Source organism: Fulvivirga sp. M361 (assembly GCF_007097395.1).
GTDB lineage: Bacteria > Bacteroidota > Bacteroidia > Cytophagales > Cyclobacteriaceae > Fulvivirga.
The window spans coordinates 7,501-122,843 of sequence record NZ_VKDC01000001.1 but is presented as its reverse complement, the minus strand read 5'-3'; the positions used below and the strand labels follow the sequence as shown (position 1 = coordinate 122,843).

The window sequence follows — 115,343 nt, the reverse complement described above, 5'->3', positions numbered from 1 at the left end:
ACAGAACACCTATATCGACAGGCTGCCTGCAAATACAAAGAACCGGTTTCACTACCGGGTAGTGAGTGTAGATAAGGCGTTCAATAAAAGCCGGCCTTCTCTCCCTGGAAGCACCTACCTGCCGGATGGTACAGCGCCACTGGAGCCTTTTATAAAGAAAGTGAAAATGACCGAAGCCGGCTTGAAAATAGATTGGTTGCCGGCTGCGGATAGTGACCTTAAAGCGGTCGAGTTATATCGTTCGTCGAAAGATGTGCAAGACCAACTGGTTACTACATTACCAGCTGCAAGCACATCATATGAAGATAAAAGGGTGACTGAGCGTGTAGGATATGCTTATTACCTGGTAGCGATTGACAGCGCCGGAAACCGTTCCGGAAGATCTAACCTGTATCATGGCAGTTGGGCGCTAGAAACACAGTCGAAGAGCCAGCATGAACTAAACGTTGCTTATGATTCCATTGGGCAGGCAGTCAGCCTGTCCTGGTCACAACATTCGACGGCCGGAGGGTATATACTTTACCGTAAAGCCAGTAATACGGCCTATTGTCCGCTGACCGGTTTAATCCAGGATACAGCCTATGTAGATAATGCCATAAAGAAAGGCAAGCAATATTACTACCGCATCCGGTCATATGGTACGGGTGGTGTGTTAAGCGAATCGGATAGTTACAGTATAGAAATAAAATGAACACATGATGAAAAAGAATATAATCATACTTATAGCCCTGTTGATGTCAATACGAGTAACGGGGCAGGTGGGGATAGGTAATACACCGTTTTTACCTACGCAGTCTGCCATGTTGGAAATTCAGCCCGGTGACATTTCTGCTCCCAGGGGATTGCTGATGCCAAGGTTCAATACAGCTATGGAGACAAATATCTCTACCAATAGTCCGGCAGAGGGGCTCTTGTATTATAGTTATGATAAAAAGCAGTTTATGTTTTTTGATAACACAAACTTTTTACGCCTTAATCCCTGGACACCACTTCCCGATTTTAGTGCAGTACATTTTAACGGGAAGGTTGGAATAGGTACGGATAATCCGCAGTATAAACTTGATGTAGAAAATGGAGATGCACATTTCTCCCGGAGTGTAACTATTGACAGTGACGCAACCATTGAAGGCAATTTAACAGTCAATAGTGGCGGTACACTTAATGGCTTTGGTACAGTACCGCTGGGAGGTATTATAATGTGGTCAGGTACAGACATTCCTGATGGTTGGGCTTTGTGCAGTGGTCAGGTGCTTAATGGTTACCAGACTCCTGATCTGACGGGAAGGTTTGTCATAGGATATGGTGGTATTGATGATTATGCAAATGCCGGAGATCTTAGTGAAGGAGGTACAAACCCTGGTAACACAGGTGGCCGGGATTCCGTAGTCTTAGCCGTAGAAGAGATGCCCAGTCATAATCATTATACCAACACACTTGATGCCGGAGCGCACTTTCACTATGTAGCTATAGATGGAACAGGTACTAATAACATTGGAGAAGCTTTAACTCTGGCTCATCACACGAATGAAGGTGGCCTTGAAGAATACCAGCTGAAGGATTTTCCGGGTGAGGCAAATGTGGGCCGATCAAGTACACAGTCGGATCATTCACACAGGGTTAAATGGGATGGAGGAATCAACACTCTGGACGGAGCCGAAAAAGGTGAAACGCAAGCTCATGAAAACCGTCCGCCCTACTATGTACTGGCGTTTATCATGCGTGTAAAATAGAAGTTTTAACAAAATATATGGCGTATGAAATGGCCGTTTAAAAAAACAAGCCTGGTAGTTGTGTTTCTTCTTTTTGTTAACCTTGCTCTGAAAGGTCAAAATCATCTGACAAATGAAGGCTATCTTACCGTTGTTCGAGGTACGGTACTATCCATAAATGGAAATTACCATCAACAGACCAGTGATCTCATTGCTATTGATACAGAGGCAACCATCAATTTGAATGGAAATCTGATCAATGAAGGTAACGGAAGCCTGACGGACGGCCTGGCAGGAACACTGCAATTTCATGGAGATTCTATATCTACTCCTGCCAGTACCATCATTTTGAGAAACTTTGAGTCGGATTTACAGTCCGTGGATGACTCTTTACGCGTAACCGGTAACCTGGAGATCACAGACCGTCTCACTTTCTCAAATGGTCATGTGGCTATGAAAAATGACAGTTTGTTTTTAACCTATCGAGTAGATATCAACTCATTTGGGGCACTTGATAATGAGGCTGAAAACAGGCGATTTCTTGTCAGCGGTACTTCAGGTCTTGCACAGAGCGGCAACGGACCTTTCTATTCCAGTTCGGAAATAATCAACCCTATAAACAAAGGTAACCTGGGGCTCACCGTAACTATGGCCGCCGGGTCTGGCGGAGAAATAGTGGTAAATCGCTATCATAATTTCAGTACTGCGCTGCCTAATAACAATATAGACAGGGTATTTGCCCTTTCTACTACTAATGAGCCTCGGGGTGGCACCGTTAATTTCCAGTACTTCGATACGGAATTGGGAGTACATTCAGGAAATGAACCTGTTTTGAGACTTTTCCACTCAGCCGATAATGGCATGACCTGGAACGTGGTAGAAGGGACTTTGAATACAACATTGAATGAATTTACCTCAGAAAATATTTCCGATGTAAGCGGGCTTTGGACCTTAGGCACCTGTAACTACCCGGAAGTTATGATCACCTCCAGCGATATCTCTTGTAGGAATACGATCATTAATGTCACTTCAAACGTGAGTTCACCCGGTAACTTTAGTTATCAATGGTACCGTTCGGGCGCGCTCCTGCCCGGAGAGACTAACGCAGACCTGGACATGGAAGTAACGGATCAGGCCATTGACCTGATGCTGGAAGTTATGAACGAATACGGCTGTGTTACCCGCACTCCGTTCAACATTGCTTTAAGAGCTTTGCCTCCGATGGACCTGGGAGAAGACCTTTTGAAATGTGTGGAGGACCGGGTTACCCTTGATGCCGGAATAGATTATCCCGCTTATCTTTGGCTGAATGAAGCCGAGGAAGTAGTGAGTACCGAAAGAACGTTACAGGCTGATATTGGCACTTACACATTGATCATACAAGATGAATTTGGATGTGAGAATAGTGATGAAGTAGCAGTGAGTAATTACGTGCAGCCTGTCTCCGACTTGCCTGATGAGACGCGCTTCTGTGGGACGAGTGTAATCTTAGGCGCTAATTTGGAAGGGCTTAATGCCGGCGCAACCTTCAGATGGACCAACCTTGCCGGAGATGTCATAGGCTCAGCTGCTACATTGACGGTGATGGAAGATGGAATGTATACCGTGTCCATCACCAATGAGTTCGGATGTCAGGTTTATTCCTCTACCCAGGTCACGCTGAATACCACTGATTTTGCCAATCTGGGAACGGATATATCCGTTGCCTGCAGATCAGTGGGGCTGGATGCCGGGTTTCCCGGATCGACCTATGTATGGTCAGATGGTAGCAGAAATCAAACGCTTGTGACAAAAGAGTCAGGTGAATTTTGGGTGGAAATAACCGATATCAACGGTTGTATTGATCGTGATACGGTCAATGTGGAGATTTTACCGGCATTGGATTCAGCCTTTTTTCTCTCTGCCACGGAAGCATTTGTGAATGATACGATATATTTTATCGGCCTTACCAGTGCGCCAACTACTTCTGTCACATGGGATTTCGATGACGGTACGGTGAAGAATGATACGCTTTTTCCTCTTCACCAATATGCGTCGGTCGGTGAATATGTCCCAATGCTTACCACCATTTTTGGTAATGGATGTGTGGACAGTTATAACAAACGGGTAGTTATCACTGAAGAAAAAGAAAGTGAGGGAGGACGTGTAGCGAAGCAGGCGCAAGTGTTTAAGAGTGTAAAGATCTACCCTAATCCGAACGATGGGCGTTTTAGTGTTGAGGTGGAGTTGAATGAGCCAATGCCTTTAGAGATTGAACTGGTACAGAGTGCGGCTGGCAGGACAATAGATAGCCGGTCTTCAGAAGCAAGTGCCGATCACTTCATGCGATTTGATTACAGCTATCTTAACGCTGGTGTTTATCACTTTATCCTGGAAGCAGCTCATGAACGTAAAGCCTATAGACTGGCATTTATGAGATAATATCACCTGATCAGGATGGCTTCAGACGAGTTCGGGATTAATTGTTAATAACTTTGTGAATAACTTACTAAAAGTGTTTACAACTATCTGCATAGTAACGTTTTTGTAGTGCAAAACTTGTGCGAAACAATGGCCTTGGAATCTTGCACTACAAAGGTATTATTACGAACTTAGATTCATCAAGTGAGAGATAATCACCTACAGATACAAAAGAGTATCAGATCAGTATTGAAAGTTTGTGAAATGGTGAGTCAAGACTTTTGGTGTCAAAATCAGGAGTTGAAATAGCTTAGCTACCATACTCAAAATTTCTTAGAATAGTCTGGAATAGGAATGATTTTTCATGAGACTTCCGGATCTGAAAAAAAGTCGAAGGGGTGTCAGTTTAACTGGAGCCTGAAATAGCCTTGGTTACAGAAGATGGATTGGAGGGCCTTACAATGGTGCAAGCCAATGTCAGGTTATTTGAGAACATTTATGAACGTCAGATTTCGTTGATGTACTTCGGTACAGATCGCGAATGAAGTAGTGAGAACGGTAACTTGACGTGAATAGAAGTTAAGGCTTTTATTCATGAAATGGGGACTTTCCTAAGAGAAGTCCCCATTTTTGTTTGATATGAAATAAGAGTGTTCAGATCAAAATAACTTCGGCGGCCAAAGAAATAAACAAAACCAACAACCACTACGCATTGTTTATTTCATGAATGCTTAATTTTGCGCCCACTAAAGACAGAAGTTATCAAAAAGTTCGACATACCTGAATACTATAAATCTTCCATTACCGGAAGAATTAAAGAGTCCCGTAAAATTCTTGACCCGCGTAAGAAAGACTTTAGTCCGTCGGTCTTAGATTTCGGCCCGGTTAAGTTCTATATAGCAAGGCACTTTGGGTTTTGTTATGGCGTGGAAAATGCCATTGAGATCAGTTATAAAGCATTGGAGGAAAATCCTGATAAGCGGGTGTTTTTGCTGAGTCAGATGATCCACAATCAGGAAGTGAATAATGATCTTCAGCAACGCGGCATCCGTTTTATAATGGATACGGATGGTACGCAATTCATTCCGTGGGAAGAACTCAATCCGGACGATATTGTGATTGTGCCTGCTTTTGGCACTACGCTTGAAATTGAACAAAAGCTGGAGGGGATGGGCATTGAAGTTCAACGTTACAATACCACTTGCCCCTTTGTAGAAAAAGTATGGAAGCGTAGCGCTAAACTCGGTGAGGAGAATCATACTATCATTATACATGGCAAACACAATCATGAAGAAACCCGGGCTACCTTTTCGCATAGTGCCAGTGGCGCACCCAGTGTTATCATTAAAGATATACACGAGGCTGAACAACTGGGCCGTATCATAAAAGGGGATCTTCCTGTCGGTGAATTCTATAAGATATTTGATGGTAAGTATTCGAAAGGTTTCGATCCCGGTTTGCATTTTGACAAAGTAGGAGTGGTGAACCAAACTACTATGCTGGCTACCGAAACTCAGGAGATTGCGGACTATTTGAAACAAGTGATGATCGATCTGCATGGAGACGATCACCGTGACCACTTTGCGGATACCCGGGATACGTTGTGCTATGCTACCAATGACAACCAGGATGCCACTTATGGTTTATTGGAAAAGGAGGCAGATCTGGCTGTAGTAGTGGGGGGGTATAACAGTTCAAACACCTCGCATATTGTAGAACTATGTGAACGTAAATTTCCCACTTATTTTATTAATGCCGCTCGTGAGATCGTATCTCCGGATGAAATCCACCATTTTGACTACCGCAATAAGAAAAAAGTGGTTTCCACCCAATGGTTGCCTAAGGAAGGTATAACCAACATTGTCCTGACGAGTGGGGCCTCATGTCCTGATACGTTAGTGGATGAAGTAATGCTTGAGATTTTAAAGTATTATCCCGATGCGTTGTCTGTCGAGGAATTATTGCATCAAATGGATATAGCGAACTGATCATGTTGCTTATTTTTTTGGCCATCGGAACTTCAGTAGCTTTCTGAATTTATGAAGGGACTTCTAAACTCTTTGCCATCGTGGCCTAAGTTGATTAAAGAACTTTATAACAATAAGAAAGAGTATTTTTTATTCATTTTTTCCCTTTTAATAGCCGGAGGTATTGGTACTATAGCGTTGGGCTTTTTTCTTACCATATTACAGGACCTTTATGGCACCGGACTTAATCAATTTGATCAATCCGTATTTGAATTGATCCACGGTCTGCGCTCTGAAAGTCTTACGATAGTGATTACATTTATCACTCACCTCGGAGGTGCGCCGATGTACTTTGTGTTAATACCGCTTATCGGTCTATTGCTTTATTACAGAGGACATAGCTGGAAGCTGGCCATACAATCCAGTATCGTATTATTTACAGCTTTCGCACTAAATGCGGGACTTAAATATTTTATAGCAAGACCCAGACCGTTGGCTGATATCCGGTTGATAGAAGCGTATTCTTATAGTTTTCCAAGTGGCCACTCTATGAGCGCTACCGCTTTTTATGGCTTCCTTATTTACCTTACCTTCAAATATGTACGACGCGGGTTTTGGAAGGCATTTCTTTCACTTGGGTTGTTAAGCTTAATCCTTGGTATAGGTTTAAGCAGGATATACCTTGGAGTACATTACGCAACGGATGTCTTTGCAGGGTTTGTCGCAGGGTTATCATGGCTTATGATCTGTATAATATTGATCCGTTCTGTTGAATTTTACAGAAGCACAGACCATTTGTCAGATTCTGACCCCCACAATTAGAATATCGTCCGTCTGTTCGTTATCCCCTTTCCATGCCTGTAGTTGTTGTTTTATCATTTCATGCTGTTTTTCCATGCCTTCATCTTGAATGGTGTATAGTAACTCACGGAAACGAGAATACATAAATTTCTTGTTATTGTTACCTCCAAACTGGTCTATGGCCCCATCTGTAAACAAATAAATAGAATCATTAGGCTGTAACGCTACTTCATGTTCGGAATATTCCCTGTTTTCATCGAACAGGTTACCGCCGACCGGATAATAGTCACCTTTTAGTATTTTTAATTCCTTATTGGAGAAGTAGTAAAGAGGTCTTTTCGCTCCGGAAAACGTGAGTTTTTTAGCTTCCTGATCAAAAAGGCAAATGACCACATCCATGCCGGCGTCTGACTTTGACTTGAGTGTAGCAAGTAGTCTTTTATTGAGCTCGTACAGGATCTTTCCCGGTGTCATGATCTTTAACTCATGAATGATCTGATTTAACAGGGAGTTACCCATAACATTAAGAAAAGCAGCAGGCACGCCATGACCCGTACAATCTACTGCCGCCACAATCACCTTGTTTTCATGTTCGGTGAACCAATAAAAGTCACCATTCACTACATCTCTGGCCTCAGTGAACACAAAAGCATCGCCAAAAACATTTTTTAGTTTGTTACCATCCGGAAGAATTGCTTTTTGAATGTTTCTGGCATATATCATGCTATTCATGATATTGTTATTTTTTTCTACAATTTCCTTATTCTGGACCTGAAGGATCTCATTGGTCTGCCTTCTGAACTTGATTTTTCTGTATTGTAGCACTACTATGATCGCTACCAAAAAAAGAATGCCCACCAGCCAGTACATCAATAAAGTATTCTGATCCAATTTCAGATCTAATATCTCCGATTCCTTCCTGAGTAATTCTATTTCATTTTGTTTGGTACGTATTTGGTAACTTTTTTCAATGGCGGCTAACTTTTCATTTTTGTCTGCATCGTGGATCTCCTCTTGAATGATGATATATTTTTTATAGAATTCCATTGACTTTTCAAGCATGCCCATTGCCTGATAAGTATCAGCCAGCCCTTTGTAGTTTTCTTTGAGTATTACTTTTCCATCTCCCTGAAGTGCTCTTCTAATGCTGAAATTATATTTTTCGACTGCCCTGTTATACTCACCCTGTGCACTATTCAATCGGGCGAAATCCGAAAGAAAACCGGCTATATGATAGTTTTCATCAATATCATTCATATAATTGGCTGCCGCGTTATAATAGTATTCCGATGAATCATACTGTCCTTTCATAAAATAATTTTGACCCAGGCTGCCCAGTGATATAAATATACCTAGCTGGTCTTCTGACTCCTTTGCCAATTCCAGGGCCCTTTTGTAGTGCCAGTGCGCCTCATGGTATTGTTTAAATTGCTCATTATAAAGCAAGCCTATATTGTTATAGGTGATAGAAAGTGAAGACAGGTCTTCTGACGATGATTTTAGCTCCAGAGATTTTTTGAAATATGTTATGGCTTCATCCGGTCTTTTCAGGTCCTTCAAAATGAGCCCTACATTGTTATATACTCTGGACAGGTTTTCGTACTCTTTATTTTTTTCATGATACGATTGTACTTTATAAAAGTAGTATAGTGTTTGTTCCAGGTCCCCGATTTCAGCATATAATATTCCTATATAATTAGCTGCTTTTGCTTCTAAGCTGCTGTAGCCCTTACTTTCTGCCAGCTCCATGCTTTGGTTTGCGTAATCCAGTGCTTTTGCCATATCCTCCTGCCGGTATATACTGGCTACATTGTACATGACTTCTATCCTAAGCGAATCATTGGAAGAAGTCTCAAAAATATGTAGTAAACTATCCGTTTCTGTACGTTGTGCAGTGGATGCAGAGTGGACTGTTAATGAAAATAATAGCGCAAGAAGAATAAGCTTTCCTTGAAAAGCGCCACAGAGCATGGGCATGAAAAATTGCATACTATTTGGTTAAGTCGAGTGGATTCCAGTCTTTTGTCATAAATATAACTTAAAATCTCTTTTTAAGGGAGGTAACTTTTACGCATATGAATATCACCTCGGTTTTTAATTAAGAAGCAACTTTTAGAAGGTTAGCTTCTTGCCTCTTTCCTGGACTAATCTTTTTTTCTTAAAAACCGATATAATGCGTATAAACAAACTCATTAATAACTTTATTAAGGCTGTTAAAGGCGAGGAAAAAAACTTCGTGAACGGAAGTATTAACCGTGCCATTTTCATGCTATCGATACCTATGATCCTGGAAATGGTCATGGAATCATTATTCGCCATCGTAGATATCTTTTTCGTTGGCAGGGTAAGTGTGAATGCCGTTGCTACGGTGGCGCTTACCGAATCCGTAGTCATGATCATTTATGCCATAGCTATAGGGCTTAGCATGGCGGCTACTGCTATTGTCTCACGTCGGGTAGGGGAAGGCAATAATGATAAAGCAGCAGAAGCCGGTGTTCAGGCTATTTTCATTGCGGTAGCTGTATCTGTACTATTCAGTTTATGTGGGATCTTTTTTGCGAAGGACATTCTTCGTTTGATGGGCGGAGAAGAGGCATTGATTGAAGAAGGGTATGGGTATACCAAAATAATGCTGGGCGGAAATGTCACTGTCATGTTGCTTTTTCTTATCAATGCTGTATTTCGTGGCGCGGGAGATGCTTCTGTAGCTATGCGGGTATTGTGGATTGCGAATGGGCTTAACATTATTTTAGATCCGATCTTCATTTTTGGATTGGGACCTATTCCTGCGTTTGGAGTGGAAGGTGCCGCTATTGCTACGAATACAGGTCGTGGCATTGGGGTGATCATTCAACTTCTGGCACTTACCGGCGCCGGATCTGTGATAAAAGTAACCTGGCGTCATATCAAAGTACAGTGGGATATAATTGGCAACCTGCTTACGATCTCGTTAGGTGGAATTGGTCAGTACATGATCGGTACGCTGAGCTGGCTCTTTTTGGTTCGGATAAGTGCCGTATTCGGTAGTGAGGTGCTGGCAGGGTATGCCATTGCATTTCGTATCATTATGTTCACTATTTTACCCTCCTGGGGTATGGCCAATGCCGCGGCAACGCTCGTTGGCCAAAACCTTGGTGCCAGTCAACCGGACCGGGCCGAGCGTTCCGTGTGGAAATGTGCCTTTTACAACATGATCTTTTTGACGACGGTATCTTTGATATTTGGGATATGGGCAGAAACATTTGTAGGTATGTTTTCTCCTGAGTCGGAAGTGGTAAAGTATGGAGCTATTGCCTTAAGGATTATTTGTTGTGGCTATATTTTCTTTGCTTATGGTATGGTGATTGGTCAATCATTTAACGGCGCCGGAGATACCAGAACACCCACTGTCATCAACTTCTTTTGTTTTTGGATGTTTGAAGTGCCGTTGGCCTGGGTACTTTCCCGCACTTTTGACCTTGGACCTACAGGGATATTTTTAGCCATAGCTTTGGCCGTGGCTTTATATGCTGTAGTAAGCATTGTGTTGTTTCGCAAAGGAACCTGGAAACAGGTTAAGGTTTGAGTGTCAATGGCATAGTGCATAGAGTATAGTGCAGTTGGCGATGAGGAGATTACGTCTTCCTCCCGGTTGTTATCGCAATGACATGTGGAAATAACAACACCTCCATTGCCAACTGCATGATTACAAGCTATCCTTCGTATTATGCGCTTCCACGCAAAAATCTATATATTGGCAGAGGTTTTTTTTAAAAGGAAAGCGTGGACAATTCGATTTGTGAAGAAGACATTTACCATAGCGCTTATGAGGCGCATGCCGGGAAGCTGCGAAACTTTATGTATTACCGGTGTGGCGACCTGGATAAAGCGGAAGACCTGATGCAGGAGGCGTTTATCCGGCTTTGGGAAAATTGTAAAAAAGTGATCTTTGAGAAAGCCAAGTCATATCTTTTTACTACAGCTAATCGCCTTTTTCTGAACCAGATAGAGCATGAAAAAGTAGTGTTGTCGTTTGAAAAATACTCACAACCCCAGGCCGAGGTAGAAGACCCTGAATTTCAATTGAGAGGTAAAGAATTTAAAGCTGCTCTGGAAAAGGCCATTGCTGATCTTCCCACCAGTCAGCGGGAAGTATTTCTGATGAACAGGATTGATAAAATGCCTTTTGAAGAAATAGCAGACATACAAGGGGTAAGCGTGAGCGCGGTACATAAAAAGATCTACAAGGCCCTGGACCGGTTGAGAAAAAGTGTGGATGAGCTGCGGAATAGAAAAATTTAAAAAATAAGACCAGGGGTGGTATCCCATTGAAGATACCTGTTCTATAGATACAATGAGTAATACTCGGGACCACAATGAAACGATCATCCGCTGGCTGAATGGCGAGTTGAGTGAAGATGAATTCGCTAATTTCAAAAAAAGTGATGGCTATGCTCAATACAAAGCTATATTGGATGAAACTGACAGCTGGTCTGTTCAGCCTTTGGATATGGCTGCCAGCTATAAGAAACTGATGGACAAGCGGGGAAGCGGGGAAGTAAAGGTCATTGCCTGGTATCAGACCAGTGCTTTTCGCGTTGCCGCCGTGCTTCTGATGTTGCTGGGAGCACTTATTTATTTCACAGTAGATTCCTCTGCGATAGTAAAATATAAAACAGACTTGGCGGAGACATTAGAGGTTATGCTACCGGATTCTTCACAGGTGTATCTTGGCCCTGCTTCTTTCCTTTCCTATGACCGGGAAGCATGGGATGATGTACGACAAATAGACCTTGAAGGTATGGCTTATTTCGAGGTAACCCATGGCAACCCTTTTGAAGTAAGCTTTGGACAAGGAACAGTAGTGGTACATGGTACCGCTTTTGAAATAAAGAGCTTTGATGACTATGCCTCCGTAACCTGTTATGACGGTAAAGTGGAAGTAGTAGCCGGTGACAGCTCGGTGATGCTGACACGTGGGAAAGGGGTGAAAATCAATCTACGCTACAAGATGAGGGCCTTTGATTTTCAGAATTCCAGGTGGTCTGAAAACAGTACCCGGTTCAACCAGGCGCCTTTGTCGGTGGTGCTGTCTTCTTTAGCGGCAAGGTTTGGTGTATCCGTAACCAGTGATGAAGTGGATACAAAACGAACGTTTACAGGAGCATTTACCCACAGTAGCCTGGAGGATGCCTTAAATACAGTTTGCACAACCATGGGATTGACCTATGAAAAAAATGGTGATACTGTTATTTTACAGTAATTTGCCATAGTATGACCAAACTGTTTTTAGTAACAATTTTTTCTTTTTGCCTACTTCCATTTACCGGATGGGGGCAAGCAAGCCCCAGGCCGCTGAGAGAGGTTTTAAGCTATTTACAGGCACATCACCACATCACCTTTTCGTTTGCGGATGATATAGTAGACCCATTGGTAGTTACGGTGGATTATGAGCGTGTTTCCCTGGAAACGTTCCTTGCCCTGGCTAACCGTGAGACAGGGCTGGTGTTTGACAAGGTCGATGAAGACATTATCCTGGTAAAAAAAATAGCGTATAATGTTTGTGTACGTCTTGTTGATCAGGGGTCTGGAGGTGATTTGAGCGGTGTTCAGATTTTGTTGAACGAGCAACCGGCCAATATAACCACAGACAAAAAAGGGTATGCCCGGTTCAGTAAATCATTGACTTTCCAGGATACCGTGAGTTTTCGATTTATCGGTTATGAGCAAACAAATGTAGCTGCGGGAAGCCTGTTAGAAGCGGAATGTACGGATGTGCCGCTCCGGTTCAGCGCTACTACATTAGACGAGGTGGTGGTCAATTATCTGAGCAAGGGCATTAACCTGACGCGTGACGATCACAGCATAATGATCAACACAAACGATATGGCGCTCTTACCCGGAGAAACCGATGGCGACGTTTTTCTGGCGGTGAAGAATTTACCTGGAATTTCAGCTCCTAATGGCAAAGCCGGGAACCTTCATATACGGGGTAGTACTACAGACCAAACGCTGGTATTGTATGACAATATTCCCATCTACCATAAAGGGCACTACTTTGGGGCCATTTCACCTTATAACCCATGGATAGTGGAAAAAGTAAGGGTATACCGCAGTGGCTTTGGTCCTGCCCTCGGCGGACGTGTAGGGGGTGCGCTCGAATTGGAAAGCAGGAGGACAATACCGGATTCAGCTACGTACAAAGCAGGGCTCAACAGCTATTTTGGAGCGGCTATTGTGACTATTCCGGTAAGTGAAAAAGTGGCTTTCAATGGCACAACCCGCCTGGCCTACCCAGGCAGCTGGCGATCACCAAAACTGGAGGCCATTAATGATATGGTATTTCAGCCCTCGATAGCTTCCCTGGCAGAAAATAATCCTGTACAAAGCGTATTGGAGGATGACTTTCGATTCAGGGATTCTAATGCTAATCTAACGGTGAACACAGAGAACGGGCAGGTATTCATCAGCTTGCTTGACGTGGATAATCAACAGGAAGTGTCTATAAAGAACCTGAATAACAACAGTCTTCAGTTCACCAACTATCGTTTACAAAACCGTGGCGCTAACCTCCAATGGTTGGCATATTGGTCTTCCGTATTTAATACAAATGTTTCATTGATGCGGTCGATGTACAAGTACAATTCCACCATATTCATTGACCCTGAAGATCGCCCTCCTTTTTTACAAGATACTTTTGAAAATGAGATCAACGACTGGAGTTTCAAAGTTGAAAATAACGTGGAGTTTGGAACTGCCGGAGGTAAAACACTTCAGTTCGGTTATGAGCTAAATCGTCATGAGGTGATGAGTAAAAGAGAGGGTAGGTTACGAGGACAGGCTATTGAAGCGATAATCTCGGACCGGTCGGCCTTTTTGCATGCTTTTTTTGTGAACCACTCTGCTCAACTGCTGGAAAAAATGACATTGAATGCCGGGATACGAAGCAATTATTACTCAAGGACCAAAGACTACCGGCTTGAACCTCGTGTTTCCCTCAATTATCAACTTACCCCTAATTGGTCTCTTAAATCCAGTGCAGGCATGTACAGCCAATACATTACCCAGGCGGTATTCTTTGATTTTGAAGATACGCGTGCAGAAAACTTGTCATGGGGCCTGGCCGATAGTCGCAGGCCTGTCGTGAAAAGTAGTCAGTGGATGCTGGGTGGTTTGTGGGATAAAAATGGGTGGATGATAGACCTGGAGCTTCATCAGAAGCAGGTGGAAGACCTGTTTACAGATACCCCTGATCCGGGACCGGGAAATGTTGATCCATTTATATCCGGAGGCCTGTCCGTCTATGGGGCAGACCTGCTGATACGTAAAAACTGGGGTCTTTTGGATGCATGGATAAGTTATAGCTATTTATACACCGAAATGGACTTTGTCGAATTAAACCAGCAAACCTTTAAAACGTATTACGATCAGCCGCATGTTTTTAATATTACCGGCACCTTGCCCTGGAGAAGATGGAAGTTTTCAGCGGGATGGCATTTTTCTTCCGGTGTACCTGATTATTCACAAAGTACTTTTTTTCCGGAACCCGGAATATCTCAGGGACCTCCGGCAAACCCCAACGAGCCGGTGCCTTCGGAATCGTATAATGGCCGGTTTCCGTCGCGACATCAACTGGACATGGCGGTCGTATATGATTTTTCGCCACGAAAACGACGGTGGAAAGGTTCTTTAGGGCTTTCACTACTCAACGTTTACGATGAGAACAACCTCGTGGAAGAGGGTGAAGTGACCTTTGGCCCTGTAACTTCCTTTGAAGGTAGATATGCCATTGGTTTTGCTCCTAATGTGATGATTAATTTTCAGTGGTGATATCTGATGTCCCTGCCTTTAGGAATTTATGACTGCGGCAGTCTCCTTCTCGTGTGGTGCAAATCGACTTAGTTCGCGTCCAGCGATGGTGAGATTGCTTCTTCTCCCTGCCATTATCATCGCAATGACGAGTGGGAAGTAAAAAAAATATTGGCCTTGCGTTTAACTAAAACTTCAATTAAGAGTGCAAAAAGTTTTACAATGGACGTTAAAAAGAGACCAGTGAACATACCTATATAGTACAGGGTAAAATCTTTTTCCTTTTTTGCGAGGGGCACTGAACCGATTTCATGTTGTGGTAAAAGCGTACTGGCCACGAATTCCTCTTCATCCAATGCAACAAACCCTGGTTTCTTGCTCCTTATGGATGGATGTATTTCATTGTGAGTCATCCCCATACTATTCGGATCAATGCGAGCAGCGTCATAGGCATATATGTGAGCTGAAGTGACCATGGTCATGAGAAAAGAACAAATCCATAACATATGTTTTAGACCGGATACTACTTTTTTATGGACTGGGTATGCTATCAATTTGGTGGTTAGGAATGTGATTTTATTCGTATTCATATTGATTTTGAAATTTTGCTGTCAGTTGGTTGCCTTACGCTTAAAACAGGTATGGCATAAATAATACCACCCCTACTGAAAATTAATTGTCGAAAGGATCGGACTATTTTTCGTCAGCGTATACCGCTGTACCTGAAAGTGTATTTAGATGGGCTATGACATGAGTAAAGTAAAAAAATGCCCGGACGTCACTGCGATGGAGGAGGGTACGACTGTGGAAGTCTCCTGGTCGTGTGATGTAAAGCGATTTGGTCTACGTCCGGTGATGGTGAGATTGCTTCTTCCTCCTATCGTCGTCATCGCAATGATGTCGAGATAGTAAGGCAATGACGTTGGAGAGAGAAAGAGAACAGGTAAATTTTATCCTGTCTATGACGTGATCATAAGAAAACTTATGACTTTTATTCTTATCAGGAAATGATGTTAAACCTAATTCATAAACATTTCAGGATGTTTTTCATCTATATCGGTAGCTTCCTGATAAGTATGCGCCAGCTCAAGAAGGTTCCCCTCTTTGTATAAATTGCCGATAATCGAAAAGCTGGTGGGACTTCCTTTTTCATTAAACCCGTTGGGCAATACTACACAAGGGTGTCCGGTAAGGTTTGTCATCAATAGCTGGTTTCCGCCATAGCTGGGACATACTATGGCGTCATACTCCTGAAATAGTTCATTGACCCGGAGAATCAGTTCATATCTTATGCGATTAGCATTGACGTAGTCTGTAGCAGATAAAAAGCGGCTGGAACGGAAGTAATTGGGCCAGGCGCTCTTTTTTTGATTTACTAACAGGTCATCTTTATTTGACCTGGTGAGGTTGTCAAAAGCGGCGGACGCTTCACCTGCCAGTATCATGGAAAGTGCCATGACCGGGATATCGGAAGGTAACTCTATTGCCTCCATTTTCACACCCATTTCCTCGAAGTGGACAAGGGTAAGACTGTCATTTGCTTTGTTTCCGGATTCGTCAAAAAGTGTTTTTAGATAGGCCACTTTCAGGTTCTTTATATCCTGGGTGGCATCAAAGTTAAAGGCTGCCTCAACGACCGTGCGGTCTTCTCCATCCTTTCCTTTGATCACATCAAAAACCATCGCCGCGTCACGTGCTGATCGGGTGATAGGACCAATTTTATCCATGGACCAGCTCAATGCCATAGCGCCGGAACGGCTGACTCTGCCAAAAGTAGGGCGTAATCCTGTGGTACCACAACGTGTAGAAGGAGAGACAATAGAGCCCCATGTTTCCGTACCTATGGCGAAGGGTACCAGCCCTGCGGCAGTGGCTGATGCGGAACCCGCAGATGAACCGCTGGAACCCTGTCCAATATTCCAGGGGTTTTTTGTAACGCCACCGTACCAGATATCCCCCATGGCCAATGCGCCTAATGTTAATTTAGCTACTAATACCGCTCCTGACTCCTCCAGCTTTTTAATAACAGTAGCTGTTCCGGCAAGCTCCTGGTCTTTATAAGGCATAGCGCCCCAGGTAGTTTTGTAACCGTCCAGCGCCAGAAGGTCTTTAACACCATATGGAATGCCGTGCAATGGTCCGCGGTACTTCCCGGCCGCCAATTCCTTATCCGCTCGTTCCGCCTGTTTTATGGCCAGGTCTTCGGTCAGTGTGACAAGGCATTGCAGTGTATCCTGATATTTTTTGATCCTTTCCAGGAAAAATCGGGTCAGGTCAACAGATGAGATCTGCTCAGAGCGGATCAGGTAAGAAAGCTCTGCTACAGTATAAAAGGCCAGTGCATTTTGATCCTCAGGTAGCTTCACATTGGAAGGGAGATTAAAATTAAGTGCCTTTTGGTCATTGTCAAGTTGGAAGCCGGCAGGGCGGGGGTTGAAATCTAATGCCGGGACCGTGGAGTTTGGCAACTTGTATTTATGTAATTCACGTAGCAACGCTGCCCTTCCCCACACATTTTCACGGAGCGAATCGCGCTCGGAAGCTGTATATTCCAGGTTAAAATACGGCTCCATTACCGCTATGGAGTCTATATTTCCAGGCTTGGAGGTGGTGTTAGTACATGAGCTTAAGATGGTTAGTGCTACTACTAAACCAACAGGCGTTAAAATCTTCATAAATTTTTATTTTTGCTTAACTCTAATTTAGTGGGATTGATCAGCTTTTAAAAGCTATGTTCGACCGCCTGTATAAAAAACCAATGGCATGAGATGGGTTTACGGTTTAGGTGGAAAGGCGCTGATGGCCAGCACTGGATGACAGTAGAAAAACTTATGCACTTGTTGACAACCAAATGATATACCTATGAAGAAACATTTTAAAGACCTGATGAAGTACAACGATTGGGCCAATCAAAGGGTGCTGATCACTTATGAAGAACATGCCATTGAAGATGACCATTTGCTGACCCTCTTCAGTCACCTGATCAGCGCACAGATAGTTTGGCTAAACAGGATCAAAGACCTTCCTACATCTCCTTTTCCTATCTGGGAACAGTACAAACTTCGTGAATTACGTACCATGACCATGGAGAGTTCTACCAACTGGCTTAATTACATGGATGAACACCAGTTCGACACGTTTGAAGAGATGATCTTCTATAAGAACAGTGAAGAAAAGAGGTTTGAAAGTACCATAAGAGAGATTGTAACCCATATGGTTAATCATAGTACTTATCACAGAGGTCAGATAGCGCTTGCGCTTAAAGCTAAAAACATAGAGCCGCCCGTAACGGACTTTATTGCGTATCGCAGGCTTAAATAGGTCGCTTAGAATGATAATATACCAGGTATGGGGCTGTTAAGTGTTAGGTAAATATTTAAAATATCCCTGCTGAAGCGAAGTTATCTTGACTTCATTAACATTTTTGCTAAAAGACTGAAAATCTTGCATTTGATGGGTTCAGAGCATTAACACACCTTTTTGAACGGTTACTATCACCCATTCCGGTGGTATTTAAGAGCGTCGTTGAAAGTTGGTTGTTATGTTGAAAAGTGCAGTAATAGCGTTCTTAGTCGTTTTGTCTTTAGGAAATAGTTTTTCCCAAAATAGCCGCCAGGCAAAGGTTGGGGTAATTGACCTCAGTGATCTCAAATTTTCACACCAGGAAATTATCCCACTGATAGGCCAGTGGGAGTTTTATTGGCACCACCTTTTGTCCTCTGATGATTCTATCAGGGCGATGATCCCGGACTTAAAATACATGGTAGTGCCCAATGTATGGAGCTTTTATGACCTGCCTTCCAAAGGTTACGGTACTTACAGGCTGAAGATGTTGCTCCATGAGGATGTGGACAGGTTGACCTTATTGGTCCCTAACGTTTATTCTGCTTACCGGCTTTTTGTCAATGGAGAAATAAAAGCTGAAAATGGGCAGGTAGGAAACTCCCGGGCAAGTACACAGCCTGATTGGGAAGAGAAGCTGGTGCATTTGGAAGGGTTGAACAAAGAGGTAGAATTACTCTTGCAGGTAGCTAACTTTCATCATAGTCGCGGAGGAGTACATAAGCCCATTTTAGTAGGGTCCTTTGAAGATATTCTCAAACATCGTGAATTGATCACTTTTGGAGACACTTTTTTTTTGGGTGGTTTGATACTGATGGCGGCATATTTCCTCACCTTTTTCATCTTCCGTTCGAAATTAAGACAATACTTATATTTTAGTTGTTTATGCTTTTTTTGGGCGATACGGGTGGTGATCGCGCATGATTATCTGGTCAACAATCTATTTCCGGATATGAGTTGGAATGTGTCACTTCGTTTGGAATACCTCAGTTTGTACTTAAGTTTCCTGATGGGTATGTTATTCATTCATCATGTATTTCAATACAGCAAGGTGTTATTTACGGGTATACTTAACATTATTAATTTCATATTCATCGTTTCTGCCCTCGTATTACCTACCGATATTTTTACCTTGTTACTGAAAGGGTTCTTCATTTTTGCAGGGCTGGGTCTGATCAATGCATTATATGTTATTATTCAGGCCATTTACAAAAAGCAACCTGAAGCATGGTTTTCTGCGACGGGTATTGCGGTAGGAGTAGTTATTTTTTTCATAGAGTATATAGCCTATAATCATTCCAGCATTATCAACCTGCTTTATCTTAATATGGCCTATTTGGCGGTTTTTTTTATCAATGGATTGGTATTGATCCATGGTTTTGTACAGGCCCATCATCGGATAGACACATTGGAATCAGAACGGTCTTCTTTGTACAGGATACATGGAAGGTAGTGTCGGCTTTGTAAAATATCGTTCTCTTATTCCGGCTCATTTCATACCTTTATGGAATGAGTGCACCTGAAAAAAAATTATTTTTACTGGATGCGTATGCCTTGATTTACAGGGCTCATTTTGCGTTCAGCCAAAATCCGAGAATAAGTTCCAAAGGCGTCAATACCGGCGTAATGTTCGGGTTTACCAATACCTTATTGGAAGTATTGCAAAAGCAAAAGCCTACCCATATCGCCGTAGCTTTTGATACTTCTGCGCCCACTTTCCGTCATGAGCAATTTGAAGCTTATAAAGCTAACCGTGAAGAAACCCCGGAAGATATAAAAACCGGGATACCTATCGTGAAAGAGATTCTGAGAGGGTTTAATATCCCGATCATCGAAAAAGACGGATATGAAGCGGATGATATTATAGGTACGCTGGCAAAAACGGCTGCCAGAAAGGGCTTCGAAGTATACATGATGACCCCTGACAAGGATTTTGGTCAATTAGTAGAGGAACATATCTTTCTTTATAAGCCCGCCTATATGGGCAATGCTGTGGATGTTATGGGAGTGCCGGAGGTATTGGCGAAATGGGACATTGAACGTATTGACCAGGTAATTGACATGTTAGGTCTGCAAGGGGACAGTGTGGATAACATTCCCGGTATCCCAGGCATAGGCCCTAAAACAGCTTCCAAACTTTTGAAAGAATATGGTACGGTGGAAAATCTGGTAGCCAATACAGATAAACTGAAGGGCGCTCAACAAAAGAAAGTGCAGGAGTTTGGAGAGCAAGGTATCCTCTCGAAAGAATTAGCCACTATCAACATAGAAGTACCGGTAGCATTTAATGAAGATGAGCTGCATTATGATGGCCCGGATGAAGAAAAGTTAAAGCCCATTTTTGAAGAACTGGAATTTCGTACTATTCATAAACGTGTATTTGACCAGGAACTGAACGCCGGGACCAGCTCGACCGGACAACTGGATATGTTTAGCCAGGGAAGCGGCGCTTCTGCAACAAACGAAGAAGAGAAAGAGCCGGGGGTGATGCAAACAATAGCAACGGTAGAGCATGATTATCAACTGGTTCAGGAACAAACAGCCATTGATCAATTGGTTAAATCCCTTCAAGGACAAAAAGAGTTCTGCTTTGATACTGAAACTACCGGCGTAGATGCCGTAGAGGCTGAAGTAGTGGGTCTGGCCATTTCTTATGAAAAACACAAAGCTTTTTATATTCCTGTGCCGGAAGACTTTCAGGAAGCAACAAAAATACTTTCGGCTTTCAAGGGTGTTTTGGAAGATCCCTCCATTATGAAAGTGGCACAGAATATAAAGTATGACGTGCTGGTATTGAAAAAATATGGCATCCATGTAGATGGCCCTTTGTTTGATACCATGTTGGCGCACTATCTCATAGAGCCGGAGACTAAGCACAGTATGGATGCTATGGCAGAGCAATACCTTAACTATGTACCTGTTTCCATCCAGACGCTGATAGGCCCAAAGGGAAAAAATCAAAAGAACATGCGTGACCTTGATCCTAAAGAGGTGGTAGAATATGCAGGTGAGGACGCAGATATCACTTTACAACTCAAGGAAATACTGGAAAAGGCTATGACGGAAGAAAGCCTTAAAAAGTTACTGAACAAGGTAGAGCTTCCATTGGTACAAGTGCTGGCCCAAATGGAGTATGAGGGAGTTAAGATTGATGAAAGTGCGTTGGCTTCCATGTCTGGCGAGCTACAGGAAGAGAGCCTTAAAGCGCAGGAAGAAATTTTTAAAATAGCCGGGCGGGAATTTAATATTGCCTCACCCAAGCAGCTGGGCGAAGTACTTTTCGATGAGCTTAAGCTGGTAGAAAACCCCAAAAAGACAAAGACCGGTCAGTATGCTACGGGTGAAGAAATATTGAGTAAGCTGGCCAATGAGCATGAAATAGCCTCAAAGATTCTGGAATTCAGAGAATATCAGAAACTGAAATCCACCTATGTGGATGCTTTACCCAAAATGGTGAGCCCACGTGATGGCAGGATACACACGGACTATAACCAGGCAGTGGCCGCTACGGGAAGGTTAAGTTCCAATAACCCTAACCTGCAGAACATTCCTATACGCACTCCCAAAGGTCGGGAGATCAGGAAAGCTTTTGTTCCTAAGGATGCAGACCATGTGTTACTTTCCGCGGATTATTCCCAGATAGAATTAAGGATAGCGGCTTCGTTTGCCAAAGATGGGTCTATGATCGAGGCCTTCAAAAACGGCAGGGATATTCACTCCACCACGGCAGCCAAAGTATTCAATGTACCGTTGGATGAAGTAGATCCTACCATGCGACGAAAAGCCAAGGAAGTGAACTTCGGGATCATATACGGTATTTCAGCCTTTGGATTGGCGCAGAACCTCAGTATTCCCCGATCGGAGGCCAGTGATATTATCAAAGCCTATTTTAACGAGTTCCCTGGTATTAAGCAGTACATGGACGATTCCATTCAAAAAGCCAAGGAGAAGGAATACGTAGAAACCATAGAAGGCCGAAGACGTTATCTGCGGGACATTAACTCACGTAATGCCACTATGCGTGGCTATGCAGAACGCAACGCTATTAATGCCCCTATACAGGGTAGCGCGGCCGATATCATAAAAATAGCTATGGTAAATATCCATAAGTGGCTCAAAGATGAAAAAATGGCTTCCAAAATGATCATGCAGGTGCATGATGAACTGGTGTTTGAAGTACCTCATGGTGAAGTGGATAAAGTCAAAGAAGGCGTGATCACATTGATGATGAATGCCGCCAAGCTTGAGGTGCCTATGGAAGTGGAGGCAGGTATCGGGGAGAATTGGCTGAAGGCGCATTAAAGCGGTAGGACCTTATGGAGTTCTGCCGGGATATGTAAAGATTACCTATGCAAGTAGTAACCCGAAAGGCAGAAGTAAAAGAACACCTGGATAAGTGCCTCTCAGTCTATGATGGTGAGAACGTGCCGGAGTTAGTTGAGGCGGTGCATTGTAATATCTTAAATAGAAAGGTTAAATTCCCACTTTTAGAATACTGTGGAAAAATCATTTACGGCACATTAACTCACCCGGACCGCATCACTTTCTGTGATCAGTTGGAGGCATTAAAAACAGAAGGTGGTAATGTTATATTGGGTATTATCTTACAAAATGAATTATCTGACCATTTCGAGCTGTCTATTCAAAAAACGGTCGAATACATATCACGGGCTGATGTCTGGTATGTTTGTGATATCATAGGAGAGCGGGTGTTTGGATTTTCGCTATTGAATCAACCAGCGAGAACTATCCCGGAAATACAAAGATTGACGACGTCTGATAGCAACTGGGTAGTACGGTCGCTGGGCGCCGGAGTTCATTATGCGATAAAAAAAGGTCTGGGTAAAGCAGATGTAAGGACCGTATTCCGCATTTTACTATCCAACGCTGGTTCAACGGATAAAGAGATAAGACAAGGAGTGGGTTGGGCGGCTAAAACTACGGCTGCTTTTCATCCTGATGTTATTGACTTTTTCAAAGATAAGATCAATGATAAAACATCTGTAGCCAATTGGTTCAGAGCTAAAATTGAAATAGGGTTAAGTAGAAACAGGTATGCCAAAAGAAATTCTGGTTAAATCTGTATTAAACAAGACCAAGAAACGGGATAGCTGGTTCCTGGATGACTATACGGTCAACCCTTATAGCAGCTGCTCTTTCAATTGCCTGTATTGTTATATCAGGGGAAGTAAATATGGTACGAACCTGGAAAAAAGCCTGTCGGTCAAAGCCAATGCGGTAGAAATCCTGGATAGACAATTAGCCAATAGAGCTAAAAAGAACCAATACGGATTTATCGTTATATCATCTGCCACAGATCCTTATCTGCAAATTGAAAAGGACTATGGACTGACCAGGGCAGTCTTAAAAACTGTCCTGAAACATAGATTTCCGGTTCATATCATTACCAAATCGGACCTGATCGAAAGAGATTTTGATCTCTTGCACCAAATTGATCAGTGCTCTGTCCTGCCGGAAGATTTAAAGGAGCTAAAGAGAAGGGTGATCATATCATTTTCTTTTTCCACTTTGCAGGATGAGGTATCGAAAATATTTGAGCCGGGGGCTACCAGGCCGTCTGTAAGATATGAGACACTAAAAAAGACCATTCATGAAGGCTTTTTGACCGGAGTGAGCCTTATGCCATTGATACCATATGTATCGGATACTACCGAACAACTTCATCACATGTTTTCAAGGTTAAAAGAGGCCAAAGTAGATTACGTACTACCCGCTACCATCACATTATTCGGAGATGGTCGGGCATCAAGCAGAACACTTATGATGAACGCTATCGAAAAGTACTACCCCGAATTACTGGATAAATACAATAAATTCTTTTCTCATAAGGCTGAAATGCCCATGTATTACAGAAATGCATTTTATAAAAAAATGAAAGAATTATGTAATGAATACACCTTGAATGATGGTATTAGACAGGCCGCATTAAGTAAAAGTAGAAGTACTCAATAATTTCCGGTTCGAAGTATGCATATGACCTAATCACTTTTATCATTAGCAATCAACTGACTGTCCTTTAAAGGCAGCTGATAATAGATTTTAATGGTTTATTGCAGATTGAAGTTGTATTTTATGTGCAAAACCCCGGTTATGGATCGCAAATTATTTATTAAAACAGGTATAACCGCCTCACTTGGTTTATCTGCCTTGCCTATTTTTACTAACGCCCGTTGGCAAACGGACCCTGAACCTCTCAAAACCGCTACGGTCAAGGAATTTGTAGTAGCCGGGCATAAAGATCTGAACAAGGTGAAGGAGATGTTAACCGATCATCCTAATTTGATCTATAGCCGATACGATTGGGGCAATGGTGATTTTGAAGAAGCAATAGAGGGGGCCGGTCATTTAGGGAACAAGGAAATAGCCAGGTACCTGATAGCACAAGGTGCCCGGGTGAATTTAATGGTGCTCACCATGCTGGGTAAGACTGACCTGGTAAAGCCTGTTTTGGAAGAGTACCCTGAGCTATTATTTTCAAAAGGAGCACATGGTTTTACCCTATTGCATCATGCCAAAGTGGGGGGTGAAGAAGCTAAGGAGTTATATGCTTACCTAACTGAACGGGGGCTGACAAAGACCAATATCAAGATAAGGTGAGTTCGTTTTTAACAGGTGGTGGCGGTTTGACCAATATCATCTTGCTCAGAGATTCTGAGATGAGAAACCATGTTAAAAGTCAGCATAATATCTGAGGCCGGGCCATTGAATGACTAGTACTACTTTGTCAGGTTTAACTTTTTATTAATCAATTATTTAACTGTAAAAAGTCAGCTTTCGGTACTATTCAGTCCATAGTATTGAGTGGTTAAGTCTGAAGAGGCCGTGTAGAACATAGGGTCTAAATTTTACCATGAAGTAAAAACCTGTTATGCTGCCAGCTCCTATATCCCAGCGTTTTTGAGGTGAAAAAGAGCCTGTTTAGGGGGGAAGCATGGTCTGTAGGTGTGGTGCACCCACTACCCTTCGGAAAGAAAACAAATTTCACCGCTAGCCTAGTACTCAATACTGAAGACTCATGACCCAATATTACGATCTGGTTATCAATGACTTAAATCTGAAAAGTAGTGCTAGTGTCGTGTCAAGCCTCAAATGGTGGTGGCTGAACGATTAAAGTCGGCAGTAGGCAAAAGGCAGTCGGCAAGAATTATTTTTTTGCTTACTGCCTTTTGCTGACTGGCCAAGAGCTTCCCAATATTGAAATAAAATTCATCCCATAATATTCAACGTCAATAGAGCTGTAACACTACACTTGTGTCACATGGCACTTCCAACGATAATAAATGCTAATTTTGGCTTAGCTCAGTTTGTGTTAACTATTTATTCCTGCTCAATTCATTATGAAATACTCCCTTTTCCTGGTTTCACTGGTGATTTTCACATCGTGTTCTGAAAGAAAAAACAAGGATGCAAAAGAGATATCCGAAGTGCCGGAAGATAAGCACATAGTAACGCCAGAATTTCAATCCTTGATTGATTCAGCTCACCTCGAAGGCACCATATTAATTTATGATCTTCAACAAGATCTCTATTATTCTAATGACTACAAGTGGGCTGGTAAAGGGCATCTCCCGGCCTCTACGTTTAAGATCGTTAACTCTATCATTGGCTTAGAAACAGGTATTTTAGAAGATGACAGTACATTATTCAAATGGAACGGAGAAAAGAGAGCACTGGAAAACTGGGAACAGGATTTAATTTTACGGGATGCCTTTCATTATTCCTGCGTGCCCTGCTACCAGGAAGTGGCCAGAAAGATTGGCGAGAAAAGGATGAATGAATACCTGGATAAACTTGACTATGGAGACATTAAAATAGACTCAGGCAATATAGATGTCTTCTGGCTGGAAGGAGAGTCCAGGATCAACCCATTCCAACAAATTGATTTTTTAAAAAGGTTTTCTATGTCAGAGTTGCCCATTTCCGAAAGAACAGAAGGTATCATGAAGCAGATGATGGTAATGGAGGCGAATGAAAAGTATGTTTTACGCGGTAAGACAGGCTGGTCCGTTAGAAACGGGAATAATAATGGCTGGTTTGTAGGGTACGTAGAAACAACCGACGGTGTATATTTCTTTGCTGTAAATGTGGAGCCAAGGGAACAATTTAACATGAAATTTTTTCCTATGATCAAGAAAGAGGTTGCTTACCGGGCCTTGAGGCACATGGGTATCATGGCAAATTAAAGATCATAAAGGGCAGTCATCTTTATTCCTTGGGCTATATCATTTTCTTATTATATTGACATTTAAGAATAAAATAAAATGCATTTGTTTGGCATTTGCAAATGTAATCGGATATATTTGATTTACATTTACGAATATAATTACCAATGAAAGGTACACATCTGGGTGAATTTGAAGAAATGGTACTGCTGATAGTGGGCATATTAAAAGGTGAGGCTTACGGCATTTCTATCTTAAAAGAAATCGAGGAACATACTGGACGGACGGTTACAGTGAGTACTATTCATACAGCACTTTACCGCCTGGAGGACAAAGGTTTTGTGGACTCGTTTGTGGGTGGTGCCAGTAATGAGAGAGGAGGACGGAGCAAGCGACTTTACAAAATTACGGCAGAAGGGCAAACAGCCCTGGAAAGTGCCCGAAGTATCCGTAACAGGTTGTGGGATATGATGCCCGATACCAGTCAATGAGTAAGCTAAATCCGCCAAAGTGGATCGACCGCTTACTGGAATGGATTCTGAAAGACCGGTTTGCCGACGAGATACTGGGTGACCTGCACGAATGGTATACCTGGAAGCAGGATACACTCCCCAAACGAAAGCTGGTAGCGGGTTACTTTAGAGGCATGACACTAGCTATCAAGCCTTATAAGATCAAGAAAGTAGATGAACTCTTTATTTCATTAATAGACATCATGATGATCAGTAACAACATTAAAATCAGTATCCGGTCACTCCTGCAACACCGCCTGTTTACCTCCATCAACGTTCTGGGGCTTACCATTAGCCTGGTCTCTTTTCTGTTTATATACGCCTACATACGCTATGAATTGAGCTACGATAACTTTCATACTAATTCAGACCAGGTATACCGGGTGTTAAAACTTTATCCTGAATCAGGGGTTTTATCCGGAAAAACTCCTTCCCCTTTGGCCGAAGCTTTTTTAACTGAATTTGAAGGCAGGATAGAGTTTGCCAGATTGGGATGGGACCCCGTTTTTATAGAGGAAAAAGGGGAGAGGTACTATGAGCCAGCGTTTTATTGGGGAGATTCAAGTTTATTCGATGTATTCAGCCTGCCTTTCCTGCATGGAGATCCTGAACATGCCCTGACAGAAAAAAATACAGTGGTACTTACACAGGCAGTAGCTGAAAAATACTTTGGCAAAGGCGTAAATCCGGTGGGGCAGTTACTGAAAACTAAGATCTACGATGGAAATGCTGAGTTATTAATGCGAGTAGATGGCGTGCTGAAAGCATTGCCTTCTAACACAGACCTGCCTTTCAAGTTAATAGGTTCTATTACCACGACGTTTGATCTATACCAGGGCTTTGCTAAGAATTGGGACTTTTACTGGCTGGAGACGTATGCCTTTATTCCTAACAAAAACGATCTCTATTACATGCAGGAACGCATACCTGAATTTGTTGAATGGGCTATTGGCCCCGAATATGTCGATAAGTATTCATTCTTCTTTCAACCCTTTGATGAAATACATTTATATTCCGGCGAAGTGGAGGGAGTGACCGTAACAGGTAACGTCAAGTATATCATCACCTTTTCCATTATTGGGATTTTCATTATTGTCATTGCTACGATCAACTACCTGAATCTCATGGGAGCCCGAATGAACAAACGAAGAAAAGAAGCGGGTATGCGTAAAGTGATGGGAGCAAGCAGAGCCCAGTTGTTTGGTCAGTATATAACAGAATCTAACCTTACCCTGCTCATTAGCTTTGCACTGGGTATGTTCCTGGCCATTATGCTATGGCCTGTTTTTACACGGTTTTTAGGGAAAGAAATACCTCTGGATATACTTTTTAACTGGGATTCCCTACTGTTTTTTTTACTTGTGATCTTCCTGAGCGGTACCCTGGCGGGTTTGTATCCTACCTGGTTACTGACATCCGTTTCATCTGCCGGGGCGATCAATAAGCAAGATAATTTCTTGAGGAAGAACAGACTTCAAAAAGTACTGGTAGCCTTTCAATTCGCTATTTCCATTTTCTTAATTGTTACCTCACTCATTATTTTCCGGCAGATACATTTTATGTCTGAAAAAGATCTGGGGTTTAATAAAGACCAGCTGGTGAGTATTAAGGTGGAAGATCGTGCATTGCAGGAAAAGATCCTGACGATCAAAGCTGAAATGGGTAAGCTTTCAGGTGTTGAGGCCATTACCGTGTCCGGAGAAGCGCTGCCGAGCAGTATGAATAACGGAGGGCCGTTCTCCTGGGATGAGGCATCATCAAAAGAAAATCGTTTTGTAAATATCGTATCGGTGGATAAGGATTTTTTTGAGACACTGGAGATACCCATTATTTATGGCACCAACTTCGTTGGAGATATACCCCTGGGGCCGGGAAGCCCTCTTATTATCAACAGGGCTGCTATGAACCTGATGGGGACAGATGACCCCATTAACCGGGAAGTACAGTTAAACAAGGAATTTAAACACCCCATCATAGGAGTGGTAGAAGATTATCATTACAAATCTTTGCTGTCGAAAGTACTTCCTACCGTATTTACTATCACCGGGCCTGGTTCACGGGTTAGCCAGGATAACATTATACTGCGTTTGAACTCGGACAATGTATATGCCAGCCTGGATGCCCTGGAAAAGATATGGAAAAAATTCTCTCTTAATGAACTCTTTAGCTTTCATTTTGTAGATGAATCCTACCAGGCCGTTTACGATAATGAAAGACGTTTTCTTAAACTTTTTACGTTTTTCACCTCACTGAGTATCGTCATATCATGTTTGGGACTTTATGGTATGGTGCTGTTTACTACGGAGGAAAAAAGCAAAGAGATCAGTATCCGTAAGGCGCTCGGTTCTTCCGTTATGCAGATCGTCTCCCTGCTCTCCCGGCGTTTTATACTACTCATCCTCTCAGGCTTTCTTGTGGGCATTCCCGCAGCCATATATTTCTCCAACGAATGGCTACAGCAATTTTCCTATCGCATCCGGGTAGACCCTTTTACAGTGGTGGTTTCATGTGCTGTAATATTGGTGAGTACCTCACTCATACTCGTAGCAAATACTATGAAAGCAGCCCTGGCTAACCCGGTGCAACATTTGAGGAATGAATAACATGATATTTGAATCATATCGAACTTTCCGGGAAGAGGAGAAGTGCTTTCACTAAAAACGGATCCGTATCCACGGCGTTCCTGTGTCACATCGTATTTCTGCTACGTACAATTTATTATCTTCACAAGAAAATAAAACGGCTGGAAGGCCTGGCTTATTTGAGTGTTTATTGACCGATAAGTTGTGTATTGCTGGTCCCTACTGATCAGATTAAAATGATTGAAAAGAGTTTCATACTCGTACTAAGCTGTCTGGGTATAGCCCAGGCTGTTTTTTTGTGCTTTTACCTTTTCACATTGAAAGAAGGTAATCGGCTCGCTAATCGGTTTCTGGGCCTGGTGCTGCTGGGCCTTACCGTCAGGATTGGGAAGTCCATCGTTTATAACTACATTTTTCTGGAGCCCTGGATCCGTAATCTGGGGTTGTCGGGTGTCCTGATCACGGGTCCTTTTCTCTGGCTATATGGCAAAGCGCTTTTTAAGCAACTGAAGTCATTTGATCGTCCTTACTATTTGCATTTAATACCCTGGATATTTTTTGTGTTATTGAGCGGAGTAATACCAAACCGCGGTGACTTTCTTTCTTACCTCTTTTTCTCAATGATATTTATTCATTTTGGAATTTATATCGGTATGTCCTGGGGTTACCTTGTAAAAATCTCACAAGAGGCGGCCCCAAAGCTCTTGCAGTGGTATCGTGTTGTTGTGACGGGTGTAAGCGTGATATGGCTGCTTTATATGGGGATATTTGTCAGGGTTATCCCATTCTATATTTTGGGCGCGATATCCTTTTCCTTTTTGGTCTATTTGTTTTCATACCTGCTGTTAAAACGGCACGTTTTTACACTTGAAAAATATACGCGCTCCAACCTGGACCGGAGTACTTCAAAAAAACTTTTGCAGCGTGTCAAAGGCTTGTTTGAAAAAGAAGAAACTTACCTTGATAGTAACATATCATTAAAGGATGTGGCAGAAAAACTTTCCGTTCCTTCCAGAGATATTTCACAAGCCATTAATGAACATGAGCAAAAGAATTTTTCTGAGTTTGTGAACCATTACCGCATAGAGAAGGCCAAAACCCTTCTGGCCGCTCCGGATTACCGGCAAGAAAAGATAGCTACGGTGGCCTTCGATTGTGGTTTTGGAAACGTCACTTCGTTTAACTTGACTTTTAAGGCTGCAACCCGCATGACACCTTCTGAATATCGTTATCGATTTTTCACGGTCTGATGAAGTACTGAATACACTTTTTTGTTTTAAAGATCATGTTCTTTAAAAGCTTTTAGTCTAATCTTTTGGATGTTGCGGTCATAAATAAAATCAGAAAGATGTATCGACCGATCCTGTTTACACTAATGACCCTGGTATGCTGTGGAAGAATAGAACGACCAAAGGAAGTACTCCCAAAAGCGCTTCCCGTAAAAGAAGTAGTATTTAACGGGCTTAAACATCCCTGGAGTATTGCCTTTTTATCAGAAGAAGAAGCCCTGGTGACTGAAAAAGACGGTGACCTGGTAAAGGTAAATTTGTCAACCAAAGCAAAACAGGTAATTCAGGGGTTCCCGACAGACCTTACAGATAGTATCCGGATCAAGCGGCATGGTGATAATTCGGGCATTTTTGAAGTGGTAATTCATCCTGACTTTGATACTAACGCTTACATCTACCTGTCATACGCAGCAAAACGGTCAGGGGAAGGCACCACTACGAAAGTGGTCCGGGCCAGGTTGGATGGCACATCACTACATGATGTTATCACCATACTGGAGGCAGGCCCATTCACTCGCGAATACTATCACTACGGAGGAGGCATGGTATTCGGTGCCGATGGCAAGCTATACATTACGGTGGGGGAACGTCTCTTTTGGGAGAAAGATGAACCTGAAATACCCATTGCACAAGATGTGAAAGATAAGCGAGGGAAGATCTATCGTTTCAACTCAGATGGAAGGGTCCCGAAAGACAATCCTGATTTTGGAGAAGGGGCCGTACCCGGTCTTTACGCATTAGGGATACGAGCCGCACAGGGTATTGCTATGCAGCCGGTATATGGGAATCTATGGTTTAGTGAACATGGAACCATTCGGGGAGACGAAATAAATTTGTTAAAACCTGGCGCCAATTACGGTTGGCCGTTAACCACCAGTGGTGAGCTTCGAAGCAAAGATTACGTACCTCCTAAGCTCGAAGTAGATCTAACACCACCTACCTGGTATTGGCCCCATACTGTTGCACCTACAGGGCTCACCTTTTACACGGGGGACGAGTTTCCGGAATGGAAAAATGACCTGTTGGTACCTGGTTTGAGCCGAGGTAGCTTTTGGCGGTTCAGAATAGAAAAAGATGTCATCAAAAGTGCTGAAGAACTGTTTTTAGATAGCCGGGTCCGCTCTAGGAAAATAGCCCAAAGCCCGGAAGGAAAGTTGTACATGCTTACGGATGAGCCTAATGGGAAAATAGTCAGGATCAAGAATGCAGCCGTGAGTTATCCTGAGACGTTTTAGGGCCATGCCTGTTAAAGAATAGCGTCCACTTCAGACCATAATACATTGAATTTTACTGATTAATTATTTACTAGTATGACTAAACTATTGAAAGTCCTGTTTATCACCTGTCTGACTACTGTCGTATTTGCGCAGGAAAAGAAAAACCCAGCGGATAACTACATCATTAAAAGACTCATTATTTGTAACGATAATAAAGAGATCTTAATGGCGAAATACGGAGGAAAATGGAGTGTTCCTCCTTTACGGTTTAACAAATCAGAGACCTATAATGAATCTTTGGATGCATTGGCAAGTAATATGGGCGTCAGGATATCCAGCCCTAAGTTAGCTGGTGTTTTCTCATTCAAATACAGTTACACTACCCCGGCAGCGTTGAGAATGTTTTACCTGGCGAAATACACCGGGGGAAAAATCAGACCATTGGAGGGATGGGAGGAGGTAAAATGGATGTCTGAGACGGAGGTGATCGCTTTGAAAAATGAAAGTGTTTATAGCTTGATGGCTTCGAAAATAATTGAAGATACTTCCACCCTTTGGGGAGGAGCGTTTTATCTCTACAAAGAAGAAGATACTGTCCTTTACAAAATTCTGGAGGATTTTTATCCTTTGAGGTAAATCGGACGGCTAACCCAGTGTTAAGTTAAGTGTAAGGCGATGATTAAGTAGCTAAAATTCATTGCCAAACGGATTTTTGCCTTATTTACCAGCATCCAGTCACCAGCGTCCAGCATCTAGGCAATGCACAGCCCTTTTTCAACAAACCTGGTGACCAAAATTGACAGTTAGGGGGTTAAGCTCAATTTGAATTACCAGAACAAATGAAAGCTTAACCCACAAAACTATCAGGAGCAATTATCCTTGTAAGAGTAAGAGTCTCCCAAACATATTATAAAGCCAAAATAGAGATCAACGAACCGTATTTGGTGATCCGCCCACCGGTGTATTTTCAAACATTTTCATGATACCATCAATCGTTTTTTTCAGGTAGTCAGGATCATTTTTTATTTTTTGAAGTATAGGTGACGTTTCAGTCTCAATACCCTGGGCCTTCAATCGTTGCTCTACTTGTTGAAATATTTCCAGTACCTGTTCTTTGGTGATTTCTTGTGGGGCAACATAACTTTTGGTAAAAGCAGGAGGTGTTTCCATTTTCTGAACAGCCTCCTTCTCTTCAGGGATAGTCCTTGATTCCATTTCCTGCTTTACCGCCTGGCTTTCTAACGCCTCTTTGTAACCTGGTACGAGGGTCATCAATACGTTGCGTTCGTGATCTGTTTCTTTTTTTAGCCTGACAATCTCTTGTTCCAATGCCGTTATTTTCTTTTGCTGTATTCCAACGATGGGTATCAGTTGATTGGTTTCGACGCCAATAACCGTATTGATAAGATTGACACCATCATGATCACTGCCGGCCCATGACCGGCCAACGATTTTGTCCAGTACCTCCAGCGTGAGTTCTTCGGGCGCAACGGCCTTTCCAAAACCACTGCCGCTGGCATATGAAACAATGTAATCTCCTTTTTGTACTTTCCCCATCACCCAGACCTGGACCTGCCCCATAAAACCTACCATTTCACATTGGTCTTTATCTATGCCTGCCGGGGGCATATTACCGAGTACAATGGGTTTTTTTGAGACTACCATGACCTGCTCTGCCCCTTCGGTCACCTTGGTTATCTTTCCACCAAATACCCCTACAACCTGCCCCGCTTCTATCCGCTCCTCCGGATCCAGGCGTGGTAGCCATTCCGCATAATCTCCTGAGGAGGATTCGTAGGTGACCCCGAGGTTCGAACGGGCAAAAAATTCGTAAGCGGTTATTTCAGCAGTCAGAGCTAATGCATTGGCAGCCTCTATAGCCGCGTTTCCCGGATCAATTGCAGCAGCGCCTACAGCAATGCCTGTGTTTGCCACTTGAAGTAAGGTTCTTGCACCAAAAAGAGCCTTATCATAAATATATTCAGGTTCACGAATTAGATCGCTGCTGGTCTGTCCCTCTATTCGTCCCTGCATATCCTGTTCATCCCAGAAAGAAATGAAGTTGTTTTCAGCGTCTCGTGAGCCGTTCACCCGGATGGCTATGCCTTGGTTGCTGCCCTCTACCTGCAGGGGATAGGCGTTATACTGGTCTTGTCCTCCTCCTACCTCTGCTGAAATAGTGACCTGACCGTTGATGAATCCCGGAGCATTTACTTCCAACACGTCATTAATAGTGACCTCACCGTTCATGAATCCCGGGGCGTTCACTTCCAGTACATCATTGATGAATACCTCTCCGTTCATGAATGACGAAGCATTTACCTCCAGGGTGTCATTAATAGTCGTTTCACCATGCAAAATGGACGGTGCATTGACGGTCAGCACATTGTTCAGTGTAGTACTATCCTCTACCATCAGTGTGCCGGTAGCGGTAATATTCCGGTGAAAGGCATAAGGGACAAAATATAATTCCTGTTCGCTGAATTCTATGAATTCGCCCGGTGTTTCGCCCAGGCTGATCTCAACCTCCAGGCTTTTGGCCGTGCCATCCCAGCTGATCTCCCTGAATATATCTGGACTTTGGGCCGTGAGTACGCCGCTGCCAATGGCGAGGTAGATCATGCCATACTTGTCGGTCTCAGTAGCATGATCTTCCTGGTAGTCTATTTCACCAGATTCATTGAGAATGGTAAATCGTACCGTTAACGGGTGATTGGGCAGTACATTTCCCTGGATGTCAATACCCGGGATTTCCTGTGCATTTTCATCTATGACAACGGCCTGATAGGTGATCCCATGGGTCTGACCAAATACATGACCTGCGCTAAAAGTGATAAGTAAAAGACTAAGTATTTTTTTCATAATGAGCGAAAATGGCTTGTTTAACGAAATCCGGTATAGCAGTAGTCACAACCCCCGAGGCTGATGATCATTCCTAAACCCACCTGGTGTGTGATGATCCGAAGCTCTTCGCCGTCCCCGTTATCTTTACCGATGGCCCCGACACTCAAACCTCCCATGTACTGAAGAAACAGGGCCAGGTCTTTAGACACACAATAGGTACTGCCCAGGCCACCCCGTAAAAAAATGAAAGGCCTGTCAAATTGTTCCTCCTTTACAAGGTCATACCTCTGACCATTAATGGTTTGATTACCCTGGAACAAGAATTCGGAAGACCCCATTACTCTGAGATAAGTGGTGAGACCTCGCCTGCGCTCCGTCAGGTTTTGGCTTCTTATGAACTCAAAGTCAAAACCCAGGTTTACCGATGCATAGTTTACGTCCCATTGATACGTATTTCGGTAGGTAGTGTCACTGCCCGAAGCGCTGTATTGATTGTTATAGATGCCAAAAAGCCCATGTAAGGAGGGGATGTTCCTGGAGAGTTGTATTCTAAGCCCTGCTCCCATAACAGTATTCGATCCGGGTCTGAAATTTTCCGGCCCTTCTCCCTCTGAATTTTTATAATCGAAGATAGAGAGTGATTTTCCTGCTTCCAGAAAGATCTGTTGAGCACTTGCCATGCTACAGAAAAAGGTGAATAAGATCCAAAGTATTCGATGCATAGGTTACTCTTTTATCAAAAGTGAGTGGAATGTTTTTGATCCGGACTGCACATTAAGGACGTATATTCCGATATCAAGAAAGGATAAAGCCAACTGAAGCGTTGATGTAGAACCAAAAGAATCTGCGTAAACTGTCTTTCCCATAGTATCATATATCGAAACCTCAAGGTCCTTATTGCCGCCCTCTATTGAGATGGATACGTCCGTTGAAAATGGGTTAGGATAAACGGAACAGGTCAGTTTGGAGTCCAAGTCTTCTGAGTGGATGATATTGGGTTGAAGGAACCCTTGCCGTAAAGAAAAACGATGAGAACGGGACAATCCGATGACACCGGTTTGTCCGATACTTTGATAACCTGATAGAGCATGATTGGCCTTTATAGGAGCGCCTGCTGCGCCCAACATTACGCGTGAGGTATATTCCTGTGCCGAAAGCGTGGTAGCCAGGCTTAGCAGAAATAGTGTTAAGATCTTTTTAAAATACATTTTAAATTAAGGGGTATAGATATATTAAAATTTCACTTACTTCAATCGGAAAGTTTGTTCAGTTATCAATTGACTGCTAACGACTTTGAAATTGAAATAAGCGTTTTATTTCAAGCTGGAAAGTAAGAAAATTCCAAAGTGCCGGGATGAAATAGCAATGGACAATTCAGTGGACAATTGAATAAATCACGATCTTATCCACTTGAGAGTGAAGTATTTTCATGATTGAAATGGGAATTGCAAGTAAATTTTTCAGCTAGCACCTGTCAATTGCTCATTTTATGTAACAACGATAGTAATGCATTATAAAAGTCGAAGACGTCTATCCGCATCTGATTAGTCAGGCTTTCTTCTTCTTTCTCAGGTAAAAATCCATTGATCGGTCTGAAAGTGTTGAACGAATGATCGTACATTTGACTTATTGAAAAAAGAACCCATCATGGACAACAGATCTAAGCTTTTTGAGTGCGTGAAAAAGATGGAAGAAGACGTCGGGATGAAAAAATGGGACCAGTTAGCGGTGTATTTTACCGACGATTTTAAGTATAAAGTTGCCAATAAACCAGTGGCACATGGTGTTGAGGGTTTAAAGCAATATATGCTATGGCAAAACGCTCTGGTGCTATGGAAAGGTCATGAAATTCATCTGGTGGCAGAGCAGGACCACGTCCTGGTGGTAGAAGTGACCTCCTTTTTTCAAAGGTTGGCCGATGAGAAAGTTATTTCCATTCCATGCACGGATATATACCGGTTTAGAGGAAAGAAAATTTATGATTGGCGTGTGTATGCTGATATTTCATGGTTTGACCAAACCGTTATTACCTGAGAGTACTTAAGCTATCAACAGGATGATGCGATGAATGTCAAATTTGATATTAACTATTGAAATCAGGTTATGAACCATGAAAGTAGCAATCAGTGTTTTATTTGTTGGAACACCCTTTCTTGTTTCTTGGGGCCTAACCAGTGGTTGTCTTTTAAGTATTCAGTGACATCACTTTTAAGATGATTAGAAGTGGCTAAAGAAGTCAGATTTTATCACCTGTGGGAAACCAAAAAGATCCTTACGACTATTGTGGTTCCTATCTGTATCATTATTTTTCTTGGAGTATATTTCTTCTATCCTGACTTATATGATTACCATAGATTATCCAGATACGATGCTTATACAAGTGGTCTAATTGATAAAGGTTGAAAAGAAGACCCAGATCAAACAAACCAGGCTGGGAAGCAGAGTAACCGTTGATCATTATGAAATAAAGTACGTCTATGAAGTAGATAGCTTGTTTTTCGAGCAGGCTGATGTTTTACTCGCTACAGAAGTAAATCGCTACAAACTTAGGAAAGTCATGAATTCCAAAGATAGCGTCCTATCGGTCAGATACTCTTCTGAAGACCCGACTAGAAGTTCCATTGACTTAAGGGCAAAAAAATGAGCTTGGATACAGTTTCCAAAAGAGTTTTTCCTTGTTTAAACGGACCCTACTACGAAGGCCTCATTGTCTATATCCCTTAATTACAAGTATTTAAGGATATCGTTAATCCAGCCGGAGTGCTTGAATCGTTTTGAATGCATTTGAATCGTTCTGCGCCTGTGGGTTCATAGATCGTGTTATCCATAATAGATACACTCTCATGTGAGTTATACAGCCTGATGCCGCTACTTTCATTAGGCCGGACAGTATTACCGGATAAGGTCACCCTGGTGAGGTTGCCCATTTCAATACCACCTGTTACATCATTGTTTTTGAAGATTAGACCGTTGGCATTGGAAAAGCTGGCTTTTCTTGTACCCTTAAATGTATTGTCATCCAATAGCATGCTATAATCTTCCTGACCCTCCTTATTATTAATCTGAACAAAATACACATGAAAACTACCTGAAGTAACCTCATTTCCTTTTACTTCTATGTTATCATTGTAGGTATTGGTAGCCATTATTCCGTTACCCGAAACGTCAATTTTGTTATTATAAAAACGCGAATTGAAAGCTTTGCTGATTTGCAGGCCACCTCCACAGTCTTTGATTGTATTGTCATGTACAAATGCATCATATGAGCTCGTGGCAATGCCCAGGCTATAACCTTCTATCGTGTTACCGGCAATCTCGTTGTTAAATACAGTCGGCCCGCTACCCGCGGCAAATATCGCCCAACTCTCTTCCGCCTTGCCTGATGCTTTGAATCGATTATTGATGATTTTAGCGCCGGAAACCAGGGAGTATACGGCGCGACTCCCTATGTCATTATCTTCTACTGTAATATCTTGTCCAATGGTCAGAGTAACAAACCCCCCTCTACTATTGGTTTCTGTATTTCCCTTGATAAGCACATCAAAAACTTTTTGGTACTCTTTAAGATCTCCTTCTGCGTCTCTTGTTCTGACGGGTTCGATATTGATGGCATAGCCCACTTCGCCCCCATCCGAGTTTGCCGAAGGCTGCCCGGTATTGATAAAAGTATTTCCTTCTATTAGAATATCACGACCATCGGTGAGCGCTATGGCCATTCTCCGTGAATCTTTAATCATACAATTTTTTATGGTGACCCTGGTAGTAGGGTTGTAGTCCGGGTTAAAAGAAAAACCGAACGAGGCGATGGAAAATGTTCCTTTCGAACCATTTTCAAACGTCATGCTTTCTATGGTAATGTTTCGTCCTGAGTGGATCAGGAAAAGATGACTACCTTCCAGTCCATTGTCATCGGGAGAATAAACTCGCTCATCTCTGTCACCATGCAGAGTACCTCCTGTTACGGTTATGTTAGCGGCATCTCTCACGGCAAGTATGCCGCCTCCTTCTCTTTCATGAGTATCGGCCGGAAATATCCTTAAGTGTGTATTTTCGGTCATGACGAGGTTAAAATCAGAAGGGATGTTCACCGCCTCCAATGAAGGATAGAAATTGAGGTTACTTGTGCTGGTAACCCTGGTTACTTCAAAATAGGCATCGAATTTATCAATGGTAAAAGTGGTGGCACCTAACTTCTTTGTCATGAACATCACTTTCTCTAAAGTAGCAGTATTTTGAAAAGCAATATCTGAAGTGGTAATTCCTTCCTTTACATCCCATCTTATAGCATAGAATTTGAAAGTAGGATCTTTCAGTGTTACATCACCCTCGACTTCCAGTTTAGAACTTAAAAGCCTTCCGTCAATGGTACCTCCAGAGAATACCAGTTTGCCGTTGATTACGTCGCCTCCTTCAAACTCAAAATTTACGTTGTCAGGTAGGTTGACGGTCTCTTGCTGAAGGTCCAGGACACAATCAATGATGACACTGGAATTCGCATTAATTTGAGATAAGTCAAAATCACATGGTGTGGTAATGATATTTTCAGGTTGGTCCTGATTAATTGTTTCCGTAATTGACGGATCGTCATCTTCACCACAGGAAATAGTAAGCCATACTATTGAGACAAGCAGAAAGTGGAGAGGTTGCTTCATATTGGCATAGGAGAAGTGTTACTTTTAGACATAAAGTTTACTGAATTAGATACCGGGATAGTAGTAAACGTAACCAAATGGGACTGACAAGAATATTACCGGACCAGGTCGCGTTTGGTTAAAATAAATTTGAATTGGATAACCCCTGGCAAATTTGACTGACCTTGGAATGAAAAGTGTAATTCATTTGAATGAAATAAGATGTACCAGTGTTATGGCTGTATTTTTCAACCATTATTGACCGTGAACATAACAATTCACCGATAATAAGGCCGTAGTAGGTAAAATTTTATATCACACTCAAATTGCCCACTGCTTGTTGCTTATTGCTAACCCACCGAACAATGGTTTTCTACAAAAACTGTCACCCAGCACCCAGTCCCTAGCATCCAGCATACACTATGCTCCAAGCCCTTCGCACTCAGCCCATCCCCGTAAGTCTCAAAATGAATTTTCATGTAAACCTAGCCTATTATTGCATCGGTTGTAGTTACACATCCTAAATCATCTTTCACACTCATTTTATACGTACCTGCGGGAAGATTTGTGAAGGTAGCTTCAATTTGAAAACCTTTTTCATCTATGGCATACGTATAAGGTTCTTTGCCCCCTGAGGCCGAAACGGTGATGTTGGAAGCATCCACAACAGCATTTATGGCCAGGCTATTGATAATGGTAACACTCAGAATGCCCGAGCAGCTATTCATATCTTTCACGCTGACCGTATAGGATTTAGCAGGCAGGTCCTCAAAAACAGCTTCAGACTGAAAATTTCGGGTATCTATCGAATAGGTATAAGGGGCCTCTCCACCGGATTCGTTGCTGATGACCAGGTTGTTGCATTCTACGACCGCCGTGTTGAACTTGATGCGGGTATCGGCACATTCAAAATCCGCATTCTCACTATCGTCTCCACAGGAGGTAAGAAAAGGTACCGCAAAAAAGACTGTCAAGAGCGGCACCAGTAGCTTCATAATGTAAGATATGTGCATATTATACAACATGATTTTAATCTTTTACACCATTTTTAACGGTAAGAACTCTGGTCATTATAGTCCTAATTTAAGTAGTTTTTGTGGATGATATATTAGCAATACCTGATTTGACGGTAATAAACATATGAAAGTAAAGTGGACGCTATGTGTGGCGAAGCATTGTTTCTGATCATATGAGTTTGTAATCGTGTATATTGGAGTTAAGAAATAAAAATTACGCTATGATATCATTTGGCAGAACGATTGCCCTTCTGGTAAGCCTGTTTTTTGCGCTCAGCTGTACAGATAAAAAAGACCTGTTCATTGATTACTCCAATCCGGAAATTGCCTATTCCGGAAGAATTGACACCTCCTGGGTTCAAGGTGCCGGGTTGCATTGGTCAGGGACAAGTATAAAGATCAATTTTGAAGGGGAATCCATTGCTGCTTTACTACAGGATGATAAAGGGGATAACTATTACAATATTATCGTAGATGATGATAGTCTGTTCATCTTAAGACCTGACACAGTTAAGAGGTATTATTTATTGACCCAATCATTACCTGAAGGGAAGCATACGGTTGAGATCTTCAAGCGTACAGAATGGGAAAGAGGCAAAACAGTGTTTTATGGTTTTCGGATCACGGGAAATGCAAAATTACTTCCGGGCCCCATGGACAAAAAAAGAAAAATTGAATTCTATGGAAATTCAATTACCGCAGGTTATGCTGTGGAGGATCTTTCAGGCAAAGATTCTCCTGATAGCACTTTTACCAATAACTATCGTAGCTATTCCGCTATTACGGCCAGGCATTTCGACGCTGAATATCAATGTATATGTAAAAGCGGTATCGGGATCATGATAAGTTGGGCTCCGCTGATCATGCCTGAAATGTATGATCGTTTGGTGCCTTCTGATACGGCCAGTAAATGGGATTTTTCCCTTTATACACCTGATATTGTCGTTATCAATTTATTTCAGAATGACTCCTGGTTGGTCAACATGCCGGAACGGGCTGAGTTCAAGGCGAATTTCGGAGATACTGCCCCTGATGATGACGATATAATAAATGCCTATCAAAAATTTGTGGCTATTATTAGAGGACACTATCCGGATACACATATTATATGTGCGCTGGGGAATATGGATGCAACCAGAGTAGGGTCAAAATGGACAGACTATATTGAGCAAGCGGTGGATAATTTAAATGATAGTAAGATTTACACTCATTTTATGCCTTTCAAAAATACTCCCGGCCATCCTTCTATAAAAGAACAACAAGATATGGCTGACGGTCTGGTCCAATTCATAGAAGAAAATATAAATTGGTGATCAATAATAAAGGGTACAACCAACAATAACAAAATGGAAATAACAGACATTGACAGTTTTTTGAACTATTATGCCAGGATAAAAGAGCGTACGAGTAGATTATTTGAGTGTATTCCCGCTGAAAAAATGGAATGGACACCTAAAAAAGGAAAGTTTACCATTGGGGACATCATAAGGCATCTTGCGCTTACTGAGAGATTTATGTATGCAGAGAATGTTCAATTGAAGCCAAGTTTGTACACAGGGTGCGGAGAGGATTTTGCGAAGGGCTCTAAAGATATAATTGGCTTATATAGTGCGTTGCATATTGAAACGATTGAAATTCTGGCCCAACTGGAAAAGGAGGACCTGAACAAGAAATGTGAAACACCCGGTGGGTATAAAATAACCGTATGGAAATTGTTAAGGGCTATGGTTGAACACGAGATCCACCATAGAGGTGTTTTATATACTTACCTGGCCATGTTAGGGGTTAGTACACCTCCCATATTTGGATTAACTTCAGAAGAAGTGATACAAAAGTCAAAAGTATGAGACGGTGATCGTAAGGCTACTTTTTTACAATTCGAACAAAAAAGGTTTGTAGTTCAGCGTGTTTAACCGAAAGATATTCAATAGTTCCGACCTTTTCATTGCAACCTTTGACCTGTAAAGAGCATCCTTAAGAATAGCCCTTAAATCATAAAAACATGATACGTCCTATTCCTGCCTTAGGATTAATCACTCTTTTACTTGGAGGATGTGATAATGATCCAAATGCCCGCACTTATTTCAATGTGTCTGACTCCTCTAATGTGCATCAATTTCTGTCGAAGGATTCAACAAGCGTTTCAAAACATCTGACAAGTACGTGGAATTGGGCGTACACTCCTCCCTTGTTGTCCTGTTTAATTCTTCGGATCGAGAGCGTTCGGACGAGTACTTCAAATAAATGAACCCGCCAGATCCCCAACCTATGAAATGAGACATTCCTTGGGGTATTTTAACCGTGAGTGGAAAAGGTGATGGATGTTTTTACCAACGACCAAATTACCCGGATGCATGATGTGTTCAGCACCCATCCTCGCGAGAAGAAAAGCGTTGCTATCCGGTCCAGGGTTAAAAACGTCCTGGCGAACCCTGCCTGAGTGTTTTCGATCTCATCTCGCCAGAGTATCATTAGGTGTTGTAAGCGTATATTTCTGAAGTTTTTTGGCCCTAATTCAATAAATGTTTTAATTAATGGTGAAGTTAGGACCTGCAATAACGATTTAATGTGACTCGCCTGCCACACTGAAATGAAACAAGATTACATTTTGTTAGTGCTTACCCTGGTTTTGACCGGTTGCCATAACAAGCATCATGAAATTAATATGAATGATACGTATTTTGTGGACAAGGTTCCCGGTGATTTTCCCATAGCATTTAAACCTGAATTGGTACCAAAAGATGTATTGATCCATCGTGGTATTTTTTCGCCGGATATGAATGAATATTATTACACGATTTCAGATAAGAATTTTTCAGGTTTTGATGTCAAATGCATCAAAAAAATCAATGACAGCTGGTCTGAACCTCGAAATGCTTTTTTCAATACGGAATACAATGAACATGGAATGAGTTTTTCTGCAGATGGTAATACATTGTTTTTCAGTTCTACACGGCCTGTCAAAGATGAGGCCATACCTTCTACCTGGCACATTTGGAAATCTGAAAAACAGGATGGAAAATGGACAACCCCGGAATTTGTCGATTTTCCGAATTTAAAAGAGAAATTAGTTTCCCATCCTACAGTGACTAAAGATGGCACACTGTATTTTCATGCCAGTAATATCGATTATAGTGATATGGATATTTATTATTCTATGCTTGTTAATGGAAGGTATGAGGAGGCAAAAAAACTCAATATACCATTTTATGGAGATTTGATGAAGTGCACCCCCTACGTATCCCCTGAAGGTAATTATATCTTGTTTGCCCTGGTAAAGGAGTCCCTGGAGTTGAATATTTGTTATAAAAATGGTGAAAACAAATGGTCCGAACCGGTCAGGCTACCTGCACAGATCAATAGAAAAGGGCAAGGAAATCCATACATTACTCCCGATGAGCAGTTCCTGTTTTATGCGGAAGAACAACAGGGTGATACAGGAAGTTGGAGTATTAACTGGGTGTCTGCCAAAACATTTATCAAGGAGTAGGCCATGCTGATATACCAGCGGACAACTATGAAAAAGAATTTGAGAATTACAAACCAGGATACGACTGAACTAATGAATCCATACAATGGACTACTTAATGCCTTTGCTGACTTTTAAATGAGTGATAAATGAATAATGAATACTTAAGACATACCCTGGCTACGATCAATTACCGGTTTCAAAAATCTGTACGAAATGCTGAAGATAGCTTTGGTGGTTTCAGCCTTGGAAAAGGAAGTAGAAGTACCAATGAAATTATTCATCATATGTATGATGTATTAAGCGCTACCCGGTTTTTTATAGAAAGAGAGCAGAGAAAAAAGGGAACTCCTGAAAGATTAAGTCTTACCCTTGAAATCGAAAGATTTATTGCTGAACTAAAAACCCTGGACAAAACACTTTCCGATAAGGAGTTGGGTATTGACTATTCAAAAAGACTGCTTCAGGGACCATTTTCCGATATTTTAACACATATAGGACAGATCTCCATGCTTCAAAGGTTGAATGACGGGCCTATAGAAAGAGAAGACTTTTCTTCTGTGGATATAAAAACAGGAGTATTATAAGACCAATGATGCTTACCCCAGAGATAAAAAAGTATGTTGATCAAAGCGTTTTATGTTGGTTGGCCACCGCATCGAAAGACAATCTGCCCAATGTTTCTCCCAAGGAAATATTTACTTACTATGGACCAGATCGTATCATAGTTGCCAACATCGCCTCTCCCCAAACGGTAAAAAACATACAGCAGAATAGTAATGTATGTATCAGTTTTATTGATGTGTTGGTGCAAAAAGGGTCCCAAATAAAAGGGACAGCAGAGATCATAAAAGAGACGGATCCGGAATTTAAGGAAATGGAAAAAGTCCTTTTAAAGATGACCGGAGGCAAATTTCCATTTGCATCCATCACAGCGGTGTCAGTAAATAGTGTAAAACCAATCATAGCGCCACGATATGTCCTGTATCCCGATACAACGGTGGAACAACAAATTGAGAGGGCCAGAAAATCATATAACCTTTGAAATAACAGAAATAACGAAGATGAGCGAGATCATTGATTTGAGTCAGGAAATCTTTTCAGGGATGCCCGTATATAAAAGCCTTCCCGGGGTAACCATAGGTGTCCATAGTACCCATGAACAATGGGACGGTATTACTGACACTGATGAAGCTACGCCAAGTGTTTACAAGCTGGAAATGAGTGAACATACGGGCACCCATGTGGATGCACTAAACCATATGGGTAAAGCTTTTAAGGGACAATCCATTGATACCATGCCACTGGCTATGTTTTATACGGAGGGCATTTGCCTGGATTTTTCATATAAAGGGCTGAAAGAGCTGATTACGACATCAGAGATTGAAGCGGCATGTATTGAAGGCAAGGTCAATATAAAACGAGGAGATACAGTATTGCTTTATACTGACCATTATAGAAAGACATATGGTGGTGATGACTGGGGAAATGGTCCGGGCATTACGGTCGATGCAGCCCGTTGGCTGGGAGAACAGGGGATAGCTGCTTTTGGTGTTGAGACCATGTCACCCGGCGTTCCGGGTGTTTCAAACAAAGAAGTCCACCATGTTTGCGGAGAGTTGGGCTTCACACATTATGAAAATATGATCAATTTACATCTGTTAGTGGGGCGCGGGCGTTTTCGCTTTATAGCGTTGCCTTTAAAAATAAGAGGTGGAACCGGATCGCCCGTCAGGGCTGTGGCGATATTTGAAGATCAATAGGTGTGATGTAGTTTGTAGTTTATCAGATGTACGTGTGCGCATAGTAGCCAAACCTTCGCTATGATAATACCGTTTACCTCAACGCAATAACTCGTACAGCATGGAGCAAAGAGACCTGATAAAAGACGAAATAGAGCGATTGGGAAAAGCCCTGGGAAAGGTCCTGTCTGATTTCCTCAGATTAAAGTCTGAAGGTAAGGTAAACGAGGGAATAGAACTGGCAGACCGGCAATTGGTCAGTGAGGTGGATATTGACGTAGCTAAAATGCTTACACTTACCAAAGAACAACTACGCACTTTTTTGGAATACAGGAAATTTACGGCCCACCATTTAGAAGATCTTTCGGAGTATTTGGCCGAGATTGGACACAGCACTATAGAAAATGATCCGCATACTGCTACATTGAAGCTGGAAAAAGCGGTAGAATTACTGGAACTGGCGGATGAGATTACTAAAACAGTGTCGTTTGACAGAATGGATAAAATGGCCAGGATTGAGAGGTTATTGATGTGAGTTTTCCCGTGCTTCAGGTTGAATCTATTGAGGATACAGGGGGATCAGGCATTATTATATAATTTAAAAGAAAAAGTGAAATAATCTTGATCAGGGTAAGGAATGTATAAACCTGAGTTCGATATAAATGAAATAGCGTCATCCAAAAAACGTGATTTGCGAGCCTGCCTGGTAAGCCTCGGCAATCTCTTGAATTAGGATGCATTTTAAATTGTCGCATTTGTGTTTAGCGAGAGCCTGCAAAGGCATACAAATTCATGAGGTAGGTTGGCATATTGTACCATGGTTTATCTATCTACATTTGAAATGCAAAATTTCTTCTTCCAGTTTCATTCCGAATTAGTCTTTACCATGAAGAAAGTCGTACTTCAAGAAACTATTCGAATTTGTAAGGATGGCAAAGTTGCCTACGGCATGACTTAAATGAGCAGAATCGTTCTTAAAACCACGAAGTCATCCGTGGGAATCCTTGCAGCAAAGCAAGTCAAAGTCTATATTCATTAACGTGAAACCGTTTTTTGTGTATATCGTAACCCATCCGAAGAAAAAGGTATTGTACACCGGTATGACCAACGATTTAGCGTCAAGAATAATCGAACATTATTTAAATCGTGGTCATTCGAAAACTTTTGCCGGAAGGTATTTCTGTTATCACCTGATTTACTTCGAAGGGCATCACACTGAGATGGGTGCCATTGAAAGAGAAAAGGAAATTAAAAATTGGACTCGTGCTAAAAAAGAAGCGCTCATAGCTACTCAAAACCCTGATTGGTATTTTCTTAATAATGAAATAACGGATTGGCCGCCCCACCCTGATGTGACAGCTCGTTAATTAAAGGAAGTCATTGGTATGGATTTGCAGCAGGGTAAAGATGCCTACTGTAAAACTTAACATTCAGGTCGTTAAAGCATTCTCAGATGGCCTTCGCTGCTGAAAGGGTCCCTGCGGGATGACCTCCGGATTTTATATGCGCATTATAATGAGTTAGTCATTTCGTAGCAAAGCGAAGAAATCTTTGCCCCATAGCAAGTCCACCACATTCTTTCTAAATGGAAGATGTCTTCACTACGTTGCGACATGACTTCGTAAATGAAAACTAATTGCGACATTATGAAATACAACCCCTGAATGAGGGACTGCTGCCCTCCGTACGACTTCTGAAGGCGGGCGATGCTTTTTTCACCCTAAATCTCCGCCAATTGACGGACTCTCAGATCGTTCTCTTCTGTTTTTTTATACCAAATTCAGGTTGTAAGTTAGTATGAGCCGATTTTTCCTCAGATAACTGCACAATACATATTTCGGACTGGTTGATAAGTATCCAGGCAGATATAACAGATAGGTTTATAAAGAGTAATTTTGAAATTCAAACAACCACCCTGAAATAATAAATCGTTAACTTTCTTTAAAAAGTATCATGCACTCACCCTCTGATGACCTCCTTGAGATTGTTCATAAACTCCCTGAACTGGATAAAAAACTAATAGAACTCCTGGAAAACCTTTCACCGGAGGACTGGTCTAAACCTACCGTTGCAAAACTCTGGACGGTGAAAGATGTGGCGGCACATTTACTGGACGGTAATATTCGCATACTATCTTCTTTAAGAGACAAACACCAGGGAGAAGTGGTAAACATTCAATCTTACCAGGACCTGCTTGATTATTTGAATCAATTGAACGCAGATTGGGTAAAGGCCATGAAAAGAGTGAGTCCTGACATACTCATACTCATGTTAAAAATTACCGGCCCACTTTTCTGTGAATATTATGCTACACTAGATCCATACGACAAAGCAGCATATGCTGTGGCATGGGCAGGTGAAGAAGAAAGTAAAAACTGGATGCATATCGCACGGGAGTATACGGAAAAATTTCTTCATCAACAGCAGATAAGGGATGCGGTGGGTCTGATGGGATTGATGACAGATGCCTATTACCGTCCATTTTTAGACATTTGTATGCTGGCATTACCTTACACTTTCAAAGATGTGGATGCCAAAGAAAATGATACGGTAAAAGTGTCGGTCACAGGAGATGCCGGCGGTTCATGGATGGTACAATTTAAAAAGGGTCAATGGGAATTGATACGAGACCCTGCCTTGAGCAAATACAGCGCAGAAGTTACACTGGCACCCGAAGATGCATGGAAATTATTCTCAAAGAGCGTTAGACCGGACTACATTCTTCAAAATGTGACATTGGATGGAAACAGGGCATTTTCGGAACGTGTTCTGCAAATGGTTTCTTTTATGGCGTGATGTCTTTTGAACAGCTGTCGATTCAAATAGAGCCATTTACTATCTGGATCTCAGATGTTCTTTGAATATTTCCCGCAGCTTCAGTGATACAATTACCCGGTTCAGTACGGTTTTTTTACAGTTCAGCGTGTTCTGTTTTTCACACTATCTATTTCTGGCGAAATTCATGTCATGATTACATCACAACCCATGAAAAACAGAGTCGAACTGGGACTGATCGTTCTCGGGGTAGTTACGGCCATCGTAATTTTGCTCATACTCTGATACACACTGATCGAAGAATGCGTTAAATTCGCTTCATGCAGCTTAAAGAAACGCCTTCCGGTCAGGCCATCAGTGTAACCCACGAAAGGATCAAACCTTATATCCACCGTACTCCCATACTTACTAATACCTATATTGACCAATTAGCAGGTTGCAACATTCATTTTAAATGTGAGAATTTCCAGAAAGTAGGTGCATTTAAAGCCAGGGGAGGAGTGAACGCTATACTGTCACTATCTGAGGAAGAAGTTAAAAGGGGAGTGGCCACCCATTCTTCCGGCAATCATGCCCAGGCAGTGGCCTATGCCGCCGGTATCGTCGCTGCGAAAGCTTACATCGTTATGCCTGAATCTGCTACAGCCATCAAGAAAGCAGCGGTGGAGGATTATGGAGGTGAGGTGATCACCTGTGATTCCAGTCTTGAAGCCAGAGAGCTTACTTTGCAACGTGTGGTGGAAAAAACAGGAGCTGTATTTTTACATCCTTATAATGACTACCGTGTAATAGCCGGACAAGCGACTTGTGCCAAAGAATTATTAGAAGATCTTGAAATGACGCCTGATGTCATCCTGACTCCTGTAGGTGGCGGTGGTTTGCTGAGTGGTACAGCCTTGTCTGCTCATTATTTTTCTGATCATACTAAAGTTATAGGTACTGAACCTGAGGGAGCAGATGATGCCTGGAGGTCTTTTACTACCGGCCAACTAATTCCTCAGACAGCTCCGGATACCATTGCCGATGGACTCCGGACATCACTTGGAGAAAAACCATTCGGCATCATTCAAAAACATGTGTCTGATATTCTTCTGGTCAACGACAAAGAGATTGTGAGCGCTATGCGACTGGTTTGGGAAAGAATGAAGATCATTATAGAGCCTTCATGCGCTGTACCTGTGGCTGCCTTACTTAAAAACAGGGATCGGTTTGCCGGTCAACATGTTGCTATTGTGTTTTCCGGGGGTAACGTAGACCTCACAAATTTGCCTTTCAATTAATTCTAAGTATCTGAAATACAGACACTTGTGCATGTAAGATTCGCGTACTATTTATAATAAATAGTAAATAAAAACACCTTTAATTACTAAAAACACCCCCTAGTCTACTCCCGATAAGAATTATAGACTATTTCAGATTTAAAATCTTCGGATCCTGATATTTGATGATTTTATAGGATTATAGGGATACACTTATGCGCATGTCTACGCGAAAACACGTAGAAAGATTACGATTTATGACGTATTTATTCAGACCGTTACACTTCATACTTTTGAATAAAACTTATAAACATGGAAAAGCGGGGTAAGGACATGGTCGTAACAAAAGAAGGACTTCTTTGTGATAATCATTTTTTGAATTTTCCTATTTCAGGAATAGTGGATACCGGTTATCATATAGAAGAGGATTTCGAGACGATCAATCCCCTTTTTCTAACCTCATTTAATGAGCGATTAGTGTGCATTAAAATGTTGGACGGTAGACGACACTTTGAGACGTTGATTCTCAATTAAAATAAAGTACAAGTATTATTTTGATTAGATAACTTGTTATTGTTGGAGCGTGATGTTGAAAAGGCTAACCTGCTAAAGGTTAGCCTTTTGTGTATTACTTGCTTTTGAATTCATCAAACCTGGACTTCACCATTTGCCTGGGGAATACGTTATCCTCCGGATTCGTATCAGCCGTCTTTTCATTGGGGTCCAACATGATGTTGCTTACTTGTTTTTCAAAAGCGAATACCTTGGTAACTTCTTTTTCATTGTAACGCCATATTTCAGCAGGAATATGCTCCAATTGCTTGCTCCCATCAGTAAAGGTAAATTCTATAATGAGAGGTGATACCAGTCCACCTTCATTCTTAAATTTAAGCTGATAGAAATTTTTATCATCAAATTTGGCTGCAATGGCCTTATCATTAACTCTATTCTTGAATTCTCCGTAATAACGAGCCTCCGTGTCTGTGAGGGAAAATGGTTCCGGACCTGCACCAAAGTCTGAAGCTTTCTCACCTTTTGCTGTGGATGAGCTTAGATCACCCTGCTGTACATTTTTACCTTTGTTTTCAACGTCAGGTGTTTCCTTTCTCATTTTAAACCATTTTACCTCATCCAGGGCCACATCCACATGGTCCACGGTATAGAACCATCCTCTCCAAAACCAGTCAAGGTCCATACCTGAAGCGTCCTCCATTGTACGGAAGAAGTCTGCAGGTTTAGGGTGTTTGAACATCCAGCGGGTGGCATATTCTTTAAAAGCCTTGTCAAATAACTCAGGACCCATTACAGTTTCGCGAAGTAGTGTTAATGCGGCGGAGGGTTTTCCATAGGCATTATATCCAAATTGTTTTACTTGCTCGGAATTGGTCATAATGGGTCTGATCTTGGATTTTTCCATTTTCATATAGGGCAACATACCTTTTGGACTGCCCCATAGATGGTTCAGGTCCGGATACCTTTCTAACTTTGTCTCACGTTCAAGAAAGGTATTAAGTCCTTCGTCCATCCAGGTCCACTGACGTTCGTCGGAATTCACGATCATAGGAAAATAGTTATGACCTACTTCATGAACAATCACACTAACCATTCCGTCCACCAGGCGTCTGGTGACTTTACCATTTCTCGGACGTCCGTAGTTAAAGCATATCATAGGATATTCCATTCCCTGGTTAGCAGCGTGCACGGATATGGCTACCGGGTAGGGGTAATCAAATGTGCGGGCTGAATATACTTCCAGGGTATTTTTTATGGCTTTTGTAGATTCATCTGCCCAAAGTGGATTACCTTCTTTTGGATAAAAAGACATGGCCAGTGGGGTGGTAGTCGGAAGTTTCACCGCCTGTGCATCCCATATGTATTTTCTGGATGAGGTGAAAGCAAAATCCCTTACGTTGGTAGCTTTGAACTTCCATGTACTCTTCTTTTTTGACCTGGACTTTTCATTCTTTTCGGCCTCTTGCTGAGTGACAATAAATACGGGAGCATCAAATGTTTTTCTGGCTTTTTCAAAACGCTCGATCTGTGTTTTTGATAACACTTGCTTAGCATTTTGCAGCTCTCCGGTGGCCGCTACGATATGGTCGGCCGGCACAGTGATTTCTACTTCATAATTACCAAAAACCAAAGCAAACTCACCCCGACCTATAAATTGCTTATTTTGCCATCCTTCATAGTCATCATAAACCGCCATACGAGGAAACCACTGCGTACATGTGTAAGCATAATTGCCGTCCTCAGGAAAATATTCATAGCCTCCACGTCCACTGATCTGCATCCGATCATACATATTGTAAGACCATTCTATGGTAAAGGATACCTGTTGTCCCGGGTCCAGTGGCTTTGGCAGATCAATCCTCATCATGGTACGGTTAATAGTATGGGGTAGCGCCTTGCCTTGACTGTCAGCCACTTTTGTTATCTTGTAGCCACCGTCATAATCGAGTTCACCCAGTTGTGATTCAAAAAATTTAGCAGGGACTGAGTCCTGAATTGCACTGTTACCGGTTTGATCATTCAAATTACCTTTTGCTCGTACATTTTGATCTAATTGCACCCATAAATACCTTAACTGATCGGGAGACTGATTATAATAGGTGATGGTCTCGTTACCTGTTAATACCTGTGTATTATCATTGATCTCTACTTCTATGTTGTAATCAGCTCTTTGCTGCCAATAGTTCACACCCGGTGCACCCGAGCCGGTGCGATAAGAATTGGGTGAAGGCAACGTGTTTCCTAACTGTTCAAACTTTCCTCCCCATTGTTGCGAAAAACTGGTCTGGGAAAAAAAGATGAGCAAAAAGGAAGCGGACAAGATTTTTTTCATTGAATTACATTTTAAGATAATTACTAATCTAATAACTTATCTACTGGGGGTAACTCTTTATTACATAAAGCCACTTACAGCTATGCTAATGGTTATTAGGCACAGCGAAAGTAAAAAGGGAACCCTACACGAGTTCCCTTTTTCTTAACGGGCGGACACAAAAAATAGTGTCTCTTTAATTGTATTATAGATTTATCAGATGGCTTAGCGGGCCACCGGATCGCTTATTTTCCAGATTTCTTTTTGAACTGGTCAAATTTTGAGTCCCCTTTTTTTCGTGGAAACACATTGTCATCCTCGTTCGTATCTGCGGTCTCTTTGTTAGGATCAAAGACTATATTGGTAACTTCTTTGTCAAAGGCGAAAACTTTGGTAACCTCTTTTTCATTGAGCCTCCATATCTCGGCAGGTATTTTTTCCACTTGCGTACTACCGTCTTTAAAGGTAAATTCTACAATAACAGGAGTTACTAATCCACCCTTGTTTTCAAATTTCACCTGGTAGAAATTTTTGTTTTCAAATTTTGCCATAATAGCCTTATCGTCCACCCTGTTTTTAAACTCACCGTAGTACCTGGGGTCAGTGTCTACCAATGAGAAGGGTTCTGGACCGTTGCTAAAATCCATCATTTCATTGTTTTCCGAACTGGCACTCAGATCTCCTTTTTTGGTTTTTTTACCCTTGTTCTCAATACTGAGTTCTTCTGATCGCATTTTGAACCATTTCACCTCTTCGATACCCACATCCACATGGTCTACAGTGTAAAACCATCCTTTCCAAAACCAATCCAGGTCTACAGCAGATGCATCTTCCATGGTACGGAAAAAGTCAGCTGGTTTTGGGTGTTTAAATGCCCAACGCCGCGCGTATTCTTTAAATGCTTTATCGAAAAGTTCAGGGCCCATTACGGTTTCTCTTAGAATATTGAGCGCTGCTGCTGGTTTGGCATAAGCGTTCCAACCAAACTGCATGATCTGCTCGGAATTGGTCATGATAGGACGGATCTGGTCTCTTTGCATTTTCATGTAAGGCACAATTAAAGGTGCGGGGCCCCTGCGTGACGGGAAGTTTTCATAATTCTCTTTCTCCGTTCGGTATTGGATGTATGTGTTCAGGCCTTCATCCATCCAGGTCCACTGACGCTCATCCGAGTTGATGATCATAGGGAAGAAATTATGGCCTACTTCATGTATGATCACACCGATCATTCTGTATTTAGTACGGTTAGAATAGGTGCCGTCTTCGTTAGGCCGTCCAAAGTTGAAACAGATCATAGGGTACTCCATTCCGATGCTGGCAGCATGAACGGAGATAGCTTTCGGGTACGGGTAATCAATGGTATATTTAGAATAGACTTCCAGTGTGTTTTTCACTGCTTTGGTAGACTCCTCTTCCCAAAGTGGGTTTCCTTCTTTAGGATAATATGACATTGCCATGGGAGTGGTAGTACCTAATTTAACCGCTTGTGCATCCCAAATAAACTTTCTTGAAGATGCAAATGCAAAATCTCTTACCTGTTCGGCATGATAAACCCAGGTTTTAAGTTGATCGGATTTTGACTTTTCTCTTTCTATTGCTTCCTCTTGTGTAGCAATGATCACTGGCTTATCAAATGTTTTTCGAGCTGTAGCCAGTCGTTCTTGTTGTGTTTTAGTGAGTACATCTTTCGGGTTCTGAAGGGTGCCTGTAGAAGCTACAATGTGATCTGCCGGTACGGTAATTTTTACTTTAAAGTCTCCAAAAGAAAGTGCAAACTCACCCCTGCCAAGGAATTGCTTATTTTGCCATCCTTCATAGTCATCATAAACCGCCATTCTTGGATAGAACTGGGCTATAGTATATAAATAATTGTCATCCTTTGGGAAATATTCCATTCCTCCCCGGCCTCCCAATTCCATTCGGTCATTGATATTAAAGGACCATTCTATACCGAATTGTACGTTTTCACCTGTTTTTAAAGGTTTCTCCAGGTCTATGCGCATCATAGTTTTGTTGATCACATAAGGAAGCGCTTTGCCAGTGGCATCTGTAACGGATTTGATTTTGAAGCCGCCGTCGTAATCTGTAACGCCCAGTGCCTGGGCGGCGGCTTTAGCGGGTAGTGAATCCCTTAAGGCAGTGGACTGTGTTTTTAGGGTGTTAGTTTCTTTTTCCCTTACGTTTTGGTCAAGTTGTACCCATAAATAGCTCAGTGCGTCCGGAGCATTATTGAAATAGGTGATGGTTTCTTTTCCTGAAAGGCTCTGCTTTTTATCGTCAAGCACAATTTCCATGTCATAATCAGCCTTTTGCTGCCAGTACGCCCTTCCCGGGGCACCACTACCGGTACGGTATTCATTGGGAGTAGGCAGATCCGTTCCCAGTTGCTCGAATTTGCCTTGCCATTGCGTTTCCTGGGCTATTGCTACATAAGCAGCAAATGAGGCTATTAAGATTAGGATGTTCTTCTTCATAATTTGTGGACAGTTACCAATATTTATTTTCTAACATAATTGTGAGAGCGATACCTCCCACCGCGGATGAAATGATCATCTTCCAGTCTCTCCGACCTAATCCAAAGAGGTCTACAGTGATAAATGACATGACCATAAACAGGGTCACAATAATTATTTGGCCAATTTCCAGGCCAACGTTGAAAGCCAATAACTGGGTAAAAATGCTTTGATCTTTGCCGAGAATACCCCTTAAGAAAGAAGAAAATCCAAGGCCATGTACCAATCCGAAAACGACAGCCAGTACATAATTGATCTGGACTTTACCTCTGCTTAAGTTTTTTTCTTTACGCACTAGGTTAGAAAGGGATGTGATTAAAATGGTGGTAGGTATTAGAAATTCAATCACTTCAGTTTTAAAACTGATAAGCTGCAACGTTGCTAATGCCAGTGTGATAGAATGACCAATAGTGAAAGCAGTAACTAATACTAGAACCTTTTTCCAATCTCTTGGTACATATATTGCGCATAAGGCAATGACGAATAATATGTGATCATACCCTTTTGGATCAAGGATATGTTCTAAACCAAGTTGGAAATACAAACTGAACTCTGACATATGTCATGAACTTTTTAAAGTCCACAATTATAATGTATAATTTTGACCTAGAGCTTAAGATATTATATCAATGTTAAGGTTTTTGATTTTAGTGGTTTACCCTTGTTTATTCACCCATCCATTGCATGTTAGTGTTTGTGAGATCGAGTACGACCAGGAGTCAGCCACTTTGGAAATTGTACAAAGGGTCTTTATTGATGATCTGGAGATGGAGATCAGTAACGATAGAAATGATCGCAATTTAGATCTTTTTGAGCCATCCAATGGCCTTACAACAGATCAGATGGTAAGCGACTACCTGATGAAAAGATTATCTTTTGAGGTGAATGGTAAGCCGGTCTCATTCAATTATTTGGGATATGAAGAGGAATGGCCGGCATTGTTCTGCTATGTTGAAATACCCGAAGTGGAATCATTAAGTTCGCTGAAAGTAAGAAATGAAATATTGACCAATGTTTACAATGACCAGATAAATATTGTACACATTAATGCGAATAAAAAAAAGAACAGCATGAAACTTGTGCCGGGCAAGGTTCAGGATGAACTCAAATACTAAATCACCATACGCTCAAAGGCCTGTGATTAACTGTCTGAGAAGAGCTACATGGTATGATGGTACTGCTTAATTAGACCACTCATGAAAAATAGTTTTAGCTCAAAAAATGTGTTTTTGACGTTTAAATGCACCTTTTTATGGGAGGTTTGGGTGTTTTGAACCTCAAAATCATTGGTATTATACCATTTTCGAGGTTTTTGTTTTCTATCACGGTCTGATTTGCAATAAGCGACTGAGCAATATCATTTTTCAAGTGTATTTGTAATATGATGATAATCAATAAATTGTGCGCTGTATTGCCAGTGGCCCAGTGACCAGCACCCAGAAACAAACCTTGAAAATGGAATTTTCGAGAGAGCCCTAATTACTGTCTTAAGAGTGTGGTGACCGGAAGTCTGGATATAACTGAAAAAGATTAGCGCTATAATTCATCCAGCAGTCGTGAAGCGCGCTTACTGTAACTTCCGCCGCTTGTTTTGATTTCTTCCAGAACTGTTTTTAGTTTTTCACTATCTTCTTTGGTTAAATAGGCCAGGGCCTTATACCACTGGGCGGGCTCAGAAAAACGGGAGGTTTCCGGCACGTTACCCAGTGAACTTATGGCGAGATCAATCTGACCCGTTGCCAGATAGGCCTGACCCAGGTAAAAATGAGAAGTGTCCGAATGATCCTGTTTTCTTAGCTCTGCTATTACTTCATGATATTTTCCACGCTCATAAGCCTGGTATATGTCTTCAATAGAAGCAGAAGACCTGTCCACAGGATTGATAATATTTGGGTAAGGTTCATACAGGTAAGTGTAAATACCTTGATAATCCACAGGTCGTATCACAGACCAGATTAAAAAACCCGTTACAGCAATAACAGCCACTGCAGCGGCCACTTTCCAAAAAAAAGGAGTAGTAGCTTTTTTACTACCTGATCTTAGTATTTCTTCTCTTTTTTGGAGCTTCTCTTTGAGCCCCGTTGACCCTGCCTGAGTGATGCCTTCATAGATTATTTGGTAGGTATTGAACTCCTCGTTTAATGCTCTATCACCCTCTAATTTCTGAATAAAAGCTGTACGCTCTTCATCGGTCATATGGCCTAAAAGATACCGGTCAAACAATTCTTCATGTTCGTCAAGTTGATCCATTAGTTCACTATATTTCGTCCTGATTGTATCGTTCTAACACCAGTTTTTTCAGATGTTTAAAGCACCTTAATTTTTGTGATTTAACTACATGCTCATTTTTGTATCCCAAACGAGAGGCAATGGCGTCCATGGCAAAACGATCAAAGTAAAATAGCGTTAAAATTGATTTGCAGGGGTCACCCATTTCATTTAACAATTCTGCTATTACTTTTTGTTGTTCTGTTTTTTCAAAAAGGTCCTCCGTTACCAATCCGCTGTTTATTTCTAACAACTCGTCGTTAACAATCATTTTGGCGTCCTTTTTAAGCTTTTTCAAGGCAATGTTTTTACCGATCGCAAATAAATACGTTTTTAATGTACTGGAAAGTTCCGTTAAACGTCCATTTCTCACATTATAATATAGGGCTACTACACTTTCCTGAAAAATGTCCGCTGCTTCATCTTCATCAGCGCTGAAACCGGACATGCACCATTGAAAGAATTCCCCCCTATAGGTTTCGTAAATGCTGATCAAAGCGCTTTCATCTCCTTTTTTCAGCCTTTCAAAAAAATCACTTCCTGACTTCTCCAATCGTAATTCGTGCTTTATACACTTAAATATAAATAGGTAAACATGGGCAAGATAATGAGGCCAAAAGTAACTGCCAAAAGATTATTATCAGAGTTACAGCTTCCTGGTAACTAAATACCCTCAAAGGTGGATCGAGTAACCGGCCACTACCACAGCTGACCCAGGTCGCTGAAATAAAAAATCATAACAAAGTTTACAATTAAAAAAATGAGGGCATTAAGGCCAAATTAACCAAAAACACAATCACATATGAAGATTAAATTTTTAACAACTACTCTCATTATCTCATTTGTTGCCTTTGGAGGTCTTTGCGCTCAGGATATCACGGTGGGGGGCGGGTTTGCCTATGGAACGGAAATAGAAAATATAGGCTTGCACCTGGACGGGCAGTATTTTATAAAAGAAAATCTGGCTATTGCTCCTTCTTTTTATTATTACTTTCCAAAGGAAGTGGTTCCTGGCTTTGACCTTAAATGGTTTGAGTTCAATGCAAACGTGAACTACTATTTTGAACTCGACAGCGAGGTACGCCCCTATGCACTGGGAGGACTGAATTTCGCATTTCTCACAGTACCCTCTGTTTCTTTCCTGGGCTTTGAAACTGAAAAAGAGACTTCTACGGAAGTGGGCCTGAATATAGGGGCCGGTGCAGACTTTCCATTGGGCGGTTCCGTCACTCCATTTGGAGAGTTACGCTATATTATTGGCGATGCAGACCAGCTGGCCATAGCTGCCGGAGTAAGGTTTGATATCAACTGATCTTTTTACTACAAAAACTAACTCTTTATCACGGTTTGATAACGTGCTGATGGATGGTATAACAAACCATAAAAGGATCGGGACAGAAGGTAGAACAGACCCTTTATTACGACTGGATCTTCAGGGCGTATCAAGCCAAACTAACTTTTAAAATTATGAAACACATGAAAATAATATCCATTGCTTTTAACCTGGCCCTAATGGCAGGACTGGTGACTTTTTCCGGTTGTGGGGATGATGACGAGCCTTCGACACCTGGTGTCACCGTTAATGCTGGTGCGGACCAAACCGTTACGCTGGGTGAAACAGTAAGCCTTGATGGAACAGCCACTGATGCGGCGGGTGGGTCAATCATTTATTTGTGGGAAATTACGGTCAGACCTGCAGGAAGTGTAACGATCATCGCATCTCCATTGTTAGAAGATCCTACTTTTATACCAGATGCTATTGGCGAATACACCATTAGACTAACGGCTACCAACGACGCCGGATCTCAGGCTTCAGATGAAGTTATTGTTACGGTAGAACAGGGTATGGCCCCGGAGGAAATAGGGGGCACTATAAGCACAAACACCACATTGGTAAATCGTATTGCCAGCCCGCTGCTACCGGATTATATAGCCTCTTCAGATGTGCTGGTAAATGCCGTATTAACCATTCAGCCAGGTGTTCGTATCGTTTTTGCAGATGATGAAGGATTGTCCGTCAGTCCCAGTGGATCTCTTGTAGCCGTTGGTACGTCTGCAGAGGGTATTGTTTTCACAGGAGTACAATCGACTAAAGGGTTCTGGAAAGGGATAGAATTAGAATCAAATGCAGCCCAAAACGAAATGACCTATTGTACTGTAGAGTTTGGGGGTAGTTCCGGATTTGATGGCGCAAACTTATTGTCCAATTTGATGGTTCAACAGTCCGGAAAAGTTAAAATAACCAATTCGGACTTTACAAATGGCTCCGGATATGGTTTGTACACCAGAAGTTTGGAATCGGCCCTTCCAGATTTTGCCAACAATACCTTTACGGCAAATGAGGCCCCTGTTATGACCAGGATCAACCACTATCATTACTTTGACGCAGGTTCTGACTATACAGGCAATGCGGATGATTATATTGATTCTTATTGGTCGAATCAAAATACTTCTGAAAATGTGATGTGGAACGCACTGAATGTGCCTTACCGAATGGCTAATAATGTTGAACAAATTGAGTCCGATATTGCCATAGCTGCGGGAGCTGAGTTCTTAGGCCAAACGAATGGAGGAATAGAAGTAGTAGCGGGAGGTTCACTTAAAGCTGTGGGTACAGCTGTCAACACCATTGACTTTTCAGGAGAGCAGAACGTTCGCGGTTATTGGAAAGGCATTGTTTTCGAGTCAAATACCACTGACAATGAGTTGACCTATGTAAATATCTCTAATGGAGGCGAAGAAGGGTTTGACGGCGCAAATTTGAAAAGCAATATAATGGTGGATAATTCCGGTCGAGTTAAGGTCACCAACACTACTTCTACCATGAGCGGAGGATACGGACTTTATACAAGAACCTTAGAAGCCAGCTTACCGGAGTTTGCAGACAATACCTTCACGAATAATGTGGCTCCTGTCATGACAAGGATAAACCATTATCATTATTTTGATGGGAATTCTTCTTACACGGGTAACGATGATGATTATATTGACAGTTACTGGTCTAATAGTGATGTTACCACTAATGTGACCTGGAATGCATTGAACGTACCTTACCGTATGGCGAACAACGTGGAAGATATTGACGCAGATGTGACAGTAGAAGCCGGAACCAATTTTATAGGTCAGCCTAACGGGGGTATTCGGGTAACTGCTAACGGGTCACTCAATGCAGATGGTACTGCTTCCGCACCCATTACATTTGCCGGTGAACAGGATGTAGTGGGCTACTGGAAAGGGTTGCGATTTTTGTCTAACAATGCGAGTAATGTACTTGATAACGTGGTGGTCTCCAATGGAGGTGAAGAAGGGTTCGACGGTGCAAACAGAAAAGCGAATATTGAAATTGCCAATGGAGGACTCCTCACCATTACCAATAGCGAATTAAGTAAAAGTGGCGGTAATGGTATCCGGGTACAAAGTGGCGGTAATCTTACACAATCAGGCTTGACTTTTACAGGTAATGCCGCAATGGATATTTTGACAGACTGATATCCTAAATAAAAACTATTTGCTGATACAGATTGAAATAGCCTGAAAGATGTGTATTCAGCTATTTCAATCTGTATTTTTTTAATTGCTCTCATTGAGCTTAAAATATTAATGGATATACCGGGTGGATGACGGTGACCTTTTTCTTTACTCAGACATTGGGTTCTTTTAGCCTGAAACGTTGAAAAACATCCCAGTCCTTACCGTTATGTTTAAGCAGAGAAAATGACTCAGCAGTAAATACTTCTTTGTATACTTTGCTGCGAAACTCTTCCCAGGCCTCCAAAAAGCGAGGTTTGCGCAGGTCACGGAAAGCCACGGTAAGATGGGGGTGAAATACCTGGTCTTTGTAGTTCACGTTGTGGATATTGAGCGTTTGCTTCATCATTTGTCCGACGGAATGTTGCAGGTGTACCAGTGCATCCTCCCTTACTACATCCAGGTAGATCACTTTGGGAGGAAAGGCACCAAAGCCGTTGATCTTAACATCGAAAGGCTGAATGTCAGAAGAGAGCGTTTCGAGGGCATGGATCAATTTTTTCTCTTTCTCTTGTTTGTATCGAAAGGGCATGTGTAAGGTGATGTGAGGTGGTGACCTCAATGCCGCTCTACTATTATAAACATCTGCAAAATACGTTTTGAGTTCTTGTGCATAGGTAAATACCGGTGCCGGTGGTATGATAGCAATGAAATACAAGTGAATAACAGGCTGGTTTGTTGAATGCATGATTTCAAGGATAACCATTCTTATTCATTCATACCAGTTTTTTAATTTAGGGAGAATGATCCGGGGTTAATGTAAGAGGATAAGACTTCGACCTATTATATGTTTGTATTTCACCCTGGCTATTATTTATTCTTATCATCAACATGCAATCTTTCATAAATTATCTATTACAATTTACCGAAGTGCCCGAATCGTCCCTTCACGCGCTTTTGAAACTTTTTAAACCGATTCATTTAAAGAAAAATGAATTGTACGCCCGTTCCGGGCAAGAGGCCAGGAAGCTGGCTTTTATCGAAAGCGGCCTGATGAGGGCGTATTATCAAAACCATGAGGGAGAAGAGTTTAATAAGATCTTTTTCACAACGCCATCCATTGTAGGGGCATATACTTCGCTTATCACTAAAGAAAAAAACAACATCAATATAGAGTGTCTTACCGACTGTGGCCTGTTAGACGCGGACTTTCAAAGTATTCTTGACCTATACGAAGAACATCCCAAAATTGAACGGCTGAACCGGACCATGGCGGAGGACTTTTTTGTAAAAAAAGAAAAAAGAGAAATCTCACTGGTGATGAATGATGCTTCTGAACGTTACGCCTTGTTTCAAAAAGAACATCCTGGCCTGGAAAACCAAATAACGCAATACCAGGTTGCCTCTTATTTAGGCATAACACCCACACAACTTAGCCGGATAAGGGCTAAAAAGCAGTAATTCATTTCTTTACATATGTAAATGTTTATCTTCTGAGGTTGCTTCACCTTTGTTATCGTAATCAAAATTTACGACTATGAACGAGATCAAGGAAAATGAATCGCAACATGAGGAAAAACACCCTGTGACCGGAGGCTTGACGGCTGCCAAACCATCTAACGCATTTATCGGTGCTTCCTGGGTAGCTTTGATTGCAGGCATTACAGCCTATTTCATCGGGCTTTGGAATGCCGATATGCTTCTCAGTGAAAAAGGATATTACTTCACCATTATGCTGTTTGGGTTATTTGCAGTGGTATCGGTACAAAAAAGTGTGCGGGATAAGCTGGAAGGAATACCGGTAACGGAAGTGTATTACGGGCTCAGTTGGTTTTCTACTATCACGGCCATCGTGTTACTGATCATAGGCTTGTGGAATGCACACCTTTCATTGAGTGAAAAAGGCTTTTATAGCATGTCCTATATTCTGAGTATGTTTTCGGCCATCGCGGTGCAAAAGAATGTAAGAGATATGAAACTCGCTGAAAAATAAGAAGTCGGAAAAGTCTTGGTGCCGATATCCTGGTTTTCGGACCGGGTATCGGCATTTCATAAATAATTAACAGGATTTGGTGAGGAGATAAATTTGAAGATTCAAAGGTCTTAGGTTACATAGGGGTTCATGTTCTCAGATGAAGTGATTATTTAAAACCACTGTGTGCTCAGCTGGTTTTCTGTCCTTATTCAAGCTGTCATGTTTCATGATTACCGTGTTGCTTAAGTTCCTGTATTTCTTTTAACAGTTCCGCTTCACGCTGTTCCATCTCCTTTTTGTATCGCTCCTGGGCCTCCTGGGTAGCGGAAAGCTCCTCAAAGTTCTGTCTCATTTCTTCTTCTTGTGCGCGTAATTCTTCCGATTGTTGCTGTGCGTCTATCAATAATCGGTTGGTTTTTTCTGATATCCCCATGGATGAAATAGAAGAAGCTAAACTCTCCGCTACTCTTTCAATAAACTCGATCTTATACTCTTCAAATTTGCCGAAAGATGCAATTTCCATTACCCCGAAGATCTCATCATTAAATATCAATGGTACTAATATCAGGTTAGAGGGATTAGCAGCACCTAATCCACTGGCAATTTTGATGTAATCATTTGGAACCTCATGAAGTAAAGTAGTTTTCTTTTCCAAGAAGGTCTGGCCGGTAAGGTTAGTCGCATAGTTTTCATCTATTATAAACTCGTCATCAAGAAATTTTGCCCGGTCCCAGGCATAGGCAGCTACTAACTTAAGTACGGTCTTATTTCCCTCCTCGATTTCTTCTTTAACATAAACAGCCCCCTGGTTTGCATCAATATAGTCGATCATTGCTGTTATCACCGATTGCGACATTTGACTTAAGTCTTCATGCTCCTTTCTAAGGATATCCAAAAATTTCGCATATCCTTCATTGGCCCAGTTACGTTTTTTATCTTCTTCAGAGGCTTGGGCAAGATTGTTTCTCATATCTAAGAGGGAATGCCCGAGGATATCTTCATTACTCAGGGGCTCAAAATCCGAATCATATATTCCCTTTCCTACTTCTTTTGCGAAGCCGGATGCCTTGTCAAGTCCTGTTATCACCTCTTTCAGTGATGTATTGATCTTACCAATCTCGTCATCCGAAGTTGTACTAAGCGCCTCCGTTTTTTCTCTATGCGCCAATTTATTTAATACGGTTTGTAGTGTGACCAGCGGTGTTATTATAATGTGTTTTGCCACTTTGTTGATAGAGATCGAGACGATCAAAATGGTTATTAAGGCTCCTATGAGTGTGATCAGAAGCTGGGTTTGTATTTGATCGTCCACCAATTCTTCTCTGGGGACAGCGATAGCCACATACGTATCGATAGCAGCAAGGTATTTATAATAATGTTCTATATTTTCACCTCCGTCTTGAAATACGGAGCCATTGAATGTGCCCTCTTCTTTTTCATCGATTTGCTTAAAAAAATCAGTATCGGCAATGCTTTTGTCTTTATGACTGGGATGTATGTATATTTCCCCGTTCCCGGAAAACGCATAAGCAAAACCTGTTTCGAAATATCTTTTTTCAAGGAATTCACTCTCCAGGTAATCGATATTTTTCTCTGTTACCCCTACGTATAGTGCGCCTGCTACTTTTCCGTTGATGATAATAGGGTCGTAAGCAGTTAAATACCAGCTGTCTACTACAAAAGCCCGTCCCCTGAACGTCTCACCTTTCAGAACGGTCTTCACAACTGGCGAGCTATTGGGAATATAAGTACCTACCGCTCTTTCGCCATCCAGCTTTAGCACGTTAGTAGAGATCCTGAGAAACCCTTTATCAATTCGCTGAAAAATGGTGGACGTTTGTTGCGTGACCTGTTGGATTTTATCTACTAACTGAAAATCATTATGTAAAGGGGTTTCTCCCAATAGCCAACCGGAGAGAATTATCTCTTCAGTATTCCCTGACGTTTGATCTGTCGCTGAAAAAGGAACGGAAATACTATCTACCTGTATCAATTTACCGTAATTGGATACAATTTCCTTTGCCATGTTAAGAGAAAGGTTTACCTGCACCTGTTTTTCAAAAACCTGTAATTCGAACAAGTTCTCCAGGTCCTGCAGGTAATTTTGCATTCTTTGCTCATTATCTGAAAGAATAGTGGCTCGCTGGTAAAAGAAAATGACAAATGTAAGTGCTAATAAAAGCACCGTTATTATCACAATATTGAGCAAAGAGAGCTTCCTGTGGATGCTCAAATTTTCAAAAAACCTTTTCATTAAATAACCTTCAAAAAATAACGATAGTACATAACTTCCTGTTAATCAATCATTATCTTTAATTTATGTCACTTTTCCAACAGATAAGCCACTATTTTGTTGAAGAAAATACAATTACTTCCTGGAGTCTAAGCAAAGAGAAAAATCCCTAAAGACATGTGATCAGAGGTTTAGTGATCAGTTCAATAATGAGATAAGCATCAGACCCTCGATCCATTTTGCACTTGCTGTTGGTCAAAGAATAATACGAGGAGGCTGTTTCTCGTCCCCATAAAATGATCTGCTGGTTTTGGACCTGCTTCATCAGTTGTATGGTTGATATATATTACCGGCTCGATGAGTGACAGAGCATGGACAATCGAATGCGGTTTTTACTATTATCAGTACTTTTATATCCATACGAGATCATTTCTTACTTTCAGGTGATATGAAAAGGGTAATTTTGATGGTTTTGGTAGTTATGCCTGCCGGAATAACGTATTCTCAAAACGAATCTTCTGATAGAGCTTTGAACTATGGATATGTGGAGTTAGGAGGGCGGTACCTGGCTGGTTAAGGGTGGATTTTCCTGCTCCTCTGTAACCTGTTATTAAATATGCACCGGTGTTAACTGATGATTTAATTGTTAGGTCTTTAATTTTTTGTATCAGTTTTGATCTACCAATAAACCTAGTATCAAGCTTTTCTATTTGAGTCGGACTGTGAAAAAACTTATAACTTTCTAATTCAACGTAAATGTTAGGAGGTTTGGTGGTTTTGTCTATATCCATATACTAAAGGTTATTTCTATTGGTTTTGCATAGGTATCCTACATTTGAGTAAAAGGTTAGAATTAAAAAACAATAAGATGTAAAAGACTATTTATTAATCAGCTCAAATTTTGCATTACTGATTTGACATGAATGTGGAAGTTAGGAATCGAGCTATATGTTAGCAATACCTGAGGTTGGGTATTTTTTGTTCAAACACAAGCTGTCAAAAATTTGAAGCTAGAAAAGGTTCAATTGAAGTTCGAGTTAAGAAGGACAGCACATTTTATTACTTTCGATAAAATCGGTTTTTCAAGCAATTCGCAATCTTCAGATCAAAAATTTCTCCGCCCACTCCAATCCATTGGGTAGATCCAAAGAATTAAACTCAAGGTGAATAACTCGCCTGTTTTTGTTATTCGTAGTTTTCGAAGAAGCATGAAGAATGAGCGGCTTCATCAATTGTATTCCACCGCTATTTACCTCGCAAACCGTGTGAATGCTACTCCCGGTAATGAGCTTGATCTCATCATCATTTAGTTTCTTTTTGTGTGATCCGGGTAGAATCTGCAAGGCTCCGTTTTCATCACTAGTATCATCTAAATGTACCTTTACCGTTACCGTATTGAAAAGGATGCTTTCGGGCGGACGAACCCCGTAAAATGCCCCTTTTTTAGTCCAACCTTTAAAACCATCAGCTTCCACCCGCTCTTTGACATTAATAGTAGTGTCCTGATGCCAAGTTACATACCAATTTGATTGGGCAGGCTTATCAAAAAAAATAGCCTTTGTGAGAAACAAGTTTTCGTCAATATGCGAGAGAATGGTTTTGAGATTCCTGTTCAGTAAAAACACTTTCAAATCGGGTATTTCATTTAGCAGATTTCTAATTGCATAGACTGGTCCATTATCGTTTGGATGTTCTGACCGGTAGTGATGAAGTATCGAACCCATCTTCCCAATTTCTTTTTTGGTATATACATAATTCGTAATGATGGATCCTTTTGCTTCCAATCGTTTATCAAAATTCCGGATTCGACTTTCATTCAGTTCCGTCTGATAAAGATCGATGGCATGGGTCAGCCGTTCTTTGATCCTCGACCTCAGCCGGGAAGGCGAGATCACCTTAATGCTATCACCAAATCCCAAGATCTCCCTTTCCAGTTCAAAATTGGGTTGTACATAGAGGGATATGATGATCCCCTGGTCATTTTTCTCAACCAGTTGCTGGCTGTGGTGTATCGGTTTGGTAAGTACGTATGGAGCATTGGAATGATTAATGAATAGTTTCACTACTTGCGGCACTTCTCCTACATTAACACTAACACCCACCACATCTTTAAAAAAGTGTATGATCTCGTTTTCGTCGAATTCCGTTATGATTCGGGAGGATTCACCCAATGCTTCAATCCGGTCAAGTGCCAGCAGCAAGTAAGGTTCAGAAGGTTTTTTCTTTCCAAGAACGAACCACCGATTTCTAAACTCTTTCAAAAGGGCAGGGTGAAAAACAAATGTATTGGATGTCCTGGCTTTAAAGGATTGATAGGTTATCTCGATACATTTTTTAGATATTATGGCTTGATAGATCGGGTCAATAAATTCCAATCCTTTTAAATTCTCATTTTTCTCCAGATCAATAACCGGCCGTTCCTTGGTTTTCGAAACGTGAACCTTATCTTCCAGTTTTTGTACCATCCCGCTCAACTCCTGGAAGTGAGTAAATCCCTTGAATTGCTTGAGAATATCCACCACCTCTGAGAGTTTGCCCAAGTCCTGGTCAGTCAAAGGGATATTGGTGATGGAATATTCGGGATCTTCATAGGTATAATATTTTTTATCCACTACAATGATTGGAGCGTTATACCCCAGCTTTTCACTCCTCATCATTTGCAGGTCCATTTGCACTGTCCGCTTACTTACTCCTTTATCGATGCCTTCGTATTCATAAAGCGCTTCAGAACAAGCCTCGATCAAGTCTTCCAATGTCCACTGACGATACTTGTTCCTAAGGCAGTTATCAAGGGTTTTATATCGTATAAGTGCGTTTCTATTTACAGGCATGAAAAAAGTTTTTTATAAAAAAGTAGAAAATTTCTTTGCTACGCAAAAAGACTGCGTAGTCACTATTCAATTTTGGATCATCATTGAAAACAAGAGCTCAGTGATCATGGCTGCCCCCTCCGCAACGGGCGGAGGGGTTTTAAACGTTCTTTGATTCGGGGATGCGCCAACGTTGGAGAGTTGGGCCAGACTGTAAATCTGGTGCCTGAAGGCTGAGTAGGTTCGAATCCTACCATCCCCACATTAACTCCTTCTAGCATAAAAGGAAGTGCTGCGGTAAAAGTATTGACGTAACCGTGTATTGCCTGGAAGAGGTCGTATAGAATCCGTTTTTATACGAATAGAATTTGCAGAAGCACCGAAAGACCACTCGGAGAAGTTGAGTAGGGAAGCGCATTTATAGTCAGGCTAATCCTAATACCAGGGAGGTCCCAGTTCGAATCTGGGGAAGGAGGCAACATTTTAATTTTTGAAAAATGAAAACAATAGCACTTAACAGGTTGAATCTATTAGCAATCCCCAGGGGAAACGGTTGGTCTGCACAGCAAAAAGTTATGTTCCTTGCTGAGCTTGGCAAGATGGGATATAGACTATCAAATCCTGTGTTGCTAGACCAGGCATCAGAGGTATTCTTAATGGATTACAAGTATCTCATGGAAGTTTTAAGGAAGAAAAAAGGAGGTAATGTTAAATACGTTCCTCTTTTCAAAAATTTCCCTAATGATATCCCTGAGGACAATTCGTATTTCTTGAAAAGAATATTCGGGTACCTGGGTAACGTGTTGAGCCTGTTTGAAGACGGTGTAGAGCTACAGAATGGAGTGAAGGTTCCCAAGTGGTTATTCAATATATACGAGTTCGGGGCAGATCCTATTACTCAAATGCAATCAAGAGAGCTATTCGACCTAGCCGTTCGGGAAAACTCGAGCAAGCCAGAAGATACAAATATTGAGTGGGTAGAGCTGACCATTGTATTTGAGGAAGAGTTGCAAGAGGAGTTAAGGACCTATTTAAAAGATCTTGTCTACTCCCGATCTGCTATAAAAGAAGAATTGCATACGGACTTGTCCCAATTGATAAACTTTTTTGGAGTCGAAGAGTTGGATGGTGACCTGATCGTTTTTAAAGAAACGAAAGCCCTAGTGCTTGCATACCTTTGGGAACAAGGTGATTATGCGGCTATTGAGAAGTTAACCGGAAACGCCATTGATGTATTAAGGATGTTTGCAAGCCTTACAGGTACTGATGTTAGCTTGAGTGAGAATATAAAGTTCCCAAAACTCTCGAGGAAAGAACGCAAAGTGATTTTGGGGATATTGGAGCACTCTGCCAACCTGTCTGAAGATTTGAAGAATTACAAAGGCCTGTGGTTAGAAATAGGGAGATACATTCATCCCTCGGAGTACGCAAAGCAATTTCCTGCAACTGCCGAGGTATTTGATGCATTGAGAAATGGGAAGATTGAGACATATGGCTCAAAAACAGAAAGGTTTTTGCTTTTAAATCAGGTGAATTCCTTGTTGAAGCATTTGAATAATAAGCCTGGGGTGTTTGCCCGGAAACTGCATGAAGTATTGAGAAGATTCCCCGGTGAGACAGAAAAGGTCCTGAGATCCTTTGAATCAATTATTGCAAAACTGGAGGTGAAAAATCTTTTAATGTTGAGGTCTTATTTTAATACGATTAATGAAGAAGAATACAGAACGATTGTCAATAAAAAAGGCAAGATCAAAGTCATTCCAAACAATGCTTTTGCTGAGTTAACAGAAGGTCAAATTGAGCAAATACTGGAGATCATTGATCGGGGTTTATGCACAAAATTGGCTAAAAAGGATTCATGGGTTGGCCAAAAAATATGGATAGATCCAGGACTAAATAACTATACTGTTCCATTGCAGCAAAGAAAGGCCTCTGACGGAATCATTACAGTAGGTAGAGGAAGTCGGATTAAGGTTGATTTTGACAAGGTGCTTAGACTCTTCGTCTATTGGAAGGAAGCTGATCAGAGAACTGACCTGGATTTATCGGTAATACAGTATGATGAGTACTGGAATTGCCTTGGTCATGTGAGCTATACGAACCTCAGAAGTAATGGTATTGTACATTCCGGGGATATTCAGTCAGCACCACATGGTGCAGCTGAATTTATCGACATTACGTTGAAAGCATTGCCCTCCGAAGTAAAGTACCTGGCACCGCAGGTACATAAATATTGTGGTAATAACTTTATAGAGATGGATTGTCATGCTGGCTGGATGTTGAGAAAAGATGTGAATGCTAATATGAAAACATTCGATATCAAAACGGTAGAAAACAAATTTGATTTGAATGGAGTAGGTGGATACGCCATACCAGTGATAGTGGATATTGAAAATGCGGAGATGGTCATTACTGACCTGTATGTATCCGGACGTAATTTTTACAATAATGTTGAAGGGTCAAAAGATGACGTTTCACTATTGTGCAGCCAAGTGACCAATTTTGTGAATACCAGGCCGAACATGTTGGAGCTGGCTACGTTCAATGCCACCGGCAGAGATGCCGAAATCATAGATGACCAGGAAGGAGCTGACATTACGTTTGGTGTCCAAGGGTGTACTTATAATGCCACTGACGTAGAAAAGGTACTTGCTGAATTGATATAATGGACTAATTATTACTTCCTTCACTTTGAACTGTAAATTCACGAATAGTAATAATGATTACCATATATTGCGGACTAGAGTTTTCTTCCTTCTGAAGCCTTACACATAGAAGATTCAATTACCGCAAATTAAAGGACTAAAGGTCGTTTCCTTCTTCTTAACCTACGAGGCGAGGGTTCGAATCCCTCTTCTGCTTATGCAGAATAGCTCAGTGGTAGAGCAGTAGATCATAACGACCTTGATTACCTTGTCATTTTAAAAGGACTAGGAATCATTTCCTTCTGAGCAGGTTCAAGTCCTGCCTTTGACATGGCGATTATAATGATTTCAATTTCCTTTCCAGGTGGACTAGTATATTCTTCCTTCTTTGGATTTGGCCTTGACAGAATATACAATTCCCACTTTTTTATTAACTCAAAGTAAATTAAAATGAACTACATAATATTTGACTTAGAATCTACCTGTTGGGAGAATAACAGGACCATTACCAGGGAAATAATCGAAATAGGTGCGGTCAGAGTAAATGAACAAAAAGTTGTTGTGGGGGAATTCAACGCTTTCATCAGGCCCGTAATTCATCCAGAGCTTTCGGACTTTTGCAAGAGGCTTACTACAATTACACAGGATGAAGTGGATCAAGCACAAACCTTTCCAGATATAATTGTGGATTTCAAGAAATGGATAAACGTTGACAGCAAATATCTGCTGTGTTCCTGGGGGTATTACGATAAAAGCCAATTGATCAACGACTCTCGAATTCACGAACTTGATACAGATTGGACAAAAAATCATCTTAGCCTTAAACATAGATATGCCGAGATAAAGGCGCTGTCAAGACCTGTTGGAATGAAAGGCGCTTTGAAACTCGAAAAAATCCATTTGGATGGTGTACATCACAGGGGGATTGACGATGCGAAAAATATTTCAAAAATATTCATTCAATATTTCGACAAATGGTAAAATAATTTCAACTACGCAAAAATACTGCGTACATGTATTACTTCTTTGAAACATGGAAAACGACAAGACAAACATAACAGGGCAGCATATACTGGAGATTGGGTACCCGGAAGGGAAAGTAATAGGCGTGGCCTTAGAAGTGGCCAGATCTGGTCTTATTGGAAATAGCCCGGAAGGAATAATTAAAGCACTGACTGATGTTCTTGCCCATCCGGAACAATTTCTCAATGACCCGACGCTGGCACCTATAGCCGCTGAGCTGTTGAAGCCTAAAGATGATGTCTTACCATTAAGAGATACTCCAAACTTATACAAAGTATATGGTGCAGAAGGTATTGAACAAGGAGCATTAAGGCAAATTGGAACCGCGATGCGCCTACCCATTGCAAAGGCCGGAGCATTGATGCCGGATGCGCACCAGGGGTATGGACTCCCCATTGGAGGGGTTCTGGCTACTGAGAATGCCGTCATCCCCTATGGCGTGGGCGTAGATATCGGATGCCGGATGTGTATGACTATCTATGATATCCCGGAATTCATCCTGACGGATAGGAAAGAGGATCTCAAAGAGATGCTGATGAGGAATACCAAGTTTGGCAAGGCTACCTTCAAAAAACCTAAGGAGCATGAGGTACTGGAACATGATCTTTTTAGCGAGATCAAAGTAGTAGGAGAATTGAAAGACCGGGCCGCCGCTCAAATTGGAAGCTCAGGAGGTGGTAATCACTTTGTGGAATTTGGCGTGACCGAAATTGAAGATGAACATAACGAGTTCAATTTACCCGTAGGTCGCTACCTGGCGCTGCTTTCCCATTCGGGGTCAAGGGGTTTTGGCGCTAACATAGCAAGGCATTATACCAAATTGGCCATGGAGCTCTGTAAGCTTCCCCAGGAGGCTCGGCACCTGGCATGGCTAGATTTGGATTCAGAAGCCGGACAAGAATATTGGCTGGCGATGAACCTGGCAGGCGAATATGCTTCCGCCTGCCATCATCAGATCCATGAGCGAATGGCCGTGGGTTTAAGAGCTACTCCTGTCACGATGATTGAAAACCATCACAACTTCGCATGGAAGGAAAGAGACAGGGATGGAAATGAGATCATCGTACATAGAAAAGGTGCTACACCTGCCGGCAAAGGAGTGTTAGGTATTATTCCAGGGTCTATGACCGCTCCCGGATACATTGTAAGAGGTAAAGGAGACGAAGCTTCGATCAACTCTGCTTCTCACGGTGCCGGCCGAGTAATGTCCAGGACCCAGGCGAAAAATACGTTGAATAAAACCAGTGTTCTAGAGCATATTCATTCCGCAGGTGTGGAAGTGATCGGTTCCGGGTTGGATGAAGCGCCAATGGCTTATAAGGATATTCACCAGGTAATGGAATTCCAAAAGGACCTGGTGGAGATCGTTGGATCTTTCCAACCCAGGATCGTCAGGATGTGTGGAGATGAGAAGTTTCAAGAGGTAGATTGATACAAGATGAAACCTGGTGATTTTGATATCAATCGTCTGGTTAAGATGGTTTATGCACAATATCCGTCTCAAAAAAGATCAGATGTAGTAAGAGCTCTAAAGTCCTCCCCTGATGGTGATTGGGTATCAGATAACTATATCTGTTTTCTTGATCCTCTTAGAAATGGAGACGAATGGAATTTTAAAGAAAGAGTGGTCATAAAAGTGTATGCGAAAGGCAGGATTTACATCGACTTAATGAAAGAGTGGGTGGCATTGAATTCGATGTTCTTTAATCTATAATGTATTTTCAAAAAACCACGATATGGAAGATCTAATAAAAGATAAGCTTAACACTATAGAGGAGTCACATGGATTCAAAATACTCTATGCCTGTGAAACCGGCTCCAGGGCTTGGGGTTTTCCTTCTCCGGATAGCGATTATGACGTAAGGTTCATTTATGTCCAGGATTTTGACTGGTACTTATCACTGAGGTCTCCTAAAGATTCTTTCGAAGAACCCATTAATGACGAATTGGACATTACAGGTTGGGAATTCCGTAAGGCACTGGGACTACTTTGGAAATCTAATGTACCCTTGCTCGAACGTATCCAATCACCAATCATCTACAAGGTTGATCAAAGATTCCTGGATGAAATGAATGCATTGAGCTTAGATTATTTCTCTCCCATTGCTGTAATGCATCATTACCTGAGCATGTCCATGAAGTATTATGATGGGTGCAAAGAAGGCGTTGAGGTTAAACTGAAAAAATACTTCTATGCCATCAGGACAGCCATAGCCGGTGCGTGGGTAAGAGAAAAGCTGTCCATTCCTCCCATTGAAATGCATAAGATGCTGGGGATAGTGGATGAGCCGGTCAGAAACAAGATCCATCAATTGATAGCGCTGAAAGCTGAAAAGAATGAGGATTACAAACATCCTCGTGAACCTTTGATAGATGATTTCTTACATGAAACCATTTCAAAAAATGAGGAGGTCGCTAAAGACTTACCGGCCGCTAAAGGTGATATGGAAAAGTTGGATGATTTCTATCGAAAAATAGTAAAAGGTGTGAAGGCATGACCATAGCAGAGCTAAAGCAAAAGGACATTATCGTATATGAGTGCTTGAGCGGGAGCCATGCCTATGGTCTTGCTACTCCAGCATCAGATGTTGACATCAAGGGTGTATTTGTTCTGCCCAGGAATGATTACTATGGGCTGAACTATATCGACCAGGTGAGTGACGAGACCAATGATATTATCTACTATGAGCTAAAGCGATTCGTGGAGCTGTTATCCAGGAGTAATCCCAATATCCTGGAGTTACTTTATTCTCCGGAGGATTGTATTCGGGTGATGCACCCACTATTCGAGCAGTTGAGATCCCAGAACTTTTTATCCAAACAATGTAAGGACAGCTTTGGTGGGTATGCGATGACCCAGGTTCGTAAGGCAAAAGGACTGAACAAGAAAATCCTGAATCCCGTAGAGAAAGAACGAAAGGGCATGCTGGACTTTTGTTATGTTGCTTATGAACAGGGTTCCATTCCCGTTAAGGAGTATCTTTCGTTAAAAGGATTGAGACAGGAAGATTGTGGCTTAGCCCGCATACCGCACATGCACGAAGTTTTTGGACTGTATCATGGTGACGATGATTTCAAAGGAATAACCAGGAAAGAGAATGCTAATGACGTAACGTTAAGCTCCATTCCAAAGGGACTTCAGCCAACAGCTATTATGTCCTTCAATAAGTCCGGGTATTCCAGTTACTGCAAAGAGTACAAGGAATATTGGGAATGGGTGGAAAAGCGAAATGATAATCGTTATCACAATACCATCCAACATGGTAAAAACTATGATGCCAAGAACATGATGCACACCTTCAGGTTACTGAATATGTGTGAGGAAATAGGTCGATATGGAGAACTAAAGGTCAAAAGGGAGGATAGGGAGTACCTTCTCAAGATTAAAAAAGGGGAATTTCAGTATGACGATCTTCTTCAAATTGCCAACGAAAAGATCACTGAAATTGATACTGTTTACCAGGATTCTGACCTGCCTGATAAGCCAGATCTGGATGAGCTGAATAAGATTTTGGTAAAAATTAGAAAAGATTTCTTAAAGACATATTGAGAGTAGTTCAACACATAAATGTTCAACTTTCTAAAGCATGGAAGAAAGGTTATTTCTGCATTTTTTGATATTTCTGAACTCTTTTTTATCGATTTAAGAGACTTGTTATGACGATTTGATCTTGCGTGTATTTGCTATTTCTAAGAAAATTCACCCTCATTTTTGTAGCCTCATCAAAAATCAAATCGTTTAAAGCGAGACAAATTGAGTAACGTGAATCATAGAAAGCAAAAATGGTACTATCTGCGCTAAAGCACATAGTCCAAGTTATACGTTCTACTTATATGAATAAGGCCATAGTATATCATAGCATTAGGAAAAAGGTTGTAAAAGATAAAGTCAGGTTAAGTGACGGAGAAGCGTTTATCAGAGCCCTTGACTTGATTGACTTTTATGCCGCTTTAAATAGCTTAAACAAGGAACAAAGGATCTCACCGACCAGAATCGATTGGATTGAATTAAAGTACAATTCCCAATGATTAGTAACGAGATAAGAAATGTCCTGTAGAGAGCCTGTTTTGATTTGAACAAGTATGAAGTAGAATACATTTTAATCGGTGGCAAAGCTTTTGCATTTTACGGCTATCAAAGACCATCAGGTGGGTTATCGGGGAATCTAGACATGAAATATGACGTAGATTTTTGATATAATCCAACCACAACGAGTTACTATAAGATTCATACCTTTCTAAGGTAACGACAATGCCAAGGGTTAAAAGGTGTGATAAAGGATTATTGATTTATTGTTTGCTTTGCACAGCTTTAATATAGGCCGTTTTATTATGCTTACAAGTATTTGAAAATGTAACTGTTTGTAACTTAGTTATGGGAGTAATATGGATGTGCTTAATTGCCAAGGCTTTCAGATAGATCAATTCAAAATTCCTGCTTTTCGGCTTAATGAAGGAGATATAGTTACTCTAAATCTATGGAACGATGGTCATTTCTTTGACTTAGAACGTAAACTCATATCAATTTACAGTGGAGAGAAGTCGGTCAAACAAGTAATTATCAGCAAGCAACTGACATTTGCTGAACACATTAGATTGAATCGGTGGACTGAATTCTTTTATCCGCTAACAGTTGAGCGGTATCTTCGAAAATATGCTGAACCAATTGAGATATACCTTTCGATATTTCCGAACGACAGACTAAAACCGAAAACAAGAATTTCACATCTGGCCGGAAATCCTCGAAAATTCCTTTCTATTTATGAATCACTTTCGAAATGCAAAGGTTTAATTTTTGACCTTGTGGGAGTTGATCCTCAAGGAGCTTTGGACATATATCAAATAGTAGAAGATTTCGTAACATCCAAAAACGGTTATGCAATACTTCTGAACAACTTTGACGATATGAAAGATAGATGTGTAAAACACTATAACATTGAGGTGCTTAACGGAATAAACTACCTCGCCCGATCGATCTAGTTTCCATGTATCATTTTATCTGTAATGCAAGCTGTTTTAGATAACTTAATTACCGCCTATTAAACAGTGAACATTGTATAACATAAGTGTTTCATGAGTTTGCAATTAGTGACCGTGTAGAATGATTAACCGTCATAATGTGCAGCATTTGTACTTAGGACGGCCATCACCGCTACGAAATCTTGACTATTTAAATCAACAGGGTCAGTCATTGTTCCATCTTCAAGAAATAAAATAACACGCCCATAGGATTCGCTACCAGGTAAATAACCAGCGTTGCATCACGATTCTTAGTTAAAAATTACTGATCACACTTTTTCAGATAAATGTCCAAAAGTGGGTATTTTTGAATTACTATTGCCAGATTTTCCCCAGACTAAACAGCATAAGAAAAGTAGCAGCTAATGCAAATGAGAGTATTTGAAATATGAATGGCGAGCTAATTTTAGTATCTCTAATGGATGGATTGAATTCAAAAACTCTCGGTTTCACTTTTGGTTGAAGGACAGTTGTGACACCCAAAAGCGTCCAAATACCGCAACCTACAGCAACGACGAAAAACAGAAAAGAAAATGAAATGGTCAATTTATCCCAGCATGTGTCAAACTTTAGGCCATCCACTTTTTTCGCAAATGTTACACTAAACCCCAAAAACGTTGTTGAAAGGGTGATTAGGAGTTTTGAGGTATTTGTGACATAGTCAAAACCTTTCTCTACTTCATCCATTTGAAAAGGGAGGCCATTCGTCAAAAGGATATACAGGGCAAGCTTTTGCTTGCCCCTCATCTACACTAGTTTCAGTTAAGACTTTAAGACCTTCTTTTTGAGCATAAATTAGAGTTTCGCGTAAGACTTTCAAAAGACTTGCAACAGCTTCTGGATATCTGTCTTCATCAATTTTGCTAAAGCTCATATCTATGAGTTGATCTATTCTATCAGCAGAATCTCTGCTAACTCCAAAACCAGCCAAGAAAGCTGACTGATAGAAAAGTGCACGTGCTCCAGATTTTGCTTGATTTATTTCCATTGTAATAATAATTAAGGCTTATTTCAAAAGTTTTACAATGCAAATTACTGGCGATTGAGTCACTATGCAATACCTAAAAGTGGGTATTTTGATGACTTAAAATGAGTCAAATTAGTATGGAATAAATTAAGTTATGAAGGATTCCTTATCATTTCCCAACTTTTACTAGAAAGTAATTATGCCACTCTTTGATAGGTTCAATTTTTCAATCCTATCATAAATTTAGCAATTATTCGTGCAGGTATAAGATTCATATCAGGCGATCACTGGTTCCTCCTGGTCTGGTAATGCAGGAGATATGCTCGTTTCGTTGGTTCGTCTAAGAAGGACCTGCTGATCAATTCTTCAACCAGTGCCTGTCTTTCCAAAAATGGAGATATTAGGAAATCTCTCCTTCTCTCATTGATCCCTACCCTTCTTGCGAACTCCTGAAAATCCTCCCGCCCAACCTTACCGTTGATTTGCAGATGAGCGGATTCAAATTCATCCTCAAACAAGCCTTCATTCAGCGCGAAATCTGTATCATCCACATGAATACGGGTGTTAATCAGGTCATATGCAGGGCTTAAGATATAATCACCATTAGCGGTTTGTAGCAATGAAAAATTCTTGAGATGTGCGTCTCCATTGGAAAAGAGATAATTGAATAGCACCATAGAAAAAAACTTTTCCATTTCGATTACAGCAGCAGGAACGAATTTTCGGATCAACTTGGCCATTTCTTCATAGCTGTACCCATATTTAAAATTGGGGCCGGTATTTTCACTGGTTTTTCCGGCCAGTGTGGCAAAATCTTCTTTTCCCCATTTGGTTCCATCCGGTTTTATATCGAACCGTTTAGTAATGTATGCCGGTGAGCCATCTTTGAAAAATATCAAGGCATTTTCCGCTGTGTTGATACCATATACCTGCCGGGCAATTTGCATAGTGAGGTGTTCATTGGCCGGAACCTGGTCTGCCTTTTTCAGGTCTCTCGGAATTGGTTTAAGGATATAGGTACCCTGTTCACCTTCCTCTGTCAACCTTAATTTGTTCTTATCCAATAACAGGGAAACTTTTTCCTGGACTCCTGAGATAGAGATACGCGTACGATTATTGATAAATTTCTCGGCGTCCTCTTCGCTTATTTCCGGCGGGTTATAGGGCAGAATGTGATTTACCCTTTTCCCGTTATACAATCTTCTAAGACAGGCCTGACTGTAGGTATTAAAACCCTCTGCCAGTGTTCCAGGGCAATATCGTATTTGAGTCATACTCATTGGTGTTCATTGTTAGATGGAACCACACTTACCGCACCAATACTGTCTTGTGATGCCGTAGCCAGTAATAGTCCAAAATGATCCTGTTCGTCAATCTTCAACAGTCGGCTCTGAAGCTTTCTGTTTACCCCTTCGGATAGCATGTTAAAAAAGAAGGGGAATAAGTGATCGGCCTTGTAAACTTTCTGACTTTTGGGAAAGGTGAGGCTGATAGGTGGCTTGAACTCATCTGCCAACCATACCTCATCATATTCGAATTCATAGTGAGACCTGTTATACTGGGTTAGTATGCCCGCTAACTGACCGTTCCATAACACCTGCCCGGACCGCATGACTTATAATTTGGGTTGTTTCACTTCCAACCTCAGTTCCATGCCCAATACATCAGCCAGCTTGTTGAGGGTTTCCAGGGTAGGGTTACTTTTCATGCTTTCCAACGATTTGAGGGTACGTAGACCTACATCAGATAGTTCTGCTAACTGTTCCTGTGTAACGCCAAGTATTTCTCTACGCTTTTTTAAAGTCCGAACTAATTCTTCAAGGTGCACTGTAAGGCTCTTTTAGAGTCAAAAATACAAAACTTAGCTGAAATAATCTACTGAAGTGCCGTTTAAGGCATATTTTGAGGTCAATTAGCTGAGAGCGCAACTCTTTTACCCTGGTAGTGCTTTATAAAGCACTATTAAGGTGCAGTTATTTCCGTTAGATCATTTATGATTCATCATTCGTTAAGGCGCGGTATAAGATACAGCCAAAAAACATAAAGAGAGACATTACAGAAATGGACTTATTCATAGTAAAGCTCTTGGAGATTGTTGAAATTTAGGCACCTTAACATTACGGGAATCAAAGCCCATGAAGTTCTAAACTCTTAAAGAAACAAAATATTTAATCGGTCGACGCAAAACAAAGTGCATGCAAACAAAAATGAGTTACAAAATATGTTTTGTAACTCATTGATAATCAAAGTTTAGTTTGCTAGATTGGAACCAGTGACCCCCTGCTTGTAAGGCACCGGCCACATCAGTCGTCCTGTTTATACATTAGAAAAAGACAGTGGATCACCTTTCAAATGAGTGACCGATTACAGTCAACCGTTGGCAGCATCAGCTGTATTCCTTACCCCTCCAAAATTTCCAATTGTTGTATGATCTGTTTCTCGGATACCGGATAAGCTTGTCCTCTCCTGATCATATTATAAACATCATCGAACACATGCATATAGGAAGACTTTACAGAGGTTATTTTTTCCTGCGTCTTTTCTCCATCTGTTGAAATTGTAGTAAGTGTACCACATTGGTCTGACGCTTCCATTCCGTATGAGGGATTTTCGGGGCGCATGCCTTCCAGTAATTGTTTTTCTTGAACATCTGTACGATGCTTAATGTATGAGCCTTTAGTTCCGTGAAGCACAAAAGCCGGTGGTGGGTCGGCTACCAGCAGACTTGCCGTGATAAATACCTGCATTCCTTTGGGGTAAGATAAATGAATATGGGCGTAATCATCCACTTTTGTCTTTGGGCGGAAAAAGCCCCAACTTTTTTTCCATTGTAATGGAGTGCCAAAAAGAGAAATTGCCGCATCTATTAAATGCGGGCCTAAGTTGTACAGTAGACCACTGCCCGGAACAGGTGTCTCTTTCGCAATTTCCGGACGTAGAGCATATCGATACCTGTCATAACGAAGGTGGACTTCTATCAATTCCCCTAGTTTACCGGAATCCAATACGCTTTTCACAGATAAAAAATCACTTTCATATCGCCTGTTCTGATAGGGCAGAACACAGCAGTTATACTTTTGGGCCTCTTGAAAAAGTTGCCTGGCTTGTGAAGAAGTAACCGTAAAAGGCTTTTCAATCAATACATGTTTTTTTGCTTTGATTGCGTTTAGGGCAAACTCAAAATGAGTAGCGTTAGGGGTGTTAACAACTACAAGTTCAATATGAGGTTCTGCCAAAAGTTCATCGATTGAACGGTAACTTTTTATTTCAGGATAAACAAGATGTGCTTTCTTTTCCGTCCTTTCTACTACAGCACTTAATTCGAAGCCCTGATGTTCATTTAAAAAGGGGGAATGGAATAATTTCCCTGACATACCAAAGGACAGTATTCCCGTTTTTATCGTATTCTCCATCATGAGAAATAAAGGTACCCTTTTCAACTCTATCTTTTACTTCCTTTCAGGTAGGGCTTTGATCAGGAAGTATGAAGACCAACAAACATATTATTACTCGTTTTAGCAGGAGCTGATATTATTTTATTCACTGTCGATCTTTCTTCCGTAGAGCGCCTGGATATGTCGTGCATTGTTACCCTCTAAACGATTCATCGTACTGATCTCTTCGGGAGAAGCTTTAAAGACATGTTTGAGCACATACCAATTCACTGTTTCAGTATGCGGAGGTGTAGTAAGTGATCCGGAGTAATGATAGTAGGAGTGAATTTCTTTATCCATATTTCCTGTGAAAAGGTCATTGAGCCGGACGACCCGGGGCTCTACCTCGCGGATGCTATGCTCTTTCCGGGGAATGAGGTCAATAAACTCTTCAATAAATCGGTTTTCTTCTCCCATTTTGAAAAAAACAGCTATTACCAGGTATTTATCATCCCCGTTCGGGTCGGTCATTTTATTAACAATGTGAGCTTCCATAGGGTAAGTTACACCATCCAGTAAGTGTTCCGATGGCGTGTGAAAGTGCATTTGCTCAAAGTTATAGGTAAGGCCATCCACTTCAATGGTACTTCCCGTAGCGAAGTCAAGCTGAACGGTATGCCCCAGGTTTTCAATGGCTTTGATCTCATCATTAAAGTGTAGTACAATTTCATGATGGCCATTCGTGCAGGACTTGGTCAGGATGTTCACGGGCGATTGACTCAATCCATGGTCAGGGTCCGGCACAATATACGCCGTGCTGTTTCCATCTCCCTGGTCGTGCATATTTAATGAGGCTCCTTGCTCTATATTAAAAGGATGTTGACAAGAGGGCAAGATAATGATGAAATATATGATCGCGCTAACCCTCAAAACTGTCAAGGTTTTTTTAGCGTAAGTATTCTCTTCGTGAAGCATAAAAAATCAATTTGCCGGACCAAAACTCATATACATACCGTAATTGCAAAAAGAAAGGAATCAACTTTTAAGTTGATTGTTATCAGTTTTAAAGTGAGAGGAGATATGGTAACACCTTTTTCAGTGCTTTATCATTATCCCAAAATCAGAAAAGTGAAAAAAATAGGGAATAGTTGAAAACAATATATTAAATTTAATCGTTTGATTAAATGATTTGATTAAAATGATATGAATGCACACAGTCAGGTAGACGAACAACAATCTACAGAAGAAAAAATCAAGCAGGCTGCTGCACGGGTTTTTGTCAGAAAAGGTTTTGCCGCTACAAAGACCCGTGATATTGCAGAAGAAGCTGGTATCAATATAGCTTCACTTCATTATTACTATCGAAGTAAGGACAAGCTTTTTGAACTGGTAATAGGGGAAGCTCTGAGACGATTTTCTAAGAGAATGGATGAGATCTTTAATAGTGAGTCGCCGCTGCAGGATAAAATAAAAAGCTTTGCACATAGCTATATAGATTTCTTTAAGGAGAACCCGCTTGTACCGTTATTCATCATGTCTGAATCCCAGAGTAATCCCGAGCGGGTTGAGAAGATGCTCGCTGATCAAAAGACTGTGAATAAGCTGGAGGAACAGTTGAGGCAATTGGGTGATGCGGGTATCATTCGAAAAATGCACCACTCACATTTCATGATGAACCTGGTAGGGCTTACTGTTTTCCCTTTTATATCAAGGCCGCTGATGCTTACAAAGCTTAATATGACAGACCAGGAATATGATGAAGTGTTAGAAGAAAGAAAGAAAATGATCCCTGAGATGATCATTAAGCACCTTTTTCTTAGAACTCCGGATTAATATTTTTTTACCCTGAATTTAATCAAATGATTATATCAAATTATATAAACAAATTAACAAATCAGAAGATGAGAATTATGAGATTGATAATTGGCTTCTTGTTCGTTGCGCTTCCGGTTCTTTTTTGGCAGTGCACTACCTCCTCGGGTAAGGAGCAAGACACGGCGACGACAGGAGAAGAGCGGCTTCGCAGTTTTAACACACTTCGCGTGACTCCTTCAGAGATCAGCCACCATTTGAATATGACCGGACGCGTGATCGCTATAAAGAAAATAGACGTGGTGGCCCAGGTGCAGGGTATCTCCAAAGCTACGGCCCAGATATTTGAAGAAGGAATTACATTTCGCAAAGGCCAGTTGATGGTGTTTATCGATGATGCTGACTACCGGTATGATCTTGCTGCCAAAAAGAGTCAGTTCCTGAGTGCGCTGGTACGCGTTATGTCAGATCTTAAGTTGGATTATCCTACTCACTTTGAGCAGTGGAACCAATATTTGTCAACCATACACATAGAAAAACCAATACCTGAACTGCCCGCTGTAGAGAATGCTCAACTCCGGTATTTCATGTCTTCTAACAATATTTTTAACCTGTACTATGGCCTTAAAAGCATGGAGGAAACACTGCAGGATTTTAAAATATATGCTCCTTTTAACGGTGCATTGACCCAGGCACTATTGGACCCAGGAGATCTGGTGATACCAGGCGCCAGACTCGGTGAATTTATTGCGACAGATGCCTATGAGGTGAAGGCTGCCATATCATCCTCCAATCTAAAATACCTGCATAAAGGACAAGACATTGCATTATATTCCAGGGCATTGGGTCAGGAATATAAGGCATCTATAGATCGCTTTGGTACTACCATAGACCCTGCCACCCAATCTGTGACAGTTTACCTGAAAGTAAAAGGCTCTGACTTACGCGAAGGCACCTACCTGGAAGGGAAAATTGAAGCCAGCACTTACCCTGAAGCAGTAGAGATACCTCTGGCGCTTCTTACAAGAGAAAACCAGGTTTACATTATTAAAGATTCTATTGTACGCCTTAAGAATGTGGAACCCGTGGAATTCAGGCAGCAAACAGTGATCGTACAAGGTTTTTCTGAAGGAGATCAATTGATTACTGATCCGGTATTGACACCTATTCTTGGATTAAAGGCTACTTCAAAATAATACTATTATGAAAGGAGCCATCAAATACTGTATACAACACCCCACACTGGTGAACCTGGGTGTATTGTTGATTGTTACCGTAGGCTTGCTCAAGCTTATAGAAACCCAGAATACCAGCTTTCCGAAACAAAAAGTCAGGTTTATTGATATCACTATCCCGTTTCCCGGTGCTACTCCGAGTGAAGTAGAAGAGGGAGTGACCTTAAAAGTGGAGGATAACCTGGAAGGGATTGAAGGTATAGACAGGGTCACTTCTTCGTCGAAAGAAAACCTGGCGACCATAGAGGTGGAGCTTGAAGAGGAGGCAGATGCCAATCAACTGTTGATAGAAGTTAAAAATGCAGTAGACAAGATCAATAGTTTTCCTGATGGAATAGAACAGGCCAGTATCAGTAAAAGGGACCCACTGGATATGACGCTGAGTATGGCGCTATCCGGGGACGTACCTCTGCAAACCAGGAAAGATTATGCAGAGTCCATTAAAGATGAATTACTCCTTCATGAAGGGCTTTCACAAGTGTTTGTAAAAGGAGTGCCGGATGAAGAGATCGAAATTCGGGTACGTGAAAATGATCTTCGTGCTTATCAACTCACCATTGATCATGTCAGAAGCGCTATTGCTAATTCAAACCTGGAAACGTTTGGCGGGAGTATTGAAACCGGGCTGGAAAATATCAACATCAAAGCCGGAAATAAAGGCTACTTTGGGAAGGACCTCAATAACATTGTAGTCAGGGCTGATCCCGATGGCAAGGTGGTATATCTCAGGGATGTGGCAGATATCAAGGACCGGCTGGAAGATTCTCCTAACCAGCGTTACCTTCAAAATGAGCGGGTAGTAGTGATTGATACCTATTCCCTGGCCTCGGAAGATATTCTTGAAAATGCCGAATTCGTTCGTGGCTATCTTGAAAAATTCAACGCTACACATGATGGGCTCGAATTACAAATACTGGAAGATGGCACCGTTAACCTGCAAAGCCGCCTGAAGGCAATGATCGACAATGGAATTGTAGGGGTAGTATTGGTATTAGTGGTGTTGGCGTTGTTTTTGGACAGGTACCTGGCCTGGTGGGTAGCTTTCAAAATCCCCGTGGCCATCATTGGTATGTTTGTCATGATCGATATTTACGATGCTACGATCAATGTGGTCTCTCTGTTCGGCTTTATCCTGGTGCTCGGTATATTGGTGGATGATGGCGTTGTCATTGGAGAAAATATTTATCAACATGCAAAGGAGAAAGGGAAAAATCCTTTGAAAGCGGCGTTGGACGGTACCCTGGAAATGGTTACCCCGGTTATGATCTCATTGACCACTACAGCAGTCGCTTTCTCGCTGTTTTTATTCCTGCCTACACAGGCCGGTGAATTCTTTGGCGAAATCGCTTTTGTCGTCATTGCCGTACTTTTTGTAGCACTTATCGAGAGTTTCTTTGTGCTCCCGGCACATCTGGCACATTCCAGAGGGTTGAAAAAAAATATCAGACTTACCAGGATAGAACGATGGTTTACCAGGTCCATGGACTGGTTACGGACCCATATTTATATGCCATTTTTTGAGACAAATGTTTTAGGAAAAGGGTACCTCAATGGGTTAACCACTCTTATATTCATTGGCCTTTTGGTGGGCTCGATAGGCCTGGTAGGTTCAGGAATTGTGAATTTCACCTTCTTTCCCAACCTGGATGATGATGCGATATTCATCGAAATGGAATTGCCGCCAGGCACCTCATACGAAATTACAAAGAGCAAGTTAGCAAGCATAGAAGAAGCGGTTTGGAAAGTGAATGAGGATTATTCTGCCAGAAGGGCTGATGGTAAACAGGTAGTGAGATTCGTAGAACAGATCACCGGCCCGCTGGACAACCAGGGAGAACTTAAGGTAACTTTTTTGGAAGGGGAACAACGGGGGATCAGCTCTTTTCAGCTAAGCCGGGATATCCGGGAGGCGTCGCCTGCTATTCCGGAAGCTACACGTTTGATCTACGGGCTGGGGGCTACCTCTTCCTTGTTCGGTCTTCCGGTGGCTTTTGCTCTTAAAAGTAAAGACCTGGAAGAGCTCAGAAAAGCTAAAAATGAGTTAAAAGAAAGTATGCAGCAAATGGCAGAAGTAAAAGACGTTTCTGACAATGATATGCAAGGTATCCGGGAGCTGCGAATAAAATTGAAACCACAGGCAGAGCTTTTAGGGCTGAACCTCGCTTATGTAATGGCACAGGTGCGTTCCGGCTTTTTTGGTATGGAAGCGCAAAGCCTGCAAAGAGAGGATGAGGAAGTAGAGGTCTGGATAAGGTATCCGCTGGAAGGCCGTAATTCACCCGAGCAGCTTTTGGACATGCGTATTCGCACCCATGAGGGGAACGAGTATCCTTTACGCGATGTCGCTTACATTGAAGAAGGAGTAGGTAACCTCACCATCAATCACCTGGACGGGCAACGGGAGATCAGGGTTGAAGCCAACGTGGCCAGTATCGACGCTTCTGCGCCAAAGGCCATAGCGGCAGTCGAAGCCAACGCACTGGCTGAGATCATTAAAAAGTACCCTTCTGTCACCTACTCAGTGGAAGGGCAGAATAGAATGTCATTCAAACTGATCGGCGCTATCTCTTTTGTAGGCCCTATTATACTCCTTTTTATACTGGCATTGATCGTGATCAATTGCAACTCTTTTTCACAGGCGTTTTTAGTGTTTGTATTATTCCCTTTCGCCCTGATCGGCGTTATCGCAGGGCACTGGATACATGGTATAGCATTGAGTATCTTCTCGTTGATTGGTACCATTGCTTTAATAGGTGTATTTGTAAATAATGCGCTTGTATTTATTTCTACACTCAACGACCTGCTCAAAGAAGGGGCCGATTTTGGAGAAGCGATGAGAGAAACGGCCCGATCCAGGTTCCGGCCTATTCTATTGACATCCATTACCACCATAGCCGGCCTCGGGCCACTGATCTTTTCCAGCAGCCTGAGCGCACAATTTTTAAAAGGCCCCGCCATTGCTATAGCGTATGGTTTGGGCTTTGGAATATTCAATGTGCTGGTATTGCTACCGGTGATCCTGATGGTGACAAATAAACTCAGGCTGCTGTGGTATAATCAGCTTAGGCGACAAGCATTTTCATCTGCGGAAGTTGAACCTGCCGTCAGAAAATTGAAGTATTTGATAGATAAATAAAAAGGATATGAATAAGATAATTGCTTACCTGGTGTTGTCCACTTTATCATACAGCCTCATAGCACAGGAAATGTTGACATTAGAGCAGGCTATTGATAAAGCGCTGGAGAATAACTATGACATCAAGCTGGAAAAATACAATATAGAGATCAGTGAGAATAATGTTTCGCGTGCCGTTTCAGGCCAAATGCCACGGCTCGAACACCAGATGAACTATGAACTCGGTTATTCCGACGCAGAGATACAAACATTGAATATTTCCCCGGAAGCTGGTGAAAACCCTCCGTTGGAACTGAGCGGTAGCTCACGTGAACTGACCATACAGCCACAACTGAGTATTCCCATTTTTAATGGTTTCAGCGGAAGGTATAGATATAAACAATTGGAGAATACCTATCAAACCAGTGAATTACAACTCACCGCAGTGATCGAGCAAACGATATCTTCCACAGTTTCTACTTACCTTGAAGTAGCTCGCCTGCAATCACGCCTGGGCATAGACCTGGATAATATCGCATTGTCTTTTGATCGTTGGCAGCGAGTGAAAATAGATGCCACGTTTGGCGCGGCTAACTCCGTAAGGCAATTGCAGGCCGAGGTTGACCTTAAGACTGACAGTGCTAATTACCGCAATGTCATATTGTCCTATGAAAATAGTCGCAGGAACCTGAATCTGATCATGGGTCAGCCTGCAGACCAAATATTCACGGTGCAGGAAGACATCCTGCTTAGCGATGAACTGGATTATGCTAAGCTGGAAAATGAGATGAAAATGCGTAATACACAATTGAACCTTTCCGAGTTAGGTATCCACAATGCCACCTACGAGGTAAAGATCAGCGAAGCCACATGGTTTCCCAATATCAGTGGTTATACGAATTATACCTATCTGGATTCCGAAGACGATGCCAGTTTTCTGCAAAGCAATCAAGTTTACGGACCTGGTGTGGGGATTAGTCTGAGTTATCCTTTATTCACCGGTGGAGCAAACAAAATTCAACGGCAAAATGCACAGATCCGGCTTAAAAAGGAGAAAACCAGGCTTGGAAGTGTTAACCTTAGCCTGGAAAAAGATCTCCGAAATGCCTATGCGCAATATGCTAATAACCAACAGCAACTTAGAATAGAAAAGGCTAACCTACGCACCTATGAACAGAACTTTGAAAAAGTGAAAGAGGATCATAGTTTAGGCCAGGTAGACGCTACAGACCTTCGTACAGCGCAGCTCAACCTTTCTTCAGCAAGAAACCGAATAAATGATTTGACCTATAATGTAAAGCAGTCCGAGGTGGCATTACTTCAACTAACCGGAAGGCTGTCCCCAAAACGAAGTGATAATTAGCACGAAATAGTATGAAAATGAAGAAGATAATCTTTCTAAGTGTAATCATGTTGACAATTGTTACGTTCAATACTAGGGCACAGGGAACCATAGAAGTTACGGTAAATGACATCGGAAGTAGTAAAGGGAATATAATACTGATGTTATTCAATGATCAGGAAGGCTTTCCCTCTCAGGAGGATAAGGTTTATCAGCTGGGAAAAGTAAAGGCAACCAAGGGCACTATTGTTTACAGGTTTATGGACTTGCCGTATGGTATTTATGCGGTGTCGATTTACCATGATGAAAATGATAATGGTGAGATGGACAAAAATTTTATGGGATTTCCCAGAGAGCGGATAGGAGCTTCAAAGCATAGCCGGTTGGGTAAACCTTCGTTTGACAAAGCCAGCTTTCACCTTACCGCTCATGAGAAGAAAGTAGTATTGATCATGAATTTTTTGAATTAGCTACAAAACTGATAACCATTGGACCAATTATGAAAAATATACTCATAAGCATTTTGTTTTTGTTTGTCGTGGCTTCATTAAAGGCGTTTGTTGCTGTAGAGTGGACGATTAATGAGGAATATTCCATTAAGTTTTCCGGATCAGGCGCTAATGGGACCTTCAGAGGATTGACCGGCACTATTGTTTTTGATCCGGAACTTCCTGATCAATCAAGTTTTGATGTATCTGTTGATGCCAGCACTATTTCTACCGGTAATAAAACAAAAGACAAGCATGCCCGTGGAAGCAGCTGGTTTGATGTGAGGAAATACCCTGAGATAAGCTTTAAATCACAACATTTTAAGAAAGTCGGATCAGGATATGAAGTCAAAGGCACGCTGGATATGCATGGTGTTCGAAAGGAGGTCACCATTCCCTTTGTTTTTAAGGCTAATGAAACCGGAGGTTTATTTGAGGGAAATTTCAAAATAGATCGGGAAGATTTTGAAATTACAGGCCCTTTGTTCGGCTTTATGGTAGGGGATGAATTTGACATAACACTTAAAATTCCGGTAGGTAAATGAAGTCCGTTTGTAACCAACTCCCAATTTAGTATCGCGATGAAAAGTGAAATTGAACTTAAAAAAGAAAACATCTTATACATAGCCCTCGATGAACTACAACAGGTCGGAGTGGAGGGTACCACCATAGATAGTATTGCCAGTAGAGCTGGAATTTCAAAGAAAACGATCTATCACCTATTTAGTAGCAAAGAATATATCCTGGAGAAAGCCCTTCGCCTGGAAGTGGATGTTGTCATGGACGACCTGGAAACCATCTCTGGAATACCTATGTCCAAAATGGACCAATTGGATTGTAGCCTGCGATTGATTTCTCGTAGGGTTTTTGAAGGAGGAGGTAAGTTTAATCAGCAGTTATTGGCTCATCAAACACTAAAGTATGAAGTGGGCCAGGCGGTTAATAGGGTGGCGTTTTTCTTGTCCACAACTTATGCTTCGCACAACCGTGATCAATGTGAAATGATCATCAGGTCATTTATAAAATTCTTGTTGAAGTGTGCTTCAAACCATTTTGAAACTATTTCTGAAAAAGATTTTAATGGTGAAGTAATACCCTTCTACTTGTTTGGATGGTTTGAAGGAGATACAGAGATAAGTAGACTTTAGAGCCAGTCAGGTTTAACTATGTTATGCACAAACTGATCAAAAAATTTCCTAAACAGGTAGATGCGGCCCTGCTTATTGCAGGGTTCGCACTAGGGGCTAACTTTTTTGTATACCTCAAAATGACAGGTTTGGAGGAAATTGGAATGCGTGTTGGTACCGATAGCACACCGTTCCACTGGTCTACACCTACTTTGTCCGGTTTGTTGATAGGTTGGCTGCTGAGTATGCTGGAATTTAGGATTTTACCAAAAATGCCTGTGCGTAGATCACCACATATGAAGATAATCGTCAGGGTGATTATCTTTTCCATCATTATCATTTTAAGCCTTATAGTGGTGCATACCGTGACAGACCTTGTCTTCTTACATCAGTCATTGGAAAACTCGTGGATGGAAACACGGCAGTTTTTGGCAAGTGCTCTTTTTCAAACCCTTTTTGTCTACCTTATGCTTCTTGGGCTGGCCATCAATTTTTTAAGGGCCATGGGAAATCGCTTTGGTCATGGAATATTACTGAATTACTTCATAGGCAAGTATCAGGAACCGGTAGAGGAAAACCGTATTTTTATGTTCATTGACTTAAATGGTTCTACAAAAATTGCGGAACAGCTAGGTCATACGAAATACAGTCGCTTTTTAAATCGCTGTTTTAGCGACCTGGCTTCTTTACTTCCAGGGTATGATGCTGAGATATACCAGTATGTAGGGGATGAAGCTGTAGTAACATGGAATATGAATGAGCTAAAAGATAAGACCAGGCCGGTATTTTTGTTTTTTGCATTTGAAAAGTTATTACAGGAAAGTCGTGAAGATTTTGAAAGCAAATTTGGTGTGTTTCCAACATTCAAAGCCTCTGTAAATGCTGGTTTAGTGGTGGTTACCGAACTAGGTGTTCGCAGAAAGGAGCTTGCATATCATGGAGATGTGCTGAATACAGGTTCTCGTATCCTGGAATTGTGTAGTAAGATGAAGAAGAAACTACTCACTACTAATGCGTTATTAGCGCCATTGGAAAAGGACAAAAACCTTTCAGTGAAATTTGTTTCAGACCTGGTGTTACGAGGTAAAAATGATACTACAGCCGTTTTCTGCGTAGAGCAGTCTGCCATGGTGGCTTAATCCAAAGCTTTGACGACTTTAGGAATAAACTTATTTTTATTTCCTTTCAATTTTTAATGCCGTCTGTCGTGGGTGTTACACCACTATTTAATAACATTTACTTTATTTATATGACCAACTAGCTTTTAGCCTATCGTAACCAGATCATCTATGCTTATTGATACCAGGGGAGTCACTTTTGGGTTACATAATTCGTTGATCATTCCAATAGGAGCTAAATCAAAAGCCTCTATACAAAAATTCGTAGGTACAATTGATAAGGTGTTTAAAAATAATGCAGCCTTTCTGGTTTCGTTTTTACCTTTAGAAGGTCCCAATGAGTTAGAGGTTTGGAAGCATAAAAGAAGCTTCTTGTTAAACTACTCTACACAACTCTGGGTTGATATAGACTACAGAAACTATCGAAAACTATATCAGTCTGTTTTTGAAAAACTTATTGAAGATCAGGCGTACGTAGTGGATCATATCATGAACCGAAAGCTTGCTCGTGCTTTAGGTTATAAATTTGTCCGATTACTACATATCAGCAGAGCCAGTAATTCAAGTGGTGGCCGTGGAGGGGAGACATTTGCCAATACTAATCTCCCAACAAGTTTATCTGTAAACCCTGAAATAAACACTGGTGATATTGTTTATGCAGACCCTATGGACTTATTAAAAATGCTCAACGTAAAAGTTGGAGGATTTGGCTTGGAAACAGTGAGAGATAATCATCATTTATTATTTGGACCAAAAAACTATTAGTGAAGCATTTAAAATGATACTAGTAAATAGCTTTTTGAGTTAATATTTATCGCTGTAAAACCCAGGTACATTATTAAATGAAATCAACATTAGTAGTAGCTGTATGGATAGGATCAACCAGTTGACAAGCAGGTTGAATTTGAAAATCCCGCAAGTTTAGTTATTATGGTAAGTATATGCTTAATTCTTAATGCCTTAATACATATGGAACAGTCGATTTCGATACTGATAGATGCTTTGGGGGTATACATGTTCATAGGGTTGCTTTTTGCTTTTTGGTTTGTGACCGTAGGAGTAAAGAAGCTGGATGTAGGTGCTCAAGGCACACCCTGGCACTTTAAACTCATTTTAGTACCGGGAAGCATACTGCTATGGCCGGTGTTGACCTGGAAATTGATGGCTAAAAATCATGAATAGAAGACTTAGAAAGCGACATTTTTGGTGGTGGATGGTGATTACGATCATTGTCATCCCCTTACTACTTTATGCCTACTTCAGTATACCTGGATTTGAAGCCACTGCATTATGAGCGTATCTTACACCTCCATATTGTGGAACAAACAGAAAAAAGCCTACGACATGGGTATTCTGGCTTTTGTACTTGGGTTTACTTTACTGTTTTTTATTGGACATATTGTATTACATCCCAATGCCACATTTGAGACTATTCTGATCAGAAATTTTGGGCTGCTTGCTTTTTTACTATTGCATGTCATCTTGATTACAGGGCCATTAGCTAGGTTAAATAATAAATTCCTGATTATCTTATATAATCGCCGTCACCTGGGTGTAACCATGTTCTTGATGGCTTTGATCCATGGTGCTTTTAGTATTATGAATTTTCATTCGTTGGGAGATATAAATCCTGTGAAATCGGTATTTCTTTCTAACCTTCGTTATGATTCACTAATCCATTTTCCTTTCCAGGTACTGGGTTTTACGGCGTTGGTCGTCCTGGCTTTAATGGCAGTTACCAGCCATGATTTTTGGCTGAAGAACCTGGGGCCTAAACTGTGGAAAGCGTTACACATGATGGTTTACATAGCCTATGCTTTGATACTGCTGCATGTAGTATTAGGCGCTGTACAAAACGAAAGTTCGCCCGTGTTTTTTGGTAGTATATTGATAGGCTTTATAACGGTAGCAAGCTTTCATTTAATTGCTGCCTTTAGAGAAAAAACGGTCGATATGCCGATAGATGGCACAGGTGCAGATTTTGTTAAGGCCTGTATGGTGAGTGAGATAAAGGAAAACAGGGCTAAGATAATAACAGTCAGTGGTGAGCGTGTAGCTATTTTTAAATACGATGGAAAGCTTTCTGCAGTTAATAATTTTTGTCGCCACCAGGGAGGACCTCTGGGTGAAGGTAAGATAGTTGATGGCTGTATCACTTGCCCCTGGCATGGATATCAATACTTACCCGAGAATGGTCAATCACCGCCACCATTCACGGAAAAGGTAGAAACCTACCAGCTTAAACTGGATGGGGATGAAGTCTGGATAGACCCAAGGCCATTCCCTGAAGGAACGGCGGTTGCACCCATTGAGATAGCGTAATGATGGAACAGGAAAATGAATTTTATATAGGCTGGCAAGAGCATGCACCCTCGAGCTTCAAAAGCTCAAGGAAAGGGTTTTTCATCATCACACTTATTGTGGCGATCATTTTTGGTATTACCTACCTGTTTATCGAACGTCCTTTCATTGAGAGTACTTTCGATTTCGGGAACCTTACTGAACTGGAGGGGACTTTGGTGGAATACCCGGTTTTTGGTTTGAAAACCAGCATAGACGATCAAACAGTAACAGTACCATTAGTGGGTTTTGGTAAGTTTGATGCCTTACCGGTTCTAGATAGAATAAGGTCTGAAGCAGGAGATACACCTTTGGAGAAGTTAAAAGTGAAACTCAGAGGCACCATCATACAATACAGGGACAGAATGTGGATGGAATTAACGGAAGGCAATGGGAGTATCATTGAGGTTAATACTATGGACCATTTACCGGAACGAATAATAAACAATAAGGGAACAAAGACTGTCATCGGCGAGATCATTGATCCTAAATGTTTCTTTGGGGTAATGAATCCGGCTTATGGTAAGATCCATAAGAGTTGTGCCATCCGATGTATTTCGGGAGGTATACCCCCTGTATTGGCGGTTGGTGAGCATGGCGAATTTAGTGATTACTATTTCTTAGTGGATCAGCAAGGCCATTCGGTTAATAAAGAAGTCCTGGCTTATGTTGGTATTCCTGTAAGCCTTTCAGGTGATGTGCAGCAAGTTGACGATTGGAACGTAATTAAAATTAGTCCTGGTGAGTTACAAACATCTGTTCTAATAAAACTGGATAATAGTTTTGCTTACTGTTTTTAACCTGGATTAAATAAAGAGGTGACAGAACCTGTTGTCTGAACACCTCTCATCTGTTAAATACTGTTTATAGGTTTTCTAATATCCATTCCGTCATCATATTGAACAGGTGTGGTCGCGCGCCACTTCTGTAGATAGAGTGAGTGCGGTCTGGATAATAGAAGGAGTCGAACTGTTTACCTTCGGCAATTAGCTTGTTTTGTAGCGTAACGGCATTTTGGAAATGTACATTATCATCTCCCGTTCCATGGATCAGCAGGAAATTACCTTTCAATTTTTGAGAATGACTTACCGGAGAATTGTCATCATATCCTGAGGCGTTGTCCTGTGGCTTAGCCATGTAGCGTTCTGTGTAAATGGTGTCATAAAATCGCCAATTTGTTACCGGGGCCACGGCAATGGCTGCTTTGAATAATCCCTCCCCCTTAAACATGGCAAGTGATGACATGTAACCGCCATAGCTCCACCCCCATATACCAATTCTGGATGGATCTATGTAAGGAAGGCTGCATAAGTATTTGGCGCCGTCAATGTGATCTTCCGACTCATACTTACCGAGCTGTTTATAGGTCATTTTCTTAAATTCCTCACCTCTTGCTCCTGTACCTCTGGGGTCAATAACAGCAACGATGTATCCCTTTTGAGCTAACATTTGATGCCAGTAATTATTAGGACTGCCACCATAATTCATTTGTACCTGCTGCGAACCGGGACCGCTGTATTGAAAGACCAAAACAGGGTATTTTTTTGTTTCGCTAAAATCAGCAGGTTTGACCATGTAGCCGTTAAGTTCAACTCCTCCTTTGTTTTTGAAAGTGAAAAACTCTTTAGACGTAATACTATACGACTTTGTGGTAGCTTCAAGCGCAGCATTATCTTCTAACACTTTGACAAGCTTATTTTGTTTAGTCTCGTACAGACTGACTTTCAGAGGCTGTGAAGGATTGCTGTAACTATCAATATAATACTTGAAATCGCCTCCCATAGTAGTACTGTGCCAACCCGTTTCGCCCCGTAATAATTTCTTGTTTTTGCCATTTATATCCACTGCATATAGCTGTCTTTCAAGAGGTGATTTCTCAGTAGAAGTAAAATATACCTTAGCCCTTTTGCTTGTCTGATCTACTCCCACCACCGATGAAACCTCCCAATTACCCGAAGTTATTGGATTGACCAACGTACCATCTGTACCATAGAGATAAAGGTGCTTATAACCGCTTCGTTCACTGGCATGTATAAAGTGTTTTCCATTTTTAAGATATACTAACTCATCAATGAAATCTATGTCAATGTACCGTTGGTTTTTTTCTGTTAGAATGATATCCACCTTGCCTGTGGTGCTGGCTACATGTAGGATGTCCAGCTGGTTTTGAAGACGATTCAGGCGTACCAGAGAAAATTCAGTAGGAGACATTGTGCGCCTGATGCGGGCAATGTAGTACTCCTGATCGCTGCCCAGGTCAACGGATGTTTTTTTTGAAGATGTGAGGTCATAAACCGTAGCGCTGATCTCTGAGTTAGCTTCACCAGCCTTTGGGTATTTAAATCGATAATCCTGTGGATATAGCTGCCCATTATTCCATACCTGCATATTGTATTCTTTCACATTACTTTCGTCGAATGTCAGGTAAAACAGTGTCTTACTGTCACCACTCCATTCGAAGGCGCGGGTGAAGGATAACTCTTCCTCATATACCCAGTCGGTACTACCGTTAATAATATGATTGAACTTACCGTTATCAGTGACCTGTACTTCGGACATGTCCGATAAATTCACATAAAATAGATTGTTTTCTCTGGTAAAAGCTACCTTGGTTCCGTCAGGTGATAGAGTCGCATAACTTTGCTTTCCTTTATCAGATAATTTCTTGAGTGATTTATTTCCCATATCATAGATATAAAACTCTGCCCGGTATGACCTGCGATAGATAGGTTCACGTTCAGTCATTAGCAGCAACTGGCTTTCATCACTGCTGAAACTATACCTTACAAAGTCAATAGCAGGTTGTAACGCACTGCCATCCAACAGAATTTCTACTTGTTGACCACTGGTGACATCATACTTAATAATGTCGTTTTCAACCTGGGTGCTATAATAGCGTCCGTCGTTCATCCAGTTGATGCCACGCACAGATTTCTGTCGAAAAGTGCCCTTTTCATAAATGTCTGCGATGGTAATTTTTTGCTGTGCCTGGGAAGAGAAGGCAATCAGACTGCACAGTAATATAATGATGTATTTCATAAGTATATGAGATTCGGATTAGTGCGCTAAAATAAGGAATGGCAGATAAAAAAAAGGGCCGCTTATAAAATGATAAACAAAGATGTATTTCAGAATTATTTACGGCCTAAAACAATGACAGCAACCACATTAAGGTGATTTGCCTTTATATAGGTTGCTGTATATTGATGGACAGTGCTGGTTTACAACACTAGGAAGCAGCAGAAAGCAGCAGTTCAGTGATCTCTTTTTGAAGGGATTGACCTTTATCCTGTGCATACCATTTATGTAAGTCGTCATTGTAACTTTCACCTTTGGCCAGAAGGTCTTTGACGAGTTTCTGTGCAGGTACCGGTCTTGGTCCCCAGGTGTTGAGTACCTGCTGGTTTTCATCGAGCTGGATCACTTTAGGAATAGCTTTTGCGCCATTGGTAAGAAAAGCATCTATTAACTCCGGGTTTTCATCACGGAAAACTAGCGTTAAACGGATCTTTCCTTTGGATGCTTCAGATATATGATGAAACAACGCAGTAGATTGTGCCGCATCACCGCACCAAAACTCAGTAATTACTAACCAGCTAATTGGTGATGAGATACGATTAATGGCTTCTAATAGTGCAGGGCTCAACTGAGTCTGCTTAATTCCTCTCTTAAGCCGTTGGAAGTTGATAGGAAAATACTGTGGATTTACAATGCCTTCTTCGTCACCGGATTTTACCCGTTCTGTTAGGTCAGAAAGTGTTGCCATGTACTGTTCAAAGCTGATGCCGTTCTCAACATATGTGTTGAGTTCTACGGCTTGAGGACTGGTCATATCGTTATTCATGTTCTTAAGTTTACTACTATTACCAACACCGATGGCAGAAGAATAAATTCTGAAAATTAATAAAATATGTAAAGAGGTCAGAGGTCAGACATTCTGAACATGCGGAATGATAATATGAAGACAAGTAATAGGATGCCTGCAGCCATATAGAACGTGGCTGAGCCTATTATACCATAAAGGTATCCGCCAAATATAAGACCTAGAATACTTGCAAGACTTCCTGAGCTGTTGGCTACACCCTGTACAGACCCTTGTTGGTTTTCGCCACCTAGTTTTGATAAAATAGATAGGAACGAGGGCCACATGAGGCCATTTCCCAGGGCGAATAATACAGCCGCCAGGTATAATACCAACTCATTTCCGTTAGCCATAACGGAAAAATTTAATACCAACATTAAGCTGCCAAAAACGACCAGTCGCGCATCTGAAATTCTTTTAGAGAGGTAGCTCAACAGGGGGCCTTGTACCAATATCATGAGGCCGCTTAGGAAAGAAAAGAAAATCCCTAGCTCCAGCGAGTTCCATGCCAAATGTTTTAACGCGTGCATGGGGAATGAACCATAAAAGAAGCTGAAAGCAAGGAAGGTAAGAAAATAAATGACTAACATGAAAAATACATGTGGGATGGCCAGTATACTTTTAAAGCTGGTGTCCTTGCACTTCTGCATTTTATAGCATTCTTTATGTTCAAAACTGAATACTCTTTTTAAACTGAAACGAGCCTGTGGCTCTACCAGATGTGTGTTGGATTCCGGTAGCCGAAACCATATCAGGTAGACCGCTATCGTCGAAATTAATATAGCTGCAAGTACAGGTATAGTTTCACCGTACTCTGTTGCTCCTAATAACCCGGCCAAAGAAGGACCTATAATGAATCCGAGGCTTGATGACATGGCCATTTTGCCAAAATTGGCCTTACGGTTATCGTCATTTGAGATATCAGATAAATACGCATTGGCTACGGATACATTGCCTCCGGTAAGTCCATCCAATGCCCTTGCCAAAAATAAAAACAACAATGGAATAGTTACTTCGAAAGCACCAATGGAAGAAGATTCCACTTCGAAGAGTTCATCCACAGGCAGGTATAAGGCGGTTAGGAAAACAAACCAGGCCAAAAGTGTACCAATCTGGCTTAACAAGAGTATTTTTCTTCTTCCAAAAGTATCAGACCACCTGCCCAGTATGGGAGCCCCAACAAATTGAAATGCAGGATAAATTGAGCCTAAGACACCATACACAAACTCATTGCCCCCGAATCGATTTACTAAAAATACCAAAAAAGGCATGATAATACTGTAACCCAGCATTCCAATAAAGTTTACTGAAAGCACAGGCAGTAATGAAATAGGTTTGACAGCGGTAGTTTTCAATGTATCGGACGGAGTTAAAAGTGAGGTATATGATTTCCTGAAATTAAGAAATAATCGTTGATCCTCTAGTCACGTTTTATGAAGTAATTAATAGTTTTAAGTACTTTAAAAACTTCTGGGTTTTGAATAAGGAAGGTCCAGAGGTAAACCACTCTATTCATGTCACAAAAAATGACAAGGAAGTTATACCTTTAAAAAGACTCCTTCTAAATCAAAAGGAATAATAAACTACTACTTAGCAAGATTTTATGATTTTTAATACTACTTTTTTTGCACAGAAAAAAAAACTAGATTTACCCGGGGCTGAATAAGGAAAATTCTTTGATGGAATCTTTAACAACTGAAGAAGAGTGGATTCTCCTGGCGATAGCTGTACTCCAACCTGAGGCATATGCCTTTGCTATAAAAAACGAGGTCAAATCTGAATTTGGCAGCACCCTTGCCTTAGGTACGATCCATACCATTCTCTATCGACTTAATAAACGTGGGTTCTTAACCTCGACATTAGGAGGTAGCAATAAAAAGCGTGGTGGACGCAGTAAAAGGATGTATTCGTTATCTGCCACCGGGTTTTCGGTGATACAGGCCATCCAAATAGCCCGAAACGCTATGTGGATGAAGATATCGGCGGCACGCATTGTGATTTCTCCTTAAAGCTTCGCATCATGTTTCATTCAAATCATTCTATTGTACCAGCTAAAATTGATGATAGAAGGGCAGCTATGAATCAAATAATACCTTAATAAACCTTCTTTGAAAATAGAAGTGATAGAGAAAGTGCTCAATTTGGATGAAACAGGACATATCAAATTACGTTTGCAGATGGTACAAATTTCAGAATAAGTACTGCATACAGAGCTTTGAGGTTTTAGTTTCGTTTTCATCCCTATTCACCCTACATGATCATGATCGGGTTGCCACTCGAACCTACGTATCCTTTGGAGTGGTAAACATTCCCTCTACCACTGGTTTTTGCCTCATTTACCAGCTTTCAGTCACTGGTATCCGTTACCTGTGACAGACGATGCTCTTTCCCAAAAAGATCAAAATGGATGTTCGGTTAAGTCCCGCAATTAGGGAATTCTAATCCTGTATTATTTTATTTTGTATTAGAGATTAAATAAATTTTGTTTATTCAATCTCTGATATCCGGGAATAATTTTATTGAAAAGACCAGTTTCAAAATTCAGTTAAAGCTGTGACGGTGGAGATTTGCTTATAAAATTGATTTTTCTATTTAACAATCTTATTATCAAAAAATTACAATTCATCTATTGAATATGATCCACGCTGATATCATAGAGTGGAAGATTGGAATGATGATTAGGAGGAGATAAATGGAGTGATGCGTCACGTAAATTCAGGTAAGTTTGATATATTTAATTTTCAATTAGAAAACTAATTAACAAAAAAAATCGTTTGATTCATGACTATAGGAGAATTTAATAAAACACGTATGATCCAGTCATTTTAATAGTTATTTAAACCTTCTAATCATTAAATGTCATCCCCTAATACATCACTTTACAAAGCATTCGATAGAAACAAGAGAATCCTTATTATTTCCAATGATGAAACTTATGGAAAAGCCCTGGCAGTAGTTATTATGTCCCTAGGAAGCTACAATGTGGTAGACATTCAAAACCAGGTCGTAGAAAAGAAAATAATTGACATCATTGAACGGGAAGTGATAGTACAGGTCATAGTAGCCCTGAACACACATGATACTGTCACAGTCAAACAAGTCCTGCAGGTAATAAGCACATGTAAGAGAACGCGGTTTATGTTGGTAGTTAAAAACTATTCTTTCTCTGACCTGATACAGTTCCTATCCTATGGAGTGGCTAACATCGTAGACCAATCTTCAGGCTTGCCTGCTGTGATGGATTGTCTTCAAAATGTAGATCAGAACAGGCCATATCTGGATGAACCGTTACTTGAATGCTTTGTATCCAACTTTAAGATAAAGTCAAACAGTGACCTGACCAATAGAGAAATAGAAGTACTTAGCAAATTGGTTTACGGTAAGTCTTATAAGGCCATAGCTGATGAATTGAATGTAGGCTTTGAAACCGTTAAGTCACACCTGAAAAATATCTATGTCAAATTAAACGTAAAAGGGAAACAGAAGGCCATTCAAAAGGCTGTGGACATGAATCTTGTGAATAAAGTTTTTACTTAAAGGGCCCGTTTTTGATTACGTTATATTATTCACTGCTACTTTTATTTTTTTAAGCACTGAGTAACTTGCTAATACGTCAGTAAAATTAAAAAGAGTTATTCGAAAGGTACAATGTCTAACACTCGAATTAGTGATATCCTCCCAAATACTTGGTAGTTTTCCGTTTAAAAACAGACTTTATATCCCCGAAAATGGGGATTTGTTTACCAGCTTTCCTATCAACTAAACCCCATTTTATGGGGTAAAATCTATTCCCTTTTCACCCTAAGTTCGAGTAAAGTAAAACCTAAATAAAACTTAGTATGAAAAAAATTGTACAAATTTTTTTCTTGCTATGCACTGTTATTTCTTTCGCCATTCAGGCACAGGATAGAACAGTGTCTGGTAAGATTTCGTCAGTGTCAGATGGCTCCTCATTACCTGGAGTCAATGTAATTCTCAAAGGAACATCTACTGGGACAGTGTCAGATGTAGAGGGTAATTACAGGTTACAGGTGCCCCAATCAGGGGGAGTATTAGTTTTCTCTTTTATAGGCTTTGCTTCGGAGGAAGTAGAAATCGCTGCAAGGAGTGTTATTGATGTTCGGCTTTCGCCCGACATTACCGAGCTAAGCGAAGTGGTAGTTACTGCTTTCGGAATAGAGAAAGAACAGAAATCCTTGGGTTATGCTGTTTCAGAGGTGGAAGGTGATATCCTGGAAAGTGGTAGGAACACAAATATGGTGAACTCACTTGCAGGCCGCGTAGCCGGACTTCAGGTGACTTCTACTGGTGGTGCGCCTGGCCAATCTTCCCGTGTTAATCTGCGAGGGGTTACTTCACTCACCGGTAATAACCAACCCTTATTCATCATAGACGGGATTCCGATGAATAACTCCGATGACAGTAACACCGATCTTACGGATGCTAATACTACTGCCGGTGCAGCGACACCTAACAGAGCAGGTGATATTAACCCCGCTGATATCGAAACCATTACAGTATTGAAAGGAGCTACAGCGGCGGCGCTTTATGGAATAAGGGCAGCCAATGGTGCTATTGTGATCACCACCAAATCCGGCAAACAAGGGGATGGTAAAGGGGCCAGAGTTACCTTTTCATCCACCTTTATGGCAGACGAAGTACTTCGAACTCCTGATTACCAAACCCGATGGGCACAAGGATCAGTGGATGGTGTCTACGCCAATGGAACCTCAAGATCTTTTGGCCCGCTTATCCAGGGGCAGGACCATGTGAACGCTTTAGGGCAAACGCTTCCGTTAAGGTCCTTTGACAATTTGGATGCTTTTTTTGAAACAGGGAAAACCTTTATCAACAATGTATCCGTAACAGGCGGTGACGACGTACGGTCGTATTATTTTTCTGTAGGGAGAACATTACAATCATCCTATATTCCCAATCAGGATTACAACAGGTTCTCCATTCGTTTAAATGCCTCCACTAAAGTATCGGACAAGATCTCAACCTCTTTCAAACTAAACTATATCAAAAATGATGGGGACCTGCCTTTTTCGGGGCAAGATGGAAATAATCCAATATTTGCTTTATATCAGGCACCGGTTTCTTTCGATCTGGGCGGTTATCCATTTCAAAACGAAGATGGTAGCCAGGTGAACTGGAGAGGAGGCTCTTTTGATAATCCATTCTGGACGGCAAATAGAACGTTTGTAGAAAGCCAGGTGGACAGGATCATAGCCAGTGCCGATGTTACCTACCAGGTATTGGATTGGATCAGTATTACAGCCAGAGCAGGGAGTGATTATGCAAGAGAAAGAAGAAAAGATTTCAAAGATATAGGTACGGCTAATGGCGGTGGCGGTAATATCACCAACAACAATGTCTTCAGAAGGGAGATCAATACAGATATTATTCTTGGTATAAATCGGAATATTACGAAAGATCTTAGTTTGAACCTTCTCTTAGGACATAATATCAATCAGAGAGATCTTGAGCAAGATGTTACCACAGGAACGGAACTGGTGCTTCCGAATACGCCTCACATTAGTAACTCTACACCTGGTGCACCTATTGAACTGCTCAGAAGGCGCAGACTGCACGGAGCTTATTTTGATGCTCAATTTGCCTATAAAAACATGTTGTTTTTTGGTGTGACAGGAAGAAATGACTGGTCATCTACACTTCCCGTGGATGAACGATCTTTTTTCTACCCTTCTGTTAATGCGGCTTTCGCATTTACGGATGCAATTTTATTAGAAAGCGACATTCTTTCCTTTGGTAAGATCCGTGCCAGTTATGCACAGGTGGGTAACGATGCACCGGTATATAGTCTGGCCCCGGTATTTGAGCAAGCCGCTCCTGACGATGGGTTTACTCAGGCGAACGCCGGGTTAAATTTCCCATTTGGGGGGCGACAGGGTTTTACCGCATTTGATGATTTGGGTAATCCTTTGCTTAAGCCGGAGAGGATAACCTCTCTTGAAATAGGAGCAGACTTACGCTTTTTTAACAATCGCATTGGTCTTGATGTGAATTACTTTCAAACAGAGTCTACAGATCAGATCATCAGTGTGAGTGTTTCCGATGCCACAGGGTTCACCAACAAGATAGAAAATGTAGGACAGTTGGACAGTAAAGGCTGGGAATTCTTGCTGACTGCTACTCCTGTAAAAACGAGCAGCTTCAGCTGGGACATTTCAGCCAATGTGTCGCGGATTAGAACAGAGGTGGTCGAGATCATTGACGGAGTAGACAATATTTTTCTTGGGGGATTTACAGGATTCCAGGTGCGGGCAGATATAGGAGAAAGATATGGATCTATCATAGGAGGGGCCTTCTTGCGTGATACCAATGGAAACATACAGGTAGACAGTAATCCAAATAGCGCGACTTATGGCTTTCCACAATTGGGCGAAATAAGTAACCTTGGACACGTAGAACCCGATTGGACCGGCGGAATTCGCAACACCCTGACTTATAAGGATTTTACATTGGATTTTCTTATTGAGACCAGGCAAGGTGGATTTATTATGAATGGAACTACCGAGTTGCTGCAGTTTTATGGACGAGCAGATGAAACAGATGATCGTACTACACCTGTGGTGTTTGACGGAGTAATTGTAAATGAAGATGGATCAAGTAGACCTAATGATATATCCATTTTAAAGAATGCTGCATTCTGGAACCAATGGAGCAATATTACAGAGGCCAATGTGTATGAGAATAATTGGGTAAAACTCAGATCTGTTAACCTGACTTACAACTTACCTAAACGCTTTTTTGAAGGTACCTTCATAGAACAGGCTCGATTCACACTTACCGGAAGAAACCTGTTATTGTTTACCAATGTGCCGGATATCGATCCTGAAACCAGTGCGTTTGGATCGGGCAATGCACAGGGTTTTAGCAGGTTTGACTTGCCAAGTACCAGGAGTTATGGTGCCAGTATCAATATCGTCTTCTAACAAAAAATCAAGATTCTAATGAAGTCAAATATAAAATATTATAATGTGCTGTTGCTGTTTTTCTTATTGATCACAGCTTCATGCGATGATAACTTTCTGGACGTTAATGAAGACCCTAACAGGCCTACTGACGTACCGGTATCCGTTCTTCTACCGGCTGTAGAGGCCAGACTGGCATTTGTTTACGGAGGTCTCCATGCCAGGATCCCGGCTCATTTTGTGCACTATTATTCTGGCCACAGAAACCAGCATCTGCGCTATGACCAATGGGATATTCAGCTTCCTGATAACAATAGGATCTGGACAGAACTGTATGCCGGTGTTTTACAGGATATTCTGGAAATGGAGACGAAAGCGATTGAAGAAGAGAGCTTTACATATGTGGGGATCGGAAAAGTATTAAAAGCCCTTACCTATGCCATGTTAACCGATAGCTTTGGAGATATTCCATTTAGTCAGGCATTGCAGGTGATTGACAACATCACGCCGGCATATGATACGCAGGAAAGTATTTATCCTCAGTTGATTGCTATGCTGGATGAGGCGATCGTGGACCTTGGACGAAATTCATCTCAATCCCCGGGTACAGATGATTTTATATACCGGGGAGACACGGACTTGTGGATAAGATTTGCAAATAGTTTAAAACTAAGACTATTGAACAGGACCAGTAAAAGGACACCTGATGCAGCTATTGCTTTCTTGAATACAAACCCACCGCTGATCTCAGAAAATTCGCAGAATGCCGAAGTGTCTTTCTTTGCAACGGCCACACAAGAGAACCCGATGTATCAGCTGGACAATCTGAGCGGTTTCCAGGATAACTCACTTAGCGCTCAATTTTTACAGCGACTTGAGGGATTGAACGATCCACGTATACCGTTTTTTTTCGAACCCGTCACAAATAACGATGCAATAGGTATTGCTGGTAAAGTGAGTGGATTAGATGATGACGACTCAGGCAGAAGTAAGTATTCTCGTATCGGTGCAGCTTTTGCAGCTGCCGATGCTCCGGTACCTTTCATAACTGCTGCCGGGGTTTTGTTCACCATTGCAGAAGTACAGCTTCGTGCTAACAATGCAGGTGCTGCCGAGACCGCTTACAACAGTGCCGTTAGAGCTGACTTTCAACGATTGAACACTACCACTGCCGGTAAGCCGGAAGTTAATTTGCTAACATCTACAGACAGGGGAAGCATCATAGGTGAAATAAGTGCTGCTGCTATAGAAAGCTATCTGGTTCAAACATCTGTAGCTTTTGATGGAACACTGGCACGGATTATAGAACAGAAGTACATTTCCAACTTCGTTAATCCGGCAGAAGGTTGGTTTGATTGGAGACGGACAGGTTTTCCTGATGACTTCATTACACCTACTACAAATCTAACCATTGGTGTAAGACCCAGAAGGTTGCCTCATCCGGAGAGTGAGATCAATTTTAATTCAAAAAGCCTGTCGGCCGGACCTGGCATTCCGCGCAAAGATGTTACTCTGCTGGAAAGAGTATGGTGGGATCAATAAAAAAGGACATAAATAAAATACAATGAAACTAAATAGTTTGAATATAATGATCGTTCTCATAGCCGTTTTAGGATTAATAACGGCCTGTGATGAAGATAATCCTCAAGGGTTTAGTACCCAGCCTTCTGCAATAGTCACACTAGATGAGGTTGGACAAGACACTTTTGACTTTGAGGAAATAAATAATGGAACAGCTGTTAATTTCACCTTGGGAGTGACCAATGCCACAAATACAACACTTAGTGGTATCAACATCCTGGTCAGCTACAAAGACAAGGAGGATATTGCATTAAAGACCGTAAATGCAAAGGAAAATGTGGTGGTAAGTATTAATGAGACACTGCTGGCATTGGATGTAAACGTGGATCAGGTAAAAGAAAATGATGTATTTACCTATGCTTTTGTTGCAGATCTGTCAGATGGGTCTATAGCAAGATCTCCTAATCGATTAGCAGTATCGGTTGAATGAGAGCCTGACATTTTAGCGGAGGTTTACAAACCTTCAGGTCAGGTTAGTTTGTAATGACAAAAAATCATAAAGAGCAAGGGAATTGAACCCCTTGTTCTTTATGTTCTATGGTAACACTTTTACTTTGACCCATCACCTAAAATGAATATTATCTGAAGTTCATTGAACAGAATAGGCATTTGCATTTTTCTGTTTTTTAAAAATGGATCGTTCTCTCAGGTAACTTTTAACTCACAGATAACAAATAGGTGGAATGAAAGATCATATCCCCAACCCCCCACAGCTAGCCGATAGATTCTTACGGGCAATATGCACTCCGGATTGGATTTCGGAGATTAAAGATGACCTCAAAGAAGATTACTATAACAATGTGAAGAACCATGGAGTAGTACAAGCTAAGGCACTTTACTGGATTGAAGTATTCTCTTTTTTGAGACCCCTTTTCTGGAAAATACGCACGGACATTGAGCAGCCCGATCATTTGAATAAAACAGATGAAAGGTCTCGTTTTGGTAAAAGTGATCCTTCGGACTAGGCAGGAATTATTCAAATGAATAAGATAAACGGACCTGTAATTCGTGTTGGCAGCTATCAAAGAGCACCTGTTTACAGGGCTAAAATAGTATAGGTCGGATAGTTGACTGTGTTCACGAATAAACTTACCTTTGCGCCCGGCTTTCACGAGTTTGCTCGCGTGAGTAATGAATGGGAAGTTAGCTCAGTTGGTTCAGAGCACCGCCTTGACAGGGCGGGGGTCGCTGGTTCGAGTCCAGTACTTCCCACCAAAAAAAAGCAACATCGCGGTGTTGCTTTTTGCCTTTTACTGGTTTAATACATTAGATACTCACCACCTCATACCCCACTCCGGATTCGACCTCATCGGTCTCTACCTCTTGATAATACACTCCGTCAAGCACATAATATTCGGTGTTATCTACATTCTTTACTTCATACCCGTCAGGTAAAGCATCTACCACAGCACCTTCCGGAGCGCTGGTAACTTCATATTCATTTTCTTTTTGTATATAGAAAGTACCATAATAGTAATAATAGGTATTATTAGCGATTACCATTCTATGGTGTGCTGCCGGTAATATACGTACTCTTATACCTACTACGGGCCGGGTTACGATAAAACCGCTTTTATTGGAAGTGTAAAATAAACCGTCATGATAGCGATAGACTACATTGTTTCTTTTAACTACTACAGCACCTTTTGGTGCTACTTTAACAACGGCACGATACCTTGGTAAGTGTCGATAAGCGTAATGTGCTCGCCGTGTTACTCTACGTCTTACCTTTCGCCTGGTTCTTCTTCTTACGGTTCTTCTCTGCTGGCCATTTCTTTTTTTAACGACCACAACGTCCCGGGACGTTTGTGCATTTGCCTCCAATACTACTTGCGGTGCAAAAAAAACTGCTATCAGCAGTGCAATTGTTAAAAATAATTTTTTCATAATATCGTTCCTCCAATCTTTATTGTTGATAATATGTAGCTTAGATGATGATGTGTATAAAAGGTTTAAAACAGAAAAATGGTTTTTTTTTAATTTCAGTTGTACTACTCTTTTCAATGCAAACAACGGCCCAACAAATAGATATTCAGGGGCATAGAGGTGCAAGAGGCATTATGCCTGAGAATACCATACCCGCCTTTATTTATGCGCTGGAACAGGGGGTGACTACCCTGGAGCTTGATGTAGTCATCACTGCGGATAAGAAGGTAGTAGTTTCACATGAACCCTGGATCTCATCAGAAATATGCCAGGGCAACAGTGGTGAGCCTCTAAGCCATGATAAAAATGAAATGAACATTTATCATATGACATACGATCAGGTAAAAAAGTATGACTGCGGATCAAAAACTCATTCCAGGTTTCCGCAACAGGAAAAAGTGAAAGTATCAAAGCCCCTGTTGAGCGATGTCATCAAGTCAGTTGAAAAACACATTAAAAGCTATACGCGTTACGAAGTAGATTATAACATTGAGATCAAAAGCAGTCCTTCAGGTGACAACAAATTTCATCCTGCACCAGGTGAATTTTCAGACATAGTTTATAAACTCATTGACGAATACCTGCCCTGGGAAAGAGTAGTGATGCAAAGTTTTGATTTTAGAATATTACGTTACTGGAATAACAGATATCCTGATGTCAGACTCGCAGCTTTGGTAGAAAATACCAAATCCGTAGCCACCAACCTGGCCAATTTAGGGATCAAACCAGCTATTTATAGTCCTAATTACAGGCTGATGTCAAAAAAGAAGATAGCCGGTTTACATGGGCAGGGTATAAAAGTAATTCCCTGGACCGTCAATGATACTACTACCATGAAAAAATTACTATCCTGGAAAGTAGACGGCATTATTACCGATTACCCTAACCGGGCTGCAGGGCTTGGATTGATATCACCTAAAACAGAATAAGACCTTTCCATTTTTTATTCTACATACACCCTGTTAATTTAGCAGCTGGTTCAAACTGAAAAAATGAAAAAGAAATACGACGTATACGGCATTGGTAACGCGCTGGTAGACATTGTCACAGAGGTGGATGATGCATTTTTGGTAAAATATAAAGTAGAAAAAGGATTAATGACGCTGGTAGAAGAAGACAGGCAGCATGAACTTGTGGAGGCGATTAATCTATCCAGCAGTAATATGAAGTGCGGAGGATCAGCAGCCAATTCAATCATAGCCGTCAGTCAGTTCGGTGGTAAATCCTTCTACTCTTGTAAGGTAGCTAATGACGACATGGGCAAATTCTATCTAAGCGATTTAAAGGAAAACGGTGTAGATACCAACTTAACCGATGAGACAAGCCCGAATGGCATTACAGGGAAATGCCTGGTAATGACCACTCCGGATGCAAACCGGACAATGAATACATTTTTAGGCATTACGTCTACTTTTTCCACAGAGCAAATAGATCAGGTAGCATTGAAAGATGCCAATTATCTCTATATTGAGGGGTATTTGGTTACTTCCGAACAGGGGCGTAAAGCCATGAAGTATGCCAAAGAACTGGCGGAAGAGAATGGTGTTAAGGTAGCTTTGACTTTTTCCGATCCAAGTATGGTCAAATATTTCAAAGCGGAAATGGAAGAAGTGATAGGAACAAGTGTGGATATGCTTTTTTGCAACGAAGAAGAAGCTATGCTTTTTACAGATACCAGTTCCTTAATTGAAGCCAGGGAAGCGCTTAAAAACGTGGCACGCAGGTTTGCCATAACCCTGGGAGAGAATGGTGCTACAATTTACGATGGAGATACGTTCATTGACATTGAATCGTATAAAGTGGATGCCATCGATACGAATGGTGCCGGAGACATGTTTGCCGGAGCATTTTTATTTGGAATTACCCATGGACACAGTTTGGCAGAAGCCGGGAAAATTGCTAGTCTGGCATCCTCAAAAGTGGTGTCACAATTTGGTCCGCGCCTGGAATGGCACCAAACAAAAGAGATCATGAATCACCTCTTTGAGAACTGACAATCAGGTTCTTTAAGCATAATTTTATAACTTGACTATCAATATGCGAAAGTTTATTCCCGGTACGATCGTCTTATTGATAGTCGCCTTTACGGTGTCAGCTCAGGTAACCGCTGACGATGTTATTGATAACTACCTTGAGAAAATAGGAGGTAAGTCACAATTAAGACAATTACGCAAATTGTCGTACGTATTAAACGGTTACTCTTCCGGGACACCCATACAGATGCAGTATGAAACAGCTTATCCAAACCTTTCTAAGCTGGCCATCTATTCGAATAATCAAGAAATAGCGCGTTCAGAATTTGACGGACGTCAAGGGTTTAACAGTGCGATGGGTACAAATACTCCCATGACATATGAGGAACTGGAAACGAATAAATATGCTAACTTATTCTTACTGGAGCTATATTACAAAGAGCATGGCATACAAATGAACTATATAGGTCAAATTCAAAACCCATACGATTATCAGTATTACCACCAGATAGAAAAAGTTTTACCTAATGGTGTGTCATCTTATGTTTATTATAATGTTACTACGGGTCTTTTAGCGCAGGAAATGATGGCCGATGGCAGCTATACGAACTTCAGTGATTATAGAAACTACCAGGGTTTTTTATTTCCCCACAGCCTGGAATTAATATATACTAACGGTGTTGAGATACAAGCCTCAGTAAGTACTATAAACCTGGAAAAGGTTTTGTCCCAGGAACCTCCATCTCATACTGCTAGTAATACGATACGAAATTCCGGTGACAAAGCGTCATCTACCACTTCGATTAAAACAGTGCCCCAAAATAGTGTTCCGAATGTGGCATACACTAAAAAAGTAGCGCTGGTTATAGGTAATTCGAATTATAAGAATGGAGGTTCATTGAAAAACCCTGTCAATGATGCCAAAGCAATAGGATTGACACTTAAGCAATTAGGTTTTGAAGTGTACACGCATTATGACCTTGGCCAGGCAGATATGAAAAGAGCCATTGATGACTTTGGAAAGAAACTCAGATCATCTGAGGTTGGATTATTTTACTATGCAGGTCATGGCATCCAGTCAAAAGGCCGAAATTACATGATTCCGGTAGAAGCAGATTTGCAAAACGAACAACAGGTAGAATACGACTGTATTGCCGCTGACCGGGTACTAGCCTTTATGGACTATGCTGAAAGTAAGGTGAATATAGTAGTACTTGACGCTTGCCGTAATAATCCTTTTGAAAGAAGCTGGCGAAGGTCCGCTAACGGCAATGGTCTGGCCTTTATGAATGCTCCCACAGGTTCACTGATCGCTTATGCTACTTCACCTGGTACCACGGCATCTGATGGTCAAGGTAGTAATGGGCTATATACTGCTGCCCTTCTCAAATACATGAAATCACCTGGGTTAACAATAGAACAAATGTTTAAAAGGGTTCGGTCGGAAGTGGAGGAAAAGTCTAATAAATCACAAGTACCCTGGGAATCAACCTCTCTTAAAGGAGAATTTTATTTTGTTCCATCTCATTAATTCAGCCCTTCTCTGAAAATTAAATTGGCAGGAAAAACGTCCAATTTGAATAAACAAGGTATATTCGATAGTGAGGGTGATACAAATCTCAGAATGAATGTTAAGTGCAAAATTTCAAGGGTTTTAGTCCGAGTTTTCATCCCCCTTTGATGCACATTCCTGTCTAACCGGCTTTTACCTCATTTACCAGCATCCAGCCTCATCACATGTTATGCTCCAGGCTCTTCGCACTATGCGCTTCCCCGAAGAGATCAAAATGAATTTTCAGTGAAACCCTAATTCATTCACCCATCCATAGTTTTTGAGCTTTTTCCTGTTCGGGAGAAGGTGCCTCAATTTTATTGACTACTGGCAGTTTAAGATAGGACCATGTTTCGTTCAGTGGCACAGTCAACGAATAATGTACAGTTTTTCTTTTCAATTCAATACGTACAGTCTCCTTATGGCTTGAACCCTCAAGCCATTCTTTTATCGGATAATCATCTGCGCGTATGATTATGTCATTATAAGAAAAATGTTGTTCACCAGGAGCTCCAGGTTCCATAAGTACCACTTTATGGCCATCAGCCACTTCTGTTAGCTTAACTCCGAGCATACTTTCAAATGGTTTTTCTCTGTCTTTAAATGATAGCGCTATTCCAAATTCAGCCAGAAGCTCTTCTAAAAGCAATTGAGTATCAGTTATACCCTTGATATAATTATTAAATAAAAGCTTCGTTGAAGCTGGCGATACTTCGCTGCACACTTTCTCAATATCATCGATCGTATACCCTTTCCCTGTTTTTCCAAAACGCTCCCAAAGTAACTTTATCACATCATCCAGAGAGTGTTTATTACCTGAACTATAACGGGCATGAAGGTCAAAAAGTAAGGCCATTACAGCCCCTTCTACGTAAATAGAGCTTTTTTTGTGCGGAGCGCCTGGTTGGTATCCATCAATCCACAGGTCGAGAGAAGAGTCAATCACCGAATTATTCAAGCGCCCAAAGTTTAAAAAGTGACGGGTAAACAATTTCTCTAACTCGTGTTTGTATTGCTTCCAGGAAAATACACCACTTTTTTTAAGAAAAAGATCGCCGTAGTAAGTCGTAAAACCCTCAGCGACGAAACCGGTAGGAAAAACAGGTGGCCTACTGAAGTCATAAGGCATCATTTCTTTGGGTCTGATCTTAATGATATTCCAGGCGTGAAAAAGTTCATGTGAACTCACCCCGATAAACTCGTTATACAATTCGGCTTTATTAAGCTCTTTTCCCGGACCGATGGTGATCACTGTAGAATTACCATGTTCTACACCATGATAAAACTTATAGGGAAGCAAGTGAAATAAAAAATGATAATCCTTCTCAGGAAATTCACCCACCATGTCTATTTGGGCCTGGCTGAATCTTTTAAAATCAGCTAAAACACCTTCTATATCAAGTGTGTGTTTGCCATTTAACCAGAGGTAAAAAGAGATTTTCCCTATTGTATATTCATATTTTTCAAGCTTATTACATGCCATTAACGGGCTATCTGCCAACGTATAGTAGTTCGGGGCAAAGAGATAATGGTCGGAGAAAGGTAAACCACAGGCAATGTCGTAGGAAGTTGGGATATCAAGTTTTACACGGCATGGTTCGTCCATTCTGTCTTCTACGTATAGCATGCAGTTAACAAAATTAATGTAGACTAATTCGGTGCTTAAAACAGAAGCGCCGGCATCCATTTGATCGGCATAATATAAATACCGGATGCTGACTTCATTCATTTGACCACACAGTATTCTCCAGTGTGCAGGTGCAATTTTATGTATAGCAATAGCCTCATCACCACAATGAGCAGTGATTTGTTGAATATTTTTAGCGTAGTTTGCTGCTTCGTATCTTCCTGGCCTCCAGGTCGGAAGCCGTACATCAATGAAAGGGCGTGTGATTTTGCGGATCACAAGTTTAATTTCCAAAAAATGACTGAGAGGGTTGGTGTATGAGATGGAGTAATCCATAGGCAAAGCGTCAAACTAAAATGGTTGTACCATTTGTAAATAATAAAAAGCTGCCTATCTTTGCAGCCCATTTATTGATTCGAGAAAAATAATCTTGTCTGCAAGGTTAAATAAACATAAGCATGAAAAGAACATTTCAACCTTCGAAAAGAAAAAGAAAAAACAAGCACGGATTTAAATCCAGAATGGAATCTGTTAGCGGTAGAGCGGTTATCGCCAGAAGGCGTGCAAAGGGCAGGAAAAAACTTACAGTTTCTGACGAGAAAACACATAAGTAATACGTCGGTTGCTTTTCCCGCTCAAGGGAAAACGGGTTTTCAAATAGCAGCCGTTTGAAAAATCCGAATATGAAAAACACCTTTAAAAAGGTAGAGCGGCTCAATAAAAAGAAACATATCACGGAACTCTTTCAAAAGGGTTCCTCTTTTTATATATATCCTTTCAAAATTCTTTTCCTGGACAGTACTGATTTGTATAATGCTGATCCGGATTATCATCAGATACTTATTTCAGTACCAAAGCGTCTTTTTAAGAGAGCTGTAGATCGAAACAGGATCAAAAGACGCACACGCGAGGCCTATCGCCTAAATAAGAATGAATTAGAAATTCGTCATAAGCTGCTGATTGCTTATATTTATACTGCTAAAAAGGTTCTTTCCTATAAAGACATCGAAAAAGGCATATTAGCCTCATTAAAACGTCTTGCCGGGAAACCCGTTAAGAATTGAGTGATATGAAAATGAAATCACGGTTAATACGCACTATTGGGTTTGTATTTCTCGCCAGTATTGTTTTATCCTTTATTTCACCCACTGAAAGGTATTTTGAGATAGCTAAGAATCTGGACATCTTCGCCACGCTTTTTAAGGAGGTGAATGCCTATTACGTGGATGAGATTGAACCGGATAAACTTATCCGTGTTGGCATTGACGCTATGCTCGGGTCGCTTGATCCTTATACAAACTTTATTCCTGAAGAAGAGATCGAATCCTTTCGGACACTTACCACCGGACAGTATGCAGGTATAGGTGCTTTGATAGGTAATATCAATGGAAAAATTGTTGTCACTATGCCTTACGAGAAATTTGCAGCGCATAAGGCAGGTATTAAAATTGGAGATGAATTAATATCCATTGACAATGTTGATGTGAAAGGCAAATCAGTTACCCAGATTAGTGCGTTGTTAAAGGGGCAGGCGAAGACTAAGGTAAAGATCATTGCACGAAGATATGGAGAGGCAGACCCGATTACTTTTGAGTTCAACAGAGAAAAAATCACTATAGGAAATGTTTCTTATGCCGGAATGATAGATGATCAGATTGGCTATATCAAATTACACGATTTTACCCCGGGAGCCGGAAAAGAAGTAGCGGAAGCTTTGAAAAAACTAAAGAATGAAAATGCAGGATCTGTCGTGCTTGATTTAAGGGACAATCCGGGAGGACTATTAAGTGAGGCGGTTAATGTGTCAAACGTATTTATTTCTAAAAACAAAGAGGTGGTTTCTACTAAGGGTAAAGTGGTAGAATGGAACAAGACTTACAAGACTTTAAATAATCCGGTAGATACAGAAATACCTTTAGTGGTATTAATAAGTGGTGGTAGTGCCTCTGCTGCAGAGATCGTATCCGGAGTGATACAAGATTATGATCGAGGGGTATTAATAGGGTCACGTACCTTTGGAAAAGGACTTGTGCAGACTACCAGGCCACTCACATATAACTCTCAGCTCAAGGTGACCACCGCTAAATATTATATCCCCAGTGGCAGATGTATTCAGGCGTTAGATTATGCCCATAGGAACGAAGATGGCAGTGTAGACCGTGTACCTGACTCTCTGAAGGTGGAGTTTAAAACCAAGAGAGGGCGTTCAGTATATGATGGGGGAGGTCTGGATCCGGATTTGGTGGTCAAGCGTGATTATATTGCGCCTATTACAATCAGCCTGATTTCCAAAGGCCATATTTTTAACTTTTCCACTAAATTTTATTATGAAAATAAGGAAAGAATAAAGACACCTGGCTTTGAATTATCAGAAGAGGACTATCAGGGATTTAAAGATTGGCTGCAGGATAAAGAATATGATTATACAACAACGGTGGAAAAAACATTGGAGAGTTTAGAGAGTTCTGCCAAAAAGGAAAAGTACTTTGATGACATCAATCAACAGTTGATGGATTTGAAAAATAAAGTTGTGCACAATAAAGATTCTGACCTTGAAAATTTCAAAACTGAAATTCTTCAGGTGCTAAGAGAAGAAGTGCTTTCAAGGGCTTTCCTTGAGAAAGGTGGTATCAAAGCCTCGTTTGATTCTGATGATGATATT

100 protein-coding genes and 2 tRNA genes (2 of these 102 only partly in view) are annotated in these 115,343 nt (G+C 41.3%); 74 read left to right on the top strand and 28 right to left on the bottom strand.

Going from position 1 to position 115,343, the window contains the following annotated elements; translation table 11 throughout:
- From FNH22_RS00525 to FNH22_RS00505, 5 genes are all read left to right on the top strand, one after another.
- Positions 1–691, top strand: partial view of a fibronectin type III domain-containing protein gene (locus tag FNH22_RS00525; RefSeq protein WP_143396330.1) — the final stretch only. It extends 1,286 nt beyond the left edge of the window; only the last 691 of its 1,977 coding nucleotides appear in the window; the start codon falls outside the window, past its left edge; its stop codon occupies positions 689–691.
- 7 nt (positions 692–698) lie between these two features.
- A complete protein-coding gene (locus tag FNH22_RS00520) occupies positions 699–1,730 on the top strand; it encodes a tail fiber protein (RefSeq protein ID WP_221420183.1) in 1,032 nt (343 codons plus the stop codon).
- Between the two features lie 24 nt (positions 1,731–1,754).
- The gene (locus tag FNH22_RS00515; protein WP_143396329.1) at positions 1,755–4,130 is read left to right on the top strand and encodes a hypothetical protein; all 2,376 of its coding nucleotides are present in this window, start codon (positions 1,755–1,757) and stop codon (positions 4,128–4,130) included.
- 740 nt (positions 4,131–4,870) lie between these two features.
- Complete coding sequence (locus tag FNH22_RS00510; protein ID WP_143396512.1) at positions 4,871–6,097, top strand: 4-hydroxy-3-methylbut-2-enyl diphosphate reductase; 1,227 nt, start codon at positions 4,871–4,873, stop codon at positions 6,095–6,097.
- Positions 6,098–6,148: 51 nt separating this feature from the next.
- Entirely contained in the window at positions 6,149–6,898 is a 750-nt protein-coding gene (locus FNH22_RS00505; protein ID WP_143396328.1) for a phosphatase PAP2 family protein, read from the top strand.
- Here FNH22_RS00505 and FNH22_RS00500 read toward each other — a convergent pair.
- Positions 6,875–8,866, bottom strand: coding sequence for a tetratricopeptide repeat protein (locus FNH22_RS00500; protein WP_143396327.1), 1,992 nt, complete (start codon positions 8,864–8,866; stop codon positions 6,875–6,877). The genes FNH22_RS00505 and FNH22_RS00500 overlap by 24 nt on opposite strands.
- Before the next feature lie 184 nt (positions 8,867–9,050).
- Between FNH22_RS00500 and FNH22_RS00495 the strand changes: the two genes are divergently transcribed.
- From FNH22_RS00495 to FNH22_RS00480, 4 genes are all read left to right on the top strand, one after another.
- Entirely contained in the window at positions 9,051–10,442 is a 1,392-nt protein-coding gene (locus FNH22_RS00495) for an MATE family efflux transporter (RefSeq protein ID WP_143396326.1), read from the top strand.
- Between the two features lie 197 nt (positions 10,443–10,639).
- Positions 10,640–11,158: an RNA polymerase sigma factor gene (locus FNH22_RS00490; RefSeq protein ID WP_221420182.1), complete on the top strand. Its 519-nt coding sequence runs from the start codon at positions 10,640–10,642 to the stop codon at positions 11,156–11,158.
- Between the two features lie 52 nt (positions 11,159–11,210).
- On the top strand, positions 11,211–12,119 hold the full coding sequence (locus FNH22_RS00485) for a FecR family protein (RefSeq protein ID WP_143396325.1): 909 nt from the start codon (positions 11,211–11,213) through the stop codon (positions 12,117–12,119).
- Between the two features lie 11 nt (positions 12,120–12,130).
- Positions 12,131–14,686 carry a TonB-dependent receptor plug domain-containing protein gene (locus FNH22_RS00480; protein WP_143396324.1) on the top strand — a complete coding sequence of 852 codons (2,556 nt, stop codon included), beginning with the start codon at positions 12,131–12,133 and terminating at the stop codon, positions 14,684–14,686.
- A gap of 116 nt (positions 14,687–14,802) precedes the next feature.
- Here the strand turns inward: FNH22_RS00480 and FNH22_RS00475 are convergent, their stop codons facing one another.
- Positions 14,803–15,171 (bottom strand): hypothetical protein, encoded by a 369-nt coding sequence (locus FNH22_RS00475; RefSeq protein ID WP_143396323.1) that lies wholly within the window; start codon positions 15,169–15,171, stop codon positions 14,803–14,805.
- 513 nt (positions 15,172–15,684) lie between these two features.
- Entirely contained in the window at positions 15,685–17,340 is a 1,656-nt protein-coding gene (locus FNH22_RS00470; protein ID WP_143396322.1) for an amidase, read from the bottom strand.
- Between the two features lie 187 nt (positions 17,341–17,527).
- Between FNH22_RS00470 and FNH22_RS00465 the strand changes: the two genes are divergently transcribed.
- The 12 genes from FNH22_RS00465 to FNH22_RS00410 all read left to right on the top strand — a co-directional run bounded on the left by FNH22_RS00465 (position 17,528) and on the right by FNH22_RS00410 (position 32,426).
- A complete protein-coding gene (locus FNH22_RS00465; RefSeq protein WP_143396321.1) occupies positions 17,528–17,986 on the top strand; it encodes a DinB family protein in 459 nt (152 codons plus the stop codon).
- A 220-nt stretch (positions 17,987–18,206) separates the two neighbouring features.
- Entirely contained in the window at positions 18,207–19,460 is a 1,254-nt protein-coding gene (locus tag FNH22_RS00460; protein ID WP_143396320.1) for a 7TM-DISM domain-containing protein, read from the top strand.
- 56 nt (positions 19,461–19,516) lie between these two features.
- Positions 19,517–22,309 (top strand): DNA polymerase I, encoded by a 2,793-nt coding sequence (gene polA, locus FNH22_RS00455; protein WP_143396319.1) that lies wholly within the window; start codon positions 19,517–19,519, stop codon positions 22,307–22,309.
- A 47-nt stretch (positions 22,310–22,356) separates the two neighbouring features.
- Positions 22,357–23,085, top strand: coding sequence for a DNA alkylation repair protein (locus tag FNH22_RS00450; protein WP_143396318.1), 729 nt, complete (start codon positions 22,357–22,359; stop codon positions 23,083–23,085).
- On the top strand, positions 23,063–23,980 hold the full coding sequence (locus tag FNH22_RS00445; RefSeq protein WP_143396317.1) for a radical SAM protein: 918 nt from the start codon (positions 23,063–23,065) through the stop codon (positions 23,978–23,980). Before FNH22_RS00450 ends, FNH22_RS00445 begins: the two co-directional genes overlap by 23 nt.
- 138 nt (positions 23,981–24,118) lie before the next feature.
- The gene (locus FNH22_RS00440) at positions 24,119–24,625 is read left to right on the top strand and encodes an ankyrin repeat domain-containing protein (protein WP_143396316.1); all 507 of its coding nucleotides are present in this window, start codon (positions 24,119–24,121) and stop codon (positions 24,623–24,625) included.
- 740 nt (positions 24,626–25,365) lie between these two features.
- Positions 25,366–26,211, top strand: coding sequence for a class D beta-lactamase (gene blaOXA, locus FNH22_RS00435; protein ID WP_143396315.1), 846 nt, complete (start codon positions 25,366–25,368; stop codon positions 26,209–26,211).
- A 146-nt stretch (positions 26,212–26,357) separates the two neighbouring features.
- Positions 26,358–26,681 (top strand): PadR family transcriptional regulator, encoded by a 324-nt coding sequence (locus FNH22_RS00430; RefSeq protein WP_143396314.1) that lies wholly within the window; start codon positions 26,358–26,360, stop codon positions 26,679–26,681.
- The gene (locus tag FNH22_RS00425; protein WP_143396313.1) at positions 26,678–29,305 is read left to right on the top strand and encodes an FtsX-like permease family protein; all 2,628 of its coding nucleotides are present in this window, start codon (positions 26,678–26,680) and stop codon (positions 29,303–29,305) included. The genes FNH22_RS00430 and FNH22_RS00425 overlap by 4 nt, the downstream gene beginning before the upstream one ends.
- Positions 29,306–29,520: 215 nt before the next feature.
- Positions 29,521–30,534 (top strand): AraC family transcriptional regulator, encoded by a 1,014-nt coding sequence (locus FNH22_RS00420; protein WP_143396312.1) that lies wholly within the window; start codon positions 29,521–29,523, stop codon positions 30,532–30,534.
- 98 nt (positions 30,535–30,632) lie between these two features.
- Entirely contained in the window at positions 30,633–31,808 is a 1,176-nt protein-coding gene (locus FNH22_RS00415) for a PQQ-dependent sugar dehydrogenase (protein WP_143396311.1), read from the top strand.
- Between the two features lie 75 nt (positions 31,809–31,883).
- Positions 31,884–32,426: an NUDIX hydrolase gene (locus FNH22_RS00410; RefSeq protein WP_143396310.1), complete on the top strand. Its 543-nt coding sequence runs from the start codon at positions 31,884–31,886 to the stop codon at positions 32,424–32,426.
- Positions 32,427–32,717: 291 nt separating this feature from the next.
- Here the strand turns inward: FNH22_RS00410 and FNH22_RS00405 are convergent, their stop codons facing one another.
- From FNH22_RS00405 to FNH22_RS00395, 3 genes are read right to left on the bottom strand one after another with little or no spacing between them, the layout of a single operon-like run.
- Positions 32,718–34,652 (bottom strand): hypothetical protein, encoded by a 1,935-nt coding sequence (locus FNH22_RS00405; RefSeq protein ID WP_143396309.1) that lies wholly within the window; start codon positions 34,650–34,652, stop codon positions 32,718–32,720.
- 20 nt (positions 34,653–34,672) lie between these two features.
- On the bottom strand, positions 34,673–35,356 hold the full coding sequence (locus FNH22_RS00400) for a hypothetical protein (RefSeq protein ID WP_143396308.1): 684 nt from the start codon (positions 35,354–35,356) through the stop codon (positions 34,673–34,675).
- A gap of 3 nt (positions 35,357–35,359) precedes the next feature.
- On the bottom strand, positions 35,360–35,842 hold the full coding sequence (locus FNH22_RS00395) for a T9SS type A sorting domain-containing protein (RefSeq protein WP_143396307.1): 483 nt from the start codon (positions 35,840–35,842) through the stop codon (positions 35,360–35,362).
- Positions 35,843–36,281: 439 nt separating this feature from the next.
- On the opposite strand from FNH22_RS00395, the gene FNH22_RS00390 reads away from it, so the two are divergent.
- On the top strand, positions 36,282–36,668 hold the full coding sequence (locus FNH22_RS00390; RefSeq protein ID WP_143396306.1) for a nuclear transport factor 2 family protein: 387 nt from the start codon (positions 36,282–36,284) through the stop codon (positions 36,666–36,668).
- Between the two features lie 355 nt (positions 36,669–37,023).
- Positions 37,024–37,278, top strand: a complete 255-nt coding sequence (locus tag FNH22_RS00385) for a hypothetical protein (RefSeq protein ID WP_143396305.1) — start codon at positions 37,024–37,026, stop codon at positions 37,276–37,278.
- Positions 37,279–37,354: 76 nt separating this feature from the next.
- Here the strand turns inward: FNH22_RS00385 and FNH22_RS00380 are convergent, their stop codons facing one another.
- Both FNH22_RS00380 and FNH22_RS00375 read right to left on the bottom strand, forming a co-directional pair.
- Positions 37,355–39,286 (bottom strand): right-handed parallel beta-helix repeat-containing protein, encoded by a 1,932-nt coding sequence (locus FNH22_RS00380; protein ID WP_143396304.1) that lies wholly within the window; start codon positions 39,284–39,286, stop codon positions 37,355–37,357.
- 464 nt (positions 39,287–39,750) lie between these two features.
- The gene (locus tag FNH22_RS00375; protein ID WP_143396303.1) at positions 39,751–40,290 is read right to left on the bottom strand and encodes a hypothetical protein; all 540 of its coding nucleotides are present in this window, start codon (positions 40,288–40,290) and stop codon (positions 39,751–39,753) included.
- A gap of 212 nt (positions 40,291–40,502) precedes the next feature.
- Here FNH22_RS00375 and FNH22_RS00370 point away from each other — a divergent pair, with 212 nt between their 5' ends.
- The 11 genes from FNH22_RS00370 to FNH22_RS00320 all read left to right on the top strand — a co-directional run bounded on the left by FNH22_RS00370 (position 40,503) and on the right by FNH22_RS00320 (position 50,060).
- A complete protein-coding gene (locus tag FNH22_RS00370) occupies positions 40,503–41,594 on the top strand; it encodes an SGNH/GDSL hydrolase family protein (RefSeq protein ID WP_143396302.1) in 1,092 nt (363 codons plus the stop codon).
- Positions 41,595–41,627: 33 nt separating this feature from the next.
- Positions 41,628–42,128 (top strand): DinB family protein, encoded by a 501-nt coding sequence (locus FNH22_RS00365; RefSeq protein WP_143396301.1) that lies wholly within the window; start codon positions 41,628–41,630, stop codon positions 42,126–42,128.
- Between the two features lie 743 nt (positions 42,129–42,871).
- Positions 42,872–43,771: a PD40 domain-containing protein gene (locus FNH22_RS00360; protein ID WP_143396300.1), complete on the top strand. Its 900-nt coding sequence runs from the start codon at positions 42,872–42,874 to the stop codon at positions 43,769–43,771.
- A gap of 128 nt (positions 43,772–43,899) precedes the next feature.
- Complete coding sequence (locus FNH22_RS00355) at positions 43,900–44,337, top strand: hypothetical protein (RefSeq protein WP_143396299.1); 438 nt, start codon at positions 43,900–43,902, stop codon at positions 44,335–44,337.
- A 5-nt stretch (positions 44,338–44,342) separates the two neighbouring features.
- Positions 44,343–44,795 carry a pyridoxamine 5'-phosphate oxidase family protein gene (locus tag FNH22_RS00350; protein WP_143396298.1) on the top strand — a complete coding sequence of 151 codons (453 nt, stop codon included), beginning with the start codon at positions 44,343–44,345 and terminating at the stop codon, positions 44,793–44,795.
- A gap of 19 nt (positions 44,796–44,814) precedes the next feature.
- A complete protein-coding gene (locus tag FNH22_RS00345; RefSeq protein ID WP_143396297.1) occupies positions 44,815–45,513 on the top strand; it encodes a cyclase family protein in 699 nt (232 codons plus the stop codon).
- 100 nt (positions 45,514–45,613) lie between these two features.
- Entirely contained in the window at positions 45,614–46,027 is a 414-nt protein-coding gene (locus tag FNH22_RS00340; protein ID WP_143396296.1) for a hypothetical protein, read from the top strand.
- A gap of 505 nt (positions 46,028–46,532) precedes the next feature.
- Positions 46,533–46,859 (top strand): GIY-YIG nuclease family protein, encoded by a 327-nt coding sequence (locus FNH22_RS00335; RefSeq protein ID WP_370513156.1) that lies wholly within the window; start codon positions 46,533–46,535, stop codon positions 46,857–46,859.
- 586 nt (positions 46,860–47,445) lie between these two features.
- Positions 47,446–48,288 carry a maleylpyruvate isomerase N-terminal domain-containing protein gene (locus FNH22_RS00330; protein WP_143396295.1) on the top strand — a complete coding sequence of 281 codons (843 nt, stop codon included), beginning with the start codon at positions 47,446–47,448 and terminating at the stop codon, positions 48,286–48,288.
- 299 nt (positions 48,289–48,587) lie between these two features.
- The gene (locus FNH22_RS00325; RefSeq protein ID WP_143396294.1) at positions 48,588–49,547 is read left to right on the top strand and encodes a threonine/serine dehydratase; all 960 of its coding nucleotides are present in this window, start codon (positions 48,588–48,590) and stop codon (positions 49,545–49,547) included.
- Positions 49,548–49,838: 291 nt separating this feature from the next.
- Positions 49,839–50,060, top strand: a complete 222-nt coding sequence (locus FNH22_RS00320) for a hypothetical protein (protein ID WP_143396293.1) — start codon at positions 49,839–49,841, stop codon at positions 50,058–50,060.
- 94 nt (positions 50,061–50,154) lie between these two features.
- Here FNH22_RS00320 and FNH22_RS00315 read toward each other — a convergent pair whose 3' ends face one another.
- From FNH22_RS00315 to FNH22_RS00305, 3 genes are all read right to left on the bottom strand, one after another.
- Positions 50,155–52,371: a M1 family metallopeptidase gene (locus tag FNH22_RS00315; protein ID WP_143396292.1), complete on the bottom strand. Its 2,217-nt coding sequence runs from the start codon at positions 52,369–52,371 to the stop codon at positions 50,155–50,157.
- Between the two features lie 224 nt (positions 52,372–52,595).
- A complete protein-coding gene (locus FNH22_RS00310) occupies positions 52,596–54,824 on the bottom strand; it encodes a M1 family metallopeptidase (RefSeq protein ID WP_143396291.1) in 2,229 nt (742 codons plus the stop codon).
- A gap of 13 nt (positions 54,825–54,837) precedes the next feature.
- The gene (locus FNH22_RS00305) at positions 54,838–55,422 is read right to left on the bottom strand and encodes a HupE/UreJ family protein (RefSeq protein WP_143396290.1); all 585 of its coding nucleotides are present in this window, start codon (positions 55,420–55,422) and stop codon (positions 54,838–54,840) included.
- 70 nt (positions 55,423–55,492) lie between these two features.
- Here FNH22_RS00305 and FNH22_RS00300 point away from each other — a divergent pair, with 70 nt between their 5' ends.
- A complete protein-coding gene (locus FNH22_RS00300; RefSeq protein WP_143396289.1) occupies positions 55,493–55,978 on the top strand; it encodes a DUF6702 family protein in 486 nt (161 codons plus the stop codon).
- A 421-nt stretch (positions 55,979–56,399) separates the two neighbouring features.
- Here the strand turns inward: FNH22_RS00300 and FNH22_RS00295 are convergent, their stop codons facing one another.
- The gene (locus FNH22_RS00295) at positions 56,400–57,113 is read right to left on the bottom strand and encodes a tol-pal system YbgF family protein (protein WP_143396288.1); all 714 of its coding nucleotides are present in this window, start codon (positions 57,111–57,113) and stop codon (positions 56,400–56,402) included.
- Between the two features lie 7 nt (positions 57,114–57,120).
- Positions 57,121–57,684, bottom strand: coding sequence for an RNA polymerase sigma factor (locus FNH22_RS00290; RefSeq protein WP_185154017.1), 564 nt, complete (start codon positions 57,682–57,684; stop codon positions 57,121–57,123).
- Positions 57,685–57,933: 249 nt separating this feature from the next.
- Here FNH22_RS00290 and FNH22_RS00285 point away from each other — a divergent pair, with 249 nt between their 5' ends.
- On the top strand, positions 57,934–58,443 hold the full coding sequence (locus FNH22_RS00285) for an outer membrane protein (protein ID WP_143396286.1): 510 nt from the start codon (positions 57,934–57,936) through the stop codon (positions 58,441–58,443).
- Positions 58,444–58,607: 164 nt separating this feature from the next.
- Entirely contained in the window at positions 58,608–60,620 is a 2,013-nt protein-coding gene (locus FNH22_RS00280; protein WP_143396285.1) for a PKD domain-containing protein, read from the top strand.
- A 151-nt stretch (positions 60,621–60,771) separates the two neighbouring features.
- Here the strand turns inward: FNH22_RS00280 and FNH22_RS00275 are convergent, their stop codons facing one another.
- Positions 60,772–61,347 carry a 2'-5' RNA ligase family protein gene (locus tag FNH22_RS00275; RefSeq protein WP_185154016.1) on the bottom strand — a complete coding sequence of 192 codons (576 nt, stop codon included), beginning with the start codon at positions 61,345–61,347 and terminating at the stop codon, positions 60,772–60,774.
- Between the two features lie 143 nt (positions 61,348–61,490).
- Between FNH22_RS00275 and FNH22_RS00270 the strand changes: the two genes are divergently transcribed.
- Both FNH22_RS00270 and yiaA read left to right on the top strand, forming a co-directional pair.
- Entirely contained in the window at positions 61,491–62,060 is a 570-nt protein-coding gene (locus tag FNH22_RS00270; protein ID WP_143396283.1) for a Crp/Fnr family transcriptional regulator, read from the top strand.
- A 76-nt stretch (positions 62,061–62,136) separates the two neighbouring features.
- The gene (gene yiaA, locus FNH22_RS00265; protein ID WP_143396282.1) at positions 62,137–62,592 is read left to right on the top strand and encodes an inner membrane protein YiaA; all 456 of its coding nucleotides are present in this window, start codon (positions 62,137–62,139) and stop codon (positions 62,590–62,592) included.
- A gap of 199 nt (positions 62,593–62,791) precedes the next feature.
- On the opposite strand, the gene FNH22_RS00260 is transcribed toward yiaA, so the two are convergent.
- Together FNH22_RS00260 and FNH22_RS31905 are read right to left on the bottom strand one after the other, a co-directional pair.
- Entirely contained in the window at positions 62,792–64,828 is a 2,037-nt protein-coding gene (locus FNH22_RS00260; RefSeq protein WP_143396281.1) for a Cache 3/Cache 2 fusion domain-containing protein, read from the bottom strand.
- Positions 64,829–64,976: 148 nt separating this feature from the next.
- Complete coding sequence (locus tag FNH22_RS31905) at positions 64,977–65,132, bottom strand: hypothetical protein (protein WP_185154015.1); 156 nt, start codon at positions 65,130–65,132, stop codon at positions 64,977–64,979.
- Positions 65,133–65,255: 123 nt separating this feature from the next.
- Between FNH22_RS31905 and FNH22_RS32550 the strand changes: the two genes are divergently transcribed.
- The gene (locus tag FNH22_RS32550) at positions 65,256–65,384 is read left to right on the top strand and encodes a hypothetical protein (protein WP_255517944.1); all 129 of its coding nucleotides are present in this window, start codon (positions 65,256–65,258) and stop codon (positions 65,382–65,384) included.
- Positions 65,385–65,907: 523 nt separating this feature from the next.
- Here FNH22_RS32550 and FNH22_RS00255 read toward each other — a convergent pair.
- The gene (locus FNH22_RS00255; protein ID WP_143396280.1) at positions 65,908–67,638 is read right to left on the bottom strand and encodes a WYL domain-containing protein; all 1,731 of its coding nucleotides are present in this window, start codon (positions 67,636–67,638) and stop codon (positions 65,908–65,910) included.
- Here FNH22_RS00255 and FNH22_RS31900 point away from each other — a divergent pair.
- From FNH22_RS31900 to FNH22_RS00220, 9 genes are all read left to right on the top strand, one after another.
- Complete coding sequence (locus tag FNH22_RS31900) at positions 67,637–67,792, top strand: hypothetical protein (RefSeq protein WP_185154014.1); 156 nt, start codon at positions 67,637–67,639, stop codon at positions 67,790–67,792. The genes FNH22_RS00255 and FNH22_RS31900 overlap by 2 nt on opposite strands.
- Positions 67,793–67,795: 3 nt before the next feature.
- Positions 67,796–67,879: transfer RNA gene (locus FNH22_RS31895), tRNA-Tyr, on the top strand.
- 235 nt (positions 67,880–68,114) lie between these two features.
- Positions 68,115–70,283: a TerD family protein gene (locus tag FNH22_RS00250; protein WP_143396279.1), complete on the top strand. Its 2,169-nt coding sequence runs from the start codon at positions 68,115–68,117 to the stop codon at positions 70,281–70,283.
- Positions 70,284–70,712: 429 nt separating this feature from the next.
- A complete protein-coding gene (locus FNH22_RS00245) occupies positions 70,713–71,243 on the top strand; it encodes a 3'-5' exonuclease (RefSeq protein WP_143396278.1) in 531 nt (176 codons plus the stop codon).
- 52 nt (positions 71,244–71,295) lie between these two features.
- Positions 71,296–72,717 carry an RtcB family protein gene (locus tag FNH22_RS00240; protein ID WP_143396277.1) on the top strand — a complete coding sequence of 474 codons (1,422 nt, stop codon included), beginning with the start codon at positions 71,296–71,298 and terminating at the stop codon, positions 72,715–72,717.
- A 6-nt stretch (positions 72,718–72,723) separates the two neighbouring features.
- Positions 72,724–72,999 (top strand): hypothetical protein, encoded by a 276-nt coding sequence (locus tag FNH22_RS00235; RefSeq protein ID WP_143396276.1) that lies wholly within the window; start codon positions 72,724–72,726, stop codon positions 72,997–72,999.
- 22 nt (positions 73,000–73,021) lie between these two features.
- Entirely contained in the window at positions 73,022–73,783 is a 762-nt protein-coding gene (locus tag FNH22_RS00230) for a nucleotidyltransferase domain-containing protein (RefSeq protein WP_143396275.1), read from the top strand.
- Positions 73,780–74,835 (top strand): DNA polymerase beta superfamily protein, encoded by a 1,056-nt coding sequence (locus FNH22_RS00225; RefSeq protein WP_143396274.1) that lies wholly within the window; start codon positions 73,780–73,782, stop codon positions 74,833–74,835. The genes FNH22_RS00230 and FNH22_RS00225 overlap by 4 nt, the downstream gene beginning before the upstream one ends.
- An 836-nt stretch (positions 74,836–75,671) precedes the next feature.
- Positions 75,672–76,265, top strand: coding sequence for a hypothetical protein (locus tag FNH22_RS00220; RefSeq protein ID WP_143396273.1), 594 nt, complete (start codon positions 75,672–75,674; stop codon positions 76,263–76,265).
- Positions 76,266–76,983: 718 nt separating this feature from the next.
- On the opposite strand, the gene FNH22_RS00215 is transcribed toward FNH22_RS00220, so the two are convergent.
- The 6 genes from FNH22_RS00215 to FNH22_RS00190 form a co-directional block, all read right to left on the bottom strand.
- Positions 76,984–77,292, bottom strand: a complete 309-nt coding sequence (locus FNH22_RS00215; protein WP_143396272.1) for a hypothetical protein — start codon at positions 77,290–77,292, stop codon at positions 76,984–76,986.
- 263 nt (positions 77,293–77,555) lie between these two features.
- The gene (locus FNH22_RS00210; protein ID WP_255517943.1) at positions 77,556–78,545 is read right to left on the bottom strand and encodes a type II toxin-antitoxin system HipA family toxin; all 990 of its coding nucleotides are present in this window, start codon (positions 78,543–78,545) and stop codon (positions 77,556–77,558) included.
- A gap of 2 nt (positions 78,546–78,547) precedes the next feature.
- Positions 78,548–78,883 carry a HipA N-terminal domain-containing protein gene (locus FNH22_RS00205; RefSeq protein ID WP_143396270.1) on the bottom strand — a complete coding sequence of 112 codons (336 nt, stop codon included), beginning with the start codon at positions 78,881–78,883 and terminating at the stop codon, positions 78,548–78,550.
- A gap of 3 nt (positions 78,884–78,886) precedes the next feature.
- A complete protein-coding gene (locus FNH22_RS00200; RefSeq protein ID WP_143396269.1) occupies positions 78,887–79,099 on the bottom strand; it encodes a helix-turn-helix transcriptional regulator in 213 nt (70 codons plus the stop codon).
- 571 nt (positions 79,100–79,670) lie between these two features.
- Positions 79,671–80,711: a Gfo/Idh/MocA family oxidoreductase gene (locus tag FNH22_RS00195; RefSeq protein WP_255517942.1), complete on the bottom strand. Its 1,041-nt coding sequence runs from the start codon at positions 80,709–80,711 to the stop codon at positions 79,671–79,673.
- Between the two features lie 96 nt (positions 80,712–80,807).
- The gene (locus FNH22_RS00190; protein ID WP_143396268.1) at positions 80,808–81,620 is read right to left on the bottom strand and encodes a carbonic anhydrase family protein; all 813 of its coding nucleotides are present in this window, start codon (positions 81,618–81,620) and stop codon (positions 80,808–80,810) included.
- Between the two features lie 228 nt (positions 81,621–81,848).
- On the opposite strand from FNH22_RS00190, the gene FNH22_RS00185 reads away from it, so the two are divergent.
- The 12 genes from FNH22_RS00185 to FNH22_RS00130 all read left to right on the top strand — a co-directional run bounded on the left by FNH22_RS00185 (position 81,849) and on the right by FNH22_RS00130 (position 94,022).
- Positions 81,849–82,478 carry a TetR/AcrR family transcriptional regulator gene (locus FNH22_RS00185; protein ID WP_143396267.1) on the top strand — a complete coding sequence of 210 codons (630 nt, stop codon included), beginning with the start codon at positions 81,849–81,851 and terminating at the stop codon, positions 82,476–82,478.
- A gap of 77 nt (positions 82,479–82,555) precedes the next feature.
- Entirely contained in the window at positions 82,556–83,653 is a 1,098-nt protein-coding gene (locus FNH22_RS00180) for an efflux RND transporter periplasmic adaptor subunit (RefSeq protein ID WP_185154013.1), read from the top strand.
- A 7-nt stretch (positions 83,654–83,660) separates the two neighbouring features.
- On the top strand, positions 83,661–86,828 hold the full coding sequence (locus FNH22_RS00175; RefSeq protein ID WP_143396265.1) for an efflux RND transporter permease subunit: 3,168 nt from the start codon (positions 83,661–83,663) through the stop codon (positions 86,826–86,828).
- A gap of 7 nt (positions 86,829–86,835) precedes the next feature.
- Positions 86,836–88,170 carry a TolC family protein gene (locus FNH22_RS00170; RefSeq protein ID WP_143396264.1) on the top strand — a complete coding sequence of 445 codons (1,335 nt, stop codon included), beginning with the start codon at positions 86,836–86,838 and terminating at the stop codon, positions 88,168–88,170.
- A 17-nt stretch (positions 88,171–88,187) separates the two neighbouring features.
- A complete protein-coding gene (locus FNH22_RS00165; protein ID WP_185154012.1) occupies positions 88,188–88,619 on the top strand; it encodes a DUF2141 domain-containing protein in 432 nt (143 codons plus the stop codon).
- Positions 88,620–88,648: 29 nt separating this feature from the next.
- On the top strand, positions 88,649–89,182 hold the full coding sequence (locus tag FNH22_RS00160) for a YceI family protein (RefSeq protein ID WP_143396262.1): 534 nt from the start codon (positions 88,649–88,651) through the stop codon (positions 89,180–89,182).
- Positions 89,183–89,218: 36 nt separating this feature from the next.
- Positions 89,219–89,785, top strand: a complete 567-nt coding sequence (locus tag FNH22_RS00155) for a TetR/AcrR family transcriptional regulator (protein WP_143396261.1) — start codon at positions 89,219–89,221, stop codon at positions 89,783–89,785.
- 23 nt (positions 89,786–89,808) lie between these two features.
- Positions 89,809–90,903, top strand: coding sequence for an adenylate/guanylate cyclase domain-containing protein (locus FNH22_RS00150; protein ID WP_143396260.1), 1,095 nt, complete (start codon positions 89,809–89,811; stop codon positions 90,901–90,903).
- A 150-nt stretch (positions 90,904–91,053) separates the two neighbouring features.
- Positions 91,054–91,647 carry a hypothetical protein gene (locus FNH22_RS00145; RefSeq protein WP_143396259.1) on the top strand — a complete coding sequence of 198 codons (594 nt, stop codon included), beginning with the start codon at positions 91,054–91,056 and terminating at the stop codon, positions 91,645–91,647.
- Positions 91,648–91,851: 204 nt separating this feature from the next.
- Positions 91,852–92,064 carry a hypothetical protein gene (locus FNH22_RS00140; protein ID WP_143396258.1) on the top strand — a complete coding sequence of 71 codons (213 nt, stop codon included), beginning with the start codon at positions 91,852–91,854 and terminating at the stop codon, positions 92,062–92,064.
- A gap of 108 nt (positions 92,065–92,172) precedes the next feature.
- Positions 92,173–93,204, top strand: a complete 1,032-nt coding sequence (locus tag FNH22_RS00135; RefSeq protein WP_143396257.1) for a Rieske 2Fe-2S domain-containing protein — start codon at positions 92,173–92,175, stop codon at positions 93,202–93,204.
- On the top strand, positions 93,204–94,022 hold the full coding sequence (locus FNH22_RS00130; protein WP_143396256.1) for a hypothetical protein: 819 nt from the start codon (positions 93,204–93,206) through the stop codon (positions 94,020–94,022). The genes FNH22_RS00135 and FNH22_RS00130 overlap by 1 nt, the downstream gene beginning before the upstream one ends.
- 64 nt (positions 94,023–94,086) lie before the next feature.
- On the opposite strand, the gene FNH22_RS00125 is transcribed toward FNH22_RS00130, so the two are convergent.
- From FNH22_RS00125 to FNH22_RS00115, 3 genes are all read right to left on the bottom strand, one after another.
- The gene (locus FNH22_RS00125; protein ID WP_143396255.1) at positions 94,087–96,261 is read right to left on the bottom strand and encodes a S9 family peptidase; all 2,175 of its coding nucleotides are present in this window, start codon (positions 96,259–96,261) and stop codon (positions 94,087–94,089) included.
- 190 nt (positions 96,262–96,451) lie between these two features.
- Positions 96,452–97,066 (bottom strand): thioredoxin family protein, encoded by a 615-nt coding sequence (locus FNH22_RS00120; protein WP_143396254.1) that lies wholly within the window; start codon positions 97,064–97,066, stop codon positions 96,452–96,454.
- A gap of 77 nt (positions 97,067–97,143) precedes the next feature.
- Positions 97,144–98,439 carry an MFS transporter gene (locus tag FNH22_RS00115; protein WP_255517941.1) on the bottom strand — a complete coding sequence of 432 codons (1,296 nt, stop codon included), beginning with the start codon at positions 98,437–98,439 and terminating at the stop codon, positions 97,144–97,146.
- Positions 98,440–98,763: 324 nt separating this feature from the next.
- On the opposite strand from FNH22_RS00115, the gene FNH22_RS00110 reads away from it, so the two are divergent.
- From FNH22_RS00110 to FNH22_RS00080, 7 genes are all read left to right on the top strand, one after another.
- The gene (locus tag FNH22_RS00110; protein WP_143396253.1) at positions 98,764–99,093 is read left to right on the top strand and encodes a PadR family transcriptional regulator; all 330 of its coding nucleotides are present in this window, start codon (positions 98,764–98,766) and stop codon (positions 99,091–99,093) included.
- 847 nt (positions 99,094–99,940) lie between these two features.
- Positions 99,941–100,621: a response regulator transcription factor gene (locus FNH22_RS00105; RefSeq protein WP_143396252.1), complete on the top strand. Its 681-nt coding sequence runs from the start codon at positions 99,941–99,943 to the stop codon at positions 100,619–100,621.
- A gap of 302 nt (positions 100,622–100,923) precedes the next feature.
- Complete coding sequence (locus FNH22_RS00100) at positions 100,924–104,043, top strand: SusC/RagA family TonB-linked outer membrane protein (RefSeq protein WP_143396251.1); 3,120 nt, start codon at positions 100,924–100,926, stop codon at positions 104,041–104,043.
- 18 nt (positions 104,044–104,061) lie between these two features.
- Positions 104,062–105,564, top strand: a complete 1,503-nt coding sequence (locus FNH22_RS00095; protein WP_143396250.1) for a SusD/RagB family nutrient-binding outer membrane lipoprotein — start codon at positions 104,062–104,064, stop codon at positions 105,562–105,564.
- A gap of 22 nt (positions 105,565–105,586) precedes the next feature.
- Positions 105,587–106,033, top strand: coding sequence for a hypothetical protein (locus FNH22_RS00090; RefSeq protein WP_143396249.1), 447 nt, complete (start codon positions 105,587–105,589; stop codon positions 106,031–106,033).
- Positions 106,034–106,286: 253 nt separating this feature from the next.
- Positions 106,287–106,568, top strand: coding sequence for a permease prefix domain 2-containing transporter (locus FNH22_RS00085; RefSeq protein WP_143396248.1), 282 nt, complete (start codon positions 106,287–106,289; stop codon positions 106,566–106,568).
- Between the two features lie 172 nt (positions 106,569–106,740).
- Positions 106,741–106,818, top strand: a tRNA-Val gene (locus FNH22_RS00080).
- Positions 106,819–106,869: 51 nt separating this feature from the next.
- Here the strand turns inward: FNH22_RS00080 and FNH22_RS00075 are convergent.
- Complete coding sequence (locus tag FNH22_RS00075; protein ID WP_143396247.1) at positions 106,870–107,490, bottom strand: DUF6515 family protein; 621 nt, start codon at positions 107,488–107,490, stop codon at positions 106,870–106,872.
- A 116-nt stretch (positions 107,491–107,606) separates the two neighbouring features.
- Between FNH22_RS00075 and FNH22_RS00070 the strand changes: the two genes are divergently transcribed.
- From FNH22_RS00070 to FNH22_RS00060, 3 genes are all read left to right on the top strand, one after another.
- Entirely contained in the window at positions 107,607–108,458 is an 852-nt protein-coding gene (locus FNH22_RS00070) for a glycerophosphodiester phosphodiesterase (RefSeq protein WP_143396246.1), read from the top strand.
- Between the two features lie 63 nt (positions 108,459–108,521).
- On the top strand, positions 108,522–109,523 hold the full coding sequence (locus FNH22_RS00065; RefSeq protein ID WP_143396245.1) for an adenosine kinase: 1,002 nt from the start codon (positions 108,522–108,524) through the stop codon (positions 109,521–109,523).
- 43 nt (positions 109,524–109,566) lie between these two features.
- The gene (locus FNH22_RS00060) at positions 109,567–111,033 is read left to right on the top strand and encodes a caspase domain-containing protein (RefSeq protein WP_143396244.1); all 1,467 of its coding nucleotides are present in this window, start codon (positions 109,567–109,569) and stop codon (positions 111,031–111,033) included.
- 280 nt (positions 111,034–111,313) lie between these two features.
- On the opposite strand, the gene FNH22_RS00055 is transcribed toward FNH22_RS00060, so the two are convergent.
- Positions 111,314–113,017: a M61 family metallopeptidase gene (locus tag FNH22_RS00055; RefSeq protein ID WP_143396243.1), complete on the bottom strand. Its 1,704-nt coding sequence runs from the start codon at positions 113,015–113,017 to the stop codon at positions 111,314–111,316.
- Between the two features lie 122 nt (positions 113,018–113,139).
- Between FNH22_RS00055 and rpmH the strand changes: the two genes are divergently transcribed.
- The 3 genes from rpmH to FNH22_RS00040 all read left to right on the top strand — a co-directional run.
- Positions 113,140–113,295, top strand: coding sequence for a 50S ribosomal protein L34 (rpmH, locus tag FNH22_RS00050; protein ID WP_143396242.1), 156 nt, complete (start codon positions 113,140–113,142; stop codon positions 113,293–113,295).
- 69 nt (positions 113,296–113,364) lie between these two features.
- Complete coding sequence (gene rnpA, locus FNH22_RS00045; RefSeq protein WP_143396241.1) at positions 113,365–113,745, top strand: ribonuclease P protein component; 381 nt, start codon at positions 113,365–113,367, stop codon at positions 113,743–113,745.
- Positions 113,746–113,756: 11 nt separating this feature from the next.
- Positions 113,757–115,343, top strand: partial view of a S41 family peptidase gene (locus FNH22_RS00040; protein ID WP_143396240.1) — the 5' portion only. It continues 63 nt past the right edge of the window; only the first 1,587 of its 1,650 coding nucleotides appear in the window; it begins with the start codon at positions 113,757–113,759; its stop codon lies beyond the right edge, outside the window.

What these genes read in the sequence shown, in the direction of transcription:
- rpmH (WP_143396242.1), top strand. Translation starts at nt 113,140, where the DNA reads ATGAAAAGAACATTTCAACCTTCGAAAAGAAAAAGAAAAAACAAGCAC.
- FNH22_RS00060 (WP_143396244.1), top strand. Translation starts at nt 109,567, where the DNA reads ATGCGAAAGTTTATTCCCGGTACGATCGTCTTATTGATAGTCGCCTTT.
- FNH22_RS00410 (WP_143396310.1), top strand. Translation starts at nt 31,884, where the DNA reads ATGACTAAACTATTGAAAGTCCTGTTTATCACCTGTCTGACTACTGTC.
- FNH22_RS00515 (WP_143396329.1), top strand. Translation starts at nt 1,755, where the DNA reads ATGAAATGGCCGTTTAAAAAAACAAGCCTGGTAGTTGTGTTTCTTCTT.
- FNH22_RS00375 (WP_143396303.1), bottom strand. Translation starts at nt 40,290, where the DNA reads ATGTTGTATAATATGCACATATCTTACATTATGAAGCTACTGGTGCCG.
- FNH22_RS00130 (WP_143396256.1), top strand. Translation starts at nt 93,204, where the DNA reads ATGATGGAACAGGAAAATGAATTTTATATAGGCTGGCAAGAGCATGCA.
- FNH22_RS00470 (WP_143396322.1), bottom strand. Translation starts at nt 17,340, where the DNA reads ATGAAGATTTTAACGCCTGTTGGTTTAGTAGTAGCACTAACCATCTTA.
- FNH22_RS00305 (WP_143396290.1), bottom strand. Translation starts at nt 55,422, where the DNA reads ATGTCAGAGTTCAGTTTGTATTTCCAACTTGGTTTAGAACATATCCTT.
- FNH22_RS00330 (WP_143396295.1), top strand. Translation starts at nt 47,446, where the DNA reads ATGCACTCACCCTCTGATGACCTCCTTGAGATTGTTCATAAACTCCCT.
- FNH22_RS00135 (WP_143396257.1), top strand. Translation starts at nt 92,173, where the DNA reads ATGAGCGTATCTTACACCTCCATATTGTGGAACAAACAGAAAAAAGCC.
- FNH22_RS00220 (WP_143396273.1), top strand. Translation starts at nt 75,672, where the DNA reads ATGGATGTGCTTAATTGCCAAGGCTTTCAGATAGATCAATTCAAAATT.
- FNH22_RS00210 (WP_255517943.1), bottom strand. Translation starts at nt 78,545, where the DNA reads ATGACTCAAATACGATATTGCCCTGGAACACTGGCAGAGGGTTTTAAT.
- FNH22_RS00100 (WP_143396251.1), top strand. Translation starts at nt 100,924, where the DNA reads ATGAAAAAAATTGTACAAATTTTTTTCTTGCTATGCACTGTTATTTCT.
- FNH22_RS00460 (WP_143396320.1), top strand. Translation starts at nt 18,207, where the DNA reads ATGTTGAAAAGTGCAGTAATAGCGTTCTTAGTCGTTTTGTCTTTAGGA.
- FNH22_RS00485 (WP_143396325.1), top strand. Translation starts at nt 11,211, where the DNA reads ATGAGTAATACTCGGGACCACAATGAAACGATCATCCGCTGGCTGAAT.
- FNH22_RS00185 (WP_143396267.1), top strand. Translation starts at nt 81,849, where the DNA reads ATGAATGCACACAGTCAGGTAGACGAACAACAATCTACAGAAGAAAAA.
- FNH22_RS00260 (WP_143396281.1), bottom strand. Translation starts at nt 64,828, where the DNA reads ATGAAAAGGTTTTTTGAAAATTTGAGCATCCACAGGAAGCTCTCTTTG.
- FNH22_RS00235 (WP_143396276.1), top strand. Translation starts at nt 72,724, where the DNA reads ATGAAACCTGGTGATTTTGATATCAATCGTCTGGTTAAGATGGTTTAT.
- FNH22_RS00350 (WP_143396298.1), top strand. Translation starts at nt 44,343, where the DNA reads ATGATGCTTACCCCAGAGATAAAAAAGTATGTTGATCAAAGCGTTTTA.
- FNH22_RS00505 (WP_143396328.1), top strand. Translation starts at nt 6,149, where the DNA reads ATGAAGGGACTTCTAAACTCTTTGCCATCGTGGCCTAAGTTGATTAAA.
- FNH22_RS00140 (WP_143396258.1), top strand. Translation starts at nt 91,852, where the DNA reads ATGGAACAGTCGATTTCGATACTGATAGATGCTTTGGGGGTATACATG.
- FNH22_RS00300 (WP_143396289.1), top strand. Translation starts at nt 55,493, where the DNA reads ATGTTAAGGTTTTTGATTTTAGTGGTTTACCCTTGTTTATTCACCCAT.
- FNH22_RS00415 (WP_143396311.1), top strand. Translation starts at nt 30,633, where the DNA reads ATGTATCGACCGATCCTGTTTACACTAATGACCCTGGTATGCTGTGGA.
- FNH22_RS00110 (WP_143396253.1), top strand. Translation starts at nt 98,764, where the DNA reads ATGGAATCTTTAACAACTGAAGAAGAGTGGATTCTCCTGGCGATAGCT.
- FNH22_RS00310 (WP_143396291.1), bottom strand. Translation starts at nt 54,824, where the DNA reads ATGAAGAAGAACATCCTAATCTTAATAGCCTCATTTGCTGCTTATGTA.
- FNH22_RS00070 (WP_143396246.1), top strand. Translation starts at nt 107,607, where the DNA reads ATGCAAACAACGGCCCAACAAATAGATATTCAGGGGCATAGAGGTGCA.
- FNH22_RS00400 (WP_143396308.1), bottom strand. Translation starts at nt 35,356, where the DNA reads ATGCATCGAATACTTTGGATCTTATTCACCTTTTTCTGTAGCATGGCA.
- FNH22_RS00425 (WP_143396313.1), top strand. Translation starts at nt 26,678, where the DNA reads ATGAGTAAGCTAAATCCGCCAAAGTGGATCGACCGCTTACTGGAATGG.
- rnpA (WP_143396241.1), top strand. Translation starts at nt 113,365, where the DNA reads ATGAAAAACACCTTTAAAAAGGTAGAGCGGCTCAATAAAAAGAAACAT.
- FNH22_RS00495 (WP_143396326.1), top strand. Translation starts at nt 9,051, where the DNA reads ATGCGTATAAACAAACTCATTAATAACTTTATTAAGGCTGTTAAAGGC.
- FNH22_RS00355 (WP_143396299.1), top strand. Translation starts at nt 43,900, where the DNA reads ATGAATAATGAATACTTAAGACATACCCTGGCTACGATCAATTACCGG.
- FNH22_RS00430 (WP_143396314.1), top strand. Translation starts at nt 26,358, where the DNA reads ATGAAAGGTACACATCTGGGTGAATTTGAAGAAATGGTACTGCTGATA.
- FNH22_RS00325 (WP_143396294.1), top strand. Translation starts at nt 48,588, where the DNA reads ATGCAGCTTAAAGAAACGCCTTCCGGTCAGGCCATCAGTGTAACCCAC.
- FNH22_RS00165 (WP_185154012.1), top strand. Translation starts at nt 88,188, where the DNA reads ATGAAGAAGATAATCTTTCTAAGTGTAATCATGTTGACAATTGTTACG.
- FNH22_RS00440 (WP_143396316.1), top strand. Translation starts at nt 24,119, where the DNA reads ATGGATCGCAAATTATTTATTAAAACAGGTATAACCGCCTCACTTGGT.
- FNH22_RS00340 (WP_143396296.1), top strand. Translation starts at nt 45,614, where the DNA reads ATGGAGCAAAGAGACCTGATAAAAGACGAAATAGAGCGATTGGGAAAA.
- FNH22_RS00520 (WP_221420183.1), top strand. Translation starts at nt 699, where the DNA reads ATGAAAAAGAATATAATCATACTTATAGCCCTGTTGATGTCAATACGA.
- FNH22_RS00395 (WP_143396307.1), bottom strand. Translation starts at nt 35,842, where the DNA reads ATGTATTTTAAAAAGATCTTAACACTATTTCTGCTAAGCCTGGCTACC.
- FNH22_RS00205 (WP_143396270.1), bottom strand. Translation starts at nt 78,883, where the DNA reads ATGCGGTCCGGGCAGGTGTTATGGAACGGTCAGTTAGCGGGCATACTA.
- FNH22_RS00450 (WP_143396318.1), top strand. Translation starts at nt 22,357, where the DNA reads ATGCAAGTAGTAACCCGAAAGGCAGAAGTAAAAGAACACCTGGATAAG.
- FNH22_RS00390 (WP_143396306.1), top strand. Translation starts at nt 36,282, where the DNA reads ATGGACAACAGATCTAAGCTTTTTGAGTGCGTGAAAAAGATGGAAGAA.
- FNH22_RS31900 (WP_185154014.1), top strand. Translation starts at nt 67,637, where the DNA reads ATGAAAAAAGTTTTTTATAAAAAAGTAGAAAATTTCTTTGCTACGCAA.
- FNH22_RS32550 (WP_255517944.1), top strand. Translation starts at nt 65,256, where the DNA reads ATGAAAAGGGTAATTTTGATGGTTTTGGTAGTTATGCCTGCCGGAATA.
- FNH22_RS00285 (WP_143396286.1), top strand. Translation starts at nt 57,934, where the DNA reads ATGAAGATTAAATTTTTAACAACTACTCTCATTATCTCATTTGTTGCC.
- FNH22_RS00125 (WP_143396255.1), bottom strand. Translation starts at nt 96,261, where the DNA reads ATGAAATACATCATTATATTACTGTGCAGTCTGATTGCCTTCTCTTCC.
- FNH22_RS00240 (WP_143396277.1), top strand. Translation starts at nt 71,296, where the DNA reads ATGGAAAACGACAAGACAAACATAACAGGGCAGCATATACTGGAGATT.
- FNH22_RS00145 (WP_143396259.1), top strand. Translation starts at nt 91,054, where the DNA reads ATGCTTATTGATACCAGGGGAGTCACTTTTGGGTTACATAATTCGTTG.
- FNH22_RS00465 (WP_143396321.1), top strand. Translation starts at nt 17,528, where the DNA reads ATGAAGAAACATTTTAAAGACCTGATGAAGTACAACGATTGGGCCAAT.
- FNH22_RS00230 (WP_143396275.1), top strand. Translation starts at nt 73,022, where the DNA reads ATGGAAGATCTAATAAAAGATAAGCTTAACACTATAGAGGAGTCACAT.
- FNH22_RS00275 (WP_185154016.1), bottom strand. Translation starts at nt 61,347, where the DNA reads ATGCATTCAACAAACCAGCCTGTTATTCACTTGTATTTCATTGCTATC.
- FNH22_RS00170 (WP_143396264.1), top strand. Translation starts at nt 86,836, where the DNA reads ATGAATAAGATAATTGCTTACCTGGTGTTGTCCACTTTATCATACAGC.
- FNH22_RS00215 (WP_143396272.1), bottom strand. Translation starts at nt 77,292, where the DNA reads ATGGAAATAAATCAAGCAAAATCTGGAGCACGTGCACTTTTCTATCAG.
- FNH22_RS00085 (WP_143396248.1), top strand. Translation starts at nt 106,287, where the DNA reads ATGAAAGATCATATCCCCAACCCCCCACAGCTAGCCGATAGATTCTTA.
- FNH22_RS00175 (WP_143396265.1), top strand. Translation starts at nt 83,661, where the DNA reads ATGAAAGGAGCCATCAAATACTGTATACAACACCCCACACTGGTGAAC.
- polA (WP_143396319.1), top strand. Translation starts at nt 19,517, where the DNA reads ATGAGTGCACCTGAAAAAAAATTATTTTTACTGGATGCGTATGCCTTG.
- blaOXA (WP_143396315.1), top strand. Translation starts at nt 25,366, where the DNA reads ATGAAATACTCCCTTTTCCTGGTTTCACTGGTGATTTTCACATCGTGT.
- FNH22_RS00075 (WP_143396247.1), bottom strand. Translation starts at nt 107,490, where the DNA reads ATGAAAAAATTATTTTTAACAATTGCACTGCTGATAGCAGTTTTTTTT.
- FNH22_RS00160 (WP_143396262.1), top strand. Translation starts at nt 88,649, where the DNA reads ATGAAAAATATACTCATAAGCATTTTGTTTTTGTTTGTCGTGGCTTCA.
- FNH22_RS00445 (WP_143396317.1), top strand. Translation starts at nt 23,063, where the DNA reads ATGCCAAAAGAAATTCTGGTTAAATCTGTATTAAACAAGACCAAGAAA.
- FNH22_RS00320 (WP_143396293.1), top strand. Translation starts at nt 49,839, where the DNA reads ATGGAAAAGCGGGGTAAGGACATGGTCGTAACAAAAGAAGGACTTCTT.
- FNH22_RS00380 (WP_143396304.1), bottom strand. Translation starts at nt 39,286, where the DNA reads ATGAAGCAACCTCTCCACTTTCTGCTTGTCTCAATAGTATGGCTTACT.
- FNH22_RS00480 (WP_143396324.1), top strand. Translation starts at nt 12,131, where the DNA reads ATGACCAAACTGTTTTTAGTAACAATTTTTTCTTTTTGCCTACTTCCA.
- yiaA (WP_143396282.1), top strand. Translation starts at nt 62,137, where the DNA reads ATGAACGAGATCAAGGAAAATGAATCGCAACATGAGGAAAAACACCCT.
- FNH22_RS00180 (WP_185154013.1), top strand. Translation starts at nt 82,556, where the DNA reads ATGAGATTGATAATTGGCTTCTTGTTCGTTGCGCTTCCGGTTCTTTTT.
- FNH22_RS00295 (WP_143396288.1), bottom strand. Translation starts at nt 57,113, where the DNA reads ATGGATCAACTTGACGAACATGAAGAATTGTTTGACCGGTATCTTTTA.
- FNH22_RS00245 (WP_143396278.1), top strand. Translation starts at nt 70,713, where the DNA reads ATGAACTACATAATATTTGACTTAGAATCTACCTGTTGGGAGAATAAC.
- FNH22_RS00270 (WP_143396283.1), top strand. Translation starts at nt 61,491, where the DNA reads ATGCAATCTTTCATAAATTATCTATTACAATTTACCGAAGTGCCCGAA.
- FNH22_RS00405 (WP_143396309.1), bottom strand. Translation starts at nt 34,652, where the DNA reads ATGAAAAAAATACTTAGTCTTTTACTTATCACTTTTAGCGCAGGTCAT.
- FNH22_RS00120 (WP_143396254.1), bottom strand. Translation starts at nt 97,066, where the DNA reads ATGAATAACGATATGACCAGTCCTCAAGCCGTAGAACTCAACACATAT.
- FNH22_RS00280 (WP_143396285.1), top strand. Translation starts at nt 58,608, where the DNA reads ATGAAAATAATATCCATTGCTTTTAACCTGGCCCTAATGGCAGGACTG.
- FNH22_RS00315 (WP_143396292.1), bottom strand. Translation starts at nt 52,371, where the DNA reads ATGAAAAAAATCTTGTCCGCTTCCTTTTTGCTCATCTTTTTTTCCCAG.
- FNH22_RS00105 (WP_143396252.1), top strand. Translation starts at nt 99,941, where the DNA reads ATGTCATCCCCTAATACATCACTTTACAAAGCATTCGATAGAAACAAG.
- FNH22_RS00090 (WP_143396249.1), top strand. Translation starts at nt 105,587, where the DNA reads ATGAAACTAAATAGTTTGAATATAATGATCGTTCTCATAGCCGTTTTA.
- FNH22_RS00065 (WP_143396245.1), top strand. Translation starts at nt 108,522, where the DNA reads ATGAAAAAGAAATACGACGTATACGGCATTGGTAACGCGCTGGTAGAC.
- FNH22_RS00475 (WP_143396323.1), bottom strand. Translation starts at nt 15,171, where the DNA reads ATGTTATGGATTTGTTCTTTTCTCATGACCATGGTCACTTCAGCTCAC.
- FNH22_RS00250 (WP_143396279.1), top strand. Translation starts at nt 68,115, where the DNA reads ATGAAAACAATAGCACTTAACAGGTTGAATCTATTAGCAATCCCCAGG.
- FNH22_RS00225 (WP_143396274.1), top strand. Translation starts at nt 73,780, where the DNA reads ATGACCATAGCAGAGCTAAAGCAAAAGGACATTATCGTATATGAGTGC.
- FNH22_RS00055 (WP_143396243.1), bottom strand. Translation starts at nt 113,017, where the DNA reads ATGGATTACTCCATCTCATACACCAACCCTCTCAGTCATTTTTTGGAA.
- FNH22_RS00365 (WP_143396301.1), top strand. Translation starts at nt 41,628, where the DNA reads ATGGAAATAACAGACATTGACAGTTTTTTGAACTATTATGCCAGGATA.
- FNH22_RS00370 (WP_143396302.1), top strand. Translation starts at nt 40,503, where the DNA reads ATGATATCATTTGGCAGAACGATTGCCCTTCTGGTAAGCCTGTTTTTT.
- FNH22_RS31905 (WP_185154015.1), bottom strand. Translation starts at nt 65,132, where the DNA reads ATGAAGCAGGTCCAAAACCAGCAGATCATTTTATGGGGACGAGAAACA.
- FNH22_RS00095 (WP_143396250.1), top strand. Translation starts at nt 104,062, where the DNA reads ATGAAGTCAAATATAAAATATTATAATGTGCTGTTGCTGTTTTTCTTA.
- FNH22_RS00255 (WP_143396280.1), bottom strand. Translation starts at nt 67,638, where the DNA reads ATGCCTGTAAATAGAAACGCACTTATACGATATAAAACCCTTGATAAC.
- FNH22_RS00500 (WP_143396327.1), bottom strand. Translation starts at nt 8,866, where the DNA reads ATGCAATTTTTCATGCCCATGCTCTGTGGCGCTTTTCAAGGAAAGCTT.
- FNH22_RS00155 (WP_143396261.1), top strand. Translation starts at nt 89,219, where the DNA reads ATGAAAAGTGAAATTGAACTTAAAAAAGAAAACATCTTATACATAGCC.
- FNH22_RS00360 (WP_143396300.1), top strand. Translation starts at nt 42,872, where the DNA reads ATGAAACAAGATTACATTTTGTTAGTGCTTACCCTGGTTTTGACCGGT.
- FNH22_RS00420 (WP_143396312.1), top strand. Translation starts at nt 29,521, where the DNA reads ATGATTGAAAAGAGTTTCATACTCGTACTAAGCTGTCTGGGTATAGCC.
- FNH22_RS00345 (WP_143396297.1), top strand. Translation starts at nt 44,815, where the DNA reads ATGAGCGAGATCATTGATTTGAGTCAGGAAATCTTTTCAGGGATGCCC.
- FNH22_RS00190 (WP_143396268.1), bottom strand. Translation starts at nt 81,620, where the DNA reads ATGCTTCACGAAGAGAATACTTACGCTAAAAAAACCTTGACAGTTTTG.
- FNH22_RS00150 (WP_143396260.1), top strand. Translation starts at nt 89,809, where the DNA reads ATGCACAAACTGATCAAAAAATTTCCTAAACAGGTAGATGCGGCCCTG.